We start from the raw sequence: 115,343 nt of genomic DNA on the forward strand, positions 1-115,343 counted from the left end.
CTTTTTCGCCTTTCAAACGATTTTGACAAGATTTCCCCGACACGATTCCCTTCCGGGGAAAACAGGGTTACCTTCACCGATCCTTTGGATATCGGCCTGTTGATGGTCAAAAGTGCATTGAATTCACCCGTATGTTTGGCATCGATAGCTGTTCTTGTAAAATGACGATTGGGCAAGACTTCCAAAAACACCGGACGAAAAATCCCTCCAAAAATCCAGAAGTCGGCCTGGCGTTCTGCCCTATTTACGGATTCGTTGGTCGAATGTTTGGCCACATGCACTTCCAAAACATTCTCTTCGCCATATTTCAATAGCTTGCTGATATCATACTTAAATCTTTGAAATGCACCTTGATGCATTTCTCCAGCGGATCTGCTATTAATGGTGACCTTCGTATCTGTCATTGAACCGTCAAAAACGATATGTATAGTTTTACCTTTCCATTGGGTCGGTATTTGAAATTTATGTTGATACAATCCGTGTTCCTTCCCTAATTTTCTGTTCTCGTTTCTGTGATCATGGCCATAATTGTAGGTGCCGAATCCATGCAGTTCCCAGTTGGAAGGTACCGGAAGTTTGGACCACACGCCACTATTGGCACCATCGGTTACCTTAAAATCCCAATTCACGGTTTCCGAGGCATCCTTACCGGAAAGGTATACTCGTTTGTACCCATATTCCTCCTGCGCTAACGTAAAAAAAGAGTTTACGAGAAATATAATAAGTGTAATGAAGGTATAACCCGAAGTCTTAAAACTAGGTATCTCAAAAAATCCAATCTTACTCTGCTTTTTAAAGGAGATGCTATTCATTTATGTGTAATTGAGAAATAAGAGGTTTTGAACAGGCCTTGAAGTTACAAAGATCTTGGGTTTTTACGCTCTTCAAAACCGTTTTGAGAGCAAATAAGCTAATCTTTTGTTTCCAATGATATTAGGAATTCTTTGATTCGGCAGAACATAAGGTCTCTGGCAAATCTATAAATCAAAAATCCACCTCTTCTCCGAGGTGGATTCTTATTTCAAAGGTCTCCACTAATTTTAATAGGGCGAGCAGGTTTAGCGTCTACAAAAACTATTCAATTCTGCGAATAGGGGATCTCCGGCAAACTCATCCAAAACATGCCCTCCATTAGGCACGATGACCAATTTGTTACAAATACCATATTGATCCAGCTTTTCCTTTGCTTTTACCGCTTGATTCTTCCAATAGGTATCCCTTTCCCCCGCAATCATCAAAATTTTGGTTTTGGAAAGGGATTTGAGTTTATCCTTATCCCTATAATCAGGATTTCCTGGCATTCCAACAACACCGGTAAATTTGTCGGGGTACATTTCCACTATTTGAAAGGCATCTGTGCTGTTAGCCGAAAAACCTAAAATGAAAAGCTCCCTTATGGCATAGTTTTCTTCCAAATAGTCCAATAGCACTTTTACCGCACTTCGCTTTTCCATATGGACCAAGCTCTCGACCAAGATCCACCCATGCCGATCGGCATGGGTCCCAAAATAGCGACATCCAGCTTTTAGATCTCCTCCATCCAATCCGGGGCCGAGTAATACGGGGTAGGCTTTATCTTTGGAAAAGTCCGTGGGTTCCGTTATTCTAACCAGTAGTTCCTTGTCTTTTGAAATAGGGAGTTTCATTGTTTTTTGTTGCCCAAAAACAGTTTCAGCACCCAACAAAAACAAAAACAAAAACAAGTTGACACGTAGTGCATCAATGTAGGACCATCTATTCATTTTGTGTTAGTTTTATAAGTTTACCGGTGGCAATTTCCAATAGATGTATTTCCGAACCGTCATCAAACGAGGTGTTGTAAGCCACATAATTGACCTCTGGATCTGTTTTCCCGAACATTACCGATTTATAGGGCACAGTGCCCAATTCCTTGATATCGTTTCCTTCCAGATCTTCCAGAATAAAAGTAGTTCCCTGATCATGGTCCTTTTGTTTAATTACATGATTCCCAACAATGAACCAACCCTCCAAATTGGACACTTTGGTTACCTTTCCAGAATTCCTATCCAGAATATGTTTGGAATACAGGTTCTTTTCCAGATCTATAATTTTACTAAGATATAAGGTCCCATTCGCGGCAACCTGTGGGCGATTGGTAATTCCATCTGTGGTCAATCTGGTAACCTGGTCACCAATAGCGTGGTAGGCGTCCGGTTTAAAACCCTCTCCAGCGGGCCAGTGAAAAAAGTAGTATCCGTCCCCGTCAGGATCCCATGCGGAAAACATATGAAATCCATTTTCCGAGACCGATACCAGTTTTTTAAGATTATCGCCATTGCGATCAATTGACATCATTCTGGCTCCTTCCTCCTGGAAATTGGTATAGGCAATCGTTTTCCCATTGGGGGACCAAATAGGTTCTGTATGAAATCCTAAGGTGTCCTTTCCTGTAAGTTCCCTTACTTCCGTACCATCCGAGTTCATCAAATAAATACGCGAAACATTCCACTCACTATTGATATAGGAATAAAACGCAATTTCGGAACCATCCGGGGAAAAGGATGGGCCCAAATCCGGAAAAGAATCATTTTTTACTGTTCTCCGTTCAAGCTCGGCTTCATTCTTTGGAGAATCCGTTTGGGTGCCTTCCACGTCATTGGCATTCACTTTGCCCCGGTTTTCCTTACAGGACAGATTAAAGCATGAAAGAATCAATGCGAGAATCAAAATTCGATGTGTCATAGATTTATTTTTGAAATTTCTCGCAATCTAAAAGAGAACAGGTCGAGAAGAAAACAGTCTGTGACGAATGGTGCTTTTAGTGATATATTGCCTTAAATGTACGTACCTAATATAAAGGTGGCTATTTTGTTAATTGCCATACATTCCTTCCATCAATGTCGGCTCTATAGATATAGGTATTTCCTTCTTGGGCCATTCCATAATAACCCGAATCAAAGAGCAACATGGTATGGGTTAAATGTGAATTCAACTCTTGTTTGTCATTAAAAAAAGACACTCGGACCACCCTATAAGAACCTCTTGCCCTTTTAAATAGGTCGAAGGAATTAGAATCCGGATTGGCACTATACATCAGATATTTCCCATCACTGGACCAACTTGGCATTCTTTCGTTTATATGGGGTGTTCGGGTAATGTTTTTTACATTCTCGGTAAAAATATCCAATGAGAATACATCAAATATAGGAGTCGAGTCATTTGACATATTTTTTAGAAAGATCAATTCATTTCCATCGGGATGGATTACTGGTTTGTAAAACTCATCACCACTTTGTGTCGATCTCATGAGCAACGTATCCCTATCGTTATCAAGTTCTCTTAGATAAATGGCAGTTTTACGATCGGGTTGGAATTCACAATATGCCATTATTTTTCCATCGGAAGTAAAACTGATTTCCGAATGGCGATAACCCTTACGCGGAAAAGTAACCCTTTGAATTTCCATGGTCATCAAGGCCATACGATAGATTGACATATCTCCATCCCTGTCCGATGAGAAATAGATATGTTCCCCATTGGGCGCCCATTTAGGGTTTAAGTCCCATGCCTTATAATCGGAAGTAAGCTGTATTTCCTCCTGTGTCTTTAAATCCATGAGGTACAAATCGGGCAAGCTATCGTTGCGATACGAGTAATACACTACTTTACTCTGGTCCGGGGACAAGCGAGGTGCAAAATCCAATTGATCTGCCTTTTGTGCTTTGACTCCGATGACTACGAACGTAGAAAGTGAAACAAAAAGAACCGAGGTCTTTCCCATACCAATGCTATAAAACGGGTTTTTAGAAATTTTCAGCGAAACTAAGAGAGTTGTGATTTCAACAAAAATTGCCTGTGACGTATTGTTATATATGTGATAAAATGTGAGCACAAAGACTTCGCAGGAAATTGTCCTTTTTGAACTGAAAACCAAACGACTCGTCCCATTTTTAACCATAAGACACAATACTATTTCAATGTGGTTATGGAGGATTTAATTTTGGCGAAACTGAAAATTCCAAAACAATGAAAAGAGCAAAAATCAATTGGGCCATGGCCGCCCTGTTCATGTTTACACTGAATGTTTCCAAAGCACAAATGAGAACCGAAAACCTCGTTACTGCTTGGGATGCTATGACAAAAATGGTGGTTGAAACGGCAAAGGCAATGCCTGAGTCAAACTACGGTTTTAAGCCTACTGATGAGCTTCGCGATTTTGCCGAACAGATTTCACATACCTCGGGAGCCAATTATCTATTTGCATCGGTGGTGAAACTAAATACGCCTGATCCAAATCCTGTAACCGATACCAAAAAGAAGAAGGAAGTCATCCAACAATTGAAAGACTCCTTTACATTTATCAGGGATGGCATGGAAAAACTCAAGGAAGAGGATCTAAAGGAAGAAATTGAATTCTTTGGCAGCAAGATGTCACGATTGCAGTCGATTTTGATAATGACCTCGCACCTTCAACGGGAGCATGGGAAAAGCACCATATATACCAGGCTTAAAGGTATTGCCCCGGGTCCAACCGGGGGATGGTAGGCCAAAGATCTATTCCTCTGCTAAAAAACCAGCGGAGACTATTTCCCGATTTATAGCATACTTTGCACCATCATAACACAACGTGCTATGCCCAACGGGAACCGTCTCCCCAGGTTTTACAAGATAAATCCTGAATATTTCATTGGCCGGGTTACCGGGAAAATCGAAATTGGTCTTTATTGCAACCTGTACCGTGCTGTTTGTGTCAGAGCTTTCCAGTACTATGGCATCCCCACAATCCGTCTTCGATTTGCTCATCAAAGAAACGTTGGAAGCTGCCGCCTGTCCAAAATGGTCGCCATGAAAATCCATCCCGTATTCGTTTTCTTCATGCAATAGGTAAAAGATTTCTTGGTAAGTGAGTTCACTTATGTTTTTAAGCTGCTCTGCTCCCGGAGAATTTTCTTTGCCCGTATTGTGCTTTTTTTCCCTGCAGGAACCCATTACAACAAAAGAAAGGAGGACAAGGTAGATATGTGGCTTTTTGATCATGGTAAGGTAAGCTGTAAAAGATTTACTTTCGTATTTCACAATTTTTTACCTTAGAAAGGTATTATAACTACATGTTAAAAATCGTCTGTCAAAGTTATAAAAATTTACCTATTTCCCTTTCCAAAATGGGTTTGATAGGGTTATTTATATGTCTGTTTTTTATCTTCAGGGACTATACCGATCATTTGATCAACGAATACAATTATCCCTTTAGTTGGTTTTTTGTTGGTAGCAAGATCCTAATCAATTATCTGTTTTGGTTTGTTCTATCGCCATTGGTTTATGCCCTTGTCAGACGAGTGCAAAATAAATCTGGACTTGCATCAAATGTAATCAGGGTACTTTTTGGTGTTTTTCTACTAACGATAGTGCATAGGGCAATGGTAACAAAAGCCAACGATGTGGTCTACTTTTTAATCACTGGTTATATGAAAGATTTTTTTGGGCCAAATGGGATGGTTGGTATGGTTGTGGGCAGCTTTTCAAGCCTCATTGAGCTCCTGGTACTAATGGCCCTCTTTTTTGCTATCGATTATCAAAAACGATATCTAAAAAACCAGAAGGAACTGATCGCCGCCCAATTGGCCAGCCTGCAAATGCAGTTACACCCGCATTTTTTATTCAATACCTTGCATTCCATATCATCCATGATAGATATAGACCCTCGGAAAGCCCAAAAGATGTTGACAAAAATGGGAACCCTAATGCGAACCCTGTTGGAAAATGATCTGGAGCAAATGATTACTATTGAAAAGGAAGTAGATTTTATTAAGGATTACCTTGATCTGGAGCAAATACGGTATGCGGATAAAATGGCCATTCATTATCAGGTTTCCAAAGACATTCTACAGACCAAAGTCCCAAATATGATTTTACAGCCCCTAGTTGAAAATGCCATTAAATACGGCATCGTGCCTGCAATAAAACCAGGGGAAATATGTATTGAGATCAAAAGGACAAAAGACGAAAGTTCCCTTAAAGACTATATAGACCTTAAAATATCCAATACCTCTGAAAATAATGAAAGTGCCATTCATGATAAAGGAACAGGTTTGGGAATCCAGAACATTAGGAAAAGGTTGGAGGGAATCTATGCCGATGGGTTTCTTTTTGAATCACGATTTGTAAACCCAAAACTATATGTTGCACAAATAAGTCTTCCTTTAAACAGCCTATAGATGAAACTGAGATGCATTATTGTTGATGATGAGTATTTGGCCAGACAACGAATTCTTAAGTTGTTGGAAGGTCATGAAGACATTACCGTTGTCGCCGAATGTAAAAATGGTAAGGATGCCATTGCCAAAATAAAACTCAAGGAGCCGGACTTCATCTTTTTGGATATCCAAATGCCCGATTTGGATGGCTTCTCCGTACTGAACAAACTTAACAAGATTCCCTATGTCATATTTACCACGGCCTATGATTCCTTTGCACTCAAGGCATTTGAAATCAATGCGGTAGACTACCTTTTAAAGCCTTTCGATGAAGACCGCATGGATACTTCCCTAAAGAGGATGAAGGCCATAAAGGAACAAGAAAAAGCCATAGGTTTAAAAGCTAAATTGACCGATTTGCTCACAACTTTTAAGAGTGAGGATTCAAGTGGTTTTAGAACGTATTTCGAGATCAAGAAAAATGGCCGGCTCCTTAAGGTACTTACCGAAAATATCATATATATACAATCCGAAGGCAATTATCTGGAGCTGTACACCGAAAAAAACAAGTTTCTTTTTAGGGCAACGATGAATTCGATCGAAAAGGAATTATCAAAACATCAGTTCATGCGTATCCATAGATCTCTGCTCATCAACAAGTTTTATATTGATTCTTGTTTTTATTTGGGCAACTCGGAATATAAAGTTCACCTTAAAATGGGCCTTTCCTTGCTCTCCGGTAGAGCTTTTAAGGAGAATATTACTTCTTACCTGGAAGACATCCAACCATAACTTCCCATTTTTCACCATCCACCACATTTTGTATCGGAATGGGAATCGTCCAATATATCTTTCCCTATCAAATCCGTGTATTAAAATGAAAACTAATAAAAAGCATCCATCAATGTTAAATCCAGTTCAATATCTTGTTCACGTTACATACCGTTCCACGACCATATTCTTTCTTATGCTGATGATCAATGGCGCATGTAATAGCCAATCCACTTCCGGAGAAAGAATCATATTCGATTCACAGTTAAACAGTAGGAATCAATCTTTTGAACTATTCTCTATTTCACCGGACGGAAGCGGCTTAAAACAACATACTTTCGATGCTGTACCTCGTAGGGCCAATACCAGTGGCCAATTTTCTCCGGATGGAAAAAACGTTATCTTCGGTACATATAAATACGGGGGCTATAAGATTGCGATTGCCAAAAGTGATTTTTCCGGTCAACAAAAACTTACCAAAGGGCCCCATTATACCTATGTAGGGTCATGGTCCCCGGACAGTAAGCAAGTTGTATATAGCAAAGTTGACACAAAATCAGCACCTTATTTTCAAGGAGATCTGGAAATCTTCGTGATGCACATTGATGGGACAAGGGATATAAATATTTCCAATACCAAAGGTGCGGATTCCGGTGCTAAATGGTCTCCGGATGGCGAAAGGATTTTATTTTCTTCCGATAGAACGGGAAACTCGGATATCTATAGTATGGATGTTGATGGGAAGGATTTGAAAAATCTTACCCATACTCCGGATGTAGATGAATTTGGGCCATCATGGTCTCCCGATTCCAAACGAATTGCCTTTCATACCATGAAACAGAATACAGGTAACCAATATATAGATCTTTGTATTATGGATAGGGACGGGAGCAGTAAGCGTAATCTCACGAACAACCATACGGCAAAACGTAACGTATTCGTCCCTTATTATGATGGTGCCCCGCCCATCTTTTATCAGACCACTTGGTCACCGGACGGAAAGGAAATTGCCTTTTCATCCAAGAGAAACTCTGAAAATTTCGAAATTTTCATCATTTCCACGGATGGAAAGAACCTACGTCAGCTTACCACAAACGGGACGAACAATGTTTTCCCCTTTTGGTATGGAAAAAAGTAAACATTGCTCATGTTTTAAGGAAAAAGAAAAGCCCAACGACTTAACTATAAGCCTTGGCCACCTGCCTGGAACTTCCCAGACCATCAATACCAAGTTCCACTACATCACCCGGTTTTAAATAGCGTGGTGGGTCAAAGCCCAGCCCTACGCCGAAAGGCGTACCCGTAGAAATGACATCCCCGGGCAAAAGAGTCATGAATTGGCTAATGTAACTGATAGAGGTAGGAATATCGAAAACAAAATCCGAGGTATTGCTATTTTGGAGCATCTCCCCATTGACCTTTAACCATAAATCCAGATTATGGGGATCTTCAATTTCATCCGGGGTGGCAATAAACGGTCCTATAGGTGCAAAGGTATCGCAGCTTTTACCCTTTACCCATTGTCCACTACGTTCAATCTGATACTCCCGTTCGCTATAATCATTATGAAGAACATAACCCGCCACATGGTCCATGGCCTCCGATTCCGAAACGTAGGATGCCTTTTTGCCGATAACTATGGCCAGTTCCACCTCCCAATCGGTCTTAGCACTTCCCTTCGGAATAACCACATCATCATTAGGACCTACCACTGCCGAAGTGGCCTTAAAGAAAAGTACGGGCTCCTTAGGGATTTCCATTCCTGCTTCCTGGGCATGTTTGGCATAATTTAGACCGATACAGATTATTTTTGAAGGTCGGCAAAGAGGTGCTCCCAAACGTATGGAGCTATCTACTTTTGGGCAGGAGTCCATATTTTTACTTAGCCAATCTTTCAATCTAACGATACCATCCCCACCAAAAAATTGCTCATCGTAATCCTGTCCAAAGCCCGAGACATCCAAGCGATTACCATTTTCCAGTTGCACCCCGGGTTTTTCATTTCCTATAGCACCAAATCGAATTAATTTCATATGTCCTTGATTATTTAGGTTTTTTAGTTTCCGTTCAATCGTATAAATCCACCATCGATGGGAAAATCGGTTCCCGTAATAAAAGAGGCCTCGTCGGAACAAAGATATAACACCAAATCGGCCACTTCTTGGGGATTCGCCATTCTACCAATCGGTTGGGTCTTTGACAATTTTTCAAACATTTCTTCCTCTTTTCCCGGAAAATTTGCCTTTAGATAGCCGTCCACAAAAGGCGTATGTACCCGACCCGGGGAAATACTATTGCAACGTATGTCACATTCCAGATAATCCTTGGCCAGGGAATACGTCATGGTTAAGACGGCACCTTTTGAGGCCGAATAGGCAAATCGGTCATTGATGCCTACTGAAGCGGCTACGGAGGCCATATTCAAGATTACCCCGCCATGGGCTTTCATATATGGAATAACACAGTGGATACAGTTATAGACTCCTTTTATATTTACGCTATAGATTTTGTCAAAATCAGCCTCGGTGGTGTTTTCCACATCGCCAATATGGGCAATGCCCGCATTATTGACCAGTACATCTATGCGTCCATTGGCCGCAATTTGATCCACTTCTTTTTTTACTTCGGTCTGATGGGCAATATTACAAGTACGCGCTTGCGCACTGCCTCCATTTTTTTTGATCTCGGCAACCGTTCCTTGAGCTTTACTTTCGTCCAACTCAAAAATGTGTACTTGCGCACCCTGTGCAGCCAAGGTTAGGGAAATGGCCCGACCAATACCGCTTCCCCCACCGGTCACAATAGCTGTTTTGTCTTTTAGATTAAATTTCATAGGTGTCTAACTTTTCGGGATACTATCGGAAGCCACAAAATAGGACTCAATTTCTTCATCAATACCATTTTCTATCATTACATCAGGGTTTTCAAGTCTTAGTTCCTCTAGAGCGGATTCAGATACTTGGGTCCCCCAAATATAAAGGCTTTTTAGGTTTTTCCATTCCTTAAAAAAAGAAATGCTTCGGTCGCCGATATCCGTTTCATAAACCTTCAATAAACGTAGTTTGGCTAAATTTCGTAAGGTATCCAATTGAACATCGGCAATCGGTGTCCTATCGATTTCCAACCACTCCAAATTTGGGCAATTGGCCGCAAAGGCCAGTTCCCTTTCCCCTATAGGCAAACCACTTAAATCCAATTCAACAATATTTTGATTCACAGGAGCTAAATCCAAAAGCATCCGGGCATCATATTGTGGCGGCATATACACATTTACCTTTAAGGCATCCGTTGCACCGGCCAGCCGGGTTATGGTTAAATAATCGGAAGCTAGATTGCTCAATGTGGAGTCCGCCACTTTTGGAAGCCCTGTCCATTTTTCCATAGGATCCGGTTCCATCATTTCCTTGATCAAAACTGCCAAGGGCTGTGAACTCTCCAAATGATCCAATCGTAAGGTATCCGAAGCACCCAAAGCTATCCATTGCTCCAAAATGCGTATTTCACTATCGGCCAAAGGTCGCTCCCCTTCGGGAGGCATATGCTCTTCATCCTCTATGGGCAAATATAAACGTCGTATCATTTCACTCTCCCCGGGATTTCCTGGAATCAAGGTATTTCCGCCCTCACCCCCTTTTAATAGTCCGGCCAAATCGGTCATCAACAATTCGCCCTTTTTCTTATTCGGATTGTGACATTTTACACATTTGGCCTCTAGAATTCGATTCACCACATGTTCGTAGATCAATGGATTTTTGGGAATGATGTCTTGTTTTTTCTCTTTCGGTAATGCTAAAAAATCCTGACCATGTGTAATCATTCCCCCATAATGCCCGGTCAAAAGAATGAGTCCGACGATAATTATCTGTATAATCTTTGTATAGACTTGCTTACCTATTTGAAGCCCCTCTAAACCATACCAAAATGCCGCCAACAAAGCCAAACCTACTCCCAGCCATTGGTGCCAGAAAAGCAAATTACCTTTGCTCCCGGTCTCCTTTCCCAGAAAGAATCCGGATATGGCGGTCAAAAGCGCCGAAATTACCGCAATGGTCAATAAGCCTCTGGGGATTTTCCTTCCTGTAAATCCCAAAAAAATGGCGATCAAAAGAAGTACTATAGGGAAGTGGAGTACCAACGGGTGCCAGCGCCCTATCCAAGCCACAAGGACCGGAAGCTCAATATAGGATTCGAACAACAAACAAAAAATCAGGAATACGGAAAGTCCAAAAACGACATAATCGACCTTTCCATTTTTTGGAGTATATGTCATTTTTATGCTAAAAGGTCTTTGACCACATGCCCCGCTACATCGGTCAAACGAAAACGACGGCCTTGATATTTATAGATGAGTTGTTCATGGTCCAGACCCATGGTATGCAATAGGGTTGCATGGAAATCATTGATGTGTACGGGATTTTCAATTACGTTATATCCAAATTCATCGGTCTGCCCATAATTTAGTCCCGGCTTTATTCCACCACCTGCCATCCAGATACTGAAGGCGCGGGGATGATGGTCGCGCCCATAATTGTCGGGATCGAATTTTCCCTGGCAATAGTTGCCCCTACCAAATTCACCGCCCCAAATGACCAAAGTATCCTCTAGCATACCGCGTTGCTTTAGATCCAGCACAAGGGCTGCGGAGGCCTTGTCCACGTCCTTGGCCTGGCCCGCCATTTCATCGTGTAGATTACCGTGCTGGTCCCAACCTTGATGGTACAATTGGATAAACCGGACTCCGTTTTCAGCCAGCCTACGTGCCTGTAAAGCATTTGCCGCATAGGTCCCAGGTACTTGGCAATCTTCCCCGTACAATTTGATTATGGATTCCGGTTCCTTGGAAATGTCCATAACATCAGGAACCGACATCTGCATTCGGTAGGCCATTTCATATTGCGCAATACGGGATTCTATTTCGTCATCACCGGTTTCCACATGATGTAATTTGTTCAAGGAGGAGACATGATCTAACAAATGTCTCTTATCTGAGCGCGATAGCCCATCCGGGTCGTTCAAGTACAATACAGGATCTTTACCTGAACGCAACAATACCCCTTGATGCTTAGAGTCCAAGAAACCACTGGACCATAATTTGGAATACAGCCCTTGGCTATTACCTTTTCCTCTGGAAGTCAAGACTACAAAGGAAGGCAAATTTTTATTTTCGCTTCCAAGACCATAACTCATCCAAGAGCCCATGCTAGGGCGGCCCGAAATCTGACTGCCTGTTTGGAAAAAAGTTATGGCAGGGTCATGGTTTATGGCCTCCGTGTGCATACTGCGCACAACGGTAATATCGTCCGCAATTTTGGCGGTATGCGGAAAAAAGTCACTGATCCAGGTTCCACTGTCGCCATGTTGTTGAAATCCAACTTTGGGGGGCATTAAGGGAAATTTATCCTGATTTGCGGTCATCCCTGTTAATCGTTGCCCTTTACGAATAGATTCCGGTAAATCCTGTCCCATGCGTTTGCGAAGGGTAGGTTTGTAATCAAAAGTTTCTAACTGCGAGGGTGCTCCTGCTTGAAACAAATAAATAATGCGTTTAGCTTTCGGGGCAAAATGTGGAATGCCCAAGGGCCTGGCAGCTGCATTTTTAGTTTCTCCCTTAAATAGGTCGGGAATCAAAAGTGAGCCGAGGGCCAATGAGCCAATGCCCACGCTCAATTGCGAGAAAAAATGTCTTCGGTTCACCTTCAATGAAGGTTCTTCCTTTTGTTCATGGTGATTATGGTGCGACATAGCTTTTACTCTTTTGTTATGGTTTCGTCCAAATTATAAATTACTTGGGCGGTCAACATTATGGCGGCCGTTTTGGCAGGGTCTACATCCAATTGCTCATATTCCCCAACAGAAGCCAGTTTCTTGGCATCTTCTACATTGTCCAAATAGGTTTCAAGTGCATCATGGTAGTAACTGTCCAAAGTCAATAATTCCTCTTCTTTTGGCGAACGTACCAAAATACTTTGAAAGATATTCTCCACAATGGAATCGCTATCTTCCTCTACGGTCAAGGTTCGTTGTGCCAAGACCCTTGCCGCCTCCAATATTTGTATATCGTTCTGCAAGGCCAAGGCCTGAAGGGGTGTATTGGTTTTTTGGCGACGAACCTCACAAAAATCCCGGGTCGGGGCATCAAAGATGGTCATGCTCGGCGGCGGTAAAGTACGTTTCCAAAAGGTATATAGGGATCTCCTATATAAATCGTCTCCTTCATCCGGAATATACTTTGTCAATATACCTCTATGTCCCCCTGCATTGGTCTCTTCCCAAAGGCCAGGTGGTTGATACGGTTTTACGCTGGGTCCGCCAATTTCAGTATTTAAAAGGCCGCTTGAGGCAAGAATATAATCCCGTATCATTTCGCCACTCATACGAAACCGTGGTGCCCTAGCCAATAATCTATTCTCTGGGTCTACTTTTTTCAGCTCCGGGCGAAGTTCGGATTTTTGCTGATAAGTAGCCGAAAGCATAATCTTTTTGAGCAGGTATTTAATATCCCAATCATGCTCCATAAAATCGGCCGCCAACCAATCCAAGAGTTCGGGGTGGGTGGGCAGACTACCCTGTACCCCAAAATCCTCTGAGGTCTCCACAAGTCCACGCCCAAAAAGCATCCCCCATATACGGTTCACAAAAACACGCGCGGTTAATGGATTATTTTTGTCCGTCACCCATTTGGCCAAACCAAGTCGATTTGCCGGAAACTCCTCGGGAAAAGGAAAAATGGTTTTTGGTGTATTGGGCTTTACGGAATCTGTGGGCTGATCGTATTCTCCCCTATTAAGGATATATGTAGTTTTTACGGCAGAATCGTTCATCACCATTACCTTGATCTTGGGTGTCTTTTTCATGTTGATGAACGAAAGCACGTCCTCGGTCTCCTCAGCGGATATTTCTATATAGGGTGGATCGGCAAAGAACTTTTGGTTGGCGGCCTGTACTGCATCCATTTGAAGCCCTTTTTCGTCCACTTGATTAAAAAAAGCAAAGAGCTCAAAATAATCCTTTTGGGAAATGGCATCATACTTATGGTCATGGCAGCGGGCACATTCCAGGGTCATTCCCAAAATACCCTTGCCCAAAGTGTTGGTGCGATCCAAAACATAGTTGGTCCGATATTCTTCTTGAATAACCCCTCCTTCTTGGGTTATAGGATGGTTTCTATTAAATCCCGTGGCCAAAATTTGTTCTTTGGTAGCATTGGGTAGCAAATCGCCGGCCAATTGCAAAGTCAAGAATTCATCATAAGGCATATTTTCATTAAAGGCGTGGATTACCCAATCGCGCCAAGGCCACATGGTACGATAGCTATCATCCTGATATCCATGGGAGTCCGCATAACGCGCCAAATCCAACCAAGACTGTGTCATGCGTTCCCCATAGGTAGGAGATGCCAAAAATTTGTCAATAATTTTGGCCATAGTAGCTTCAGAAGCGTCGGCCAGTAGCTTTTGTACCTGTTCTCTTTGGGGAGGCAGTCCGGTAAGATCAAGACTTACCCTACGGACAAGGGTCTCCAAGGACGCTTTTTTTGAAGGAGCTATGTTGTGTTCTTCCAGTTTCTTAAAGATAAATTTATCTATTTCGTTCTGTGCCCCGTTCAAAACTTCCAATGTGGGCACCTCTTTTTTTACTGGAGAAATAAAGGCCCAGTGCTTTTCAAATTTCGCCCCTTGCCGGATCCATTTCCTGATCAACCTTTTTTCATACGAATTCAGCTTTAATTTGGAATCCGGTGGTGGCATCATCAAGTTGGGATTGTCCGTCATGATATGTCCATACAGCAAGCTTTCACCAGGCTTGCCGGATACCAAGGCATATTTTCCAGGGTTTTCCTTCAATTCCAAAAAAGCGGTTTCTTCCAGGTCCAATCGTAGGCCTGCTTTGCGCTTATTGGCATCTGGGCCATGACAGGTATAACAATTATCAGAAAGTATAGGTTTAATATGGAAGTTGTAATCGATTACATCGGGCACTTTAAGATCGGCATATGCATCTTCCCCTCTATTGAAAATACCTGCTTTAAAGGCATATAACAATGTCAATAAAACGGCTAGAATAGCAATAATGACTATTTTCTGTTTCATAGAATTCCTTTCACACTTCCTTAATCCATCGGGAATCCATAAAGTTAGTGAATTCCTTAGTATTGCAACAAGTAGCAAATTGCCTATTGCTAGTATTTTTTGTTAGAAAACAAACCTGTTTGCAAAAAATAAGGAAGTTGGGTATTGTTGTCCAAATATTTAGGTCAAAATACCGGTTTTAACCATGACCTAAATTTCTAACGGCTAGCCAGGCCATTAATCCGCCTCCTATTTCCAAAGCGTTTTCATCGATATCAAAGGTGGGTGTATGCAGCCCAGATCGGATTCCCTTTTGCTCATTTCCTACACCCAGCAAATAAAAACAGGAGGGATTCCTTTGGGAATAATAGGCAAAGTCTTCCGCGGCCATCCAAGGTTCAAGATCCACTACGTTTTTACTGCCGAGATATTCAATGGCGGCGGATTTGATATCCTGGGTCAAAACGGTATCATTGGTTAGGTAGGGATACCCATGGTTAACTTTGAGTTCGCAACCACCCCCCATACCTTCAGCAATAGATGTGACCAATTTTTCGAGTTTCTGCAAGGCCTCTTCTCTCCAAATCGTATCAAAGGTTCGAAAGGTCCCTTCAATATAAACCTCATACGGAACAACATTGATGGCACCATCGGCAATTACTTTTCCAAATGATAATACAGAAGGGGTTCCAGGGGAAGCCATTCGACTTACCAATTGCTGTGCGGCCACGATTATGTGCGATGCAATGAGCACCGGGTCGACCAACCTTTCTGGCATGGCACCATGACCGCCCTTCCCTTTGACCGTCAAAAAGAGTTCATCCATACTGGCCATGAATTTACCGGAACAGAAACCTACCTTGCCTACCGGAAGGCTTGGTTGCACATGTTGCCCTATGTGTGGAAGATGGCCTAAATCCTGATATGCTTTTTCCTGCATAACCAAAGAAGCGCCCCCGGGTACTACTTCTTCCCCAGGTTGAAACATCAGTTTAACACTGCCCTTTACATCCTCTTTTATTTCCCATAAAATTTTGGCACATAATAAAAGTGAAGCACTATGGGCATCGTGTCCACAGGCATGCATTATCCCATCATTTTTAGATGCATAGGGCACCTCATTTTTCTCAAGAATAGGCAGTGCATCCATATCCGCACGTAACAAAACGGTATCCCCTTTTTGCTCTCCTTGTATGGTCGCCAAAAGACCTGTTTTCGCAACCCTAACTATATCGGTTATTCCAATGGCCTGTAGTCTTTGCTTAATGTAAGCGCACGTATCGTATTCCTGAAAGGATAGTTCCGGGTTCTGATGCAAGTGTCGCCTAACGGCTACAAATTCAGGAGCGAATTTTTGGGCAAGCGATTTGATTTTTTTACCTACATCCATCCCTACTTTTCAATATAAAAAATTACTGTTCAGCACTTCGTATAGCCACCCAATAGCAATAAAATTCCCTTATGGGATCAGAAAAATTTAGGCTTAATTACTTTGTGAAAACCAAGTCGAACTTCACCACCACATCGTCCCCTACCACTATTTGCCCGAACATTGCCGAAGGAGGTTCCATATCGTAGTCCTGAAGTTTTATGGGTTTCTCTCCCTTTACTTTAAGTTGACCATTGGCGTTTGTCATTTCCGTCTTGATTTCCACCTCTTTTTCATATCCGGCAATGTTTAAAGTTCCCACTACCGAAGAACTGTCCTTTACCTCTTTGAGCTTAAAGGTAACCTTGGGATGGTCCTCTATTTTAAGGGCATTGTGTGTTTTTTTATCCATGGTAGCGCCCCGCTCACTTTTGATGTCCGCTACAAGAACTTCAAAATCTATTTCCTTTGGGGCCGTACCTTCTGCTACCAACTTACCATCCATGGTATTTGCCGTAACCGTCCAATCATGAAGTGTAGAGGTACCGTCGATGGTCAAGGTGCTCTCCGAAGAAAGTGTATAAGTATCCTGAGAGAAACCGTAGAGCGTAATACTTGCTAAAAATAAGGTTAGAATATTTTTTTTCATGTGTTTAAAATTTTTAACTTTCTGTAAATAAGCTATCTAAAAATTTAAGAACCTATGCAACCCTGCCTGCGGCAGGCAAGGCACTCGTTCTCTAATGAATTTATTTTAATCATTTCACCGTGTGTAGTTTTTGATTAAAAAATTCATGTTCGTTTCATTGCTATGTACGTTCAATATATTGATTCGTCTTCATAAAACCTCCTTCCCCGGCCCTGGAATACTATAATTCCCATCCTCCAAAGGGGCGTTGGGCATGTTCATGTCCCAAGTAATCGGGTTGGGTACTATACTCAAATTGGACGTTTTTGCCTTGTCTATCGCAATGACCTTGCCAGATTCAATGGCCATACGGCCCAAGATAGTAGTCATGGTACTCTCTGCTCCATAGTTGGTATTATTGACATAGGGGTGCGTACCTTGTATCGCTCCAATAAATACATCTTGTTCTATTTGGGAGGAAGAAGGGTCGTCCCTATCCCGATAGCGCCAAAGCACATTTCCTTTGTTGTCCATAAATTGAAAACGCTCATCTGCTCGGCCGACCGTACCTTGTATATTGAAGCCCATTCGGTTATCGCAATTGTCCATCTGCCGGCATTGTACATGAAGTTTAGTGCCATCAGCATATTCAAATTCCACATAATGGTGATCGAAAATCTCACCGTGGTCGGGGCCTTTTAGCATGGCCCTGCCCCCCATTCCACTTGCTTTTACTGGATAATCCTGTTTGACCCAATTAATGACATCTATCTGGTGAATGGTTTGCCCGGCCAGCTGTCCGCCCCATAACCAATTGAAATAGTGCCAATTGCTTATTTGATATTCCAATTCGGTTTGGCCTGGTTTTCTGGGATGTACTGTTGCTTTTCCCACATTATAGTAAACATCCGTGGAAAGAATTTCGCCAAGTTCCCCATTGTGAATCTTATTTACCATTTCATTCATGGCAATTTCATAACGAAACTGTAGCCCTACCACGACATTCAATTTTTTTTGTTCTGCCAGTCTACCCGTTTCTATTACTTTTCGATACCCTGGGGAATCTACCGCCAAGGGTTTTTCCATAAAAACGTGTTTATTAGATGTCACGGCATACTCAAAATGCTCTGGGCGAAATCCAGGTGGAGTTGCCAAGATAACCGCATCACATTCGGCAATTACATCTTTGTACGCTTCAAGGCCCAAAAACTGCCGCTCCTTTGGTACATCTACCTGATCCGGAAAGTCTTTGGAAACCCGTTGAAGACTGGAATTTATTTCGTGCCGAAAAACGTCACCCATGGCAACCAGTTGAACGGATTTTGAGGCTGTCAATGCCTGAAAGATAGCTCCTGTTCCTCTTCCACCACAACCTATTAGGCCCAATTTAATACGTTCTTGACCCAAAACATGGGTATTGGAAAAAACGGGAAGCTGGGCAAAAACCAAACCCGCCGCAGCCGTTTTGGCCGAAGTTTTTACGAATGTTCTACGGGTAGTGGGTTTTGGACTCTTCATATTTTACGGATAATGTAGTAAGTGTTGTTTCATACTACTGGGATATCCCCATTCATACAATTATGGTCATACACTATCATAGTTCATAGAATCTTCTTTACAAGAATAAATCTATTCATCCAACACCCTTTGCCAGAATTTTTTTTGCTCCTCCGGCGTGGGTTGTTTAGCTGGGCTTGCCAAACGCATACCTATATAATTACTGTCCGTAAACCACCAAAAACTTTTGGGTATTTGGGGATCACGTTTCTGTAATTTTAAACTGGATGCCGATCTACTTGCGGAACGCAATTTATCCGCATCATCATCCCAAGAACCTCCTCTAAAGACTCTTGGATGGATAACCATGGGAGTCATCCAAGGATTGTCCGTATCCAAGGTGGCATATGCATCTTCCTTATATTCATCCAAAGTCCATTCGGCGGCATTCCCATGCATATCGTACAATCCCCATGGGTTGGGTTTTTTACTACCTACCTTGGCATATTGATTATTCGAGTTTTTGTAATATACCGCGTAGGCATCGATATCGTCCGTACCATCCCCAAAACTATACGCTGAATCGGTTCCCGCCCGTGCCGCATATTCCCATTCCGCTTCCGTGGGCAAACGATAGAATTTTCCAGTTATCGCGCTTAACCATTTGCAAAAGACCAAAGCGGAATACGCCGACATACTTACCGCGGGATAGCCATCCTTTCCCATACCATAGGATGGGTCTTCATAAGGAGGACTAGGTCTGGTGATCGCATCTATTTTCATGACCCGGTCATTGTCCAATTTCACGAACAATTCTTGGTTCTGTTTGAAAAAAAGTTCAAAAACCTCCCAGGTAAGTTCATATTTGCCCATAAACAGGGAATCTATCTTTACTTTTCTTTGAGGGCCTTCATGTGATTTTCTTTTTCCTTCGGTCTCGGGACTTCCCATCATAAATTCACCACCAGGAATCAATACCATATCAAAGCTTATTTCAGTAGCCGGGATTTTTTCCGTGTAGTCCAAGGAGACGTTCTCGGCCATAGCAAGAGTTGTTTTTTCTGCCTTGTCTTCCTCTTCAGCGGACGCTGTACTTACCGATTTGCAGGAGGAGAATCCTGCGGCCAAAATCATCGCTAAACCTATAAATTTGGTCAAGTTTTTAGTTGTAAATTCCATTGGTTTCGTTTCGTTAAAAGTATTGATTTTTATTAGAAAAATGGTACTCAAAAGAAGCTTAATACAATCCTTTTTTCCATTGTCGCAAGTTGTTTTTCACGAATACATCATCGTTCAATTCCGGGTAGTCCCTGTAAACCCGATTTATTTCTTCGATTTGCCCTTTGGATAAATCCTCCTTGGCATCCAAGCACCAAATTCCCTTCAGCAAACCCTGCCTCCGAAGCACTTCATGAATACCGGCAATACAGCCATGAAAATTATTGGCTGCATCAAAAAAAGCAGCGTTGGTATCCGTAATTGCAATATTGAGCGTCATCAATTCCTTTGGGGTAGCAATTCCCTCTTTTTTGATTTTATGGATGCCATCCAATAGTTCTACCGCTTTTTTTGTCCATACCGCCCAATGACCGAGAAGACCTCCCACAATATCTTTTTTAATCGCTCTTCCGTTGACCTGTACCTCATAGGTAGTCAATAAATCGGCAACGATGTTGTCATCGTTACCCGTATAAAGTGCAATTTCGTTATTTCGAGATGAGGCACAGACCGCCCGTACGACTTCCAAAGTTTGATAACGGTTAAAAGGTGCCATTTTGATGGCATGTACATTTTCAATTTCAGAAAAAGCCCTCCAAAAATCATAGCTTAGAACCCGTCCACCGACGGCGGGTTGCAAATAAAATCCAAAAACAGGCATGATTTCCGCAATTTTCCGGGTACGATTTAAAAGGACTTCTTCGGTACAATCCCTCAATCCATTGGTGCTGACCAAAACAATGTCATACCCTAGTTCTTTACAAATCGCTGTTTCATGGACTGCCTGGGCGGTATCTCCACTTACACCCGCCACTTTTATAAAGGGGCTATCCAAATGGGCATTTTCAATTTCTTCCGATGCCAATTGCAAAACTTTACGATATAGGTTTACCTTTGGGTCCCGAATCTGGAATTGCGTTGTGTGCACCCCTACGGCAACACCCCCGGCTCCCGCAGCCATATAATACCGGGTCAATAGACGTTGCCTATTTTCATCCAATTGCCGATTCTCGGTCAATGCCAAGGGATGGGCAGGGATTACCGTACCCTTATGGAGCAGGTTTCTTATTTCGGGTTTAAGAAGTTTCATTTTTTGTGTTCCTTATGTATGTCGGTATAAATTTTCTCCAGACGCATTTGTCTCTATCTTTTAAAATCCGTTGTTCAAAAATTACCCTTCCGTTCCTGAAAATGGGTGGGTTTGCCGAGTTGCTCACCTCCCGTTTTTACCCAATGTGCCGTCCATTGCATCATTTCCTCCAATGAGACGGAAGGGTCCCCAAATAACTTATACGCCTGGTCCGAATTGTTCAATAGAGCTGTTTCACTAGGGCCATTTTCAAAAATTGGTGCCTTGCCCAATAATTTCCCGAATTCCTCGGCCAGCCATTGTACAGCTATAACCTCTGGGCCCGTAACATTCAGTATTTTGGCCGGGGACTTGCAACGTAATAGACTTCGAATTGCGTATTCATTGGCATCGCCCTGCCAAATTACATTAACGAATCCCATGCTTAGGTCGATCGGGTCTTTACTTGCCACGGCTTTTGCAACCTCCAGCAATACGCCATACCGTAAGTCCAAGGCATAATTTAAGCGATAGATCAGCATCTTAGTCCCATTTTTAATCGAGAAATGTTCAAAAACGCGCTCCCTGCCCAAACAGGACTGTGCATATTCCCCAATTGGGAATGGTTTAACCTTCTCGGTGGTACCTCCACTATCTATGGGTACAAATGGGTATACATTGCCGGTAGAGAAGACCACGATATTCGAGTTCTTATATTTTTCCGAAACCCTTCCAGGTAAATAGGCGTTCATTGCCCAAGTAAAATGTTCGTTACCTGAAGTTCCGAATTTATTGCCTGCCATATAAATGACGTTTTTGGCATCGGGAAGTTGCATCAATGCCTCATCATCCAACAAATCCACGGGTATACATTCGATGCCAAAGTCCGTTAGCTCTTGATAAAGTCCTTTATTCGAAAAACGTGAGGCCCCAATTATCCTTCTATGCAAACCAGCTGCATCCACCGCTCTTTTGGCCAGTTTTGCCAATGTAGGGCCCATTTTGCCTCCCAAGCCCAGAATCATGATATCCCCTTCTATTTTGGCCATGTCCGAAATGAGACGTTTTGAAGGTCGGGATAGTTTTTCCTCTAGGTCGGCAATCGTTCCGATGATTGTGTTTCGATTCATTTAATAAATATATTGTAGGTGTTGGTACTTGCCAAAACTAATAGCAGTATCAATCCGAAAACCAATACAATTTGTAAGGGGAAGCCCAGTTTTAGTTGGTTTTTTTTGGCACCGTCCCTTGCTATCAAATAGAGCATTAACCCGATCAAAGGGCCAACAATAATGGTAAATCCCTGGGCCATTACTATCAGTTCTATGGGAAGACTTCCAAAAATAATGGCCACCACCGCCCCGATAAAAATCACCGACATGATAACGTAGCGTACGTTCCGGGATTCTAATTTTCTTCCCACGTTCAAGGCATCGGACAATAAAACGCCCCCTAGGGTAGCATTTCCGATCAATGAAGAGAAGGAAGCGGCAAAGAGGCCCAGCATAAAAATCAACGATGCATAGCTCCCAAAAATCGGCTCCAATGTCTTGCCCATCTCCGTAGCCGAATTCACTCGTATTCCTTGAGGAAACAGTACGGATCCCGCTACCAACATCACCGTAGCCGTAATGATACCCAAAATCAAAATGCCCGATAGGCTTTCCCGTTCATGAGACCTTGATTTGTTCGCATCCCATCCTTTTTCCTGTACCAGATAGGATTGATAAAAGGCCCCGGCCACCGAAAAACTAGAAGCTACCAAGGCAAGGGCCAAAAATTGCGAGCCTTCGGGCAGACCAAAATCAAACTGCTCTATCAAAAGCGAAATACTAGGTTTCGAGATAATCAAGGTAATTACAAAAGAAATCAGCATCAAAATCACCATGGCAATCATAATCCTTTCCAAAATCTTAAAAAATGATTTAAAGAACAGTAGAACAATGGCCGCTACGGAGAAGAAAATCACCCAAGGTACGGAGGAGGAATGGAACATCTCACCGAATACCATCCCCGCACCTATGGAATTACCGGCTTGAAAGGAAGCCGCCACTACAAATAGTCCTACTCCTATAACAATGCATACGGTATTCCCATATTTTTTGCGTATTAATTGAATCAATGTGAGTTTGGAAGAGAGTCCTATCCGGGTAGAGACCATCGTAAAAGCAGCCATAAACAACACGCAAATGGGTACTATCCAAAGTAGTCGAAATTCATAGTTGGCCCCTATTTTGGAAGCTACGGCCAAACTGCCGGGCCCTAGTACCAGCGCCGCGGTTATAAACCCTGGGCCTATGAGTCTCAAAAAGTTCTTTGTTTTTTTTTCAGCCATGTCCTATGCCTCGATTCTTGTAGACCCGCTTGAGAAAGGGAAACCGCACTTCTTTCATCTATATTCCTCCAAGATATGCAATCTTAGTACATTCGCGAAATATCAATCTCGCCTATTCTCAAATTTTCTCGCGGATTTCCAATCTCAAAATACTTTATATTTGGATGAACATTAGTAAACCCATTAACATGAAAAAATTAGTGTATTTATTCATAGCCCTATCTATTTCAGTCAATGTTTTAGCGCAAAGGGCAAATACGAAAAAACTCGAAAAGTTTACGGAAGTAAAAGCATATGACCGTATCGTTGTGGATTTGGTAAAAAGCAACGAGAACAAATTGGTCATCACCGGGGATGATCAAGACGAGGTGGATATCTCCAACAAGAATGGGCTCCTAAAAATAAAAATGGAGTTCGATAACTTTATGGACGGGGGCGAAGCCAAAGCCACTTTGTACTATACCGAAACCCTGGTCCTTTTGGATGCCAATGAGAATGCCAAGATTACTTCGGACGAAACCTTTACCGGCAATCGCGTTGAAATAAAGACCCAGGAAGGAGGTCGTATTGATTTAAAAATTGATGTGACCGACCTATATACCAAATCGATTTCCGGGGGAGAAGTCTCTTTAACCGGCCAGGCCAAAACCCAGGAAGTTATGGTAAATACAGGGGGGCAGGTATATAACAAGGCTTTGGATACCGATGAAACCACAGTTACCGTGAATGCCGGTGGACGGGCCGATGTAAAGGCCTCTGAAAAAGTACAGGCCAAAGTTCGGGCAGGGGGTTCCATCTACATCTATGGCAATCCAAAAGACGTAGAGCGTAACAAAGTCTTTGGTGGCAAAATCAAGGTTATGGATTGAATACTATCCAGCGGTGACAGTCTTGCCGCTATCGATCACGGTCTTTCGGTTACCCTGTAGAAAATTAGCCCCCATTAAGAGAGTGACTATTAAAAAAATCCCTGAACCGATGGCGAATACGTTGGTCTCCATAGTTTCGAACAACAAGCCTCCCAAAATCAAACCGAACATACTGGCCATACTTCCCATACTATTGCCATAACCTTGAATGGCCCCTTGAATCTGAGGGTTTCCAGTCCGTGCCAATAATGCCAAAAAACTTGGCCACATTAAACCATTACCAATGGATAAGAGCGTATTGGCCATATATAATATGACCAGACTATCCATGGAGAGCAGAAAAAAACTCAAGGACAGTAAAAGGGACCCTACCAAAATTAAGGATTGATTGCTGATATTGTCCGATAATCTGGACAATAATGGTCCTTGGACCAAAATCATAATCAGGCTGGAATATGCCAAGAAAATCCCTAGGTCTATTGCTGTCCATTCCAAAAGTGTACTGGCATAAATAGGCAATCCTGCATAGAATAGACTAAAAGCCAAAAAAGTTAGAAAATACACAGCATATAACAACGGAACTCCTGGTTCCTTAAGAACACTGCCCCAGCCTTTTTTGGGGGGATTTGCCTCAATATCACCTTCCTGATAACAATCTTTGTGCTCAACCTGAAAAAATCTCCGAAATGAGCGGGTACTCAATTCTCCCGTATCCACCACACAGGGATTACTTTCCTTTAATTTTGTACTGATGACAAAAATGGCTACGAGTGAAATCAAGGCGGCCAAAGACAAAGGAACCAATTCTCCCAAAGCGGAGGAAGCCAATAGTCCTGCTAAGGCGGGCCCAAGAACAAAACCCAAACTTGTTGAGGCCCCCATTTTTCCAAAATTCCTGTTACGGTCTTCATCTGTTGATATGTCCGAGAGATACGCATTGGCCACGGAAACATTTCCACCGGTGAATCCGTCAAATATTCTGGCCATAAAAATGATAACTAGAGGGAGGGTCATAACATAATTTCCAGTAAGTTCAGTATTTTGGGACCATAACTGGGTTTTGGGAAGGGCAAAGGCCAATAAAAAGAGCATCCAAGCTACAAAAGTACCAGCCTGACTTAGTACCAACACCTTTTTTCTTCCGATACGATCGGAAAGACTACCCAATATGGGTGCTCCAATAAATTGAAAGAAGGGGTACATGGCTCCCAGAATGCCATAAATAAATCCATTACCGCCCATATCTGTGACAATGAATATTAGTATAGGGATAACTATGCTGTATCCTAAAATACCAATGAAGTTTACCAGGAGAATCGGGAAAATTTTTGGCGAAATCATCTTTGGTAGGTTCACGATAGCATTGAAATTGGTCAACCTAAAAATATACAATCTTGGTAAACAAAACTAACCGAGTAGAGATTCCTTTACTGACCGATTTCAGCGGCCTGGAAACCTGTTAGTCCGTTGTTTTCGAATTGTGTTTGAATCTCAATAGGATTGCAGCATACTTCGCAATCTTCTATATAGGTCTGCTTGCTAACAGAAGGATCCATTAACATTGAAATTTCGGCCCAGCAATATGGGCATTGGAAAAAGTGCTCGTACATATGGTAAATGCTAGATGATTTGTTTGTACGCTAGATGAAATTACCAGGAATCACAAAAAGACAATGCTTTGGCTTTCTGAGGATTTGTATAAAGCGGTAATGACCTCAACAGATTTCCGGGCTTCGGGACCATTGACCATGGGTGGTCTATCTTCTTCAATGGCACCCAACATATCCAAAATTACTTTTTTATGGTTTTGATGACCTATTGCCGTAGGATCCGCGGCCCCACTCCCAATACGATTTTCTTTGCCAAAATCCGGTCCCGGAACATCCATAACATTCCAATCCACAATTCTTCCACCTTTCATGAGAATGCTACCTTTTTCACCATACAATTCCAGACGTTCCGGATGGCCAGGATATAGGGCTGTTCCCGCTGTGATATTCCCTATAGCCCCATTTTCGAAAATCAAAATTCCCGAACCTACGTCTTCCCCCTCGATATCATGCACCCTGGTCCGAACCGTCCCAAAGACTGTTTTCACTTCTCCAAAAAGATGTAGCAACAAATCAATGGTATGAATTCCTTGATTCATGAATGCAGCACCACCATCCAATTCCAACGTTCCCCGCCAAGGTTTTTTGGCATAATATTCCGCATTCCGATACCAATTGATATGGGCGTTGCCCATCAATAATTTTCCCAACTTCCCTTTGGATACTGCATTGACAACCTCTCTAAAATGTTCCCCACATCTGTTTTGAAAGACACAACCCAGCTTAACCCTATTCTGTTCGCAGGTGGTAATGGCCTCATCGATTTTTTGAAGGGTAACCTCCAACGGCTTTTCACACAAAACGTGCTTTTTGGATTTTGCCGCTTTAACTATCGCTTGGCCATGACTACCACTTTCGTTACATACGCAGACCAAATCAATTTGAGGTAGTGCCAAAAATTTTTCAAGATTGTCATAAACGGGAAATCCAAATTCCAATTCAACTTTTTTAACCCTGTCAGGTAATCGGGTATACAGAGCAACGACTTCAACTGCATCAATTTCTTCAATGCACCTGACATAGGTATGCACTATAGAACCCGTACCAATAATTCCTATTCCTTTTTTTGACATGGTATTTTCATCCTAAAATAACGCGTTCAACGCGCTATTAGAGTTCAACATTTAACAACTGTCCAGTCAACTGTAATAACTGTAGTTCAGCCAGCTTAGCATCATATTTGGCCAAATTCTTATTGGTCTGGGCATTTAAGAGGTTAATCTGCGCCTGGCGAAATTCAATTGAGGTTATGCGACCCAATTGAAACTGTTCTTTGCTTCGTTCAAAATTGTTCTTGTTGGTAATTACGTTTTGCTCTTGAATTTGATAGATATTCAATCGGTTTTCGTATATGGCCAAGGCGTTTTCTATATCACGTTTTACCTCCAACTTTATTTGCGCTTTTTGTAATTCTTGGTTTTCATAGGCCAATTTAGAATTTCTCACCCTTACAGTTGTTCCACCACCATCGAACAAATTCCAGGTTAGGGTGGCTCCCAATGCAAAATTTCGTGTGTTGTTTACGTTTACCCCAGGAAAAAAAGCTCCTGGCGCATTCTGATTAAGGTTCCAACCATAGGAGCCGTTGAGGTTTACAACGGGCAAATATCCTGAACGATCCACTTTGATGTCATATTCATTAATGGCCAAATTTCGTTCCGTCTGCAACAAGGCAACATTGTTCAAATCGGCTTGCGAAATGAAATCCTCCAATTGCATTTTTGGGGTAAAGCGAACCGTAGTATCCACCTGATATACCCTGTTTAGGTCTTCGGCCAAAACAACATTTAAATCACGGATGGTATTCTCCAGTTGCTGACGGGTATTCAATAGGTTAATGCTATCATTGGTTACATCTACTTGGGCATTTAAAATGTCCAATTTGGTATTTTGTCCATATTCAAAGGAATACTCCGCCCGTTTAATCCTGTCGGTAGAAATTTCTAGGGCCTGCCTTAAAACATTTTCATTTTCCGTAAGCCTAGCTACTTCAAAGTAAACGCTAAAGAGCTGCAACATGGTATTTTCAATGGTCTCCCGGGCCTGAAGCTCGCTCAAACGATATTGTTCCTTCAATCTTTTGTAGTTGTATAAACGGCCCAGACCATCAAAAAGCGTATAGCTTGCATTTAGCGCCGTACCGTAGCGTTGCGCTTCCGCCTTGTACAGGTCAACATCCGGCCTTGGTATGGCTTGGCCAGTATCTGGATCTATAAGGGGTTCATTGGTATCAGGGTCGCTTAAGAATTGACCCGGAAACGAAAAAGTGTTATCGTCTCGTTGGTAATTGGCATTTGCAGTCCCCGTTAGGCTGGGCAAAAACCCTGAATTCAAAACGCTTTGATTGTTCTCGGCAATTTCAACCTGGTTCCTGGCCACCTGAATCCCAAAGTTATTCTCCAAAGCTAGGTTTGCAGCTTCTTGCTTGGATAGTATTTCTTCTTGGGCAATTGTGGTAAACGTTATAAAAAGGAAAGAAATAGCGGTTAATTGTATGCTGTTCATTCTGCGTGTTCTTCTAATGCTTTTTCAGATTCGGAAAGTATTTCCTCGGATTGGGTCGATTGTCCATCAATACCGTTGGAAGGCATGATCGTTTTACCCATAAGGTGCAATTCCTCTTTTTGTTCCTTAATGGCTCGTTCTACCTCTTCTTTCGTAATTTTATTTCCCGTGGCCAACCACTTTGTATTCACTTTGATCTTATTGCTAAAAGAAAGGAAAATGGGAAGCATCAACAAGGTTAAAACTGTTGCGAAGCCAATGCCATAGGCTATGGAAATGGCCATGGGTATAAGGAACTGTGCCTGTCTACTTGTTTCCAACATCAAAGGAGCCAATCCGGCAATGGTAGTTATAGAGGTAAGGAAAATTGCTCGGAATCGTGAACGGCCGGCTTCATATATAGCTTCGTCAAAAGACATTCCGGTCCTAAGGTTGCCATTGAATTTACCAATAAGTACCAGCCCATCATTAACCATGATTCCAATCAGCGCTATAATCCCCAACATGGAGAGTATGTTTATGGGGAAATCATGGATCCAGTGCCCCCATGCCACAGCGGTAAGGCTAAAAGGCACCAGCAACAGCAACATCAAGGGCTGACTAAAGCTTCTAAACGTAAAGGCTATGGTAATGTAAATTAAGCCAAGAACTGACAACCCTACCAAATTCAAGGAATCGAACAGTTTGTTCCGTTCCCGGTTCTGTCCTTCATAAGATGCACTTACGGTAGGATATTTTGACTGTATTTCAGGCATGATGACCGTCCTGATCTCATTCATAACATCCACAGGACTAGTCGCTTTTGGGTCTTTGAGATCAGCCGAAATCTGAATTTCCCTTTGTCCCTCCAACCGGTTTATGGCCACGTCTCCACGTTCTATGCTGTAATTGGCAATTTCCCTTAAGGGAACCCTGTCACCTGAAGGTGTCACAATTCGCATTTCATCCAAATCCGCAATAGAGGAACGGTTTTCGCGATCGTAGCGCACCCAAACTCTTATTTCATCCTGACCTCTTTGGAAACGTTGTGCCTGTGCGCCAAAAAAACCGGCACGTACCTGATCCATTATCATCCTTAAATCTAATCCTAGGAGATAGGCATTCTCTTTGAGTTCCAATCGAATTTCCTTTATCCCGGCGGGATCATTGTCGGAAATATCCTTTAGGGCACTATTGCTCAGCATGGATGCCTTTAGTTCCTGTTTTGCCGCTTTGAGTTCTTGAATGTTATTGCCTAAAAGTGAAACGGAAACGGGATCACCTCCAAAATTACCGCCAGATCCATAGATAAGACTTTCCACCCCGATTACCGGACCCACCAACTCCCGTAATCTATTGGTTACCAAATCCGAGCGTACGGCATCCGGACGCTCTTCACCCGGTAACATATTAATAGTCAACGTGGCAGAGGATGAACCGGGCCCTATCTCTTTGATAACATTTTCAAAAAGCTCTTTCCCAGTACCTTTTAGGTATTTCTCCGTTAGTTCCTTATTTACAATCTTGGACTTTTCTTCGATCAAACTAATGATGGAGTCGGTAACTTTTTCATTTGTGCCGTTGGGCATCAGAAGTTCTACCTGTGCCCTGTCACTGGCAATACGAGGGAAAAAGGCGGTTCGTATTATCCCACCTCCAATGGAGCCAAAGGTCAAAATCAAGGCCATGGCGAAGAACGAAAACGATAGTAACTTATGTTTCAATGCAAACTTCAGGGACGGGCTGTACAAATTGTCCCGCATCCAGGCCATGGCGCGATCGCCGGATCGGTTAATGACCCTAAGCTTGGCAAAAGCCCTGGCTATTCCATTCTTTGGTTTTTCGTTCGAGGGTCTCAACGCCTTTGAGTGTGCCAAGTGGGCCGGTAAAATAATAAGGGCCTCAATTAAGGATACCACCAGGGTTAAAAGAACAATTACCGAAACCTCTCCAAAGAAATCGCCTATACGACCATCTAAGAACAAGAAGATCGAGAAAGCCAATACGGTGGTGATAATTGCGGAAACAATGGGAGGAATAACCTCCATAGTTCCGTCCACGGCTGCCTGTACCGGTGATTTGCCCTTCTCATAATGTTGATAAATATTCTCGGCTATCACAATACCATCATCCACCAAAATACCGATGACTATAATCATTCCAAAAAGGGAAAGAACATTTATGGTCACATCAAAAAAACCAGCAAAAATGAACATCCCTAGAAAAGATATGGGAAGGCCAAATGCCACCCAAAAGGCCAAACGTGTATTTAGGAACAATGAAAGGAAAATAAGAACAAGTATGGTTCCCAATAAGGCATTTTCGCTTAATAACTGGGTCCTTTGTACCAAAGTGGTAGAAAGGTCCCGCACTACATCCAATTGTACATTGTCGTATTTTTGGTTGAAGTCACTTATATACTCCTTGACCTTTTCCGCAGACCCAATCAAATCCTCTGTATTGGTACTTGTAATGGTGACGTTTACCGATAGATTGCCGTTGAAGAAGGCGGTATTCGGAGTCTCTGAAAACCTGTCCCTAATACTAGAGACATCCTTTAAGCGTACGGTCTGTCCCGAAGCATCAGCCCTTACAACAATGTTGGAAAGTTCATTGGCGTAATAAGAACGATTTTTTGCACGTATTAAATACTCTTCTGCATCTGTCTTTATCGTTCCTCCTGTAACCAATATGTTAGCATTGGCCACGGCTTGGGCCACTTCCTGAAAAGAAAGTTCATAGGCCAAGAGGCTATTTTCATTTACGGCAATTTCAATTTCTTCATCGGGATATCCGGTAATTCCTATTTGGGAGATCCCATCAATGGCCCTAATATCATTTTCTATTTGTCTCCCGATCTGTTTTAGTGTTGCCAATGGCACATTACTCCCGCTCACGGCAAAACTAATGGTTGGTCTTACTGCTTCCAATTTTGCCACAATCAATGGCTCCATTCCCGTAGGAAAGGTAGGTACGCGGTCTACTGCATTTTTTACTTCGAGAAGCATGAAATCAATATCCCTGCCCTTTTCAATTTCCACATTGATGCTCCCATTATTTTCCCTAGAGGTAGAGGTAACACGATCAACGCCCTCGAGACCCTTTAGATTATCCTCTATTTTAAGCACAATGCCTTCCTCCACTTCCTGCGGAGAAGCTCCCGGGTATGTAATGGTTATAAGGATGTTCTTTGAATCCGTTAATGGAAAAAAGGAAGATTTCAATAAGGAGGCACCTACTACCCCGAAAATCACAAAAGCAATGACAATAACATTTACTGCAACATGATACTTTATGAAATACTCAATAATCTTTCGCATTATCCCTTTTCGTTTGCGGATTTGTCCTTAAAAACCTGTACTGCCATACCCGTGTAGGCACCTACAAGGGGTTTGGCCATAATATTGGTACCGTCCGGGATGTCTTTGAGCACTACTCTTTTATCCGAAAAATATACGGGTCTAACATCTATCAAATCCAAAATAGAATCCCGGACCACAAAAATTTTATCATTTTCCAATAACAAACTTCTATCGATTTCAATTGCATTCTCCTCCTCCTTTGCCTGAAGATTGGCTTCTAGGTACATCCCTTCACGAAGGGTTTCGTCGGCTACTTCTATAAATGCCTTGATCGTTTGGGAAGTTTGATCTACCCTACCGTTGATACGGGTAACCTTGCCTGAATAGGTTTTCGTTTTATCCAAATCATTGAGCTCCACAAGCTCCCCAACCTTCAGCAGATCGCTATAGGTCTTGCCCACGGCAACCTCCAGTTCATATATTCCCGTTTTGATGAATTCACCTAGTTTTTGCCCGGACCGGACCAATGTCCCTTCTGTCACCAGAGCTTCGGTAAGCACTCCATCAAAAGGGGCTTGAATACGATATTTGGATAAACGCCGTTCTAAGTTCTTAATATTATAGTACGACGTAAGTATCCCGCGACCTGATATGAAAAACTTCTCCTTGTCCGAGCTCATTTCCGGTAAAGGGGGAGTGCTTTTGGACATATCAAAATCATCAAGGTATGCCTGCCATTTGGAAAAGACTTCTGGATAATCCAATCGTAAATCGGGCATTACAGAAGTAATCAGGTTAAAGAGGTTGCTCTTGGCACTTCGCACACTTGCAGCATATTCATCGGAATCTATTTTGATAATAGTGGCTCCTTTACGGTAGTTCTGACCGGGTCTAAACAGTTTATTGCCTCCCCGGAATACACCTTGAACCTCTGAATAGAGCTCTACCCTATTTTTGGCCACCAAATTGCCATTTGCCGGAACCACGATAGGAACGGTCCCGTTTTTTACTACTTGGGTAAAAACGGTCTTCACTACTTTTTGTGCTTGTGGCCTATAGCTCTTTTTGCTATCCACAATTTTCTTCGCTAGAAAAATGGATATTACAATAAGCAACAGTCCCAATATGGACAAAATAATCTTTCTCATAGTCGTTCTTGTGGCAATGCCGATTTAAGTTTTAGGTTGGACTGTACTTTTTTTAGAATGCTTATCATATGCTCCTTGTCGGTTTGGGTGATATCATGTTCAAGGACATTGATTATCCGAGTAATAACCGGTATGGTTTTATCAAAAGTAAGTTTGCCTTTTTCTGTAATATATATTTTATTGATTCGCTTATCCTTATGGCTTTGTTCCCTTTTAACATGTCCTTTTTTCTCCATTTTTGCCAATAACCGCGCCATGGTCGATTTGTCCCGGTAAAGCAGGGAGGCTAGTTCATTTTGATTAAGGCCATCTTTTTCCGTAAGCTTTTTTAGTAAGACAAACTGCTCTTTGGTAAGTTTAAAACCATGCTGTTGCAGGGCATCCTGCAGATAATAATCCACAATTTTTGAAGTCTTCCCAATCCATGGGGCCAAGGAAGAATCAATATCCGCTACAACTTCAATTTTCACGAAGCTAAACTATACAAAAAGAATTAGTTGCATACGCAACCAATGTTAAAGATATATTAAAATCCGTTTAGGTGTAGCCTGAATTATTTAAACACAAAAAAAGGGATGTAGTTACATCCCTTTTTTATTGATTGGAGCGTCTATGGTTTAATTCTCGTCCTCAAATTTTGTATTTGCCACTGGTGCATCAATATCAAATAATTCTCGATATTTAAGGTTTAATTTCAAATCATCCGTATCAAATACAATAAGGTTTTTGCTTTGTATATTTTGAAGGTTTTCGAAAGAAGTGAAATCGTTTCCTTGAAGTTGAACCAGTTCCAAGTATGGCAAAGAATCGATGCCCTTAGGCACAGTGCCTTGGAAGTTATTAAAGGACAGCAACAGCTCCGACAGATTTTGCATGTTATCAAAGCCAATGTTTATTTCCCCCTCCAGCTTATTACCGGAAAGCACCAGATTTGTTAAATTGGAAAGTTCCCCGATACTTTCGGGTAGGTTTCCTTGCAAATAATTGTTGGAAAGATCAAAAATCTTAAGATTCCTCATTTTACCCACATCTTTTGGAATGGTTCCCCCAAGCTTATTGTCAAACAAGATAAGCTCTTCCAAATTCAACATTGCCGTAAAGTTTTCGGGAAGTCCTCCCTTTAAACCGTTCATCTCCAGCTTTAAAACCTTCAGTTCGGTAAGTTCGGCCAATGTAGTTGGCAACTCTCCTTCCAAGGCATTAAATGCAAGATCCAGGACTTCAAGCTTTTTCAGGTTTTTTAAACTTGTTGGAATCTTCCCGGTCAAATTATTTTTATATAAGCTAAGACCAACCACATGTCCCTCAATGACATCAACTCCATACCATTGACGAACGTCGGATTTTAGATTCCATTTAATACTCCAAGAATTGCCGTTTGTGGCGTTGTAGAGGTCTACAAGAGCAGATTTTTCGTTTTCGGGTATTTGGGCAATAGCAAGGGTTTGAAATAGCAGAAAGAAAAGGAATGTTGCATAAAGTAGTTTTCTCTTCATAATTATAAGGATTTAGGGTTGGTACTAGTAATACATTTTGAAAATTCTATATTTCCGTTATGGCTCTTTTTTGCCAATTTTGAATTAATACGTACCGTCTTTATTCGCTACGCTGTTTGTTTTTAACGTTTTTTTTCGTCATTTCTTATATAATCCACTGACTCTCTGCAAGCTCCAAATAAAAAAGGGATGCATAGAAGCATCCCTTTAACCAAACTAACTAACTAAAAAGTTATAAATCACTAGTCATCCTCAACATCTTCAAATTTTGTATCTGCCATTCTTGTCTTGCTGAAATTGATATCCTTGAAATTGGGATCAAATTCTTCCTTATCATAATCGAATACCAAAAACTGACGGGAATCCATCATTTGCAGGTTTTCAAAAGAATCGAACTTGTTGTTTTGAATCTGGAATATTTCAAGACTGGCCAATTGTGCGAACTCTGCAGGAATTTCACCGGCCAATTGATTATTGGCCAAAACCAATTCCTTCATTTTTACCAACTTTCCAATTTCCGACGGAATACTTCCTTCCAGGGCATTTTCAAAAAGACCCAAACTTTCCAATTGGGTCAAATCTCCCAAGGCGTTTGGAATCCTACCCTTAATACTGTTACTGGAAAGATTGAGTATTTTTAAATTCTTAATACTTCCGATACTTTCTGGAATACTACCTGTCAAAAAATTGTTGAACAGACTGATTTCCTCCAAGCTTTCCATTTCACCAATGGTTTGTGGGAGTTCTCCTTTAATTCTATTCATTTCCAATTTCAACACTCTTAAACGATTTAGTGAGACTATGGAACTAGGTAATTCTCCGGTAATCGTATTAAATGCGAGGTTAAGAACCCTAAGATGGCCTAAATCCCCAATGCTTTCCGGAATAATGCCATTAAGATTATTTCGAAACAGGTTTATTTCGATTACGTGGCCCTTGTCCACTTTTACACCTTGCCAATTGGATACCGGCTCCTCTAGGTTCCACTTTTTAACCCATTCCTTACCGTTGGTATGCTCGAACAGGTCTATCAATGCCCTCTTCTCTTTTCGAGTTACTTCGGCGAAGATTGCATTCGCACTTAGCAAGGTTATCATCAAAAAACAAAACAGCTTTTTCATCATTTGTCAATTATATGGACCGACAGTAAGATTTAGACTTATGAAATAAAGAATTACCCTACAAAGTAACTCCAATAGGGGATAAAAAGCAAAAAATATCGACGAAATGCCCTATTTTGTTGTGAAAGCTCGGTATTTTGTGGTGTACTAAAATTAAGTGGGTGAAGAAATTTTCCTACAAAGAAAATTCATCCAAGGTCAATGTTATTTGCTCCCAGTCTTTCATAAGCGCCTCTAACGTTTCCTTCTTTTTCTGGTAATCATCAAAAAAGTTGGGCGCGGCTATAGTAGTGTCATAGTCCATAAGGAGATTGTGATCTATTTCCGCTAACTCTTTTTCTAAATCGGATATCTTACTTTCAATGGAGCTGAGTTTATTCTTAAGGGATTTCAACTTCTTTTGATCTTTGAAAGAATTTCCCGCTTTCTCATTTCTAACCATTTTCTTGGCTATATCTTGATTTTGCTCAATAGCCCTAAAACCATCTACTTGGCGTTGTTCCAAATAAAAATCGATATCGCCCAAATACTCCTTGATTCTCCTATCCTTAAATTCATAGACTTTGTTGGTGAGTCCCTGTAGGAAGTCCCTATCATGCGAAACCAATATCAGGGTGCCCTCAAAATTCATCAAAGCCTGTTTAAGTACATTCTTGGACCGAATATCCAAATGATTGGTGGGCTCGTCCATGACTAACACGTTAAAGGGCCGTAAAAGCATTTTGGCTAACGCCAAACGATTTCTTTCTCCCCCCGAGAGTACTTTCACATATTTTTCTACCTCATCACCACTGAAAAGAAATGAGCCCAAAATATCCCTTACCTTACTCCTGTTCTTTTCATTGGCAGCGTCTATCATAGTATCTAGAACGGTTTTGTCCCCTTCCAAATACTCCGCTTGGTTCTGTGCAAAATATCCGATTTGCACATTATGGCCCAACTTAATGCTGCCTTGGTGCTCCAATTCCCCGACTATGATTTTAGCCAATGTGGTCTTTCCTTGCCCATTTTGGCCTACAAATGCCGTTTTGCTATCTCGCTCTATCAAAAGATTTATGGCCTGAAGGACATGGTTTTCCCTATAACTCTTGGAGAGGTTGTCAATTTCCGCGATTACCTTCCCCGGTGTCACGGAAATAGGAAAACGCACGTTCATAACAGCATTATCTTCCTGATCCACCTCAATGCGTTCCATCTTGTCCAATTTCTTGATCAGGGACTGTGCCATGGAGGCTTTTGTAGATTTTGCCCTGAATTTTTCGATGAGGCGCTCCGCCTGTTGTATTTCCCTTTCCTGATTTTTTTGGGCATTCAATTGTTGTTCCTTCATTTCTGCCCGAAGCTTCAAATATTTGGAATACGGCTTTTTATAATCGTAAATACGCCCCAAGGAAATCTCAATAGTTCTATTTGTTACGTTATCCAAGAACATTTTATCATGTGATACTATCACGACGGCGCCGGCATAATTAATGAGGAATTGCTCCAACCAAATTATGGATTCAATGTCCAGATGGTTTGTCGGTTCGTCCAATAATAGCACATCGTTGTTCTGCAACAGGAGTTTGGCCAATTCGATCCGCATCCGCCATCCACCCGAAAAAGTATCGGTTCTTTTATGGAAATCCTCACGTTTGAACCCTAGGCCAAGTAATATCTTTTCCGTTTGGCCTTGATAATTGTAACCCCCTAAAATGTCATATTGATGGGTAACGTCATTCAAATCCACAATCAGTTGATGATAGTCTTCACTTTCGTAATCCGTACGTTCCGCGAGCTGCAGATTTATTTCATCCAATTTCGATTCCAGGGCCTTCAATTCCACAAAAGCCTGATACGCCTCCTCTAAAACCGTCCTGCCTTGTTCAAAATCGATGTCCTGTCTTAGAAAACCGATTTTCACATTTTTTTCAATGGCAATAGTTCCTGAATCCAGTGGCATCTCCTTGGACAGTAGTCTTAATAAGGTAGATTTCCCGGCCCCGTTCTTTCCGATAAGTCCTACCCTATCACCCCCATTTAGGCGAAATGAAACTTGCTTAAAAAGGTATTCTCCTCCAAAAGAAACGGAAAGATTATGGACATTGAGCATTTTGTGACTTTTGTAACGTTCAGGAATGGGCAAAACTTTACCTTTGCCTAAAACTTTTGCAAATGTTAAAAAAAGGGAACAAACTCTATAGTATTTTAACAGGATGTTGTCCAAGATGCCACCAGGAAAGTATGTACGTGGACAAGAACCCGTATCATTTGGGCAATCTTTTTAAAATGCAAGAACGCTGCTCACACTGTGACTTAAAGTATAAAATGGAGCCCTCTTTTTTTTATGGTGCCATGTATGTAAGTTATGCCGTAGGGGTAGCTTTTGCCGTAGCAGCCTTCGTTATTTCCTATTTGTTTATAGGCCTATCATTGCTCAATGCTTTTATAGCCATTGTAGGAACCCTGGTATTCTTTTTACCCGTAATCATAAGATTGTCCCGAAATATTTGGATAAACTTCTTTGTTAAATACGATGCAAAAGCAGTTAATCCGAACACTCAAAATGTTTCCTTGTAAAACGGGAAATATCCATTTCCTCCGGTATTGGCACTTTTTTTTCAATGGCTTCATATAGCTTTTCTGAGGCGAATGGCGCAATCATGACCCCCCTTGACCCAAAACCGTTCAGGACAAATAGATTGCCGAACTTGGGATGCCTGCCTACCAAGGGTCTTCTATCGGTCACCGTGGGCCGTATCCCGGCTACATGATCCACTACCTCATAATTGCAGGTAAGGAAGGTATCCAATTTTTGTAACAGCTCGGATTTTGCTTCCTGGGTCGGTATATTGGATTTGTCCTTCCATTTGTATGTAGCCCCAACACGATATAGGCCATCACCCAAGGGTATAATAAACACAGAAGACTTTATGACCCTATTTTCCATTAGTGCCGAGGCCTTTATGGTAAGGAGCTCTCCTTTGGTACCATTAAGTGGCAAATATTTAAAATAGGGGTTGTGTTTTAATCCAAATCCTTCCGCAAAAACAATTTGCTTTGCTTCTATGGATTTATATTCTACGTGCTCTTTCGAAATTTTGAGCGCACTATAATCAAAGGTTTCCTCCAGAAACAATTGTTGCTCCATTAAATAATTGGCATAGGAATTCAATAGGTTTGCCGTATCTATCCTACCCGTATGCAAAACTTCTCCAAACCTAAAAGGAGCATCGATCATTGGATTCTCATTTTGTACAAGCCTTGTGGACAAAAAATTGCATAATCCTTTTTTGTCCGCAGCCTGAAACCATAAATTTTGCTCCTCAACAGAGGCGAACCGCCTAAGCACGGGAACCTTGAAATCCAGTTTTATTTTTAATTTTTCTTCCAATCCCTGATAAAAGGGAATGGCTTTCTCCAATTGTTCATGGGCTTTCCAGGCCAATGTAAAACGTTTTAGAATCACCGGATTGTAAAGTCCGCCCGCAATAACGGATGAAGTCTGGGAATTATCGCTAACGACTACAAAGGATTTATTGCTCCTTTCCAACCACTCGCAGAACGAAATGCCCGCAAGGCCTAAGCCCACAACTATATAATCCAACATAGGGCAAAGGTAGAAATTGTAGTTGTCTTTCCAGAGATAGTGTCTAAGGGCAGAGGAAGAATATACGGAACAGAAAAATGCCCTTACGATTTGGTAAGGGCATTTTAATTATATTGAATTGGAATGTAATCTTTTTTGAGGAATTACTAATTGGAGTTTTGAATTCCCATTAGTAGGCCCACATATCCTGCTCCCTATCTCGGATGACCTCTTTTATACGGTTGGCCTCCAGCAATTGGAACAGGGCATTTTCGGAAATGTAATCATTAATTTCGCGGTCTCCATGAACATTATCCTCACGATAGATAACACCATTAAATCTTCTAGCGTTTAAAAGCATATCAAAAGATATGGGCTGGGCGGAATTTCTTTGGTTGAATACCTTGGCATCGTGCAAAATCTGTCGTGCACCGGGGTACCATACCCAAAATAATTCTACCTTGGCATCACCGGGATCCATGGATTGGTCATCTATGAAGTTGACATCCGGAGCTACGGGAGCAAGTCCCAATAGACGGTATTTCAATTCACCTTGACGCTTATCAAAATACCAGATTCCCTTTATACGGTATTCTTCAATATCTGCGGCCGTAAGATCCCTACGGATTACAAATTCCTGGGAAAGTTCCTCGCCCGCATTTAATTGTTCGTAACCATAATCCGTGGTATCCACTTTTTGCAACGTAGCCCTTAAATCACCCATAGTTCGTTTTTCAGTGAAATAGGAATCCACATATACATCCTGAAGTTTACCATTTTTAATGTTCTTCATCAAAACATCATATAAGGATCTTCTATCGGCACCAATATCCACGGTGTCTATGGGATAGTACAATGGAAAGTTTACACGTTCGTCCAGATCAATTACTTCCCATACGGTCTTGGACCAGAGGATGTCCCTATCGTCTACGTAACCATATTCCAAGGGAGCGTCATTGTCCATCGTTTTTTGCGCCTCGGTCTTTTTCCCAATATCCTCAGGTTTTTTGGCGTTTAATATATTCGCCTGGGCCATTATGGATACGGGCAACAAACCAAGGGCTCCGATCAATAAAACATTCTTCCAATTCATTGTTTACTCCTTTTAAAATTACCGGGCGACCTTGTTATGGCCACCCGGCTTTTAATCGTTATTAATTTGTTATCTCCACAACTACCGGAGATACTTTCTTCAATTTGTAACTTTTGTTATTTGTGATGTAAGCGTTGATATCGAATATCTGAACGGCATCACCTCTTTTTGCACGTTTTAGAGCGGATTTGGCCCTAGAATCCAATTTGTTACCATTAACGGCAACTGTTGGCTGTCCGGGTACTTTAAATTTAAATCCACTAACGGCAAGGTTCAAGTCAAAGTCGAAATCTTCCAACATGGCACTGATCGTAGCGATTTCCAAGTTTCTTCTAGGTAGTTTTAGACTACCGGACTGCTTACTTACAGATCCTGAAGGCCTTGGAATATCCTTGATCCTAAAGGTTGCAGGAGTAGAGATACGCTGACCATCGGGCAAAATACCGGATGCTACAATCTTAACAGTCCTTCCTTTTCCAGGGTTCATTACATAACTACTACCGTTTCTTTTGGTAAGACCTGGTGCTGATGCAGTTACCTTATTGTTAGGTATACCTGGAATTGAAATCGACATTGGATTAGATACGCCACGATACACTACGTTCATCTTATCGGCAGCGATCAAAGCAGCGTTAGGTTTGCTGATTGTTGCAAAGGCATTTTTCACAGGTACGGGAATCTCCTCACCATCCTGCATGAAATATAATGTACCTTCTACAGTATGGTCGCCAGGAGCTCCGGCGCCTATTAGCAATTTAACCCCGCCTGCTTCCAAACGATAGTCCTTTCCATCTGTCAACTTTCTACCGTCCAAGGTTAATTCTGCCTTAACAGGTGTAGAGGAATTGTCGGTCTTGCTGATAATTATCTTACCGTCATATTTCTCACCACTATAGAAAGCGGACTTCGTAGCCATAAGAGAGGTAGCAAAGTTCTTTAAGGAAACCTGACTGGTAAGCTCTCCTTCCAACATAGATTTCAAAGCGTCTTCCTCTGTTGCCTTGACATCCGCTTGGAGCGCGGTCAACTTGGCCAAAGAAGCAACCTGTGGAAAGCCTTCATAGTGATAGTTGATCCAATCTTGTTTGGTACCATCTCGCTTTTCAACTTTACCATTGGCATCACCTGTTTCGAAACGAGCTTTAATAGATTCCTTGATTCCCGCAGGAACAATAGCTGCTACTTGGGTGCGATAATCTGTAATCCTTTTCATAAACTCCTTACCGCCTTCAGTTAAGTTGTCACCTTGAAAGAATTGTTGATCTAAATAGTCGGACTTGTCCATTACCGTATAATCCTTTGGATCTTCGGTATCTTTCATCATTTCTGATTTAAGACCTTCCAAATAATCGTAATACTCTTGGGACAAGGTTTTTATTTGTTGGGCATTCTGATACAATTCCCCATATTTTGCGGAATCCTCGGATGCCTTTGTTTCTAGACTGGCCAAGAAAGCTTCATTACTTTCTTTCGTCTTTACATTGGAAGCTTCCATCCGTTCGTTCATGATCCCGAACGCTGCAAGAACTTCCTTGCTCATATTTAAGGCCAACATCGCAATGAAGATCAGGTACATTAGGTTGATCATCTTTTGACGTGGCGTCTGTTTTCCTGAAGCCATATTTTCTAATTGGATTTAATTAATTAATCTGATTTGGGTTTAAGGAATTCAATCCAATTAGTTTCTGTTCATTGCGGTTAACATTCCTCCGTAAACACCGTTCAAAGAAGAAAGGTTAGTAGCCAAAGATTCCATTTGCTCCTTAAGGGCACTGGCATTCTGCACTACTTCCTCGTTAACAGAGGCTTGCTTACTTGCACTCTCCAATTGAACTTTGTACAAGCTGTTCAAAGATTCCATTTGAGCGGCGGCCTGAACCATTTCATCGGAATATTTCTTGGTAGACTCCATGGCATCCATTGTAGGGGCGATACCTTTGGCGGCTCCTTCAAAATTTCGGATACTGTCACCCAAGCTTTCCATAAGATTGGCATCTACACCGGCCTCTTTTAAAAGGTCATCTAATTTTTTGGATAAAGAAGTCTCAGCTTCTTTCATCTCGGCCAACTCGTTTTTCTTTCCGTTGGAAGCTCCACCGGATAATTCAGGATAAACCAAAGACCAATCATATTCATCATCTACTGGTTCAAATGCACTGATCGCAAAAATAAGTGCCTCTGTAATAAGTCCTATCGCTAGAAGAATTCCACCGTTAAGAGGTCCGAACTCCCAGTGAAGGATTTTGAACAACGCACCGATAATTACTACAGATGCCCCAAGGCCGTAGGCCATGTTAAACAATTTCTTTGTTGATTTTGACTGTGCCATAATTTAAAATTTAATTTAAGTTTACTGTTAAAATAAGTATTTGGTTAAAATTTGATGGTTTTCCGATAGTTATCGGGATTTGTATTTAAGATTTAAATATTCTATTGTGTTGAATCCTCTTCGCCCATATAATCCTGAACGGTTCGGAAACCTATATAGCTCCTTGCGGAATCTTTGTATTCGTAGTCCCTGGTACTTACTTGAAGGAAATATGCAACGTCCTTCCAAGATCCACCACGGATAACTTTTCTTGCATTTCCACCGTCTCCGCCATTGGGGTTCATTGTAGAAACGTAATCATAGGATGCAGGATCATAGCTGGAGTTGGTCCACTCGGATACGTTACCGGCCATATTGTACAAATTAAAATCATTTGGCTCGTAAGACTTTGCCTCCACGGTGTATAAGGCGGCGTCGGCTGCATAATCCCCTCGCTGTGGCTTAAAGTTGGCCATGAAACAACCTGTATCGCTAATTACATAAGGGCCTCCCCAAGGATAGGTTCCACCTTCAATACCACCTCTGGCGGCGTATTCCCATTCCGCTTCGGTAGGCAATCTAAATTGGTTGACAAATTGCCTTCCACGGCTCTTCTGATCATCATTCTTAAACTTGGTCCTCCAGTTACAAAAGGCCTTTGCCTGCTTCCAAGATACCCCGACTACAGGATAATCACTGTACGCATCATGCCAAAAGTAATCATTATGCATGGGTTCGTTATAGGAATATTCAAAATCCCTGATCCATACGGTCGTATCCGGATAGATTTCCAATTCTTCCTGACGGATAAAGTCCCTTCTACTGCCCTTTCCTTTTTTGGCGGCGCGAGCAGCGGCTTCAATATCCATCCAACTATATTTATACTTTAGTTTGGTAACATCTACGCTTCTTTGTCCATTATAGGATTCCTCCTCAGGAATATACAAAGAATCCATGACCTCGGTATAGTATTCGTCCGGATATTCCGAAGTGTCCCAAATAAGATCTTCATCCTTGTTCAATCCCCTTCCTTCATATCCTGTCTCTCCCATTCCGGAGTAGTTGTCCAACATGTATTTGTCGTATGCGGAAACTTTGGAGGTATCGGCGTCTTTAAATGCGTACTCCCCAATTCCCCCATCTTCCGGACCTAGTCCCAATTCATCGGCGAGAATGGCCAATCTTGTTCTGGTAATGGAATCCTTTACCCATTCCACAAACTGACGATATTCACTGTTCGTAATTTCCGTGTCATCCATATAAAAGGAACGTACGGTAACGGTCTTTGTCGGGGCATTGAGAACCTTTGCCATATCTTCCTCGGTCTTACCCATAATGAAAGATCCCCTGGGAATCAATTCCATTCCATAGGGTTTCTCGGGATACCATTTTTTACCTTTGGCTCCAACTAGCTCTCCCTTCGTTTTAGACCCACAACTTGTGAGCAAAAAAACAAACGCTATGGATGATAACAATAGCTTCTTCATACTTTAGGTTAAATTTCGATTTCGGTTATAAACTGCAAACACAAATATTTATTCTACTCTCTAAAACTACGTTTTGAGTAAATTATTGTATCGAAAGCAATTATCCTCTAAAAAAACTTTTGATCAATTAAGGCCCTTCTTATAGGCCTTGAACCACCTTTCTGGAATGTTCTGGTCGCAAGCGTCCAAATAGTCCTTTTCGGCGCATGGTAATAACGCCGATGATTCCTTTTTAGTATGTGAAGTTAAAATTGAAGGCACCTCTACCCACCATCTTTCTGTAAGGTGACTTTTATAGAAGACCAACTCTTCCGTTTCAGTGGGTACGTTGTACTTTGTGAAGTTTTCATTTTTGGCATAAGGAGATTCATAAATCCTGTAATTATACCCCTCTATAAAGTACCAAATTATCTGAGCTACAAGTTGACCGGATTGTACCGTATTCTCCATTTCATAAATGCCGAATAAACAGACTTTGTCACTAATGCCTGCATATCTGGCAATAGCGCAGATTTCCCTACCATCAAACCCATTCGGGGAAAAGTCATGGGAAAGCACCCCCATTTCACCGGCCTTTATGGAGCGGGCATCTATACTTACCACATGTGCATTTCGCAATACCGGCTCTACCAATGACATATTTTGGGTGAGTTCCCCCAATCTATAGGCATCAAAAAAAAGACGATCCATAAGGTCAATTTCCTCTTGGGCATTAAAGTAACTTTGATATCCAATGTTGGAAAAATTGAACAAGTTATTAGGCTTGTCCGTAATTATCTTACTCATGTAAGAATTGGAAGATATCAATTCGTCCTGTATTCCAAAATCGAAACGGCTGTCTACCGCTACTAGGTTTATCAAATCCTTTATGCCATCAAAGGCACGGTAGGTAGGGTAGGTAACATCCTGGGTAGCGCCGATTATAATAGGGACAATGTTTTCTTCCAAAAGACCTGCAGCGATTTCCCTAACTACAAAATATGTATCATCTACGGTCTCTCCCTCCTCTATGTCTCCCATATCCACAAGGGTGGAATTCCAGTTCCCCTGCAATAACTTGTATAATTGAATCCTGATGTTGGAAACATCCAGTTTTTCATGCTTTTTTACGAAAGCGTTCCTGGATTCCAAAACGCCCACTATGGCCATGGATGCGTTGGCCAAAACCGGCAGGCCCTCTTTTTCCGTATGCTTGTATATGTTTTTTCCAAGGGCCTGGGGAGGCAACAATTCGCAATGGGCAAGGACCTTATCCGCAACCGGCACTAAAAAATCGAAAGCCATGAAGGTAAATATTGGGTTATCGGGCTATTTGTTCGTTGTTCAAAACTAAAAAGTTACCGTGTCAATTGCAAGCACAAGAGTTTTGGACTTTCGCAGTATCCTTAGTTTTGAATTTAGAATTGCCGACTATGATGTTTTTTACTTCTTCTTTGCCTTGGATCTTTTTTTCGGAGCCTTTTTTGCCAAAAGTTCCTTGGCCTCTTCCAATTTGATTTTAGAAACATCCACCGTTTTGGCCAACTCTACCTTGGTACGACCCTTTATTATATTGTGTCTTCCCCATCTGGCCTTTTCGATCCGGATACCCTCCTCTGGCCATTCCTGTATCAATTTATCAATTTCCTTTTGCTTTTTAAGCTCGATCAGTTCTTCGATATTCCCTTGGGATAAATTATCAAAATCATATTTCTTGTTGACATTGATAAAAATTCCATTCCATTTGATGAAGGGTCCAAACCTTCCCTTGCCTTTGGTAACTTCCTTGCCTTCATAAGTCGCAATGGGGGCATCCGCCTTTTCTTTTTCCTTAATGAGCTCAATAGCTCTTTCCAAATCCACATCAAAAGCACTTTCGCCCTTCTCCAAGGAAACAAACTTCTTTCCAAAACGAACATACGGACCATAACGACCCACATTAGCTTCTATGTCTTCTCCTTTGTAAGCTCCTAACTTTCTGGGAAGTTGAAACAACTCCATGGCCTCTTCATAGGTAATAGTGTTAAGGGACTGGTCTGGCAAAAGACTTGCAAACAAAGGCTTTTCCTCCTCTTCTACTGTTCCTATTTGAACCATAGGTCCAAATCTTCCAAGACGTACGGCCACCTGCCTACCTGTATCGGGGTCCGTGCCCAATACTCGCTCCCCACTGGCGCGATCGGCGTTTTCCTCCACGTGCTCAACATTAGGCCGAAAATCCTTATAAAAGTCCTGCATTATTTTTTGCCAATCCTCTTCACCCTCGGCAATTTCATCAAAATTTTCTTCGACCTTAGCGGTAAAGTTGTAATCCAAAATATTGGCGAAATGACTTACCAAAAAGTCATTTACAATCATGCCTATATCCGTGGGAACGAGCTTGCCCTTATCGGAACCCACGGTTTCGGTAAGCTTCTTTTCCTGTATTTTTCCGGAATCCAATACTAATTGAATGTAATTCCTTTCCGTGCCTTCTATGGTACCTTTTTCCACGTAGCCTCTGTTTTGAATGGTAGAAATAGTAGGCGCATATGTGGAAGGTCTTCCAATACCAAGTTCCTCCAATTTCTTTACCAAAGATGCTTCGGTAAACCGATATGGCGGTCTTGTAAAACGTTCGGTAGCCGAAATGTATGTATTCTCCAAAAGATCACCCTCTTTCATGGCCGGCAACATGCCTTCCTGTTCTTCGCCCCTATCCTCATCATCAATCCCTTCCATATATACCTTTAGGAAGCCATCAAATTTGATTACCTCCCCATTGGCCGTGAATTCCTCGCCATGAGTGTTCGACTTAATCTTGACATTGGTACGCTCCAATTGGGCATCGCTCATTTGTGACGCAATGGTCCGTTTCCAAATAAGTTCGTACAATTTGGACTGGTCCCGCTCCAAGGATGGCGATTGGTTGGCTATGTTGGTAGGCCGAATGGCTTCATGCGCTTCCTGAGCACCTTTTGACTTTCCCTTAAAATTTCTTACGCTGCTGTAATCTTTCCCATAATTCTCAATGATAGCTTCTTTGGCCATAGCGATAGCTTCACCGGAGAGGTTAACACTGTCCGTTCTCATGTAGGTTATAAGTCCGGCCTCGTATAAGCGTTGGGCAACCTGCATGGTACGTCCTACGGAAAAATAGAGTTTACGGGAGGCTTCTTGCTGTAAGGTAGAGGTAGTAAATGGTGCTGATGGAGATTTTTTTGCAGGTTTCTTATCTAGGTTGCCTACGGAAAAAATAGCTCCAAGGTTCTTTTTCAAAAAGGCTTCTGCCTCATCCTTGGATGCTAAGGTCTTATGCAATTTAGCCGTAAACACACCTCCATCGCCGGTCTTGAATTCTGCCGAAACCCTAAAGGAAGCTTCTGGCTTAAATACCTCTATATCACGTTCCCTCTCAACGATCAGTCTAACTGCAACCGATTGGACCCGCCCGGCCGAAAGTCCCGGCTTAATTTTTTTCCACAGTACGGGAGAGAGTTGATAGCCCACCAAGCGATCCAATACCCGCCTCGCCTGTTGAGCGTTAACCAAATTGTAATTGATATCGCGTGGATTCTCAATGGCTTTCTGGATAGCAGATTTGGTAATGGAGTTAAAAACGATGCGCTTGGTCTTTTTCTTATCCAAATCCAATGTCTCTGTCAAATGCCAAGAAATGGCTTCCCCTTCACGATCTTCATCACTGGCCAACCAGATGGTATCCGCTTTTTTGGCAAGATTCTTTAATTTCTTGACCAATGCCTTTTTCTCCTTATCTACTATATATTTGGGCTCAAAATTATTATCTACATCTACGCCAAGCTCCTTGGAAGGTAAGTCCGCAATGTGTCCAAAACTGGATTCTACCTTATAATCCTTTCCCAAAAATTTCTCTATCGTCTTTGCCTTGGCGGGCGACTCAACGATCACTAAATTCTTTGCCATGCAATGGTTTTTGAAGGAACAAAAGTAACCGAAATTTTTAATTTGAAACTATCCACGCTATAGTCTTGCATAAAAAAGCCCCGGAATTCCGGGGCTTTTTCTGTACTTATATAATGTTTTAATCAAGCTGTAGCGTACTCATTAATTTAATATCATCTTGCAAATATTCGTATTGGTACAACACTTCATCTCCCACCATCAAAAGGGAATTATCCAAAGGAATGACATCAAATGTAAAAATGTCCTTAAAATGGTTTAGGGATACCAAATCTTCCACATTAGTCTTGTCGTACACCTTAAGACCTGATTCACCATCACAAACAAAAAGCTTTTCATCCTTTATACCAAGTCCGTATGGGCCGTCCATAGGATAGGAAATTTTTAGTTCCGGACTGGAGATATTGGAGATATCCACAATGAACAATCCGCTTTCCGTTGCGCCACAACCGTTACCACCTCTGAGGGTAACATAGGCATAATCCCCATCCACTACTACAGGGTCACAAGCGGTGCCGTGTTGAAACTCCGATACAAATGTAGGGGTGGCAGGGGAAGAAATATCATAAATATACATTCCACGCATACTCCCAAGAAACAAATGTTCTCCACGATTAAAAATTGTTTCAATATCAAACCCGGCATAGACATCCTCTAAATCCTGTGGATTTTCCAGATCTTCTATATTGAAGATATTAATGTTATGGCTATCTACAGCATAAAGGAAATCGCCAACAATCTTAAACCGCGCCAAAGAACCGCCTTGTCCAGTACCTGCATCATTTGCCGCTTCCGCAAACAAAACATCCCCTCTGTTTAGAAAACGTTCCTCGTATTCGGAAATTAGACGACGCTCTGTAACCACTTCCCACCCCACAATGATTTCATTCTCATAATCAAAATTCGTCTGTTCAAAAAAATCGACGCCCAAAGGCCAAATTACATTGTCCCTGAGTACATTTTCCAATCGATTCACGATAGTAATGTTGGTAATGTCCGAAATATCCAAAACGATGAGGTCCATGAGGCTATCCGCATATAGATAATCATCCTTTACGGAAATATCCACATTACCGGCGATCTTAATAAAGGAAATCTTTTTTGGGGCATTTGGATTACTATTGTCTATGACGTGAACACCCCTGTACTTGTCATTGACAAAAATGTAATCCTGATAAGCATAAATCTTTCCCGATTCCTCAATGGGCAAAGGAGCTATAACATCCACTCCATTTTTAAATTCGGTCTTGGTAATCTTCAATGGGCGCGCTACTAGGTAGTCCGCATACCTCCCATCGTCCTCGTTATCGTCGCAGGAAATGAACCCCAACGAAGCTACCACAAGTAGCAATAGCAATTTCTTTTTCATAACATATTTATTTATTGGGTTGTTGTACAATAGATGCATGTTATGGGATACCGTTGCGTTATTTTGCAATGACAATCCTAAGAAAATTGATTTCCGGCATCATCACTTATTATTCTTGCAGATACCAGCTGCCGGGTTTTTATACCACAGAATTTTGGGAAACACCCTGTAAATTTGCTGTATTTACTATAGCCATATCATCTGGATAAACAATAGGGCATGCCCCTAAATGGCTAGATAATACATAAAATTTTGCAAAACAACCTGTCATTATGTCACAACTTTGAATTTAGTATTATCTTTGCCTTCTTTAGTTCCACGAAAGATAGATAGGTATTCCATGGAGAAAGTAATTGACGAATCGGTTCAGGGCAGCACGCTTACTTTGGAAAGCAACCAGGGCAATACACGTAAGTTGTACATAGAAAGTTACGGCTGTCAAATGAATTTTTCCGATAGTGAAATTGTGGCTTCTATCCTGTCTAAACAAGGATTCGATACAACCAACGTCCTCGAGGATGCCGATTTGGTTTTGGTAAATACCTGTTCCATTCGCGAAAAAGCTGAGACCACCGTTAGAAAACGTTTGGAAAAATTCAATGCGGTAAAAAAAACCAAACCCCATATGAAGGTAGGCGTATTGGGCTGCATGGCGGAGCGGTTAAAGGATAAGCTCTTGGAAGAGGAAAAGATCGTCGATATGGTGGTAGGTCCGGATGCCTATAAAGACCTGCCCAATCTTATACAGGAAATCGATGAAGGCCGAAATGCCGTAAACGTTATCCTTTCCAAGGACGAAACTTATGGTGATGTGGCCCCTGTCCGATTGAACTCGAATGGCGTAACCGCTTTTGTATCCATAACCCGGGGATGTGACAATATGTGCACCTTTTGTGTAGTTCCCTTTACGAGAGGTCGCGAACGAAGCCGAGACCCGCTTTCCATAGTGGCCGAGGTAAATGATCTCTGGAAAAAAGGGTTCAAGGAGGTAACATTGCTAGGGCAAAACGTGGACAGTTACCTATGGTATGGGGGCGGACTTAAGAAAGAATTTGAAAAAGCATCGGAAATACAGAAAGCCACTGCAGTTAATTTTGCCGGGTTATTGGAAATGGTAGCTCTTGCACAGCCCAAAATGCGTATTCGTTTTTCTACTTCCAATCCGCAGGATATGACCTTAGATGTCATAGAGACCATGGCCAAGTACAATAATATATGTAATTACATTCACTTACCGGTACAAAGCGGCAGTAATCGCATTCTAAAAGCGATGAACCGTTTACACACCCGTGAGGAATACTTTGAATTGATAGCGAACATCCGCAGAATATTGCCGGATTGTGCCATAAGTCAGGATATGATCGCCGGGTTTCCCACGGAAACCGAAGAAGATCATAGGGATACATTATCCTTAATGGAATATGTAAAGTATGATTTCGGTTTTATGTTTGCCTATTCCGAAAGGCCAGGCACCCTGGCAGCACGAAAATTAAAGGATGACATCCCCAGTGAAACCAAAAAAAGAAGGTTACGGGAAATTATAGATCTGCAACAGAAGCACGGGCTTTATAGAACCCAGCAGCATTTGGGAAAAATTGAGGAAATCTTAATAGAAGGGTCTTCCAAAAAATCGGAGGCCCATTGGATGGGGCGTAATTCCCAAAATACCGTTGTAGTCTTTCCCAAGGAAAACTTTCGGGTTGGGGATTTTGTAAACGTAAGAATAAACGATTGTACCTCTGCCACCTTACTAGGTGAAGCAATAGGATACACAGCTAACAATTGACTTTTTGGAATTCCGTATTTGAACTGTGCCATAAACGGCATTTTCATGTCGGAAGAATGAAAGAAACTAAATGGAATCAGTACAAGCAATAAAACAACGTTTCGAAATTATCGGCAATGACCCCAAACTAAACAGGGCATTGGAAAAAGCCATCCAGGTGGCGCCGACCGATATTTCGGTCTTGGTCACCGGCGAAAGTGGCGTAGGTAAGGAAGCCGTTCCAAAAATCATACATTCCCTGTCCCATAGAAAACACGCAAAATACATTGCGGTGAACTGTGGAGCCATCCCTGAAGGCACCATAGATAGTGAGCTTTTTGGCCATGAAAAAGGCTCTTTTACCGGTGCCACACAAACCAGGAGCGGTTATTTTGAAGTAGCTGATGGCGGGACTATATTCCTTGACGAGGTTGGAGAGCTCCCACTTACAACCCAAGTACGCCTGTTAAGGGTTTTGGAGAACGGCGAGTTTTTAAAGGTGGGGTCTTCACAGGTACAAAAAACGGACGTTCGTATTGTGGCCGCCACCAACATGGATATGCTGGACGCCATAAAGAAAGAGAAGTTTAGGGAAGACCTATACTATAGGTTAAGTACCGTTGAAATTAATATTCCTCCTTTACGCGAACGCCAAGGTGATATTCATCTTTTATTCAGGAAATTCGCATCGGATTTTGGCCAGAAATACAAAATGCCCACAATACGATTGCAAGACGATGCCGTTCAACTGCTCTTAAAACACCGATGGCCCGGTAACGTAAGGCAATTACGCAATATAGCGGAACAGATTTCGGTACTTGAAGAGGAAAGAAACATATCCGCATATGTATTAAACGGTTACCTGCCCAATGCGAACAGAAGTAACCTGCCAGCAGTGGTAGACCAAAAGAATGATGAGGGGAGTTTTAGTAACGAGCGAGAAATTTTGTACAAGGTTTTGTTCGACATGAAGGGGGACCTTAATGATTTGAAGAAGCTTACCCTGGAATTATTAAAGAACAAAGATTCTGCCAAGGTACAGGAAGAGAACGAAACCCTAATCCGGAAAATCTATGGGACCAATGGGGAAGAGGCTCAAGAAGAGGAAAGCACCTCCATGGAGGTCCTGCAACTTCCGGAGCCTCATTTAGAACCCCAAACATATACTCAGCCTCAAGAGGACAAGTATCATTTTGCAGAGGAGATAGAGGAAGAAGAAACCCTATCTTTACAAGAAAAGGAAATAGAATTGATAAAAAAGTCCTTGGAGCGCAACAGAGGGAAACGGAAAGCGGCAGCTGCAGAATTGGGCATCTCGGAGCGTACCTTATACAGAAAAATAAAGCAATATGATCTTTGAGGTTGGTACTTGATTAAAAAAAGAGAGTTTCCAAGGAATTTGGTCATAAAAGAAAGTGAAAAACTTTCTCTATTAGCCCTATATTTTTTATTCTTGGTTTAAAAAGGAAAAGTGTACAAATCAAAATTCAGTTTTTCGATAGTTTTAGTGATTCTCGCAATCTTTCCAAGCAGTTGCGGAATATATAACTTTACCGGTGGAGACGTTGGTACGGCGGAGACTTTTGAAGTTCCCTACTTTCAAAATTATGCCACCCAAAGCCCGGGATCTGTTTTTGCCCCTGGATTGGACAGGGACTTCACCCTGGCACTACAGGACAGAATCCTAAATCAGACCAGCTTGCAGCTTACTTCTTCCAGTGGGGATTTGCTTTATGAAGGCGAAATTGTGGAATACCGTGTGTCTCCAATGACCGCGACCGCACAACAGAGAGCGGCGCAAAATAGGCTTTCAATGGCGGTAAAGGTTCGCTTCTACAACAAGACCAAAGAGGATGCCGATTTTGAACAACGATTCTCCTTTTTCTTTGATTATGACGCAAATGTACAGTTGACGGCTATACAGTCTGAGGCACATGAAGTCATTTTTGAAAGGATAACCCAGGATATCTTCAATGCTTCCTTGGCGGATTGGTAAAACACAAACACAGGATCGGAAGTATGAAAAATGAAGTTGGAAGGACAAGATTGAAAGAGTTTAATTTGAAAATAACCCAGTAGCCTTATATCTTGAATGTAGCGGAATTCACATATCTCATTCAGTACCCGGAAAAAGTGGTATCCCCCGTACAGACCAAACAACTGGAAGACGTTTTGGATGAATACCCGTATTTTCAGGCTGCACGGGCACTGCATTTAAAGGGGTTAAAAAACCTCAATAGTTTTAAATACAATAATGCCTTAAAGGTGACAGCAGCCTATTCTTCGGACCGAGATATACTGTTCGATTTCATAACTTCAAGCAACTTTCTTCAAAATAATATTGCAGATTCCATTTCAGGAAAAGCCATCTCACTGGCAAATACCGAAACTGTTTCGGAAGAGGTATTACCCTCAGATAATGAAAGTATTTTTTTAATTGAAAAATCCAAGGATGCCCCCCTTCCCCAAAACAGCGGCCAAGCCGATCAGATTTTAGACCCTCACCTATTTGAGTCGAAAAACCAAAAAGTTGCGGAAACTTCATCTGAAAAAGATGAAAAAACTGAGGACAACCTGCAATTGGGAGATCCTTTACCATTCACTAAAAAGGAAAAGTATTCCTTTACGGAATGGCTAAAGCTTGCCTCCTTAAAAACAGTACGAAGAAGCAAAGGTCCAATACCGGACGCTGACGCAAAACAGACACATTTCCCAATAGAGGAAGAAGTGTTGAAAACCAAAAAATTCGAGTTAATTGACAAGTTTATAGCGGACAATCCCAAAATTGTACCAAAGGAAAGTCCAAACTCCAATGTGGATATTAAATCATCCTTAAAAATCGATAAAAATGAATTGATGACCGAGACCTTGGCGAAGGTATATTTGGAGCAAAAAAAGTATAAAAAAGCAGTGCAGGCTTATAAAATATTGAGTTTGAAATATCCGGAAAAAAGTGGTTTCTTTGCAGACCGCATAAAGGCGATACAAAAATTACAGAAAAAAACATAGTACGATAAAAGATGAATACGTTCACTATTTTTTTAGTCCTTATCATCATAGTCTGTTTTCTATTGGTCTTGGTCATTATGGTCCAAAATCCAAAAGGAGGTGGGCTATCCTCTTCTTTTGGTGGAGGGGGCAGCCAAATTGTAGGTGGTGTAAAAAAGACCGGAGACTTTCTGGATAAAAGTACTTGGACCCTGGCCATTTTGTTAGTGGTCCTTATTTTGGCTTCCAATGTTGCACTTAAAGGAAATTTTGGCGAAGCCGATTCAAAATTGCTTCAAGGTGACGACATAGAAACAACGGTTCCCGAAACGGTACCGGAAGAAATCCCGGCACCTGCAACAAATGACGGAGTAGATCCTACGGACTCATTGTAATCCATTGGACGAACATATCAAAATGCCAGCAAAAATGACAAGCTGGCATTTTTTATTTTACAAAGTGTCAGTTTTTAGGAAATGGCATAATTTCTGTCAAGTAAAACCAAGAATTTTTAAATCAATTAAAACTATTAAATATGGCTAAAGTTAACATCAAACCATTGGCAGATAGGGTACTTATTGAACCCATGGCGGCCGAAACCAAGACTGCATCCGGCATCTACATCCCGGATACCGCTAAAGAAAAACCACAACAGGGCAAAGTGGTTGCCGTGGGCCCTGGCACAAAAGATGAAGCGATTACGGTAAAGGTGGGTGATACAGTTCTCTACGGAAAATATTCCGGTACGGAACTAAAATTGGAAGGTACCGATTATCTTATGATGCGCGAAAGTGACATTTTAGCAATTATTTAAAACCAAACTCCAAAAAAACAAATCCCAAATCCCAAAAGCTTGGAATTTGGAAATTGAAGTTTGGGATTTTAAATTTTAATACAGTAAAATTTTAATTATGGCAAAAGACATAAAATTTGATATTGAAGCGCGTGACGGTCTAAAAAGGGGAGTAGATGCCCTGGCCAACGCGGTAAAAGTAACACTAGGTCCTAAGGGAAGAAACGTAATCATAAGCAAATCCTTTGGTTCTCCTGTCGTTACCAAAGATGGGGTAACCGTAGCAAAAGAGATAGAATTGGCGGATGCCCTTGAAAATATGGGTGCACAAATGGTAAAAGAAGTGGCTTCCAAGACCAATGATCTGGCGGGAGACGGTACCACTACCGCTACGGTCCTAGCACAGGCTATTGTAAAGGAAGGTTTAAAAAACGTAGCTGCCGGCGCAAATCCTATGGATTTGAAAAGGGGAATAGACAAAGCCGTTGATACCATAGTGCAGAATCTTTCAAAGCAATCAAAACGAGTAGGAGATTCTTCGGAAAAAATAAAACAAGTTGCCGCTATTTCCGCCAATAACGACGAGGCCATAGGTGATCTTATTGCACAGGCTTTCGGAAAGGTTGGAAAAGAAGGGGTTATCACTGTAGAAGAGGCCAAAGGAACGGATACTTATGTTGACGTTGTTGAAGGGATGCAGTTTGACCGAGGGTACCTCTCTCCATATTTCGTGACCGATTCCGAAAAAATGACTGCGGACTTGGAAAATCCTTATATTTTATTGTTCGACAAGAAAATTTCAGCAATGAAAGATTTACTTGCCGTATTGGAGCCAGTAGCGCAATCCGGGAAACCTTTGTTGATCATTGCCGAAGATGTTGATGGTGAGGCTTTGGCCACATTGGTAGTGAACAAATTAAGGGGGTCTTTGAAAATTGCCGCCGTAAAAGCCCCAGGCTTTGGAGATAGAAGAAAGGCTATGTTGGAGGATATCGCCATATTGACCAATGGTACGGTTATTTCAGAGGAAAGAGGCTTCTCTTTAGAAAATACTACCATAGATATGTTGGGTAGCTGTGAGAAGGTAACCATTGATAAGGACAACACCACTATTGTCAACGGATCTGGAGCAGCAAAAAACATTAAAACCAGGGTAAACCAGATCAAATCCCAAATTGAAACGACCACTTCTGATTACGACAAAGAAAAACTTCAGGAACGTTTGGCCAAATTGGCCGGTGGTGTAGCCGTACTATATGTTGGGGCCGCCTCCGAAGTTGAAATGAAAGAGAAAAAAGACCGTGTGGACGATGCGTTACATGCAACAAGGGCAGCCGTTGAGGAAGGTATCGTTGCCGGTGGGGGCGTAGCTCTGGTAAGAGCAAAGAAAATGCTCTCCAAAGTGTCCACTGAAAACGCCGATGAGGAAACTGGGGTACAGATCGTTGCCAGGGCAATTGAATCCCCAATCAGGACAATTGTCGAGAACGCAGGAGGTGAAGGCTCTGTTGTGGTAGCCAAAGTAAATGAAGGCAAGGCCGATTATGGGTACGATGCCAAATCTGAAAAGTACGTGGACATGCTTAAGGCAGGTATCATAGATCCTACCAAGGTGGCTAGAATTGCATTGGAAAATGCCGCTTCGGTAGCCGGCATGATCTTAACTACCGAATGTGCCTTGACGGACATCAAAGAAGAAGCACCAGCAGCTCCTCCAATGGGAGGCGGTGGCGGTATGCCTGGAATGATGTAATAAGGTAGGAGTAAACATTTTATAAAGTAAAAGCCTCTCTGGAATTCCAGAGAGGCTTTTATATTATGGGGAATCCATAAAAAAACTATTCCCCAAATAACGCCGTCTCATAAAAAGCCGGAATGGAGAACCAGTACCCCATAAAAGAGGAAGATACTTTTAAAGGACTACCGGATCCGGAGATTACCTCTCCAAAAGCATTCCATTGGGTACCATTGGTATCCTGTACAATGGCTTCTGAATTGCCATCAAAATTAAATTCAAATTCCAAGGTATTCTGGGATCCATTTAGTTCAAAAGAGATAATAAACTCTGAATTTCCGACTACCAAATATTCTTTTCCATTAAAGGAGTCCCTGATTACACTCGAGGTTTCAACATCCGCAAAGCGATAAGCTTTTGCATCGCCGCCATCTACTATGGCATGTACGCGTTCCTTTAACGGCAATCTATCATCCTTAGGTGTTGGGAAAATAAAGAAATCGTTGTTAGTTCTGTAATCTCGGTAGGGGTAAATTCCATAGGTTCTTGAAAACCCGGTATTCAAACTTAAAACTTTGGTAGATGGAAACATAGATTTCCAAGTTCCCCAATCGGTTTCTACCACAGGAATCAACTCTGCTTTTTCCCCCAAAAGGTTACCATTTACGGATTCGTTCAATATCTGTGACCAATTGCTCAATGTCGCCCGATCAAAAGGTACCAAATTGGTCTGGTACAACAACCCCGATACTCCAAAAGTAGTTTCGCTTCCATTGATGATTCTATTCCAGCCGATTCCCGTACCAGTCAGCGGGCAATAGGTTACGGCAAGGGAAATGTCATCTATATTATCATTAACAATTTCATGCCAATCCAAAATAATATGGGGATACGCGCGAATGTCATTCCCATTTTTGAACCCTATTACCAAATCCGTATCCCTTAAAACGGCCGAAGCATCTTCAGCGACAACAAAATTAGGATTCTCCAGCGCAGGGATGCCGTCCCTTCCAGGTCCACCGTCCAAAACTTCAGAGACCGGAATGCTCCATTCATTTGAGGAGGGATTTGGGTTTCCTTGAACATCAGGATTTTGTTCAGTTTGTTGAGTACTCGATGAGCTGCACGACAATAAAAGCGTGCCGCAAACCAGTAAAAATAACGTGTTTTTCATAGCTAATTTAGTTTAAAACGTTTAATTCCTTCTTTTTCAATATAAATGAGATTCCAGCAGTGAACCGCAAGGTAGGTGTAAGCTGTGTGCCATCCACATAACTATATATCGGTAATTCCAATCTGGTATTGAGTACAATACTGGGTGTAATTTGTGCTCCTATTTCGGGCCTAACAAAAACCCATTCCCCCCCAGTATTGGGCAGATCGGAATCTTCTACTCTGTCCACGGAAGCATTCCGGTATTTAAACACGACTCCAGGGTTAAATATGGTATTGAACAAAAGAAACTGATCCGTATATCCCAAATTGGCTTGTATCACATCGCCAAATTCATAGGTAGAAGTATTATTAAGATATGAATTGTTCTTGCCTGTTAAGCGATAGGTAAAGCTTCCCGAAATAGTGGCTGAGGGTCTAAAATTAAGCCCTTTGGAAACGGACATCCATCCAATCATGTCCCATGCCCCGCTCCCAGGTTGAAGATCGGCGGTCAGCTGAAACCCCTCTTCGGTAGTCAAATCCGATTTGCCTAAAGGTGCCTTGGTCCCCAGTCCCAAATTCAAGACGGTTCGTTCTCCCAAGATATCCGGAATGGCATATTTCGCAAGGAAAACAGCATCACCAATACCAGTGGTCTCGGTGAAATTCTCATTCCCAAATTGCGTAATGGTACGTGTCTGGTTTACCCATGTGAAGAGTGCTTCTACAGAAATCCTGTCCGTAAAAGCATAGCCCAAGCTTACTAAAACAGAATTGGTAATGCGCAATCGGGAATCATCATCAAGTTTGTCAGTACCTGCATTTAAGGTATTCAAATTGTTGTAGTCGTAATTCAATCCAAAAATCCAGACCCCCTTCCCTTCATTGGGCAATCCTAAATTATTGGATAAAGGCACACCTCCGGAACAACAAGTTTGGGAAAAAAGTTGCTGTGCCAACATAAAAATGGCGATAATAAAGATCTTTCGCACTTATATCAACCTTTTGTGATATTCTCTTTAGTGCGAAAAAATGGGGTGTCCTTACATTTACCTACCTAGATTGGGCGGCAAACCTTAAAATTTAACTTTTAGGGAGAAATTATGGTGTTTCCCTAACAATTATTAATGCTCTTTACTGCCATTCTTGTTATCCTCACGATATTTACAACAGGGGTGTACACTATTGTAGGCTTCCTCGGTAGCTTTGAGTTCCTTGGTATCATGACCTACTGTTACCAAGGCGGTCTTGATTTTCATAGGATCTGTCTTTCTTTCATCAATAATCAATGACAATTGATGGGAAGGGATATCCCAAAGGGCATATTTTACTCCCTTTACCCCTAGTGCCGCCTTTTCTATCCGCATTTTGCACATTTCACACTTGCCATCGACTTCCATAGTCAATTTCTTGTTTTTTTCTTGAGCAAAAACGGTTACGGATATTAGCATTAAAAAAGTAAATATTATTGTTTTTTTCATATTCTTAAATTTTTAGGACTGGATGGTTCTCCATCTAATAGTATCATAGTTTAAGCCGGAAGCCCGTATAGAACATTCTTCCCATAATGGGTGCAAACACTATTGTGGTATCAAAATATGGGCCAAAGGGATCTTGAGATCCTAAAACCGGATTGCTCTGCGTAAAATTAGTCAAATTTTCACCCCCTAAATAAACTTCGAACTTTTTGGAGAAGACTTTGGTCACCTGGGCGTTCATTAAACTATAGGATTCCGAAAATGCCCCCAACCGAAATGGTTCGGGGTTGGAGGATGTATCCGGTAGGCGTTGTTTGCCCAACGTATGTACCGTGTAATCAAATCGCCATTGAGACCCATTCCCTTTAATTTCAGTCTGGTACCCCAAATTGGCAAAGAAACGGTGCCGCGCCAATAAGGGTTTTTGCAACCTTCCCGGTCGGTAATCCACTTCTACCTGATAATATTTATATGCCGTTCGGACTTCCAGATTGCTTAAAATTTCATGGTTCAGTTCCAATTGTAAGCTATTGGCATAACTCTTCCCCTCCAAGTTATAGAAGGAAATCTCATCAGGATTTTCCCAATCTACCACTACCTGATTACGAAAATCCGTTCTATAGAAATCCAAGGTTACGTTTCCAGGCCTATCCAAAAAAGTAAAGCCTTGAATAAAGCTAAGCCCATAGTTCCATGCGTCCTCGGGATCCAGGCCATAAACACTACCATTGGAGTCCAATACTTGAATCTGACGTGATGACGCAAACAACTGCTGGTTCTCTGCGAAAATATTTGCCGCTCGCCTACCTCTTCCAAAAGACCCCCTAAGACTTGCTTTTTCCCAGGGCGTATATCGAATATGAAATCTAGGGGTAATAAACGTTCCCAAACGATTATGGTCATCCACTCGTAGTCCTGCCGTTAGGCTAACTTTTTCCAGATTGTCATAGCTATATTCGAAAAAAGCCCCGACCGAATGATCTATCCTTTCAAAATCTTGAGTGTTAACCAGCTCGTCATAGGAATCATACGCAAAGGTCAATCCTGCTTTGAATTTGTTCCGGGTATCCCCAAGAATGGAATTGAAAATAAGATTGGAGTAGATGCTTTCATGGTCAATATCGTAACGATTGAATCCGTAGTACGAATTTTGTTTGTGTATGCTATAGGAAGCCTGGAATCCGAAACTTTGAAAGGGAAGCTCCGGAAACACATAACCCAGTTTCAGGGAGGAATCAAACCTTCGGGTATCGATTTCACCGCCCCACCCTTCGACTTCGCTCAGGGCAGGTGTATTCGTCGTGGGCCCATTGGATATAGGTTCAAAATTGGTCTCCCCTACTTGCTTTTCATCGTTAAGAAAACGAAAATTGACAAAACTTACCCAGCCCTTTTCCGGATTCTGATACTGCCAACGGTTCATCACATTAATCTGATTGGTCAATGGCGCATCCAAAAATCCATCAGTATTCCGATCTTCTTTTTGATCTCTCCTGTTCCCGTGCACATAAAATCCTGTGCTCAATTTATCCGTCAATTTTTGATTAAAATGGGTATTGAGTTCCAAACGGCCATTTCTATTGGCATAGCCATTTACAAAAAGAGCATTGTCCCTAAAGGGTTTCACTAATTCGGTATTGATTTGCCCAGAAATACTTTCATATCCATTGACCACACTTCCGGCCCCCTTGGTAATCTGGATGCTTTCAACCCACGTTCCGGGAATAAAGGTCAAACCATAAGCTTGCGAGGCTCCACGCACCATTGGAATGTTCTCCTGGGTAATCAACAAATAGGGGCTTGTTAACCCCAGCATCTGAATTTGTTTGGTACCGGTAAGGGCGTCATTGAAATTAACATCGATGGCCGGATTGGTCTCAAAACTTTCAGAAAGATTGCAACAGGCGGCCTTTAATAATTCGGCACTATTTACTGTGACCACATTTTGTGCGCTGAAGTAGGTTTTTTGAACGGCATCACGTTTCCTTTCTACCACCACTTCGTCCAATTCATTGGTCGGCCTGAGAGTGTGATGCAGCATTTGGGGCGAATCTATCGATAACGTATCCGATTGAAATCCAATATAGCTAATGATCAATTTATTATATTCCTTGTAATAAGGTATGCTAAAAAGACCCTCAGCATCGGTAACCGTTCCTATTTGAGAATCCATCCAATACACATTGGCGCCAGGCAGGCCAATATGTTCATTCTCAGGATTCCCTTCCATAATCATACCTTCTACTTTATCTTGGGAAAGGGAAAACAATGGAATGGCCATAACGACCAGTATTATATACTTTTTCATCTTTCCCTTTTTAAACAATTTGGACCAACATGATAACGGCCATGACCAACATTATAGCATTTTCAATGAATGTTGCTTCGGTCATAGGCAGCTTAAGGGCAGTCCCCAAACAAGCACATTGGATACTTTTTTTATCTAGCAAAGTCTTGGTTACTCCTATGGTCGTAATCCCCAAGAATACTATAGTTGCAATGAGCGCTGTGGTTACGGAATAGCGCATCAGGAACATCAGTCCGAGTGCCAATTCTATAAAGGGATAAATCCATCCATAAATAGGTACTGCTCTGGCCAATGGGTCGTACATACGAAAACTCTCAGGGAAACCTTTCAAGTCCAACAGCTTAAAAAAGCTAAATACTATGTAAAAGAGGCCCATAAAATCCAGCATGGCCGAATGCACATTCCCTTCCTTATAGTTGAGCAAAAAAGCTGTGGCAAAGAGGTATATGAAGATCAGCAACAGCGGTCTTAATTGTTGTAGCTTCGTTTTTTCTTCTGTCTTGCTCATAATTATATCCTCAGCATGGTTTTCTCGTTCCAAGATGCTGTATTTATCTGGCAGGGCCAATTTTAGTGTATTTATAGAAACAAGTGTATCCATGGAAATTTCCGCTTCCGCTTTTTCCAAATTCACATCAACCTTTGTAACACCGCTAACTTGGGATAGTTTTTCGGTAACGGAAGCCGAGCATCCGCTACAGGTCATTCCGGTAATCTTATATATATGTTTCATTTTGTTTTAGATTTATTGTCATGTCCCAGAAAAGGGAGATTTTTTCTGTACGACTCGATATTATCTCCTTCTAAAAAAACGAGGAATAAAACAGGCAGACTTCCGCCTATTTGGGAATGACGAATAAATCAAATGAGGAAAACCTGGTCAAGAACATGAATGTCCTTAAACAATAGGGGTGGAGGATAATGTTCGTGGGGTACGGGACGCTCTTCCTTGGCTTCGAACAAGACCAAATAGGAATATGTAATAGCAGTTAAAAAAGGTTGTGGAACAAGAATACTATCGTTAAGGGAAATAGTCAAGTGATCTTGCCCTTCCACTACAATAAGTTGGTCGCTACAACAAGAGCCCTCCATCTCCATTTGTGAAGTAGCGCCCATTGAATCTCCCATGTTCATACCACAATCTGGGGCATGGGCAAAAAGCGACACACTGACCAAATGGCCCATGCAATAATGCTTACCGACCGTCCAAGAGGTAGTAGAGGCAAGCAAGAGCAGTGCCATTGCGAGGGACACTCCTTTGGAAATTATCGCTTTCATAGATACAAAAATACGAATATTTACATTCCACCCCGTATCATAGCATATCCTTAACGAATATTTATGGCATTGACATTATGTTAGTTTTAATAAAAACCTCGACTTTTGAAACTATAAACAGTATAGTCCTATGTTGGATTCATTAAAGGAAAAAGTAGTTTCTATCATTGAACAGAAATCCGATGTAACATCCTGTCTTCAAAGAATCTGCGAGCTTCTAAAAAAGGAAGTTTATTATTACGATTGGGTAGGCTTCTATTTTAGGAATGGGGAAAAAGAAGAACTGAAGTTGGGGCCTTATGCCGGGGAGCCTACTGATCATACCATTATCCCTTTCGGAAAGGGAATCTGTGGGCAAGTGGCTCTTAGCAATCAGAATTTTGTGGTTCCCGATGTTACCGCCCAAGATAACTACATTGCCTGTAGTATTACCGTAAAGGCAGAAATTGTAATTCCCTTGTTCGTAAATGGCGAAAACATTGGGCAGATTGATATAGACTCCAACACCCCAGATCCTTTTACCAAAGACGATGAACGATTCTTGGAATTCGTTACGGCAGAGGTCGCCAAGATTCTTTAAAACTTTACCCGTTTTGTTGATAACTGGCCCCTTTTTTACGTTCAAAAAAATTATTTTTGTGGGTCTAAAACCATATCCCACAACCCAATACAAATGAGCAATGTAAAAAAAGCCGCTTCGGCACTGATATCCGTATTCCACAAGGACGGACTGGAGCCGATCGTCAGAAAATTTCAAGAACTTGGTATTACCGTCTATTCCACCGGAGGCACTGAAAAATTCATTAAAGAACTGGGCATTGATGTTGTGCCCGTGGAAGAGGTCACCAGCTATCCTTCCATTTTGGGGGGAAGGGTAAAAACCTTACACCCAAAGGTTTTTGGTGGAATTTTAAACCGCCAGGATAATGAAAGTGATGTAGCCCAATTGGATGAATATGAAATTCCACAGTTGGATATTGTTATCGTAGATCTATACCCTTTTGAAAAAACAGTGGCAAGTGGTGCATCGGAACAGGATATTATTGAAAAAATAGATATCGGCGGAATTTCCCTGATACGGGCCGCAGCGAAAAACTACAAGGATGTTCTTTGTGTATCCTCTATGGAGGATTACGGTGAGTTTCTTGAGTTAATTACCACAGGTAAAGGGAGCACGTCTTTGGAGGACCGCAAGAATTTTGCCACCAAGGCTTTTAATGTTTCGTCTCATTATGATACGGCTATTTTCAATTATTTCAATCAACAGCAAATGGCCGTCCTAAAAATCAGCGAAACCAAGGGAAAAAGCCTTCGTTATGGTGAAAACCCTCATCAAAAGGGATTTTTCTTTGGTGATTTTGAAGCCATGTTCACCAAACTACATGGTAAGGAACTTTCCTATAACAACCTTTTGGATGTGGATGCCGCGGTAAATCTCATGAACGAGTTCCGTAAGGACGATCCCACCTTTGCCATCCTAAAACACAATAATGCCTGTGGCCTGGCTACAAGGGATTCTATTCATCAAGCCTATGTGGATGCACTGGCCGGAGATCCTGTCTCGGCCTTTGGCGGAATTTTAATCAGCAACGTAGAAATCGATAAACCTACCGCGGAAGAAATACATAAACTATTTTGTGAAGTGGTCATTGCACCCAGTTATTCAGATGATGCTCTGAATATATTAAAGGGAAAAAAGAACCGTATAATTTTAATCCAAAACGAGACGGATTTGCCGGATACTCTTGTAAGGACCTGTTTGAATGGGATTTTGGTACAGGACAAGGATTACAAGACCGATACGTTGATCGATTTAAAATATGTGACCGATAAGGAACCTTCAAAACGTGAATTGGAAGACCTCATCTTTGCTTCGAAATTATGTAAGCATACAAAATCCAATACCATTGTCCTGGCAAAAAACAAACAATTGTGTGCCAGTGGTACCGGGCAAACTTCTCGTGTGGATGCGCTGAATCAAGCGATCCACAAGGCCCAAACCTTCAATTTTGAGCTTGATGGTGCCGTGATGGCGAGCGATGCATTCTTTCCCTTTCCGGATTGTGTGGAAATTGCCAATAAAAGCGGTATTACCAGCGTTATACAGCCGGGCGGATCTATTAAAGATCAGTTAAGCATTGACTACTGTAACGAAAATGGCATGGCTATGGTAATGACAGGGACACGTCATTTCAAACATTAATTTTGTTACTTTTGTCGATGAAATACTCCCCCATCCAAACTCGTAACATAACCAAACTAAAAAAATATGGGATTTTTTGATTTCTTGACGGAGGAAATTGCCATAGACCTAGGTACCGCGAATACACTTATTATTCATGCGGACAAGGTTGTCGTGGACAGTCCCTCTATCGTTGCCAGAGATCGTATTTCCGGTAAAATTATTGCAGTAGGCAAAGAGGCCAATATGATGCAGGGCAAGACCCATGAAAACATAAAGACCATACGACCTTTAAAAGATGGGGTAATTGCTGACTTCGATGCTTCGGAAAAAATGATCAACATGTTCATAAAGAACATCCCGGCATTGAAAAAGAAATGGTTTCCGCCTGCCTTACGAATGGTGATTTGTATCCCATCAGGTATAACCGAGGTTGAAATGCGGGCCGTAAAGGAATCCGCCGAACGTGTAAACGGCAAGGAGGTATATTTAATCCATGAACCCATGGCAGCGGCCATAGGTATCGGTCTGGACATTATGCAGCCCAAAGGGAACATGATTGTGGATATCGGAGGAGGAACTACCGAAATTGCAGTAATTGCCCTTGGTGGAATTGTTTGTGATAAATCGGTCAAAATTGCGGGTGATGTTTTCACGAATGATATCATTTATTACATGCGAACCCAACACAATTTATATGTGGGTGAAAGTACCGCTGAAAATATTAAGATTGAGATCGGCTCGGCAACGGAGGACCTTCAGACCCCACCTGATGAAAAATCGGTACAAGGTCGGGATTTGTTGACCGGAAAACCCAAACAGGTTCAGATTTCCTATCGTGAAATTGCCAAGGCACTTGACAAATCTATTCTTAGGGTAGAGGACGCGGTAATGGAGACCCTTTCCCAGACTCCTCCCGAACTGGCAGCGGATATTTATAATACAGGTATTTATTTAGCTGGTGGCGGGTCCATGTTAAGGGGATTGGACAGAAGGCTTTCCCAAAAAACTGATTTACCGGTTTATATCGCAGAAGACCCACTAAGAGCCGTAGTTAGAGGAACTGGCATTGCGTTAAAGAACTTGGAGCGATACAAGAGCATCCTAATCAAATAAAGCTTACTATAAGGAGGCTTCCCATACCTATTGGGTATTTCCATTTTCTTTCAAAACTGTTTTCTGGAACCTTAGAAAATTATAAAGTGAATGCAGCAGATAATCAACTTTATTGTACGAAATAAAAATTTTCTGCTCTATGTCCTATTATTGATTATTTCATTGGCCTTCACGGTACAATCGCATACCTACCATCAATCTCGATTCTTTAATTCATCCAACTGGATAACCGGAAATATCTATGCAACCTCCCATGGTATTTCTTCCTATTTTGGATTGACCAAGGAAAACAAACGATTAGTGGAAGAGAATAAAATGTTGCGAGATCAATTATTCAACAAAAAAATAAATACCCCGGTAGAACTGGATACCACAAATATCAGGTATACCATTGTTTCAGGAAAAGTTATCAAAAATAGCTACTCGGACCCAAGAAACTACATCACCATAAATAGAGGTGAAAAGGACAGTGTACAACCAGATATGGGCGTCATTACGGCCAAGGGTATTTTAGGCATCGTGGAAAATGTATCTAACAAGTTTGCAACCGTCCAGAGCATTTTAAACGAAAATTCTAACATCAATGCCAAAATTAAGAACACAGATCATTTTGGCTCCTTAATATGGGATACCAAACAATACAATACTGTACAACTGGTAGATATTCCACGGCTAGTTCCCCTTACCATTGGAGACACTATTGTAACCGGGGCAATGAGCAGTATTTTTCCTGAGAATATCCCCATTGGGACCATAAAGAAGTTTAATTTGGATACCTCCAATAGTTTTTACCATATAGATGTTACCTTGTTCAATGATATGACCAATATTAAAAACGTGTACATCATCGACAATATCAACAGACCTGAAATACTGGAGTTGGAATCCAATACCTTTTCAAATGATCAGTAGTTCGTATTTTATTAACGTAGTTCGCTTTACGCTATTGGTCCTAGTGCAAGTTCTGGTGTTCAACAGACTTAATTTCTTTGGGTTCATCAACCCTATGGTCTATATATTATTTTTGTATTGGTATCCCATAAAAGAAAACCGCGCGGTCTTTATCGGTCTAAGTTTTTTGTTGGGCTTTTTCATTGATTTTTTTTCGGACACTATGGCTATACATGCAGCTTCAACAGTTACCATCTCCTATCTAAGACCCGCCATTATGCGTTTCGTTTTTGGTGTAAACTATGAATTTCAGAGTTTTAGGTTAGGAAATGCCACTAAGGCACAACAAATTACATTTTTGGCGTTATTAATTATAGTGCACCATATGGTTTTCTTTGCACTGGAAATCTTTAGTTTGGCCAATATACTGCTGATTCTAAAAAAAGTGCTGGCCATAGGGTTGTCTACCTTAGTTTTGTGTTTATTGTTCAGCTCACTTTTTAGCATTAGGAAAGAATGAGAAAGATCCTGCTTTCATCCATTATTGTACTAATTGGAATAACTTTTATTGGAAGGCTTTCCTATTTACAGATATTCAGTTTCTCTCCTGATCAGGTACTGGAAGATCCGGCCATTAAGCGAATTTATGATTATCCCGAACGCGGCTATATCTATGACCGAAATGGCGAACTATTGGTTGGAAACGACCCGGCATATGACGTAATGGTCATTCCACGAGAGGTAAGGACACTAGATACTTTGGAGTTTTGTAATCTCTTGGGAATTGATAAAAAGAAGTTTAAGAAAGAGTTGAGAAAAGCTCGTATTTACTCGCCAAGGTTACCTTCTGTATTAGTACCCCAGCTTTCCAAGGAAGATTATGCCCGCTTGCAGGAAAAAATGCGCCGTTATCAAGGGTTCTATATACAGAAACGTTCCTTGCGCTACTATGACACACCTAGCGCCGCTAGTGTTCTGGGTTATATTAGTGAAGTAAACGAAAGGGATTTGGCGGCAAATCCCTACTATATACAGGGAGAACTTACAGGACGTACCGGCGTGGAGAAACAATATGAGGACATCCTTAGGGGAAGAAAGGGCGTACAGTACATCCAAAAAGATCGATTTAACAGGGATATCGGCCCCTATAAGGATGGTATTTTGGACACGCTTCCGGAACAAGGAAAGGAAATCCACATAACCCTGGATAAGGAGCTTCAAGAATACGGGGAACGTTTGATGCAGGGAAAACGGGGCGGGGTTGTGGCCATTGAACCCGCTTCCGGTGAGATTCTCTCCCTAATCTCGGGCCCTACCTATGATCCTGCCCTATTGGTGGGCAGGGAACGTTCCAGAAATTATAACAAACTCTACAACGATAGCCTTGCAAAACCCCTTTTCAACAGATCTATTTTGGCAGAAAGTTCGCCTGGATCTCCTTTTAAAACTTTAAATGCCTTGGTAGCACTGCACGAAGGTGTTATTTCTCCGAGCACTACGGTTACCTGTTATAGCGGTTTTTTTGTTGGAGGCAGAAAAAGAGGCTGTCATTGCGGTGGAGGAATCCGGAATATGAACAGCGGAATCTACAAATCTTGCAATGCCTATTTTGCCAGTACATTTCGAAAGATATATGACAAGTTCAACACCACGGACGAGGGGATGGACGTTTGGGAAAGACATATAAAAAGCTTTGGATTGGGTGGGTATTTAGGTTATGACCTCCCCACTGGCCGTCCGGGACGGATTCCTGGCAAGAAATTCTATGACAAATGGTATGGTGATAATCGATGGGCTTCTTCAACCATAATCTCCAACTCCATAGGACAGGGAGAGGTAGCTGTTACCCCGATACAGTTGGCCAATATGACCGCTGCCATAGCCAATAGAGGGCATTATTATACCCCACATGTACTTAAGAAAATTGAGGGTAAGGATATTACCAATCCCAAATACACGGAACCCAAACTAACGACAATCGATAGAAAACATTTTGAACCCATAATCCAAGGAATGGCCGATGTTTACAAAAAAGGTACCGCACGCTGGGTGCAAATTCCTGACATAGAGATTGCAGGAAAGACAGGTACCGTGGAAAATTTTACCATCATAGACAGTGTTAAAACACAATTAACGGACCATTCAGTCTTTGTTGCTTTTGCACCTGTGGATAATCCCAAAATAGCCATTTCCGTATACATAGAAAATGGGTATTATGGTTCCCGATATGCGGGACATATTGCCTCTCTAATGATTGAAAAATATTTGAAAAGAGAAATTACACGGAAGGACCTCGAAAAAAGAATGTTGGAAAAAACCTTGGAGCATGAGTATGCCAAACCGTTTAGCGGGGAGGAGTTCAAGATAAACGAGTATGTCTGGTAGAAGTGTCCTAAAACGAATCGACTGGCTTACTGTTTTCATTTACCTGGCATTGGTGCTTATAGGCTGGGTAAATATTTACTCCAGCACATTTACGGAAGCGGAACCATCCATTTTTAATTTTAGTACTTTACATGGAAAACAGCTTTTTTTTATAGGGGCAAGCTTGGTTTCCATAATGATTATTTTGGCCATGGAAACCAGTTTTTATGAACGCTTTTCCAGTGTTTTCTATATTGTTTCCATAATTTTACTTTTAGGTCTTTTCATATTTGGGAAGACCATAGCGGGGGCCACTTCATGGTATGATCTTGGTTTTTTTAACTTACAACCCTCAGAACTTGCCAAAGTAGTAACAGCTTTGGCATTGGCTAAATATCTGAGCGATATACAAACGGATATTAAACGGGGGAAAGATCAATTATATGCCTTTTTGATCATTCTCGTACCCGTAATACTAATTATTCCGCAACCGGATCCGGGAAGCGCATTGGTATTCTTTTCATTGGTTTTTGTTATTTTTAGGGAAGGATTGCCTCTGTATTATTTAGGCATGGGCTTTTTGGCAGTACTGGTCTTCGTAACCACCCTTATGTTCGGAACCGTTTGGGTGAGCATAGCTACCGTGTTACTGATACTGCTATTCTTTTTACTCAAAAAGAAGAAATCCAAAATCCCGATTTTACCGCTCATTTCAATTGCCGTAGTCGCTCTTTTGTTTTCACTTTCTGTAAATTTTGTCTTCAACAATGTATTTGAACAACGCCATAGGGATAGATTTAGTCTTTGGCTCCGCTTGGAAAAAGACCCGAATAAATTGGAGCAAATCCGCAAGACTATTGGCTATAATTCCTATCAATCCGAAAAGGCCATAGAATCCGGAGGATTCTTTGGAAAGGGTTTTTTAGAGGGTACGCGAACAAAGGGCGATTTTGTCCCGGAACAGCATACTGATTATATTTTCAGTACCGTAGGTGAAGAATGGGGCTTTGTGGGAACTACGACCGTCATAATCCTTTTTACCTTATTGTTTTTGCGATTGGTTTTTTTGGCAGAACGCCAGAAGAGTGATTTTAGCCGAATGTATGGTTATGGGGTAATCTCCATCCTTTTGATCCATTACTTCATTAATGTGGGAATGGTCATTGGGGTATTGCCGACCATAGGTATTCCCCTACCCTTCTTTAGCTATGGAGGGTCGGGACTCCTGTTCTTTACCGCTTTGTTGTTCGTCTTCCTAAAGTTGGATACCAATAGGTTAAAGGAAGAATTTTGAGCTAGCCTAAAACTTCCAGTCCTTTGTAGCAATTCCCTTTTCCAAATCCAATTCCATTTCGGTATCAAGGTGCTCAAAAAAATCAATTTGGGTCCTTTCCTCGATTTCATCTACCGGAACGAGAAATTTCCTAAGTGGCTGATTAGTCTCCTTCGCGGGCATCAAGAAGGCTATTACCTTTAAGTTTTTCCCATCACGCCTAGAGATTATCTTGTAATAATAGTTAGGGACATCAACATCTTCCTCCCCTATTTCCAAAAGTCCATCTTCAAGAATACCCCCGGTTACTACAAATACCTCTCCATATCTTTTTGACCATTGGCGCACCTGCATTTCCAATCGGTTCCAGATACCGGAATTAAAGTCATTATTCTGTGGACTAATGTTACTCGTGTAAAACGTTTCGTTGTACGCCTGTTCCGAAAATCTGCGATCCCCGGCTGGGCAGAGATGGCCACGGTCATAGCCAGAGCCCCTATAATTGCGCCAATCGGCAGATTTGGTCCTTATTTTAGGGTCTTCGATGAAGTAAGGTCGCTTCCGATCATCTCGGGTCAGATGTTCCTTTTTTAAGATGTAGGCTACCCATTCGGCTTGTTCAAAAGGTTCGTTGTAGGACAACATAAAGTGATTATGCTCTATGAGAACGCCCGTTGTGGAGCTGGGAAGATAGATATTAGGAATTGCGGTCTTAGGATTATTGTTGTCTTCAGCGGAATAAGTGTCCGGGGTATAAAAATTTTCAAAAGCCCAAAAACCAATGATACAGCACAAAATTAGAACGGTGTATATCTTCCTATTTTTATCCCGGGATTTTGCACGAACCATATGCCAAATTTAACGTAATCCCATAACTTGCCAATAGTCCTGTACCTGTAAGTATTCATTTAAAAAATCGACTAAAACAATTTATTTCTTCAATCAGTTATGTGTAAATTGTATTGGAGTTTTAATAGATTTTTCAATAGATAAACAAAAAAATGCTGAACTGGAAAGATATCATACATTTTAGTATCAAAGGAAATCCAAAACCCGACCGAAGGGTAGAAAAGACTGAATCCGAATGGAGGGAACTGCTTAGCCCGGAACAGTTTAGAATTACCCGGAAAAAAGGTACGGAAGCTCCCCATACCGGGGAATTCTGCAGTATTTATGAAGCGGGGAAGTATAACTGTATTTGCTGTGATACACCGCTTTTTGATTCCACTATAAAATTCGATTCCGGTACAGGTTGGCCCAGTTTTACCCAACCTATTAAAGAGAATGCCATTAAATATGAAAGGGATTCTTCTTATGGGATGATTCGAGTGGAAGTAATGTGCAACACCTGTGATGCCCATCTGGGGCATGTATTCCCTGACGGACCGGAACCTAGTGGATTGCGGTATTGTATCAACTCCGAATCTATGCGGTTGCAAAAACTGGACAGTGATTCAAAACTGGAAAAGATAAAGGGTTAAACGGTTTATGATTGATGATTGATGATTGATAAAATTAAAAATTGAAGTAAAACTATGAACAATACGAATTTAGGATTGGCCACGGTGGGAGGTGGCTGTTTTTGGTGTGTGGAAGCCGTTTTTAGGCAAGTAAAAGGTGTGGAAAAAGTGGTCTCCGGTTATAGCGGTGGCAACGCTCCAGGCAAACCTACCTACCGTGAGGTATGTTCGGGAAAAACAGGACATGCGGAAGTGGTGCAAATTTATTTTGACAAAAACCAAATTTCATATACAGATGTCCTAACCATTTTTATGACAAGCCATGATCCAACCACCTTAAATCGCCAAGGTGCGGATGTAGGTACGCAATACCGATCTGTTATTTATTATCACAACGAGGAACAAAAAGAAATCGCCAAGGGTGTAATCCAAAACGTAGCTCCGTACTTTAACGAACCTATTGTTACGGAAATTAGTCCATTGGATATTTTTTACGAAGCAGAGGAGTATCATCAGGACTATTATGCCAATAATTCCTCTCAGGGCTACTGCAGTGCCGTGATTACCCCTAAACTGGCAAAACTCCGTAAAATGCATGCTGACAAACTAAAGGATGTTTCTGTCTCGTAGACGATCAGGCACCTTTCCAAAAAAGGGGGTCAATAATCTCTTTGTTAGGACATGAACAGGGTTAAGCAGTAAACCCATAGTATAATAAGGAAGGGGCCTAAAATACCAGCCACTGAACCATTGAGCCTAAAATCTGCTTGGGATAGCTTTCCCGTGCTGAATGCAATGGCATTGGGTGGAGTAGATACGGGAAGAAACAGGGCACAGGACGCACTTAAACCAATGACCAAGGGTAACACCATAGGATTGGATACCGACCATATACTGGCAATGGGAATCAAAATAGTAGCCGTTGCCGTGTTGCTCATGATGTTGGAAAACAATACCGTAATAAACGCAAATACGAGTACCAATATCCAAAAGCCCAATTCCACATCTTCCATTTTCCCTACAAAGTACTCGCCCAGCCCTGTTTGTTGAATGGAAAGGCCAAGGGATAACCCTCCAGCCACCAACATTAGGGTATCCCAAGGAATAGTACGTACATCATCGCCTGTTGTAATACTCAGCATGGTAAACACCAAGATGGGCAAGCCGGAAACCATGGCAGGGGAAATACCGTGGATGTTCCCTGTCAACCATAATAAAATGGTCAATAACATCACCCCAAGCACAATTCGTCGCTGCGCCTTTCGTTCTTCCATTTGTATCAACTCTTCGGCATCGGGTTTTTTGTTAGGCTTAAGAAAATCCATGTTCAGTTCTATAAGATCGGATTTATAAACATGGGTTAAAATATACCATAAGATAAATACCAACAATAATGCAACCGGGACACCAAATAACATCCATTCCAAAAAACCTATCTTAAAAGGTAGTCCCCTCATTGTATTTATCGCATCTACAGCAATGGCATTAGGTGGAGAACCTATAACGGTACCCATTCCACCAATTGCCGCAGCTGCCGGTATTCCCAATAAAAGGGCCTTTACAAAAGGTTCCTTAGCATCCAAAGTATTCAGTAAGGGGGCAATGGAGACAATCATCATAGCTGTTGTAGCCGTATTGGACATCACCATAGAAGCCAGGGCCGTGGCCAACATAATACTCAAAAGAACATTTTTGGGTCTTTTCCCAAAACGCACGACGGAAAGTTTGAATACCTCTACGTCCAATCCGGTTTTTTCCATGGCCAACGCCAAAAAAAAGCCTCCCAGGATAAGCCAAATAACACTGTCGCTCCAGGTGTTTATAAATTGTCCGTATTCAATAAAGTTTGGGGAGTCCGGACTGTTTATGGCGGGATTTCCCAACGTAAAGACTAAAAACCCTATGATAAAAAGACCTACGGCAAAGGGCGGTATGGCCTCGGTGATCCAAAGACCTACCGAAAAAAATAAAAGGAATAGAACATAGTACTGGGGTTGGGTAAAAGTAGCGTCTCGCAACAAGAAGACACCTCCAAGGGCCGCTAGAATACATAACAGAAAGGATATAATGTGTTGCTGGTTATCTACCTTGCGCTGCATCTTCCGCATAAAGCGGGTAGATGCCCTTCTAGAATCTGCCATGACTAATGGTATAAGTCCGCAAAGATAAAGTAGCTATTGGAATAAAGCTATTTATGAGATAACACTCTTTGATAAAAAGGTCTCTTCAAATTCCAATTTTGGGAAATAAACAGTATTATTTTCAAAAACAAAGCCTCAACTATAGGTTGAGGCTCTTATATCAATGAAATGTAGATACTTTAATCCTTTATGGCCAGCTTGCCATGTTTTATATTATTGATCTTTAGATCTTGCAAAACATTTACCGCTTCTTCTACATAGACATCCTTGGCCAAATTCTTATGCCAGCGATCTCTCTTTTCACGCAAGACCGAATCTTGGGTAAAAAGTTCCTTCTCATATTTCAAGGAAGTAAAAGTAAGATGGGAATCGTATTCAGAAATGGATTTGAAATAATCACTTCTTTCCTTGTCCTTTTTTTCCTCTTCCTTGTATACATCGTATTTTAAGGAAATAATCGTTTCGTCCTGTTCTTTCTTTAACCATTGTGCATTTTCCTCAATCATTTTAATTTGTGCATTCGCCGCCATACGCTTATTACTGTTCGCAATGGTTTGCTCATAATCTATATAACCGTCCCATATCTCATAATCCGCTGGGGATATTTTGTCCCATTTTAAAGGGTTGGATTGATCCCTTTCCCCTAAATCGATATAACTGTATTTGTCCGGAACCACAACATCGCTTTTTACACCTTCCAATTGGGTAGAGCCTCCGTTGATTCTATAGAATTTTTGCGTAGTCAATTTTATGGCACCTAAATCTCCATGCTCATTGCTACGGACAATATTGTCCAGCGGGATTACATTTTGTACCGTGCCCTTACCAAAGGTCTGTTTACTACCAATAACCACAGCTCTTTTATAATCCTGCATGGCCGCTGCCAAAATCTCGGATGCCGAAGCGGAAAGTTCATTCACCAAAATCACCAAAGGTCCATCCCATTGGATTCGTTCATCCTTGTCATCATATACGTCCTTTCCTTTTCCACTAGATCGCACCTGTACAATTGGTCCATCCTTTATGAATAGGCCGGCCATTTCCACAACGGTCTTTAACGAGCCCCCTCCATTATCGCGTAAATCCAATATCAATCCTTCTACGCCTTCTTCTTTGAGCCGCTCTACTTCTTTGGCTACGTCACTAGCGGCATTGCGTTCGCTATAATCGTTAAAATCCACATAGAATTTTGGGAGATTGATGAGCCCGAATTTTTGGTTATCCTTAATAATATTGGCCGATTTGGCATAAGACTCTTCCAGCTCTACCACGTCCCGCGTAAGGGAAACTATTTCAACAGAGCCATCCACCTTACGTACGGTAAGATCTACAACGGTACCCTCCGGTCCTTTTATCAGTTTAATCGCATCGTCTAGACGCATGCCCACAATATCTATGGGCTCTTCACCGTTTTGGCCCACTTTTATGATTTCATCCCCAACATCCAAACGTTGGTCCCTCCAAACAGGTCCACCCGAGATAATCTCGACAATTTTGGCGCCCTCAGGTTTTTTTTGGAGACGTGCACCAATCCCCTCAAACTTGCCGGACATACTCATATCAAACTTATCCTTATCGTCCGGTGCAAAGTAATAGGTATGCGGATCAAATTCATCAACAATGGTATTAATGTACTGTACAAACCAATCCTTACGTTCCAAGTCATCTACAAAATCGAAAAACTCGTCCAAAGTTTTCTTGGTGGACTCCCTAGCAGCCACCTCAACCTCAACAATGGTTAAAGGCCTGTCCGAGGAGCTATTTTTATAATTACTGTCCAAGGGACGCTTCGTATCCACCATAGCGATGTCTCCTCCGGATGCTCCACCGCTCTTTGCACTTGTGTTGATGTCCAATTTGGCATCATAGGTACCCAGGGTAGCATATTTCAGTTGCTTTCTCCAACGCTCCTTTAGTTCTTTTTTGGAAGAGGCAAATGACTCTTCATCATAGTTAATATTTATGGTTTCCTTCTTATTGTAGTCAAAAGGCTCCGCCAATACATCCTTGTATAACTCCTTGGCATCATTCATTCGCTTCATCAAACGGTCATAAACCAGATTAAAAAAGCTAATATCCGTATTCTTTATTTGGTCGTCTATTTGAAATTTGTATTGCTCGAATTCCAGGATATCCTCCTCCAAAAAATAGCGTTTTGTAGGGTCTATAATATCTATAAAATCCTCAAAAACACTAACCGAAAAATCATCATCTATATCTTTGGGTTCATAGTGCCCTTTTTCCAAAACATAAGTAATAAGATCTAACAACAACTTATCCTTATCATCATTTTCAAAAGACTTGTTGGTAAAACTACAGGATGCCACTGCAACGAGCATTAACAACAGAGCGTAGATAAAATTCTTTTTCATACTAGTTTTATAGTTTAGGGCGATTATTCAACGATTAAATACATTGAAGAAGGCCGTACTTACATAAATTTCTATAATTCCCTAATATACTGAAAAAACCATGCCAGTAGGTAACACGGAAGCATTAATTTTTTGTTAATGGACATTTGGGACATATCTTTTTTTTAAACGTATTTTTGTGGCATAAAGTATATTCTATGGCAAAACCTTTGATTTTGGTCACCAATGATGATGGTATCACCGCTCCGGGATTAAGGGCTTTGGTCAATTACATGAAGGAATTGGGCGATGTTGTGGTAGTTGCCCCGGACAGTCCACAATCCGGTATGGGGCACGCCATTACTTTGGACAATACACTATATTCCCAAAAAATGCAGGTCGATTTTGATAACGGGGCAATAGAAGAATACAGTTGTAGCGGAACCCCAGCGGACTGTGTAAAACTGGCGCTCCAAGAGCTTCTGGAACGCAAACCCGATATCTGTGTCAGTGGTATAAATCATGGCTCCAATTCGTCCATTAATGTCATATATTCGGGTACAATGAGTGCTGCCATAGAGGCAGGTATTGAAGGGGTACCTGCCATAGGGTTTTCTTTATGTGATTATTCTTGGGAAGCCAATTTTGCGCCTTGTGGCCCCTATATTCAGAAAATTGTTCGGGAATCCCTGGAAAATGGCATTCCCAATGGGGTTGTGCTCAACGTTAATGTGCCAAAGACGGAAGACAACGGCATAAACGGAATAAAGGTATGTAGGCAGGCGCGGGCCAACTGGAAGGAAAAGTTTGATAAGCGGACAAATCCAATGGGCAAGGATTATTATTGGCTTACAGGAGAATTTGAGCTTTTAGATCATGGTGAGGATACGGATGAATGGGCGCTGAGCCAAGGCTATATTTCACTGGTTCCCACCCAGTTTGATCTTACTGCCTACCATGCCATTCAACAGTTGAATACGTGGGATTTATAATTTTCGGTGTAAAATAGGACATCACAGATATGGCGACCCGCAAAATTGAATTAATTACAACCCCAAGAAAATAAACACATAATAAGTTTTGAACATGAATGTTAAGAAAGAGCTCTTCATAGGTTTTGCGGTAGGCATTATTGCCAATACCTTAGGAACACTTTTATATATTCTTTTATTTTCCGATTTGGGCATAATGGATACTCTTAACGCCGCCGTAGAACAAGACCATGTAGGTAGCTTGCTGGCCTTGGGTGCTGTCCTGAATTTACTGGCTTTTTTCGGTTTTTTGAAAATCCGAAGAGATCAACGTGCCAAAGGGGTATTGATCGCTACGATTTTAACCGCCCTAATTATATTGTTTTACAAAATTTTTTGAAATCCAATTTTAAGGGTAAAATATGGCATGGTTCCATAAATGAGCTATTAACTTTAACTTTGACATTTGGTGCTTTAAAATTTTGATCTTTACGAAGTATGAAGTACTACATTATAGCGGGGGAAGCATCAGGGGATTTGCATGGGTCTAATCTCATCAAGGCTTTAAAAATCAAGGATACGGATGCCCGGATTAGATGTTGGGGCGGTGATTTAATGCAACAGGCCGGCGGTAATTTAGCCAAACATTACAAAGAAATGGCCTTTATGGGGTTTTTGGAGGTAGTCATGAACCTGGGAACCATTGCGAAAAACATCAAATTCTGTAAGGAGGACATTCAACAGTTTGCACCTGATATCGTTGTTTTTATTGATTTTTCCGGCTTTAACCTTCGCATTGCAAAATGGGCAAAATTAAATGGCTTTAAGACGGCGTACTATATCTCACCCCAGATATGGGCTTCTAGGGAGAGCAGGATAAAGGATATTAAGCGGGATATCGATACGATGTACGTAATCCTTCCCTTTGAAAAGGATTTCTACGAAAACAAGCATGGGTATCCTGTCCATTTTGTAGGCCATCCTTTAATTGATGCCATAACCACCAGACCCCGAATGGGAGAACTGGAGTTTAGGGCACAGAATAATCTGGATGCCAAAAAACCAATTATTGCCTTGCTGCCCGGAAGCCGAAAACAAGAGGTACAAAAAATGCTTACTTTGATGCTTTCCGTAATGCCCTCCTTCCCGAATTACGAATTTGTAATAGCCGGGGCACCTAGTCTTGAACGTAATTTTTATACGCCCTTTTTGAACAATCCCAATGTTGGTTTTGTCTCTAACAGGACATATGACCTGCTGAGCCATTCCTATGCAGCACTCGTCACCAGTGGTACTGCTACTTTGGAAACCGCACTTTTTAAAATTCCACAAGTTGTTTGTTATCGGGCCAATTGGTTTTCATATCAGATTGCCAAACGAATCATTACATTGGATTACATTTCATTGGTAAATCTTATCATGGGAAAGGAAGTGGTGAAGGAATTGATTCAAAATGAGCTCAACACCAAAAACCTGAGTTCGGAACTGTCCAAAATCTTGGAAGGGCCTTTTAGAACGGCACAATTTGAAGCTTATTTTGAGCTTGAAAGGAAGCTAGGCGGCAAAGGGGCAAGTGAAAAAACCGCCGAACTGATTCTACACGAACTGAGGGATTAGAGAATAAAATCGTTCCTTTTTAAAATATTTCTTTAATTTTGGTTTCCAAGTTCCCTTTTCTACAGCTATAAAGAGGGAGAATTACTTGGTGCATGCGTAATGTTTTTTCTATTTTATTTTTAATTCTTATTACCAGTTGTGGTGTAGTCAAGAAAAAAACTACCTATTCCAAAACTCCTAAGGTAACTGTACCAGCTTCCAACGATATCATAGTTTTAGAAGAAGAAACCAAGGAAAGTATTGAAAAACCCGTTTTATCCAAAGCGGATGAGATTATCAATACGGCCCTCACTTTTTCCGGAGTGCGTTATAAATACGGAGGTACAACGCGAAAGGGTATGGACTGTTCCGGGCTTTTATATGTGGCCTTTGGTGAGCATGATATTAAGTTACCAAGAACTTCTTACCATATGGCCGAAGAAGGCAAACGGATACGAATAGAACATGTGTCCAAAGGTGACCTGCTCTTCTTTAGGACATTAAGGCGTGGGAAACGGATAAATCATGTAGGGTTGGTAGTTGCAGTAGAGGGTGATGATATCAAGTTTATACATGCTTCCTCCTCACGTGGTGTTATTGTTTCATCCCTCAGGGAGGGCTATTGGAACTATGCTTTTATAAAGGCTACCCGCATTTTATAGGATGCGTTTACTCCAATTTGTTCCCATAAAACTTACGCTATTTCTTGTTGTTGGCATCTTGCTCGGCAGTTACATTAATTTCGGGCTTCTTTACGCCATGGTCACGGTCTTTAGCCTCTTCCTTTTCACCTTACTTTATTATTTATTTTTTGACAAAAAAAGAAGTGATTCCATTTTCTTTGGAATCCTGGTCATGCTGACTACCATAGGTATTGGGATACTGGCAATTTCCTATTCCGAGCCAAAAAATTTACCTGATCACTATACCCACACAAATTTTCAGGGCGATCATAGGTATTATGTCAAGGTCAAAGAAGTTTTAAAACCGACAACCTTCTCCAATAGATTTCTTGTAGCATTACAAGCCATAGATACTATAAGGGCTTCGGGAAAAATCCTGTTGGCTTTTCCAAGGGATTCCACAAAACAGGAACTTAAGGTGGACGATGAATTGATTATGATCTCCCGTTTAAATCCCATTGGCCCGTCCTTGAACCCGCATCAGTTCAATTACAAAAAGTATATGCAGGGGTTGGGTGTCCATCATCAACTAAAATCGTCCTACGGTTCATTCGTACTTATGGAAAATCCATCCACAACTTTGTACGGGACCGCGGCCCAACTAAGAAATAGCATCATTTCCAAATTGCAGAAAACCGATTTTGGAGAGGAAGAACTCAGCATTATCCAGGCCTTGCTATTAGGACAACGAAACGATATATCAGAATCCGTTTACAACAACTACAAAAATGCAGGGGCCGTCCATATTTTGGCGGTTTCGGGACTACATATCGGTATTCTTTTACTACTGCTTCAATTTGTATTAAAACCGCTGGAACGGTTACCGAAAGGAAAGACCTTTAAATTGGCGGTTATGGTAGTCTTACTCTGGGGTTTTGCCTTTTTGGCCGGACTCTCCGCTTCTGTAGTCCGTGCAGTTACCATGTTTTCCTTTGTGGCCTATGCGCTATATCTTAATCGTCCGAGCAATACTTTTAACATCCTGGCACTGTCCATACTTTTTATCCTCTTGGTGATAGATCCAAAATTACTGTTTCAGGTAGGTTTTCAAATGAGCTATGCAGCAGTGTTTGCCATAGTTTGGATCTATCCCCTGCTACAACGGTTGTGGTTTCCAAAAAATAGTTTGCTCCGAAAAGTTTGGCAATTGTTTTCAGTTAGTATTGCCGCTCAATTGGGCGTCCTGCCGATAAGTCTCTTTTATTTTCATCAGTTTCCAGGGTTGTTCTTTGTTTCCAATCTATTGATAGTTCCTTTTTTAGGATTGATTTTGGGAGGTGGAATTCTAATCGTTTTTCTGGCACTTCTAAATATACTACCAGACTTTCTTGTAGAAATCTATAACGGACTCATCAGGTGGATGAATTCCGTTATTGAACTGATTGCCCGACAGGAAGTTTTTATTTTTAGCGATATCCCATTTGGCGGCATACAACTTTTTCTTTCTTATGTAATTATTATTAGTTTAGTTCTTATCCTGTCCCAGCCTACTTTCAAAAGGATCGTTGCTTTTTTTTTAGCAATTATTCTATTTCAATTGTGGTTGTTTTACTCGGTATGGCAAACCCGTGAAAAAGAAATACTTTTCTTGGCACACCAGACCCGAAACTCCATTGTTTTGCACCAAAGGGGGACAAAACTGAACGTAATTACCAAGGATAGTTCCCGAACGACCCGATTGGTAAAAAATTACCAAGTAGCTGAACGCATAAAAAAAATAGAATACAAGGAATTACGGGATAATTATGTAATACAAAAGCAAAAATTATGGGTTTTGGACAGTTTGGGTGTCTACCCCTCCCATGAAATGAGTCCAGAATTTGTTGTAGTTACCCAATCACCAAAAATCAATTTGGAACGCTTTATAGATTCAGTAAAACCAAAGGTAATTATTGCAGATGGTAGCAACTATAAAAGTTACATTGCTAGATGGAAAATGACATGTGAGAAGAAGAAAGTCCTTTTTCACTATACAGGGGAAAAGGGAGCCTATTACTTTAACCTCATTTCAGAACGGTAACCGTTATCTCCTTAGGAGGGTTCAGGTTCTTTCCATTTTTCTTTCGTTATCCTCCGCTCCGTGGGTCAAAGCCTTCAATTTTTTGAGGAATACAAAAATCAAAAGACCAAAAAGAATGCAGAATACGGCAATCCCCGTAAATACGGTATATTCACCAAATTGGGAAGCAGATTCACCCAACAACCCGGCGACTTTATTGCCCAGGCCTGTAGTGGCAAAATAAATTCCCATCATTGAGGAAGCATATTTGGCAGGAGCAAGCTTTGTGACAAATGAGAGGGATACAGGCGATAGGCTCAGCTCCCCTACCGTATGGAACAAGTATGCCAATACCAACCAATACATGGCCGAGGCTCCTGTACTTTGATACTCGGCCGTGGCGGCGGTCATAAACAAGAATCCGGTCCCCATAATAATCAATCCCATCAACATTTTAAAAAGTGAAGAGGCCTCTTTGCCTTTTAATCTTCTTGTCGCCCAATAACCTGCTACAGCGGTTCCAAGGGTTATGATAAAAAACGCATTTAACGACTGAAACCAAGATGCAGGAACTTCCCATCCCATTAACATCCGATTCGTATAGTCCTTGGCATAGATATTCATTAGACCACCAGCTTGCTCGAACGCACCAAAAAACACGATTACCATTAAGAAGGAAAGCACAAGCACAATAACCCTATCCCTTTCTATTTTGGTCAAAGGCCGCTTTAGGGCTTCCCTATCTTCCTCAAGATCCGATTTTCCCAAATAATCACCTACCCCTGTAAGGTATTTTTGACCGAAAACAAATTGAATAAGCCCAAATAGCATACAAATACCGGCCAGTCCAAACCCGTAATGCCATCCATAAACTTCACCCACATACCCAACAATTAAACTGGATAGGAAAGCGCCAACATTAATTCCAATGTAGAATATGGTAAAACCTTTATCCCTTCTTATATCCCCTTTTTTGTATAAGCCCCCTACCATCGTGGAAATGTTCGGTTTTAACATCCCCACACCAGCGATAATAAATCCAAGTCCTGTATAAAATGCCCACATTTGTTCGATGGCCAAAACACTATGCCCTATTACCAAAAGGATGGCCCCTAGAATTACCGATTTCTTTTGACCAAGAATTTTGTCAGCAATCATTCCTCCAGGAATGGACGCCACATAAACCAACATGGTATACCATCCATAAAGGGCCAATGCTTCCCCGTTACTCCAACCAAGGCCCGGATTTTTGTCCGTAGTCTGTGTAACCAGATATAAAACTAATATGGCACGCATTCCATAATAGGAAAACCGCTCCCACATCTCGGTAAAAAAGAGGACATACAATCCCACGGGGTGTCCAAAAAGCTCTCTTTGATGTGCTGGTCTTGCTACTGTTGCCATAATCAATTTTGGTTTAGTTAGTTCTTATAGATGTTTCTCAACGAAATCGGTCATTTTATTAAAGAGGTGCACTCGGGTATTCCCGCCATAGATACCGTGGTTCTTGTCCGGGTAAATGGCCCAATCAAATGGCTTGTTGGCCTGTATCAACGCCTCTATCATCCGCATACTATTCTGTACATGCACATTATCATCCCCGGAGCCATGAATTAATAAATAGTCCCCTTTAAGCAGTTCCGGATAATTAAAGGGAGAATTATCATCGTATCCCCCTGGATTTTCAGCTGGGGTCCGCATAAACCGCTCCGTATAAATGGTATCATAAAAGCGCCAGCTTGTGACGGGCGCCACGGCTATGGCCATTTCAAAAATATCGTTACCCTTTAATAGGCAATTGGTGCTCATATGACCTCCAAAGCTCCATCCCCAAATACCGGTACGTGACTCATCTACATAAGGCAGTTCGCTTAATTTTTTAGCTGCGGCTATCTGATCTTCCGTTTCGTATTTTACCAAGTTTAAATAGGTTACCTTCTTAAAATCTCGGCCTTTATAACCGGTTCCCCGTCCGTCTATACATGCCACAATATAGTCTTTTGAAACCAGCATTTGATGCCAATAATCATTGGCCCCCATCCAGTCATTAGAGACGTTTTGTGATCCAGGTCCACTATATTGATACATAAGCAAAGGATATTTCTTGCCTGGATCAAAATCAGATGGTTTAATCATATACATATTCAGGTCATTTCCATTGATTTCCAAGGTGGAAAATTCTTTGGGACTAATGGAGTAACCGCCCAATTTATCCAACAAAGCTTTGTTGTCCTTTATGTCCCTTAGCTTTTTACCTGTTAAGGCATTTCGCAATGTATAGCGATACGGAACGGTGGCGTTGGAATACGTATTGATGAAATTGGAGAAATCCGCATTAAAATCGGCAACATTGGTCCCTTCCTCCGTAGCTAGGGATTTTTTACCCTTTCCATTGCCTCTAACACTATATACGCCCCGATTTATGGAACCATTTTCAGTCGATTGATAATAAACTCTGTCCCGCTTTTCATCATAGCCGTAATAATCGGTCACTTCCCATGGCCCTTTGGTAATCTGGCCACTTAATTCCCCGTTTGCCCTGTAAAGGTAAATATGGTTATATCCATCACGCTCGCTGGTCCAGATGAAACTGTCATCTTTCAAAAAGGTGAGATCATCTGTTATATCCACATAAGCATCATCTGTTTCCTCCATCAGCAAGGCAACCGAATTGTCCTTTGCATTTACGGTATGCAACTTTAATTTGTTCTGATGTCGGTTTAATGTTTGAACGCTCAATTTATCCGGATGGTTCATCCATTGCATCCTAGGAATGTAATAGGCATCACCCAAATCCACTTTTTTGGTTTCTCCGGAAGCCACGTCGAACATATGCAAGGTAACCTTTGCATTTTCCTGTCCAGCTTTGGGATATTTGAAAACATAAGGCCAGGGATATAATCCTTCTCCGTAAACGTCCATGGAAAATTCCGGTACATTGGTTTCATCAAATCGGAGAAATGCAATTTTACTCCCATTGGCATTCCAAGCGAAGGCTCTTACAAAGGCAAACTCCTCTTCATAGACCCAATCCGTAACCCCATTGATAATCTTATTCCTTACCCCATCCGTTGTAATCCGTGAAGTTTTGCCTGAGGCAACATCAAAAAGATAGAGATTGTTCTCTTCAACATAAGCCACCTGGCCGCCATTTGGGGACAGAAGCGGTTCTTGGATTTTTGTGTCAGCGATTTGGATAAGGCTTTTGGTGGCAATTTCATACAAATAAAAAACACCCAGAGTAGAGCGTCTAAAAATGGGCTCTACTTGGGTGGCTAACAAAATCTTGGATTCATCAGAACTAAACTCATAGGAAGAAAAACCTCGTATTTCGGGCAAATCGGCAGATGAGATTATGGTTCCTGTTTTTTCCAGAGTGTCATAATCGTATTTGTCTATGGAGCTGCTACCGTTGGACCTATCGTAATTAAGAACAGTATATTCCTTTCCATTGTTAAGTGAACGGAGGACATCAAGACCTTCTGTTCTAAATTCTCCGCCATAAATCTCTTCAACGGAAACGGTTTTCTTCTGTGCTAGTGTGGTGGTCAAAAAACCTGTGACTATAAGTAACAGAACGTAAGGTCTACTCATAAAGGTGAAAATGTTGATTTAAGCTTTCAAGTTTACTAATAATTTAACTAAAAAATGAATTTTACATGAAAAATATAACACATTGTCTTCACGAACAAGTCTCCAAAATTTGACCTCATTATGCCTATCTTTGGCGAAGAAACCACCACTTTATGAATACTGTAATAGAGGGATTCTCCAAACTTACCAAGGAAGAAAAAATAGATTGGCTAACAAGGAATTATACCAAAAACCCAGAATCGTCCAAAAAAGTTTTAAAACAATATTGGAATACAGAATCCAAGATACAGAAGCTACATGACGAATTTATAGAAAACACCATAACCAATTATTACCTCCCTTTTGGCATTGCCCCCAATTTTTTGATCAACGGCAGATTATATGCCATTCCTATGGCCATTGAAGAGAGCTCGGTGGTTGCCGCCGCAAGTAAGGCCGCAAAATTTTGGTTGGAAAAAGGAGGGTTTAAGGCCCAGGTTTTGGGCATGGAAAAAATTGGACAAGTCCATTTTATATATAGGGGCAACCGTCAAAATTTGGAAAAGTACTTTGAGTACGTAAGACCAAAGCTCGTTTCAGCAGCAAAACCGATTACCCAAAATATGGAAAGACGAGGTGGTGGTATTTCCAAAATTGAGTTAAAGGACAAGACTAAAGTATTGGAAAATTATTACCAGCTTCATTGTACCTTCCAGACTCTAGATGCCATGGGGGCAAACTTTATCAATTCTTGCCTGGAAGAATTTGCCAAAGTCTTCAAAGTAGAGGCGCATAATTTTTCTTTGTTTCCCGAAAATGAAAGGGAAATCGATGTGGTCATGAGTATTCTATCCAATTATGTTCCCGATTGTTTAGTTAGGGCAGAAGTCAGTTGTCCCATTAAGGCCTTGGAAACCGGTGAATCGATAGCCCCATATGAATTTGCAGAAAAAATGGTACAAGCCGTTGAGATAGCAAAAATTGAGCCTTACCGTGCGGTTACCCATAACAAGGGTATAATGAATGGTGTGGACGCCGTGGTCCTGGCCACGGGCAACGATTTTAGGGCTATTGAGGCCGGCGTTCATGCCTATGCCGGTAAAGATGGGCAGTATTCCGGTCTTACCCGTGCGGCCATAGAAAAAGGTGTTTTTAAATTTTGGATGGAAATTCCTTTGGCATTAGGCACCGTAGGTGGGCTCACCAATTTACATCCATTGGTTAAGTTGTCCTTGGAAATTTTACAGAACCCTACTGCAAAAGAGTTGATGCAAATTGTTGCCGCAGCAGGACTTGCCCAGAATTTTGCCGCCCTGCGTTCCCTAGTGACCACGGGTATACAACAAGGTCATATGAAGATGCATCTTATGAATATTTTAAACCAAATGGGTGCAACGGAAGAGGATAAGAAGGTTTTGGCTGGTTATTTTAAGACACGTACCGTTACCCACAGTACAGTAAAAGAAGCTCTTGAGCAGTTGAGAAAATGATGGCAAAACAGTTTTACAGCAATGGAAAACTTTTGCTCACCGGGGAGTATGCCGTTTTGGATGGAGCAACAAGCCTTGCCATACCTACCCGATATGGGCAGTCGTTAAACGTTAAAGAAATTGAATCCCCCAAATTGCTATGGAAAAGTCTGGACGATAAAGGGGCAACCTGGTTTGAAATGGGAATGGACATCCCATCATGGGGAATGCAATACGAACTTTCCGCAAAAAAATCCTTAAAGGACACTTTGTTGAAAATTTTGTCTATGGCCAAAGCCCTAAACCCAAAGTTCATGGATGGGTCCCGGGGATATAAAATTGAAACCAAACTCGATTTTCCCAGAAATTGGGGATTAGGCTCTTCTTCCACATTGATCAACAATATAGCGCAATGGGCCGGTGTGGATCCTTATCAATTACTTTGGAAAACCTTTACCGGAAGTGGTTATGATATTGCCTGTGCCCAGTTTGATCATCCCATTTTATATCAGCTCAATGATCAAAAACCCTATGTTCAAAAGGTACATTTTGATCCCCCTTTTAAACAACATCTTTTTTTCATCTATCAAAACAGAAAACAGGATAGCAGGGAAGGTATTGCTCAATATCGTAAAACTGATATAAACACCTCCTATTTTGTGCATCAGGTTACTGGTATTACAAAAAGAATAATAGCCTCCAAAAGTCAATCTGAATTTAATGACCTGATTACCGAACATGAAAATCTCTTGGCCACGACCTTAAATCTGGTTCCAGTACAGAAATCAGTATTCCCCGATTTTATTGGAGCCATAAAGAGTCTGGGAGCTTGGGGCGGTGATTTTGTTTTGGCCTCAGGCAATGAAGATACGGTATCCTATTTTAAGGAAAAAGGATATGACACGGTTATCCCATATTCAGAAATGGTGCTTCAACCATAGAAGAAAAGCTAAAAAAATAAGGCTAGGTCCGCATACTTGATCAACGGATTGGATAAGTTAGAATAAACACGGTGTCTCAATAAAAAGTTGCGCGATTATCCTCTATTTCCGATTTTTCCTTTAACGCGTCGTAAACCGCCGTATTTACTTTTCCTGCACTGGAAGACTTAAGCGAGTTGGCATAGGTACTATAGTTCTCGAGCTTTGGGGCAAGGGTTCTTTTGGTTACGGTAATCTTGAAAACCCCACTCTCTCCTTTTATCAAGTCCGAAGTTTGATCCTGATCCATTGCATATGCAGTACCAACTACCACAGGTTCCGCTCCTGCACCAGGAATTGTCGGGGACTTTACCGTCAAAGCCGAGGCATTGGATACCGTAACGTTGTTGTCCTTGGCCAAGTCTTCCATTGATTTTCCAGTATTGGCTCCAATAATCTGGGTAGCCTTTCTATCCTTACGGATTTTCGGCAAAACGCTAGCCGAGGCATCCTCAACGGACATGAGGCCTTCCTTATATGTTCCTGTCAACTGTACTATGGCATAGCCATTATTTACGTTAAAACGTTTAATCTCGCCCACTTCGGTATCTTCATTGAATGCCCATTGAACGATAGCGCGCTGTGCTCCAAGCCCAGGAAGGTTTTCGTCCATAGCCTTTACCCGGTTCACCGGCCGGACCACATAGTCATTTTCCTTGGCCAAGTCCGAAAAAGATTCCTCATTGGCAATAGATTCCATTTCAAATTTGGTTGCATCGGTGAACAGGGTATTGATCGTCTCATCCGAAGGCTCCAATTCACGGGCCAAAGTAGCTATCTGTACAATATCTTGTTTATCATCAATCTTGATGATATGAAATCCAAATTCGGTTTCTACCAAATCTAGTGCGCCAACGGGGTTACCAAAAATAAACGCGTCAAATTCCTCTGCTAACCTTCCCTGTTCAAAATATCCAAGGTCACCTCCTTGAGGGGCGGAGGACCCATCCGAATTGTCCCTGGCGAATGCTGTAAAACTACCAATATCTGCTTTTACCTTCTTGAAGAGGTCATTCGCCTTTTTTTCCGCCTCCTCCTTTGTTCTTGTTATTTCGGGATTTGCCCTTGTTGCACCCTTATAGGCGATTAAAATATGGCTTGACTTTACAGATCCGTTCGGCTTACGATCTACCATTTTGGAAACCTTGTAGAAATCCCCATCCTTATATGGGCCAAAGATATCGCCTGTGTTCAATGCCATTAAACTGTCCGCAAATGAGGCAGGGAGGTTTTTTCTGGCCTTGTAAATGGTATCAAACTTTACATCCGAATTACGATCCAAGAAAGCGGTGATATCTGTGGCATTCCGTAAACCGGAGATAGTGTCCATTACATCTCTTTCTTCCGAATACTCCACAGTGTCCCCTATCAATTTTGAAATCTCATCCTTTACCGTGTTCTCATCATCCAATGAAGGTTTCTCCTCAAAATACACGAACTGGATATCCCGGGTACTTTCCTGCTTAAATTCTTCTTGATGATCATTAATATAGGCCGCAATCTCCGCTTTGGTTACGGTAAGAGAGCTATCTGGAATAGAGGAATAGGGTATTCTAACATATTTGATGTCAATTTTATCATTGGCCAATTTATAATCCAACTCCCCTTCCTTTAAAGTGGCACCTATGCCGGCCTTTACCAAATTATAGTAGGTCTGCTCCTTGGCCATCTGAATAATGGCCTGTTCCGTCTGTAACCAGCCATCATACTGCAATGGATTGTTCACCTTCCAATCCGCCACGGTTTGCCTAAAACTATTTGGGTCAAAAACTCCGTTCTCATTTTGGAATTCCGGATTTTGGGCGTATCCGGTAGTTCTAATAAAATCAAAAATTTGATCTTGTTCGATTCCCACACCCAAATCCTCAAATTGCTGCTCTAGAATGGTATTCTTTACAATACGATCCCATACCCGGTTTACATTTTGTAAGGTAGATGAGGCCGGTGGGGCATTTCTTGTAGCAGTTTCCAATTGTTGTGTAAATGCATCCCGAGATATCTCCTCACCATTGATCTCACCAACTGCGGAACCCACTTTTCCTCCCCCAAGGTCGCCACTGGTAAACACACCTGAAATTACAAATGCAAAAAGAGCGAGTCCTATGATCAAAATTAAAACGGTGGTACGTTTTCTTATATTCTCCAAAATTGCCATGGTACGGAATGTTTAAAATCCAGTGCGCGAAATTAGTGTTTTCTTTTTATCTGTTCAAATTTTAGAATGTTAATCGGGTTAACATTTCCAAGGGCAAAATACTAAAAGCCTGTTATTTAATCCCCATTTAGTCGTTCTCTAGAATCTCTAGGATAACCAAGTCTATTTTAGTGCTGGATACCTCCAAAATGGTGAATAAAAAGTTTTCAATTTTTATTTGGGAGTCCTGTTCGGGAATTTCCCCGGTGTTGTTCATAATAAGTCCCCCCAGGGTCTCATATTCATCGGTTTCCGGAAGCTCCAATTTGTAGTTTTCGTTGATGTAATCCACTTCCAGCCGTGCAGAAAACTTATAAATCGTATCCTCAATTTGCTCCTCGTGTAAATCGGTGGAATCGTGTTCATCTTCTATTTCGCCAAAAAGCTCCTCCACAATGTCCTCTACAGTCATTATCCCCGAGGTTCCTCCATATTCGTCCAAAACGACCGCCATACTTTTCCGTTTCTTGGTAAGTACGTTCAAAATATCATGTATGAGCATGGTTTCCGGAACAAATTCCACAGGCAAAAGGATACTCTTAATGGTCTTAGGTTTCTTAAAGAGTTCATAGGAATGTACATAGCCGATGATATTGTCTATGGTATCCTTGTAGACCAAGATTTTGGAATAGCCGGTCTCCGTAAAAAGTTTGGCTAGATTTTTAGGGGTCTCATGTAGCTCAACGGCCATAATCTCAGTTCTGGGTACCATTACCTCCCGAGCCTTAACTTCAGAAAATTCCAATGCATTTTGAAAAATCTGTATTTCGGAATCAATAATATCCTCTTCCTCCACGGTTTCCATTTGTTCGGTAATATAGTCTCCCAGTTCTATTTTGCTAAAGGCCAATTGTACCTCATCACCATCCGTCCTAAAAAAGGTCTTTAGGATAAAGTCGGAAACCTTCATTACAAATTCGGAAAGTATAGAAAACAGAACATAAAACATATAGGCCGGTAGCGCCAAAAATTTTAGCAGTGTGTTGGCGTAGATCTGAAAAAGCACTTTAGGCAGAAATTCAGCGGTAATCAATATAATAAGGGTAGAAATTACAGTCTGGGTAAACAAACTGAAATCCGTAAGCATGGCATGGACCAGAGCGTTGGACGAGGGCAGTATTTTTAAAAACCAGTTCATAAGGAGCTCTCCCATGTAGAGTCCATATACCACCAAGGCAATATTATTGCCAATTAGCATTGTAGCAATAAACTTGGAAGGCTTTTTAGTAAGTCGGGTAAGTATTTTTGCCAAGAGGCCTTCCTGCTTTTTTTCTATCTCGATATGAATCTTATTGGCAGAAACAAAGGCTATCTCCATTCCGGAAAAAAAAGCGGAAAATACCAAGGAAAGCGAAATAATAACGATTGCAGTCTCCAAAGTTAATTTTGATTATCGCGATTCCGTCTCTCAAACTTTTTCCGATAATTCCTACGGAAAAAGAACATGCCAATGGACACGATTGCGAAAAAGACAAACAAGTAGGCATTTTGCCTATCCATGTTCCAATCCGTATAAATCCTATAAATAGAAAAAAGCGCTACAGCCACATACAAATACTCCGTATACCTCAGTATTTTGATCATTTTAACTCTTCTTTTATCATCATTAGTCCGTAAGTCTTGTGGGCTTTGAAAAAACTAAGGTTCCTATTAAAATCCATGCCTTCGCCGTCCATAACAGTGCCATCTTCGGGATTGGTATAGGTAAATTCGCCTTGGGTAAAAATCCACTCGTTATTTTGGTCATAATACAACTGAGGTGCCTCCAGTCGCTTCCCATCATGGGTTTCTATAACCACATTCCCTTGTAAATCTATTAAATTGGTCAAGGAATACATAATTCCATAGTCTGCCTTCACCACACTTTTTTGCGAATCTTTATCATAAACATCCAGTACAAGTCCATTGGGGAAAGTGCGATAGGGGAATCTAAGATTTTGAAAATCCTCACTGACCGGACTGGTCAACACAGCAATCACCTTTGTGGATTTTAGGTCTTGAGTCCCCAATTCATCCACTGTTTCCGTATACGTCAAGACAAAATTATTGGCAATACCTTGTGGAAAAATCTTTTTCCCGGCCTCCTCTCCAACCCTTTTGTAGTTATCCGTACAGGCAAAAAAAAGCATTGCCGCGGAAAGAACCACGGCAATGTTAATAAATATATTCTTTATGGAACTTGCCATTCTACAAGTTGGGCACCGTGACGCTACCGCCTACCCAACAACTGAAGGAAACCTTTTTTCCGGCCATACCTGCCTGAAAGATATCTGTTTTTGTTGGGGCCTTTGCGGAATAACTGGCCGCGGACTTACTTGCCCTTCCACTAAGAGAGGGGTCCACCCTACCTGCCTTACGGGACATGTCAGCCGCCTTCCAATAGATGGCACGCTTTTCAAATGGGGTACTTCCGCAATTGTTGGCACTGGTTGCATAAAGGTTTGCAATCAGCAAATAGGCTTTTCCGTTGGCCGGATTCGCATTGATTGCCTTTTGCGCATAATTTCTTGCCGTGGACTTGCTGGTCTTTCTATAGCTTGTAGCAATCTTATAAGCAATATTGGACTTTTTATAAGGATCCGTTTCCAATTCCAAGGCTTTGTTAAAATCGGCAATGGCACCTTTGGTATCCCCTGCCTTTTTCTTTAAGGTTCCGCCGTAGACATAGGCATCCGCTGATGGGTCAAGAGCCAACTGGGCCTCGAAAAGCTTTTGAAACATGGGGTCATCCGTACATTCCTTGTTGAACATCCTTCCCACTGCACGTTTTACCCAATTTACATCACCCTTTTTTGAGTCAAAGCTCTTTTCGTACAAGGGTATCAAGTTTTTACAATCGGCCAATGCTCCCAATTTTGTATCTATACTTCCGGCTATTTTTCCAAAAGATGTAGAGTTTGTAGTGGCCACTTTAAGTCGTTTTTTTTCCTTTGATGTAAGGGTACCCAAGGAATCTTTAGGCAATAATTTTGAAATAATATCGGTCAATTTTTTATTCTCCTCCTGTATTTTTTCAGTAATATCATCATATTCATCAAAAACCTGCTGTAAATCGGCCTTCCCGTCATTGTGAAGATCCACAAGGCTGGAAAAATCTAAATACAAAGCTTTTGGATTTCTAAAATTATCCCTATCCTCTTCAAATGCCTGATGCAATTGATCATATATTTCCTGATCCGAAATCATTTTGTTATCATATTTCAACAACACCTTGTCAATTACAACTTCCGCCTTTTTGGCTTTCTTTGGAAAATACTTTAAGCTATTGTCATACAGCGTTAAAAGGTCTGTAATGTACCCATCTTTTTCCGCTCCTGAGGACTTTTTCACCTTATCCTTGAGTATTCGCTCTCCATAAGCAAAGTTGGCCCAATTAACATCGGGGCAATTATCATAGACCATTTTCCAAGGTGTATAGGCAGCATCATAATTCTTGACCTTTGCATGTTCTACATATATAGAAAGATTGGTCATACATTCCTGATTCTGGGCCTGAGCATTACTTACCCCCATATACCCTGCTAGCATTAGCACTGTGAAGTAAATTTTCGTTTTCATCTTGATTCTTTGTTTAACGGGGGTAATGTACTAAATTTTTATCAATTTATTTTCCTTTTTTGGAACCATAAATCGTTTAAGGACAGTCCCACATTGATTTTAAAATAACTTTCTTCTATCAAATTGGCCGAGGTTGTTCCTCTTCTTCCAAGTTCAAAACCTAGATTTAGGTTCGAGAAACTACGTCCAAGAGGTAGTCCTAATCCAAAAGTTATGCCAAAATTATTAATCTCGGTATCGTTGACCACCATACCGGTCTTTTCATATCGAATACCGGCCCTATACGTAATCCTCTTTAAATAGCCTTGAAAAGAATCATAATCCGGAATAAAATAGCCTCCAAAAGCGAAGAAGCTTGCATCTTGATATTCCAGGTTTGCAACATCCAAAAAATCGTTGGTAAAAGAGCTAAGGCTCTGAAACCCATATTCGCCTCCCAGAAACCATTTCATGTTTTCGCCAAAACCGATTCCAAGGGTAGTGGTCGTGGGGATTTTCAAATCCGTATTTCTAAGACCTTGGGCATCCAAGTTTACATCAAGTACTTCAATGTCCTGTCCTGTAATCAAAGAAAAAGAGCCTATTTCCTGATTGTTTTTTGCGGTTAAATTGGCTTGGGTGTTTACCCGGGCCGATGCAAAAAGTGTGTATTTGTCCTTGATTTTTGGCGTGTAATACAAGGCATAGTTGAAATCCATCCCGTTTATTCTGGATGTTCTCCGATCCAAGGTTCCAAATTGAACATCTTCCACGCTTTGGATCCGTTCATTTTCCACCTCACCAAAATTAAAGCTTGCCGTAGCTCCTATGCTCAAATTTTTTGTCAATTCATACCCTACGGATAAATAGACCTTGTTCAAACCGCCTTCTCCCCTAAACTGATTAGTGACCAAAGCTGCATCTGAATTATTCGATTCCGAAACTAAATTGTAACCCACGGATGAGTAGGGCCTTATTCCAAATCCTATCCCAAGTCCTTTTCCCAGTCCAAAGCCTAGGGCAAGATAATCCAAGTTGGATATGGAGGTACTCTGTTCCTCGGTAAAGCTTTTAAGCGTTAGCTCTTTGCGCGATATCCCCGCCGTATAAGTGGTAAGACCCCTTCTATCATTTAAGGTAAGTCCTAATTTGCTATAGCCAGCAGGATTTTGCAGATTTATATGGATACTATCCGCATATACACCAATACCGCCCATCATCTGGTTTTCTACAGTACTTGCCGATCTAAGGTCGCCGATACCGAAATAAGAATAGGGAGAAGCGGTTCCATTCTGTGCATGCAAACCTGCAGTGGCAATGCATACCATTGCAAATACAATTTTTTTGATCATCTAATGCTTGTTGTATTCCAACAAATGGTTAAGCCCTTTTAGGAGAAAATTGGAATCCGCAAATATGGTATTTTTTAGTCGTTTAGACAAAAATTGGGCGTCACCGCCTGTTAAAATAACTGTTAAATCTTCAAAACGTCGGCGATATTGATCGATGACCCCATCTATTTCTACACAAATTCCGTTCACTATACCACTATGTATACTGGTCTCAGTAGAATTTCCGATGAAGTCCAAGGGCTCAAAAGGTTGCAATAAAGGTAGATTGGAGGTTTGTTCATGAACCGCCTTGTATCGCATGCTCAATCCCGGTGAAATGGCCCCGCCCAAATATTCACCGTAGTCGTTCACCATATCATAGGTTACACAAGTGCCTGCATCGATTACCAAGGTATTTCCGTTGTGGTTATGGTAGAATGCGGCGGTGGCCAAAGCCACCCGATCGGCCCCCAGGGTCTGGGGCGTAGCATAGGAGTTCTTAAAAGGCTTTTTAGAGGATGGACTTAATTCATGTACTTCACAAAAAATGCTTAGGACCGCCATAATGGTCTTATCCAACTTTCCCACGTTGGAGATTATGGCATTTGTCATATCCGGATACCGGTCACAAACCTCCTTTATTTGCCTTGCAACATCTTCAGGTTTGGCGTTTTGATGAAAAACAAGGGCCTCCCCGTTAAAAACCGCGAGCTTTGTAAGGGTATTGCCTACATCTACGATTAGGTTCATAATACAAAGATCTGAAAATGGAAAAAACAAATCCCTTTTTTCCCTATTTTATTTGTAGTTCCTAAATTTGAAATTATATTTGCACCCGCCTTTGCCGTAGCAAAAAGCTGGCAAAGTTAGGCAAGCCCTATGGTAGTACCTATGGTCATTTAAATTGAAATACTGGTACCTTAGCTCAGTTGGTAGAGCAACGGACTGAAAATCCGTGTGTCCCTGGTTCGATTCCTGGAGGTACCACTAACCACTCCAATGGTGGCTACAGAAAACGTCTTGTACAAGCAAGGCGTTTTTTTGTGCGTCCATGTAAGAATTAATTATTGATCCATAACTTCCCCTCGGGCATGGCTGGAAGGATAGCAATACCTGAAATGGTTAAAATTTGGATTATTTGATAATGATATAAAAGTGGAACAAGAAGTAAGTTTGACCTATGATTTTACGACTATATTTTAGCCCCAATGGTTACCCACTTTTAAATCAAAACTGATAAAACAGAAATGATCAGGACAACAAAAATCGCGTTGCTAATCTTTTTAGGATTGATTATCTCCTGTACGGATGATAATGGGGAACCTGACGATATGGACAATGCAGACGGGTTCAATGCCAAACTTTTGAAACAGACCACGGCCCCAGGTTTGGGTCAGAACAATTATTTCTACAATGATAGGGACGAACTCATTCTGATAACCAAAATAAATAGTGAAACCTCGCGCGATTCAACTTACCTGGAGTACAATGACGGTGTATTGTCCAGGGTCCTACAAAGAATATATTACCCGATAAACGGTATTGTGAACATAGAGACGATATTCACAAGATTTAACGCTATCAACGCCAGTGGTTCATATAAGGTGTTTGAGGATGGCGGGGCAATACTTCAGGACCTAACATTCGAGTACACATTTTCGGACAATCTGATCAAGACCTCTACATTTTTTAGATCGGATGGTTCAAAGACATTGGAAAAGATCTATGTCCATAACGAAAATGGCAATCTTACCAATTGGGACCAGTTATGGTATCGTGCTGACGGTAGTGTACAGACGGAAAGGCGATATGTGTTTACCGAATGGGATACAAGCGGGCTGGCAACCAAGAGTTTGTTCTATTGGACCTATAACTTGAATATTTTTCAGAACATTTATTTTTCAAAGAACAATTGCCTAAATCTTATCGATGGTGGTGAGACATTGAATTATTCTTTTGAATATGATTCCAATGGAAATGTTACCAAATACAATTCTATAGAAGCAGGGAGATCTATGACCCTGGAATACCACGAATGAGCAATGCCTGGAAGTGGTGATTTGTCCTTTTTATTCATTTTTCTTAATTGCCAAGTATATACCCCTTAAAAGTATCATTGCTATTACAAAAAGGATAATTCCCCATATAAGTACGAGATTGTAAAACTCATCGTCCCTATATAGTTCTTCGATATTTTCGTCGATTTCTAGTTTGAAGGATAAAATCGACATCATTAGCTTTTCCATAGCCTGTTTAAATTATTGAAAATGGGACATGGATGACTAAAACAAGGACGAAAAGAGCATTTATTTGTTGAACCGCCTAGAGAAACCCTCTTGCATACCAGATAGCCCCAAGAAATGGAGAGAAATCTAATTTCCTATGAACAATGCTTCATTGATTTTAGTGGAATCGTTCAAAAAGGTGCGCTTTGCAGTTTCAATACATTTAGCAAAATACACTTGGGATCCAAAGCACGTACTCAATGATATTTAAAGCTTTGAAATGTTTTAAACAATGTTGAAAATAACTTTTGAAATTGGGTTCCCCATTTTGTCTATTCCTTCTAAATATTGGCTAAAACTTCAAAAGAACCCTAAAATTGTGTAATTGACCGAAAGGGCGTTTTTATCGGTTCCCTAGATTAATTTCCAAATTTCCCGACCAAAGGTCTTGCTTTTGCCATTGAACAAATTTTATGATGCATTTCATCGATAAAGTCCATGAAATCGTAACGTATGAAACAACTTTGTAGCGAATCACAAATCTTTAACTATGAAAACATTTTTACTATTACGGGAGATTTATCTCGAAGCATTTAAAAGTTTTGGAAATTACTTGGTAAGAAACTATTTCAAGGCATTTGCCTGGTTCAGTTTTATGTTATTGGTAGTGGTCCTTTATGCATTTGTCTTTAGGGTCTATACAGGTTTTGCCTTTGATTAGACCATATATAAATCGATTTTGGGGAAAATCAATTTTAATAACCAACAAGAGTTCAAAAGAACGATAAGGAAGCAACCAATCGTAGTTTTTGTATTGCTCTGCTTTACCGTATCCATTGCCATATTGCTCTTTTATACTTTTTAAAAAAATCCTTGCCTTTCGGCAAGGATTTTTTTCTTATATCTTTTGGGCCTTTGCCCATATCCCTCTATCATAATGGATACCCATTCCATTACCTTTAAGCAAGGGAAGTACACCCTTATCTGGAATGATTTTAGGGCCAAACCATGACTTCTGTTTTTCAGAGCCTTTTAAGGGGTATTCTTGAAACCCCGTCAATACCGGTGCAACAGTTGCCAATTGGGAAAATGGGGCGAAAAGCGGATCAGCTTTAGGGGAATGGGGTGCAAAACCTTTTTTAAGCGTGTTTGCCATATGCGCAATCTTCAGGGCTCTTACGATTCCCCCATTGTAATACACATCCGGCTGTAGGATGTCATAAACGTTATCTTCACATATGGCCTTAAATTGATGATAACTGGAATCCTGTTCCCCTCCGGCCAATTTCATTGTGGTCAATTCTTTTTTTACCGCAGCATTGGATTTGTAATCCTGCCAATAACAAGGTTCTTCCAAAATCTCTACACCGTAATCCTCCAAAAACCGAATGATCTCTTTTGCCTCGTCTACCGAATACGACCCATTGGCATCCGCATAGATTATAAAATCATCGCCCATGGTTCTACGCACCATAGGGATGAATTTTTGGGTACGCTCCTTATCCCTTGGCGTATTTTTAAGCCGTCCCCCAACTTTCAATTTAACGGCACTGGCCCCGGTAAGTTCCTGATATTTGACTATATTCCGTGTCTCTTCCTCAGCAGAATTACTGCGGGTAAGGCTGGAGAGGTAAATGGGGACTTGCGTCCGCATGGGATGGCCAAGAAAGTGACTTACAGAAACTTTACCTAGGTTTCCCAATAAATCCCAGATAGCTATTTCCAAACTGCCCACACAGTTCCAAAAAGGCATTCCTGTATATTTATAATTACTTTTTACGCGAAGAATTTCATTTACCAAATAAGCCACCTCCCTTGCATCCTTCCCAACAAAGAAAGGTACTACCATATTCTTTAAAAGTGATACCAAATTTTGCATACGGGCATTGCAGATCGTAACCCCCGTTAAACCAGACGTATCGGAAACCTTTAAAACCAAAAGTGACTCAAAACTATAAAGCTGAACCTCCTCTATCGTTACCGGTGATGTTATGGCGTGTTTTACAGATTCTGTAATTTTCTCCTCCAAAGAATTCCCTTCAGCCAAACTTTCAAGGGAGTGGCCATACCATGGTATCCCGCCAACAATGGAAGCGGCGGCAGAGGATTTAAGAAACTTACGTCTAGAGATCATAAAGTTATTCGACAACAGCTATAGAAAATCGAGCACTTAAAACTAGACAATCTTTGAAAAATGGGTGATTCCAATTCAAAAAATTATGGATTTGGGTTCCTAGTAAAACGACTTAATTCTATATTGCAAGGAATAAAAATAAGATGCCTTGTTCAATATAGATAGTGACACCCCCATTCCACAGCTCCAAAATTATCTTCTAGAAAAAGAATGGATAACGCAGGAAGAACATATCCAATCCACTGAAAAACCCGGCGAGGGTAATATGAACGTTGTGCTACGCATCCGTACAAATACACGTTCCTTCATCCTAAAACAATCGCGCCCCTATGTTCAAAAATACCAACAAATAGCGGCCCCCTTAGAACGTATTGAAGTGGAAAGAGACTTTTATGAAACGGTAAAAAGCAGCGCGCTCAATGCCCATATTCCAAAGATTTTAGGATATGATGCGGAAACTTTTGTGATGATCCTGGAGGACTTGGGACATTGTGAGGATATGACCCTAATGTACGCTAAGAAATCCTTTTCCAAGAAAGCGTTGGAAAAACTGGTCTTTATACTAGGTTTGATCCATAAGAAAAGAGTGCCGCCCGATTTCCCAAAAAACTGGGAAATGCGATACTTAAACCATCAACATATTTTTGTACTACCCTTTCTTGAGAACAATGGATTTCAGTTGGATGATGTGCAACCCGGACTGCAGGAGCTTTCCATGTCCTATAAGAAGGATTCCGGGTTAAAAACCTTGGTAGACGGTATTGGCAAACTATATCTTTCCGAAGGGCATACCTTGATCCATGGCGATTACTATCCTGGTAGTTGGATGACCGAAGGTAATAATCTCTATGTAATAGATCCCGAATTCGGGTTTGTAGGATTTGCCGAGTTTGATCTGGGGGTCATGGTCGCCCACCTTATCCTGGCAACCCATAAACCGGGCTATTTGGATACTATATTGGAGAAGTATGAAGGCAAGGCTGAGAGAAGATTGGTATCCCAGGTAGCGGGAATAGAGATAATGCGCCGACTTATTGGATTGGCCCAGTTGCCTTTAGTTCGAAGTATCGAGGAAAAAGAGTATCTTTTACAAATGGCCCATAAAATGATCTTGGTTTGAGAAACGCAGCCTTCGGTCTGATATTAGTTTGTTCGGCTCTCTGTTCTTGCGGAGATCAAGTTTCGCACGTGGATATCCCTGCTCCAAAAAAAGCAACCTACACTTCGGATACCTTGCAACTCTCCAAAGAGGCGTATTATGATAAAGTGCTTGGAGCCTTGGTGGGTTCAGCCATAGGTGATGCCATGGGAGCATCCACTGAAATGTGGTATAGAAAGGCCATCCAATTAAAATATGGATATATTACCGGTCTTACCCCTGCGGTTCGGGTACAATCCCCGGAAGGCACTTGGGAACACAACCTTATGGCCGGGGCTACCACGGACGATACGCGTTGGAAGTATTTTATGGTCAAATATTTTACGGAACACGGTACAGATCTCTCGCCTAAAAACTTTGCCCGCTTCATTACGGATTATTATGAATCCATTACCCATACCTTGGCGGATACGGACGTTCTTTCCCAAACGGACTCCTTGGATGATCGTATTGAAAAAATAGACTGGATCAAGGAATGGGCCCGGGTGGCCATTGCCTATCAAAAAAAACCTGAGGACTATCAAAAAGCCCAAAATCGTTTTTATGGTGGGGAACTATCCTGTGCAGGCCAACTCTACACCCCTATGTTCGGGTTGCTGGCCAAAACCCCGGAAGAAGCCTACACGGTTGCCTATGACCATTCACTTTTTGATTTAGGCTACGCTAAAGACATTTCCGCTTTGGTGTCTGTCCTTACCCACATGGCGCTACGGACCAAAAACATGGATTCCATATTGAATGCTGCAACTTTTGTAGACCCCTATGGATATCAGGATAGTCGGCTAGTAGGGCGTATTTCCTATGGCATTGCAGACGCTTCCATTAAAAATGTATTGGCCATCCTGGAAAAACCATTGGTGGATTCCCTGATTGCCAAGGACTCCATTATTTTCAAGATTCCGGAAGGGTTTCCAGAAACCCAAAAGAAATGGGTACGCCAAGAAATGGTCTACCAGTTTTTGGAAAAGGATGAGCGCGCCATTCCCTTTCATTCCGGGGAAATCTGGCAAATTTTGATTACTGGATTGCAATTCGGAGAAGGGGATTTTGAAAGGACCCTGCAATTTATTGTCAATTATGGAAGGGATAATGATACCGTAGCCGCAGTGGCCGGGATGATCATGGGAGCCAGGGATGGATATACCCATTTGCCCGAAGACTTAAAAGAAGAAGTGCTGCGCGTAAATAGGGAAAATCTCGGTATTGATTTGGAGCTATTGGCCCAGGAAATGGTCGGCGAATAAACAATTCTAACCAAAAATATAGATGAAACGAAAAGATTTTATTCAAACCACGGCATCCTTTGCAGCGGGTACGGTCTTAATGCCAATGGCCTCGTGCAAACCAGAAAAAAAAGAAACTATTGCCAAGATAGTGCAACGTAAGAATTGGGCGGGCAATTACACCTATACCGCACAAAATCTCTTTGAGCCAAAAACAGTTTCCGAGGTTCAGGCATTGGTCAAAAAGCTGGATACACAAAAGGCATTGGGTTCCTGCCACTGCTTTAACAATATTGCTGACAATCCTTTGAACCAAATCTCTACGAAACACCTTACGGGAATAATTGCGCTGGACGAAAATAAAATGACCGTAACCGTAGGTGCAGGTACAAAATATGGTGATATCGCCCCCGAATTGCATGAGAAAGGCTATGCATTACACAACCTGGCCTCCCTCCCCCATATTTCAGTAGCCGGTGCCTGTGCAACGGCCACCCATGGCTCCGGAGTAAAAAATGGAAATTTGGCGACAAGTGTCTCCGCCCTGGAAGTTGTCAACGGAAAAGGTGAGATTCTAAACCTGAGCAGAGAAAATGATGGGGAAATTTTTAATGGCGCCGTGGTACATCTTGGGGCTTTGGGTATTTTAACCAAGATAACGTTGGATATTCAAAAAACGTTTCAGGTACGTCAGGATGTTTTTCAAGAATTGCCCTTACAGTCCCTAAAAGATAATTTTGATGCCATTCTATCCAGCGGGTACAGTGTTAGCCTGTTTACGGATTGGCAAAATGACCTGATCAGCCAAGTTTGGGTCAAAAGAAGAACCGATGAGGAGCTTATTGATCTTGGCGATGATTTTTACGGAGCGAAGGCCGCAACAAGAGACCTTCATCCCATAACCGAACTTTCCGCCGAAAATTGCACCGCCCAAATGGGTGTCCCAGGACCTTGGTATGATCGCCTGCCCCATTTTAAGATGGGCTTTACCCCCAGTAGTGGTGAAGAGCTGCAATCCGAATTTTTTGTTCCCTATGAAAATGCTTTGGAGGCCATATTGACCTTGGAAAAAAAACGGAATGAGATTTATCCCCAATTAATGATTACCGAAATACGGACTATTGCCGCAGATGACCTCTGGATGAGTCCATGTTACCAACAAGATTGTGTTGCCATTCATTTCACTTGGAAACAAAACCCGGAAGAAGTCGGTAAATTGATTACCATGATAGAGGAAGAACTTCAACCCTTTAACGCCCGCCCGCATTGGGGCAAATTGTTTACGGTATCATCCGAAGAGTTGAAGTCGCAGTATCAAAAATTACCCGATTTCGTAAAACTTGCCGAGCAATACGACCCTGAACACAAATTTCGAAATGCTTTTTTAGATCGAAATATATACGGGGGTTAATCCCCGAAACCCCAGGCCATAGCTTAGATGGGCTACAACGATCAAATTAGTTTAAGGGTTCGCATTCCCGATAGGCCTCTACATGAAACCTTACAATATACCGGTTAAAGAAACTATTTTCATTAGGGCTGTTCCTGCTACTTGTAAAAATCAAGAACTTTCCATCCTCGGTTACGAAAGGGCTTCCATCGTATCCCTCCGAGTTGATTCCTCGGCCCAACGATTTGGGATCGCTCCATGTATTTCCCCCTTGATTAAAGGTGATGTACAAGTCGGAAAATCCCATACTATCCTCACGATCGAAGCCCACAAAAATAAGGTACTCCTTATTGGGCGCCACAAAGGCATCCCCCTCAAATTTGTCAACTGAATTTACATTGTCCGGAAGTGCCACTGGTGTATTATATTGCCCATCATCATAGGTCGCGAAATAGATGTTCGAGTTTCGGGTTCCATCAGAGGGCATCAAGGAATAGAAAAGTGTGCCATCCTTGGTCCTCCATGGATACCCTACCCCTGTATCATTGGGAAATACGATTTCCGGATTGCTCCATCCATTCGAAAGTTTATGGGACTGCCATAATTGAAAATGGGTTGTTACACTATCCTTGTCAACACGGTGTGGTAGGTTGGACATAAAAATCAAATGGTCTCCTTGGGCATTCACATAGGGATCAGAATAATTATAAAGGGTATCGAAAGGTATAGGCTCCGGTTTTGAAAAGCGCTTGTCCTTGAACTCTTGATAGACCAATTGTGCACGATGTGGAAGCTGCTGGCAGTAAAATATCTTCCGGTGATCCCGGGTAAAGGCATTGTTCCATTGCATACCATCCACGGAGATATCACCAGGAAACAATTTTACCGGAGCATCCGCATTTTTATATTTGGCCAAAGGGTCTATTTTATCCGTTTCCTGTCCATAGGAATACATAAAAAAAATGAGTGTTAGAGGAAAAATAATGTGCCGGAGGTTTCTATTTACATCTTTCATGACCACAAAATACACATCACTTTCCCTAACCTATTATAACAATTTGTTAAATTTTTAAAAAAAGGATAACGGCCATAACCATTTCCTAAACTGGGCATAAATGCATTTGGGTTAAGAGATCATGGGTGCCAAAATTTTAAAACGACTTCACAAAGCCTTGGTTTTAAGAGACTTTTCCAAAACTAGAACTTAGCACACTTTTAATGTATTTTTATAATTCAAATCGTATTCCCACAAATATTGGTAAAAACAATCATTTTTAGGAAGGCCCTGGTGTAACAAGAATGTAGTAGATTAAGTGATGCGATATATATTATCAGTATGATTGAAATGAATGCATAAGGATGAAATACCATAGCGAAAAGAAAGAGTGGATTACAATTAAGTGTATATTCCTTTTACTGGGATGCATTTTCCTAGTTTCTTGTACTTCTTCCCCTTCCGAGCAAATTCGTAAAAAAGGAAATAGACCCATTGACCCATGGGCGTTACGATCGGTTCTTGATTTGAAGCCAAGAATACTGACCCTGGCATTGGATTCCGAATGCTATTTAGCCTACGATCTGAATGCATGTGGCCTGTACCGTGCCTGGAAAGGTGGGGTCAACTGGGATGGAACGGTCTATACGGAAACAAAGGTAGCGCAGCCTACGAGTTGGGGAAAGGATTACTTTCTAAACCCATCGCTGCAAGAATCCTGGTTATTGGAGCAAAACGGTAGAAAACAGGAAGTCACAACACGATTTCAAGGCTATCGATTTGAAAGCGGACAGATATACCTAAAATACAGACTGACCACGGAAAAGGATACCATTTTTTTAGAGGAGCGACCAGAGTTTATAAGGGATGACCAAGGCAATCCTGGACTGGAAAGGGTATTTACAACGCAAGGCATGGATGGAAACCTATCCATTACTTTGCTTACAAAACCCAAGGCGATCAAGTTGAAAAATAATACCACCACTATTTCTCGAACCTTTTTCAAAAAAATTCCCGATCAAGTAAGGCCAATGGGCCCAAAAAATTCGGAAAATCTAGGGAAATATTGGATGGAACGTTCGGATTGCTTTACGTGTCATGAATGGTCAGAAAATACTGTGGGTCCCGGTTTTCAGCAAATTGCCGAAAAATATAGCGATGATGAAATGGCGGTGGACCTATTAGTAAAGAAAATCAAGGATGGGGGATCAGGAGTCTGGGGCGATGCTGCCATGAATCCACACCCGAATCTTGAGGATTCTAGTTTGAGTGCAATGGTGAACTACATCCTTTCCCTCGATTACAAGGATAGTACAAAAGAGACTTCAAATCAGGAAAAAAAGACTATTGTAAACAAATCTCCTTCAACTGAAACGAAGGCTTTGAGACCGGGTTTTGGGTCGCCTTTAAACCGAGTCCACCCCAGTTATGATCTTCAAACTATCAGTGTGAAGGGAATAGAGTTTAAGGTAGGCGGTCTGGCCTTCTTACCGGACGGAAAATTGTTGGTATCCTCATGGACGCCTCAGGGAGAAGTTTACCTTCTTGAAGGAGTAGAGACGGGCGACAACGACAAAATAAAAATCAAAACCATGGCAAAGGGACTTGCCGAACCATTGGGACTTGCTGTCGTGGAAAATGAAATATTTGTTTTGCAAAAACAAGAGCTCACACAGCTCATTGACCATGATGGAGATGGGATAACGGATGAGTATAAATCCATATGCAATAGCTTCGATGTATCCATGGATTTTCACGAATTCGCTTTTGGGCTTGTATATAAAGATGGTTATTTCTATGCCAATCTTTCTATGCCTATGCGGCTAATGGCCAATGAAAAACCGCTTCCAGATCGCGGAAAGACCCTTAAAATAGCAAGGGACGGAAGCTATGAGGAGGTAATTCATGGGCTTCGTACGCCCAATGGAATAGGCATAGGCAAGGATGAAGAACTGTTTGTTACGGATAATCAGGGACAATGGCTCCCCGGAAATAAATTTATACATGTAAGATCCGGTGATTTCCATGGAATGCGGTGGGGGCTTCCAGACTCGTTACAAAGTTTAAAAATGGTACCTCCCGCCGTATGGTTGCCTCAAAATGAGATTGCCAATTCTCCATCGGAGCCCTCCTTATTATATGACGGACCCTATAAAAACCAAATGATTTTTGGCGATGTAACCCATGGTGGTATCAAAAGAGTTTTTCTTGAGACCGTTAATGGTTCATACCAAGGTGCCGTATTTAGGTTTGCCCAAGGACTAAATGTAGGAATTAACCGGATAAGGAGGGGGCCAGACGGAGCATTGTATGCGGGTGGCGTAGGAATGGGCGGAGGCTGGGGATGGAATGAAACCAGACAAGGTCTCCAAAGATTGAAGTATAACAAGAAGGTTACTTTCGAAATATTGGCGATTAGGTCCAAACCCAATGGATTTGAAATTGAGTTTACGGAACCATTGGCCATTGGACAAGGAGATGCTTCCTCCGACTATTTGGTGGAACAATGGTGGTACAAACCTACAGAGGCCTATGGAGGACCTAAAATGGATCTAGAGGTACTGAAGGCTTCCGAAGTAAAAATAGGTGCCAACAGAAAAAAAGTGCATTTAACGCTTCCAGGACTAAAAAAAGAACATGTAGTTAAATTTAACTTGAACCCGGAACTTCGGAGTATAAATGGCCAGAACCTTTGGTCATCAGAAGCCTGGTATACCTTAAACAACATCCCAAAAAATTAGACCCTGAACTAAAGGGCCTAAAGGAAGTTCAAATTTACTGATAGTACAAGGAAATACACATCCAGATATAGAATCAAATTAGTTTTGGGAAGCTTTGAAAGAATGTCTTGCCGCTTAAAACCGGGTATAAATTTTAAAGGTTGAATTTCGAGGCATCGCTCGCCCCATAAAATATTGGCTTTAAGGGATAAGGAAGAATTGTGCCCGACGGTATAATAGAACCTTTCAGTTACAAAGGTTTAAATTACCCTTTATTCCGAACAACGGATTGATTTTTTGTAGGTGATTTCATCCTCTTAACCAACTTCCGCCGTAATTGCGGTTGGACATCTTTGTCGTACGCAGTTAGAGTTTTTAAATTAGTTGGATATTGATTTTATAAAGTAAGGAGAATCATCCCACCTTATTTTTTTATGTTCAGTTCTTTGCTTTAATTCTTCTGGGAGACAATCATAAACTACTTTACTTATTTTTTTAATCAATAGCTTTTTTGAAAATGTATCGGACGTTACCAAACTTATTTCCCGAACCGGAATAGGAGATTCAAAAGGAAGAGAAGCGGCATTGTTGTGGTTTTTCTCCCCACTTGTCGATAGCCAAGGTAAAATCGCAAATCCGAAGTCTGCTTTTACCATACTTTTTAAGGATTCGATAGAATTGATTTGATAAGAGAACTTAGGTGTAGATTTTGATGACTCTAATTCACAAATATTCAATAGCTGAGAATTATAGCAAAATTCGCTTTCTAGAAGAATTAAATTATTCGCATCATCGCTATCCAGTTTATAATATTCACTTTTGGCCTGTGAGTGTTTTTTATTGAGATAAGCTATAAAGGGTTCTTCGAAGATTGGAAACTCCCTGAGAAATTTTTCTCCCGTTGGGGTTGCCATAATAGCAAGATCCAGTTCACCATTATCAACGTTTTTCACCAAGTCGACGGTAGTTGCTTCCTTTATGATGTAGTGAATGTCCGGAGTAGCTTTTTGTAGTTCACTTAAACATAGCGGTATTAAGTATGGAGATAGGGTAGAAACGATCCCAATTTTAATTGTTCCCTTTAGTTCATTTTTTTTTGAAATTACAAAATCCCTGATCTCGTTGGTTTCCTTTATTACCCTCTTTGCTTTTTCTACTATTTCTTCCCCCAGTTCTGTTGGCTTTAATGGAACTTTGGAACGGTCGAAAATTTTAATTCCAATTTCTTCTTCTAGTTTTTTTAATTGAATAGTTAAGCCAGGCTGACTTACCAAACACTTTTCTGCCGCTTTTGCGAAATGCCTTTCCTCATTCAATGCAATCACGTATTTAAGTTGTTGAATTGTCATGATTATAAATAAAATTAATTGTTTCACAAAATTATTTATTTGATTTATTATGTACAAATTTTCACTTTTGAACCATCAAACGAAGTACAATTCAAAAACAAGAAATCATGAAAACAATTTTTAAACTTTTAATTCTAATTATTATGGGTACAAATGTAAATGCACAAGTGAAGGATTATGCATCAGATCCAAATCTGGATCACGGAACAAAGGAATTTTTGAAAGCTTTGAACACTTCAGGTGGGCCAGCTTTGGAAAGTTTATCAAAGGAAGACGCTCGTCAAGTATTGATCGGAGCACAGGCCTCAGTAGAGGTTGATTTATCAGGAATTGAAGAATCGGAAAAAATAATTAACACTGATGGCTATGAAATCAAACTTAACATTGTAAGACCAGAAAGTGTAAAAGAAGAGCTGCCTGTTTTTATGTTCATACACGGAGGTGGATGGATTTTAGGCGACTACCCAACACACCAGCGCTTGGTTAGAGATTTAGTGGTACGTTCTGGAGCTGTAGCGGTGTTTGTTAACTATACACCATCACCAGAGGCTCAATATCCAGTAGCTATTAATGAAATCTATGCAGCTACTAAATGGGTTTATCAAAATGGTTCTGAGATCAATGTTGATGGAAACAGACTAGCGATCGTTGGAAACAGCGTTGGTGGAAATATGAGTGCTGTTACAGCGCTTAGAGCTAAAGATGATTCTTCTTTGGATATCAAAGCACAAATTCTGCTTTGGCCTGTAACAGACGCTACTTTTTCACAAGAATCTTACAAAGATTATGCAAAAGATAGATTTCTCACTACAAATATTATGAAATGGATGTGGGATCAGTATACTACTGATGCTAAAGAACGTGCTTCAGTTTATGCATCACCCTTGCAAGCAAGAATTGATCAGCTTAAAGGTGTAGCTGCAGCTGTAATAGTGGTAGCCGAAAATGATATATTAAGAGATGAAGCAGAGGCATATGGCAGAAAGCTCGACCAAGCTGGTGTCGAAGTTAGCACGGTTCGCTTTAATGGTACCATTCATGATTTTGGTTTGCTCAATGTTCTCGCGGATCTACCTTCTACGAAGAGCATGTTGGACTTTGCAGGGAATCAAATCAAAAAATATTTAAATCAGTAATAAAAATCTATTTAAATTTTAACTATTTCTTCAAATATGAACTCAGCATTAAGAAATCATGCTGAGTTCAGTTTGTGAAAAAATCTTCTTTAAACCGTTGACGGTGTTACCATGATTATATTTCTTATAAAATTTTGGCCTCCTAGAGTATCCGACGTTTTGACAGAAAAGGTTTTTAATTGTTTACAACAATTCTATATAATAACTAGTAATATATTGCCATTATATCTGCTATCATGGTTATTCAGACTTTAGGAAGAGAAGAATTGCTACCAAACCCCTTTCACCCTGTTTATTTCAAAATTCCGAAATTCCAAAACCTCCTCCGAAGTATTTTCAATATCCAATGAGGTATAAAACTCGCTTGGAAAAACTTGTGCGGTCATCACATGTTGTCCTTTAATGATAAATACCTCAATGGAGGAATGATCCAGTAGGATACGAACCTCAAATGCTTCCTGCGGCAAATGGGCAATGGGCATTTCTTGTACCGTATCCCCAAAATTTTCCTGGAAATCGGTCTTCCCCGATTGGGTACGATCCAACAGAAAAACACCTTTTTCTGAATCCATAGTCAGTACCAATTGTTCGTTTCCATCATTTTTAAAGGCGAGCTTAAAATCCTTGGCAGTAGTCGTAAATTGTACTTCCGCCTGGTTAAAATGGTCAAAGGCAATATTATCTTTTTCTGCAGTTTCTAGTCTTATGGGTTTCCGTATCCCCGCTTCCCCGAGGTTCTCCAGACTATTGGTGGGATAATTAATCAAGCTATACGAATCCCCGATTTTTTGTAGGGATAACTTTCTGGGAACCGTCATGGCACTACGCCATTTTTTCGTGGGCGTATCACGTGCATAGGCCCAATTGCTCATCCAACCGATAAAGATGCGCTCATCGTAAGGCACATTATTATAGGTAATCCCGGCATAGTTATCCGTGCCCCAATCGATCCAGCGACTCTCTTTTTGATCGGAAGTGAAAGCCTTCCCATCAAAATCGCCTATAAAATACTGAGTACCACTACCGCCATTTGGAGCACCAGGATTAATACTAATAAGCAAAACCCATTTCTTCTCATCGGTACCATCCACCTGTAACTGGAATAAATCCGGGCATTCCCAAACTCCCCCATGGGCTCCTTGATCTTTTCCGAATTCACCGGTAAGTTCCCAATCTTTCAAGTTTTTGGATGTATAGAATTTGGCATGGTCTCCGGCCACCAAGGTCATAACCCAACTTTGTAAAGGTTCATACCACATTACCTTGGGGTCGCGAAAGTCTCGGATACCCTCGTTTTCCAATATGGGATTTCCTTTGAACTTTGTCCAATTATCCCCATTATCAAGACTATATGCAATGCCTTGGGTCTGAAAATCATCACGCTCCGCTTTTTCGCCCTTCATATCATGGTAAGTGAAAATAGCCACCAAAGCTGGGTTATTTTCTGAACCAAAACCTGAAGTATTATTCTCGTCCACCACGGCACTCCCAGAAAAAATATAACCAAGTTCATCTGGATACAAGGCTATTGGCTTATGTTTCCAATGTACCAGATCTGTACTAACGGCATGCCCCCAATGCATGGGGCCCCAAACAATATCATCCGGATAATATTGATAAAAAAGATGATAAACACCTTGGTGATAGACCAACCCATTGGGGTCGTTCATCCACATTTCCTTTGGTGAAAAGTGAAATTGAGGTCGGTACGGCTCCGTGTAGTAATCTTTCTTGGCAGTATCTAAAATAGCTTTTTGTTCCTCCACTTTATTTTTACAAGCTTGCAAAGCTATTAAAATAAAGAATAGACCTAATTTTACTTGTTTCATTTTGTTTTAAGATTAGCTGAACAACTTATTGGAGCACCTCTAAAATAGTATCTTTGTCGTATAATTTTTAAGCAGCATGAGATTTCTTTTGGGTGTATTCTTCTTTGTGGCTTTTTCCCAACACACCTTGGGTCAAAGTAAGCTGGACCGTACGCTCAAAAAGTTCAACACGGAAAGTGTACCCTATATATCTTTGAAAGAAGCAGCCCAAAAGGACAATGTCCTATATCTGGATACCCGGAAAAAACAGGAATACAATGTGAGCCGTTTGAAAAATGCCATTTGGGTAGGGTATGAGATGTTCGATGCCCTGGATGTACAGGCAAAAATTCCGGACAAGAATGCTGAAATCGTGGTGTACTGTTCCATTGGCGTACGATCGGAGGATATTGGTGAAAAATTGGTGAAATTGGGGTACCCCAATGTTAAAAACTTGTATGGCGGGATTTTTGAATGGAAAAATAAAGGATATCCCGTTTATGACGACCAAGGAAAAGAAACGGAAAAAGTACATGCCTTTGACGAGCATTGGGGCAAATTATTGAAGGCCGGGGAAAAAGTTTATGATTAATGGTTGATATCTAAAAATTATAGACTTTCATCATATTTATGGACATTGAGTATTTCATTTTCCAGAAAAACAAGAATAGTATTAAAGACTACCCATTACAATTTGACAAATTCCAGAAATCTACTTCTCATCTTTACGCGCAACCCGGTACTGGGAAAATGTAAGACACGATTGGCGGCCACTATTGGTGACCCTGCTGCCTTGGAGGTCTATAAATTTCTCCTGGGGCATACGGCAAACATCACCCATGGGCTAAACGTCCATAAAAAAGTATACTACTCCGAATCGATTTGGAAGAATGATGTTTGGGACGAAAAAGTATACGAGAAAAAGGTGCAACAGGGCAATAACCTAGGGGAACGTATGGCCCAAGCATTTTCTAAGGGATTCAACCAAGGTTTCGAGAAAATCATCATTATAGGGAGCGATATGCTCGATCTATCCCCATCCGACCTGGAGAATGCCTTTTCGGCCTTGGACGAAAACAATTTTGTCATTGGCCCTGCGGAAGATGGTGGTTACTATCTACTAGGGATGAAAATTTTTAAGCCTCAACTGTTCCAAAATAAGGATTGGGGAAAGGATACCGTACTCGCGGATAGTATGGCGGATTTACAAACAGAAAAGATTAGCGTATTGACCACCAAAAACGATATCGATGTTTATGAGGATATCAAGGACATTGATGCATTTCAACCTTTTTTAAAGCAACCATGAGAATTACCAAAAAACAACTGGAAGAGTCCACGGAATACCTAAAGAGCAAAGGCTTTGATTCGCCTGAAATCGGAATTGTACTGGGTACGGGGCTGGGAAAATTGGTGGATGCCATAACAAATCCCATAGTGGCTCATTATAATAATATTCCGTTTTTCCCCTTGGCCACCGTTGAGTTTCATTCCGGTAAACTCATTTATGGAAGAATAGAAGGCAAAAAAGTGGTGGTCATGCAAGGACGTTTTCATTTGTATGAAGGTTATGACTTTTTGGATGTTACCTACCCCATTCGGGTCATGCACCAATTGGGTATACAAAGGCTGTTTATTTCCAATGCTGCAGGAGCAATAAATCTCGACTTTAAAAAAGGGGATATGATGTTGCTGGAAGATCACATCAACCTCCAGGGAGGTTCTCCTTTGGCCTTCAAAAATGTATCTGAATTTGGAGATCGATTTGTAGATATGAGCGAACCCTATGATGTAGAGATGCGACAAAAGTTGATAAACATAGCAGAAAGGGAAGGGATTTCGTTGCAAAAAGGGGTCTACGTATCTGTTGTCGGGCCACAGTTGGAAACCAAGGCGGAATACCGGATGCTGCGTATTATGGGAGCAGATGCCGTCGGAATGAGTACAATCCCCGAAGTAATTGTTGCCAATCATTTACGACTACCTATTGTAGCCGTATCAGTCCTCACCGATGAATGCGACCCGGACAACCTACAACCCGTTAATATACAGGAGATTATAGAAGTTGCCGGAGAAACAGAGCCGAAAATGGTAAAGCTGTTTTCAGAGTTGATCAAAGAAATTTGAAATGGGAAATCGGGGAGAGATACATGGGATACGGATAACCCTAAAACCATGGTAATCTAGATATAAATGAAAAAGAAGTTCCCCAAAATTAGTATCATAGTTCCCATTCTTAACGAGGCTGATTATATTGGGAAACTTCTGTCCTGCTTACAAAACAAAATCTCACCGGAACACGTGGAAGAGATTTTGGTTATTGATGGTGGGAGTAAGGACGGTTCCCTTAAAATAGCTGAAGAATATGGCGCAACTCTAGTACACTCCGCAAAGGGGCGTGCAAAACAAATGAACTTGGGTGCTCAAATGGCCAAGGCAGAAATCCTTTATTTTCTTCATGCCGATACCCTACCTCCAAAAAATTTTGTGCCCCATATTTTGGAGGCGGTCAAAGGAGGGTTCCAAGCGGGTTGTTTTCAAATGCGATTTGACAGTAGCAGCAGGTTCCTAAAGTTCTTTGCTTGGTTTACGAGAATCAACCACCAAATATGTAGAGGCGGGGATCAGTCGCTCTTTGTCACCAAAAAACTCTTTCAAAATTCGGAGGGTTTTAATGAAGATTACAAAATCTACGAGGACAATGAGTTCATAGGGCGCCTGTACAAAAAAACCAAATTTAAGGTACTCCCGCTACAGGTAAAAACTTCGGCACGAAGGTATGAAAAGGTGGGGGCCATTCGCTTGCAGTACCACTTTGGAGTAATACATCTTAAAAACTATTTGGGAGCAGGACCAGATCAACTCTATGACTATTACAAAAGAAAAATACCCATATAGATGAGTACCTTTCTATTTTGGGTCATTCGGGTCATACCGCTTCAAAACATCCAAAAATTCAAAAAATCGAGCAATTGACCGAAAATGACTACTTTTAAACAAAACTGCAATTTTTTGGCACATCTCCTTCTTATTTTGCTTTTATGAAAGTGGTACCACAAGCTTTTTATCAGAACTCCAAGATTGAAAAAATACTTTTGAAAGGACTTTCTTGTATTCTGGAAAAGAAAGTGGTGCACATGGATCCACAAAATCAACGGTATCTGGCGTCCCACGCCATTACTCTAGTCCGAAACGGCAAATTACAGATAGAAACTTATGAAGGAAGTGTACAGGTCGTCCAAAAAAATGAACTCATCTTCTTGCCCAAAGGAATGTATATGATTTCTGATATCATTCCTAAAAATGATGTCTTTAATGCGCTGGTTTTTTTCTTCGATGATGATATATGTGATGCTTTTCTATCCAGCTTTAGGCAGCTACCCTCAGAAAAGGTTTGTGGACTACTGCGTATCGACTTTAATGAAGACCTCCGACTGTTCACGGACACCCTGACCGATCTTTATAGAGGTAGGAACCAAAACCAGTTTACACGACTCAAGCTCATCGAGTTCCTTCATTTAATAGCGCTTTCCAAACAAGGAAAAGATTTCGTAAATCGACTGCAATCCCTTAAAACAAAGGAACGAAAAAACATTCGCTCCTTTATGGAAGAGCATTTTGACAAGCCTTTAGATATAGAGGATTATGCATATTTAACTGGAAGAAGTGTATCTACTTTCCAACGGGATTTTAAGCGCAGGTACCATATCTCCCCAAAAAAGTGGTTGATACAAAAACGCTTAGATAAAGCGGCCTTACTTTTGCGAACCACCTCAAATTCGGTAAATGGAATTACTTCGGGCGTAGGTTATGAGAACACCTCGCATTTCATAAAGGCATTCCACAAGAACTTTGGAATTTCGCCCAAACAATATCAGATTCAACATCGCAAAAATGCTTTGATTTAATACTTTTATCAATATTGTCATATACTTTTGACCGAAAACCACCATTTTTAAAATATTTAAGGATTTAACGGTCCGGGTTAAAACTATCTTGCTCCCAAAATCATGAAAAATGGAAAATATTGGATTCATTGGACTGGGTATTATGGGAAGCCGTATGGCTCGTAATCTTCAAAAGGCGGGATATGCACTAACCTTGTTTAATCGTACAAAAAGTAAAGCGAAAGATTTGCTGGCTCAAGGAGCGAAATGGGCCAATTCTCCTGAAGAAGTAGTTCTGGATTGCAACATAATTATTACCATGCTATCAACACCAGAAGCAATACGGGAAGTGGCATTGGGAAAAAATGGATTTTTGGAAGTCGCACACACCAAAAGTATCTGGATAAACTGCAGTACGGTAAATCCTTCATTCGCCAAGAAGATGGCAGGTAAAGCCAAGGAAAAGGGAATTGCTTATATAGATGCCCCGGTCGCCGGCACCAAAGAACCGGCTGAAAAAGGGGAATTGGTTTTCTTGGTAGGTGCAGATATCGATGTCTTGGCAAGGCTTAATCCCTTAATGCGGATTATGGGCAAAAAGACTATCCCTCTTGGCAGCATAGGCCAGGCATCCCATATGAAAATGTTGATTAACCTGTTATTGGCCCAATCCATGCTGGCCTTTGGTGAAGCTATGGCACTGGGAAAAGAAACGGGACTTACCGAGGAGGCGCTTTTTAATGTGCTTTTGAACGTTCCCGTAACGGCGCCATTTTTGAAAGCCGTACGCCCGAAGCTAGAAAATCATGACTATGAACCAAATTTTCCATTACAGTGGATG

At 41.3% G+C, this 115,343-nt stretch carries 99 protein-coding genes and 1 tRNA gene (2 of these 100 only partly in view); 43 read left to right on the plus strand and 57 right to left on the minus strand.

Annotated features, from left to right (window positions below; all coding sequences use genetic code 11):
* The 4 genes from ACP2AF_RS01790 to ACP2AF_RS01805 all read right to left on the minus strand — a co-directional run.
* Nucleotides 1-812, minus strand: partial view of a glycoside hydrolase family 2 TIM barrel-domain containing protein gene (locus ACP2AF_RS01790; protein WP_425234530.1) — the 5' end (the start) only. The gene continues 2,071 nt to the left of window position 1, outside the view; only the first 812 of its 2,883 coding nucleotides appear in the window; its start codon is at nt 810-812; its stop codon lies off the left edge, out of view.
* Between the two features lie 246 nt (nt 813-1,058).
* A complete protein-coding gene (locus ACP2AF_RS01795; protein ID WP_425234531.1) occupies nt 1,059-1,742 on the minus strand; it encodes a hypothetical protein in 684 nt (227 codons plus the stop codon).
* The gene (locus ACP2AF_RS01800; RefSeq protein WP_425234532.1) at nt 1,735-2,703 is read right to left on the minus strand and encodes a TolB family protein; all 969 of its coding nucleotides are present in this window, start codon (nt 2,701-2,703) and stop codon (nt 1,735-1,737) included. The genes ACP2AF_RS01795 and ACP2AF_RS01800 overlap by 8 nt, the downstream gene beginning before the upstream one ends.
* A 121-nt stretch (nt 2,704-2,824) precedes the next feature.
* Nucleotides 2,825-3,742, minus strand: coding sequence for a TolB family protein (locus ACP2AF_RS01805; RefSeq protein ID WP_425234533.1), 918 nt, complete (start codon nt 3,740-3,742; stop codon nt 2,825-2,827).
* A gap of 245 nt (nt 3,743-3,987) precedes the next feature.
* Here ACP2AF_RS01805 and ACP2AF_RS01810 point away from each other — a divergent pair, with 245 nt between their 5' ends.
* Entirely contained in the window at nt 3,988-4,506 is a 519-nt protein-coding gene (locus ACP2AF_RS01810; RefSeq protein WP_425234534.1) for a DinB family protein, read from the plus strand.
* 9 nt (nt 4,507-4,515) lie between these two features.
* On the opposite strand, the gene ACP2AF_RS01815 is transcribed toward ACP2AF_RS01810, so the two are convergent.
* Entirely contained in the window at nt 4,516-5,037 is a 522-nt protein-coding gene (locus tag ACP2AF_RS01815) for a hypothetical protein (RefSeq protein WP_425234535.1), read from the minus strand.
* Between the two features lie 389 nt (nt 5,038-5,426).
* Between ACP2AF_RS01815 and ACP2AF_RS01820 the strand changes: the two genes are divergently transcribed.
* The 3 genes from ACP2AF_RS01820 (at nt 5,427) to ACP2AF_RS01830 (ending at nt 8,064) form a co-directional block, all read left to right on the plus strand.
* Nucleotides 5,427-6,176, plus strand: coding sequence for a sensor histidine kinase (locus ACP2AF_RS01820; RefSeq protein ID WP_425234536.1), 750 nt, complete (start codon nt 5,427-5,429; stop codon nt 6,174-6,176).
* The gene (locus ACP2AF_RS01825; RefSeq protein ID WP_425234537.1) at nt 6,177-6,947 is read left to right on the plus strand and encodes a LytR/AlgR family response regulator transcription factor; all 771 of its coding nucleotides are present in this window, start codon (nt 6,177-6,179) and stop codon (nt 6,945-6,947) included.
* 112 nt (nt 6,948-7,059) lie between these two features.
* Nucleotides 7,060-8,064 (plus strand): hypothetical protein, encoded by a 1,005-nt coding sequence (locus ACP2AF_RS01830; protein WP_425234538.1) that lies wholly within the window; start codon nt 7,060-7,062, stop codon nt 8,062-8,064.
* Between the two features lie 40 nt (nt 8,065-8,104).
* On the opposite strand, the gene ACP2AF_RS01835 is transcribed toward ACP2AF_RS01830, so the two are convergent.
* The 12 genes from ACP2AF_RS01835 to ACP2AF_RS01890 form a co-directional block, all read right to left on the minus strand.
* Nucleotides 8,105-8,959 carry a fumarylacetoacetate hydrolase family protein gene (locus tag ACP2AF_RS01835; protein ID WP_425234539.1) on the minus strand — a complete coding sequence of 285 codons (855 nt, stop codon included), beginning with the start codon at nt 8,957-8,959 and terminating at the stop codon, nt 8,105-8,107.
* A gap of 23 nt (nt 8,960-8,982) precedes the next feature.
* Nucleotides 8,983-9,759, minus strand: a complete 777-nt coding sequence (locus ACP2AF_RS01840; protein WP_425234540.1) for an SDR family NAD(P)-dependent oxidoreductase — start codon at nt 9,757-9,759, stop codon at nt 8,983-8,985.
* Nucleotides 9,760-9,765: 6 nt separating this feature from the next.
* Nucleotides 9,766-11,196: a c-type cytochrome domain-containing protein gene (locus ACP2AF_RS01845; RefSeq protein ID WP_425234541.1), complete on the minus strand. Its 1,431-nt coding sequence runs from the start codon at nt 11,194-11,196 to the stop codon at nt 9,766-9,768.
* A gap of 2 nt (nt 11,197-11,198) precedes the next feature.
* Entirely contained in the window at nt 11,199-12,668 is a 1,470-nt protein-coding gene (locus ACP2AF_RS01850; protein WP_425234542.1) for a DUF1501 domain-containing protein, read from the minus strand.
* 5 nt (nt 12,669-12,673) lie between these two features.
* Nucleotides 12,674-15,016: a PSD1 and planctomycete cytochrome C domain-containing protein gene (locus tag ACP2AF_RS01855; protein ID WP_425234543.1), complete on the minus strand. Its 2,343-nt coding sequence runs from the start codon at nt 15,014-15,016 to the stop codon at nt 12,674-12,676.
* 178 nt (nt 15,017-15,194) lie between these two features.
* Entirely contained in the window at nt 15,195-16,385 is a 1,191-nt protein-coding gene (locus ACP2AF_RS01860; RefSeq protein ID WP_425234544.1) for a M20 metallopeptidase family protein, read from the minus strand.
* A 97-nt stretch (nt 16,386-16,482) separates the two neighbouring features.
* Nucleotides 16,483-17,013 carry a YceI family protein gene (locus ACP2AF_RS01865; protein WP_425234545.1) on the minus strand — a complete coding sequence of 177 codons (531 nt, stop codon included), beginning with the start codon at nt 17,011-17,013 and terminating at the stop codon, nt 16,483-16,485.
* 189 nt (nt 17,014-17,202) lie between these two features.
* Complete coding sequence (locus ACP2AF_RS01870; RefSeq protein ID WP_425234546.1) at nt 17,203-18,510, minus strand: Gfo/Idh/MocA family protein; 1,308 nt, start codon at nt 18,508-18,510, stop codon at nt 17,203-17,205.
* A gap of 111 nt (nt 18,511-18,621) precedes the next feature.
* Entirely contained in the window at nt 18,622-19,668 is a 1,047-nt protein-coding gene (locus ACP2AF_RS01875) for a formylglycine-generating enzyme family protein (protein WP_425234547.1), read from the minus strand.
* 58 nt (nt 19,669-19,726) lie between these two features.
* On the minus strand, nt 19,727-20,797 hold the full coding sequence (locus ACP2AF_RS01880) for a dihydrodipicolinate synthase family protein (protein ID WP_425234548.1): 1,071 nt from the start codon (nt 20,795-20,797) through the stop codon (nt 19,727-19,729).
* 74 nt (nt 20,798-20,871) lie between these two features.
* Nucleotides 20,872-21,906, minus strand: coding sequence for an NAD-dependent epimerase/dehydratase family protein (locus ACP2AF_RS01885; protein ID WP_425234549.1), 1,035 nt, complete (start codon nt 21,904-21,906; stop codon nt 20,872-20,874).
* Nucleotides 21,903-23,111, minus strand: a complete 1,209-nt coding sequence (locus ACP2AF_RS01890) for an Nramp family divalent metal transporter (RefSeq protein WP_425234550.1) — start codon at nt 23,109-23,111, stop codon at nt 21,903-21,905. Before ACP2AF_RS01890 ends, ACP2AF_RS01885 begins: the two co-directional genes overlap by 4 nt.
* Before the next feature lie 188 nt (nt 23,112-23,299).
* Between ACP2AF_RS01890 and ACP2AF_RS01895 the strand changes: the two genes are divergently transcribed.
* Nucleotides 23,300-23,980 (plus strand): head GIN domain-containing protein, encoded by a 681-nt coding sequence (locus ACP2AF_RS01895; protein WP_425234551.1) that lies wholly within the window; start codon nt 23,300-23,302, stop codon nt 23,978-23,980.
* Between the two features lie 3 nt (nt 23,981-23,983).
* On the opposite strand, the gene ACP2AF_RS01900 is transcribed toward ACP2AF_RS01895, so the two are convergent.
* The 10 genes from ACP2AF_RS01900 to ACP2AF_RS01945 form a co-directional block, all read right to left on the minus strand.
* On the minus strand, nt 23,984-25,321 hold the full coding sequence (locus tag ACP2AF_RS01900) for an MFS transporter (protein ID WP_425234552.1): 1,338 nt from the start codon (nt 25,319-25,321) through the stop codon (nt 23,984-23,986).
* Nucleotides 25,322-25,407: 86 nt separating this feature from the next.
* Nucleotides 25,408-25,590 carry a CPXCG motif-containing cysteine-rich protein gene (locus ACP2AF_RS01905; RefSeq protein ID WP_425234553.1) on the minus strand — a complete coding sequence of 61 codons (183 nt, stop codon included), beginning with the start codon at nt 25,588-25,590 and terminating at the stop codon, nt 25,408-25,410.
* A gap of 50 nt (nt 25,591-25,640) precedes the next feature.
* A complete protein-coding gene (locus ACP2AF_RS01910) occupies nt 25,641-26,663 on the minus strand; it encodes a Gfo/Idh/MocA family protein (protein WP_425234554.1) in 1,023 nt (340 codons plus the stop codon).
* 37 nt (nt 26,664-26,700) lie between these two features.
* Nucleotides 26,701-28,095 (minus strand): TolC family protein, encoded by a 1,395-nt coding sequence (locus ACP2AF_RS01915; protein WP_425234555.1) that lies wholly within the window; start codon nt 28,093-28,095, stop codon nt 26,701-26,703.
* Nucleotides 28,092-31,394 (minus strand): efflux RND transporter permease subunit, encoded by a 3,303-nt coding sequence (locus ACP2AF_RS01920; RefSeq protein WP_425234556.1) that lies wholly within the window; start codon nt 31,392-31,394, stop codon nt 28,092-28,094. Before ACP2AF_RS01920 ends, ACP2AF_RS01915 begins: the two co-directional genes overlap by 4 nt.
* Nucleotides 31,394-32,524, minus strand: a complete 1,131-nt coding sequence (locus tag ACP2AF_RS01925; RefSeq protein WP_425234557.1) for an efflux RND transporter periplasmic adaptor subunit — start codon at nt 32,522-32,524, stop codon at nt 31,394-31,396. Before ACP2AF_RS01925 ends, ACP2AF_RS01920 begins: the two co-directional genes overlap by 1 nt.
* The gene (locus tag ACP2AF_RS01930; protein ID WP_425234558.1) at nt 32,521-32,994 is read right to left on the minus strand and encodes a MarR family winged helix-turn-helix transcriptional regulator; all 474 of its coding nucleotides are present in this window, start codon (nt 32,992-32,994) and stop codon (nt 32,521-32,523) included. Before ACP2AF_RS01930 ends, ACP2AF_RS01925 begins: the two co-directional genes overlap by 4 nt.
* Before the next feature lie 147 nt (nt 32,995-33,141).
* Nucleotides 33,142-34,020 carry a leucine-rich repeat domain-containing protein gene (locus ACP2AF_RS01935; protein ID WP_425234559.1) on the minus strand — a complete coding sequence of 293 codons (879 nt, stop codon included), beginning with the start codon at nt 34,018-34,020 and terminating at the stop codon, nt 33,142-33,144.
* Between the two features lie 242 nt (nt 34,021-34,262).
* The gene (locus ACP2AF_RS01940; RefSeq protein WP_425234560.1) at nt 34,263-35,144 is read right to left on the minus strand and encodes a leucine-rich repeat domain-containing protein; all 882 of its coding nucleotides are present in this window, start codon (nt 35,142-35,144) and stop codon (nt 34,263-34,265) included.
* Nucleotides 35,145-35,316: 172 nt separating this feature from the next.
* Nucleotides 35,317-37,233, minus strand: coding sequence for an ABC-F family ATP-binding cassette domain-containing protein (locus tag ACP2AF_RS01945; RefSeq protein ID WP_425234561.1), 1,917 nt, complete (start codon nt 37,231-37,233; stop codon nt 35,317-35,319).
* Nucleotides 37,234-37,295: 62 nt separating this feature from the next.
* Here ACP2AF_RS01945 and ACP2AF_RS01950 point away from each other — a divergent pair, with 62 nt between their 5' ends.
* Complete coding sequence (locus ACP2AF_RS01950; protein ID WP_425234562.1) at nt 37,296-37,700, plus strand: DUF983 domain-containing protein; 405 nt, start codon at nt 37,296-37,298, stop codon at nt 37,698-37,700.
* On the opposite strand, the gene ACP2AF_RS01955 is transcribed toward ACP2AF_RS01950, so the two are convergent.
* The 8 genes from ACP2AF_RS01955 to ACP2AF_RS01990 form a co-directional block, all read right to left on the minus strand.
* Nucleotides 37,669-38,730 carry an NAD(P)/FAD-dependent oxidoreductase gene (locus ACP2AF_RS01955; RefSeq protein WP_425234563.1) on the minus strand — a complete coding sequence of 354 codons (1,062 nt, stop codon included), beginning with the start codon at nt 38,728-38,730 and terminating at the stop codon, nt 37,669-37,671. The two genes, ACP2AF_RS01950 and ACP2AF_RS01955, sit on opposite strands and share 32 nt — an antisense overlap.
* Nucleotides 38,731-38,899: 169 nt before the next feature.
* Nucleotides 38,900-39,802: a gliding motility protein GldN gene (gene gldN / locus ACP2AF_RS01960; RefSeq protein WP_425234564.1), complete on the minus strand. Its 903-nt coding sequence runs from the start codon at nt 39,800-39,802 to the stop codon at nt 38,900-38,902.
* Between the two features lie 61 nt (nt 39,803-39,863).
* Nucleotides 39,864-41,423, minus strand: a complete 1,560-nt coding sequence (gldM, locus tag ACP2AF_RS01965; RefSeq protein WP_425234565.1) for a gliding motility protein GldM — start codon at nt 41,421-41,423, stop codon at nt 39,864-39,866.
* 57 nt (nt 41,424-41,480) lie between these two features.
* Nucleotides 41,481-42,131, minus strand: coding sequence for a gliding motility protein GldL (gene gldL / locus ACP2AF_RS01970; protein WP_120710610.1), 651 nt, complete (start codon nt 42,129-42,131; stop codon nt 41,481-41,483).
* A gap of 101 nt (nt 42,132-42,232) precedes the next feature.
* The gene (gene gldK / locus ACP2AF_RS01975; RefSeq protein ID WP_425234566.1) at nt 42,233-43,597 is read right to left on the minus strand and encodes a gliding motility lipoprotein GldK; all 1,365 of its coding nucleotides are present in this window, start codon (nt 43,595-43,597) and stop codon (nt 42,233-42,235) included.
* A 123-nt stretch (nt 43,598-43,720) separates the two neighbouring features.
* The gene (locus ACP2AF_RS01980) at nt 43,721-44,881 is read right to left on the minus strand and encodes a formimidoylglutamase (RefSeq protein ID WP_425234567.1); all 1,161 of its coding nucleotides are present in this window, start codon (nt 44,879-44,881) and stop codon (nt 43,721-43,723) included.
* Between the two features lie 138 nt (nt 44,882-45,019).
* Nucleotides 45,020-47,500 carry a type I DNA topoisomerase gene (topA, locus tag ACP2AF_RS01985; protein WP_425234568.1) on the minus strand — a complete coding sequence of 827 codons (2,481 nt, stop codon included), beginning with the start codon at nt 47,498-47,500 and terminating at the stop codon, nt 45,020-45,022.
* 118 nt (nt 47,501-47,618) lie between these two features.
* The gene (locus ACP2AF_RS01990) at nt 47,619-48,866 is read right to left on the minus strand and encodes an LVIVD repeat-containing protein (RefSeq protein WP_425234569.1); all 1,248 of its coding nucleotides are present in this window, start codon (nt 48,864-48,866) and stop codon (nt 47,619-47,621) included.
* Between the two features lie 340 nt (nt 48,867-49,206).
* Between ACP2AF_RS01990 and miaB the strand changes: the two genes are divergently transcribed.
* The 7 genes from miaB to groL all read left to right on the plus strand — a co-directional run bounded on the left by miaB (nt 49,207) and on the right by groL (nt 56,165).
* Nucleotides 49,207-50,652 carry a tRNA (N6-isopentenyl adenosine(37)-C2)-methylthiotransferase MiaB gene (miaB, locus tag ACP2AF_RS01995; RefSeq protein WP_425234570.1) on the plus strand — a complete coding sequence of 482 codons (1,446 nt, stop codon included), beginning with the start codon at nt 49,207-49,209 and terminating at the stop codon, nt 50,650-50,652.
* 70 nt (nt 50,653-50,722) lie between these two features.
* A complete protein-coding gene (locus ACP2AF_RS02000; protein WP_425234571.1) occupies nt 50,723-51,991 on the plus strand; it encodes a sigma-54 interaction domain-containing protein in 1,269 nt (422 codons plus the stop codon).
* Nucleotides 51,992-52,102: 111 nt separating this feature from the next.
* On the plus strand, nt 52,103-52,627 hold the full coding sequence (locus ACP2AF_RS02005) for an LptE family protein (protein WP_425234572.1): 525 nt from the start codon (nt 52,103-52,105) through the stop codon (nt 52,625-52,627).
* Between the two features lie 92 nt (nt 52,628-52,719).
* Nucleotides 52,720-53,640 carry a hypothetical protein gene (locus ACP2AF_RS02010; protein ID WP_425234573.1) on the plus strand — a complete coding sequence of 307 codons (921 nt, stop codon included), beginning with the start codon at nt 52,720-52,722 and terminating at the stop codon, nt 53,638-53,640.
* A gap of 11 nt (nt 53,641-53,651) precedes the next feature.
* Nucleotides 53,652-54,014, plus strand: a complete 363-nt coding sequence (gene secG / locus ACP2AF_RS02015; protein ID WP_425234574.1) for a preprotein translocase subunit SecG — start codon at nt 53,652-53,654, stop codon at nt 54,012-54,014.
* Between the two features lie 140 nt (nt 54,015-54,154).
* A complete protein-coding gene (locus ACP2AF_RS02020; RefSeq protein ID WP_120710601.1) occupies nt 54,155-54,433 on the plus strand; it encodes a co-chaperone GroES in 279 nt (92 codons plus the stop codon).
* Nucleotides 54,434-54,530: 97 nt separating this feature from the next.
* Entirely contained in the window at nt 54,531-56,165 is a 1,635-nt protein-coding gene (gene groL, locus ACP2AF_RS02025) for a chaperonin GroEL (protein ID WP_425234575.1), read from the plus strand.
* A gap of 85 nt (nt 56,166-56,250) precedes the next feature.
* Here groL and ACP2AF_RS02030 read toward each other — a convergent pair whose 3' ends face one another.
* The 6 genes from ACP2AF_RS02030 to ACP2AF_RS02055 form a co-directional block, all read right to left on the minus strand.
* Nucleotides 56,251-57,321 (minus strand): DUF3179 domain-containing protein, encoded by a 1,071-nt coding sequence (locus ACP2AF_RS02030; RefSeq protein ID WP_425234576.1) that lies wholly within the window; start codon nt 57,319-57,321, stop codon nt 56,251-56,253.
* Between the two features lie 7 nt (nt 57,322-57,328).
* Complete coding sequence (locus tag ACP2AF_RS02035; protein WP_425234577.1) at nt 57,329-58,294, minus strand: hypothetical protein; 966 nt, start codon at nt 58,292-58,294, stop codon at nt 57,329-57,331.
* Nucleotides 58,295-58,426: 132 nt separating this feature from the next.
* Nucleotides 58,427-58,783, minus strand: coding sequence for a heavy-metal-associated domain-containing protein (locus ACP2AF_RS02040; RefSeq protein WP_425234578.1), 357 nt, complete (start codon nt 58,781-58,783; stop codon nt 58,427-58,429).
* Nucleotides 58,784-58,826: 43 nt separating this feature from the next.
* On the minus strand, nt 58,827-61,088 hold the full coding sequence (locus ACP2AF_RS02045) for a TonB-dependent receptor (RefSeq protein WP_425234579.1): 2,262 nt from the start codon (nt 61,086-61,088) through the stop codon (nt 58,827-58,829).
* A gap of 10 nt (nt 61,089-61,098) precedes the next feature.
* On the minus strand, nt 61,099-61,821 hold the full coding sequence (locus ACP2AF_RS02050; RefSeq protein WP_425234580.1) for a heavy-metal-associated domain-containing protein: 723 nt from the start codon (nt 61,819-61,821) through the stop codon (nt 61,099-61,101).
* 128 nt (nt 61,822-61,949) lie between these two features.
* The gene (locus ACP2AF_RS02055) at nt 61,950-62,366 is read right to left on the minus strand and encodes an HYC_CC_PP family protein (protein WP_425234581.1); all 417 of its coding nucleotides are present in this window, start codon (nt 62,364-62,366) and stop codon (nt 61,950-61,952) included.
* 130 nt (nt 62,367-62,496) lie between these two features.
* On the opposite strand from ACP2AF_RS02055, the gene ACP2AF_RS02060 reads away from it, so the two are divergent.
* The 7 genes from ACP2AF_RS02060 to rodA all read left to right on the plus strand — a co-directional run bounded on the left by ACP2AF_RS02060 (nt 62,497) and on the right by rodA (nt 70,213).
* Nucleotides 62,497-62,946 carry a GAF domain-containing protein gene (locus tag ACP2AF_RS02060; RefSeq protein WP_425234582.1) on the plus strand — a complete coding sequence of 150 codons (450 nt, stop codon included), beginning with the start codon at nt 62,497-62,499 and terminating at the stop codon, nt 62,944-62,946.
* Nucleotides 62,947-63,039: 93 nt separating this feature from the next.
* Entirely contained in the window at nt 63,040-64,569 is a 1,530-nt protein-coding gene (gene purH / locus ACP2AF_RS02065; RefSeq protein WP_425234583.1) for a bifunctional phosphoribosylaminoimidazolecarboxamide formyltransferase/IMP cyclohydrolase, read from the plus strand.
* A 66-nt stretch (nt 64,570-64,635) separates the two neighbouring features.
* Complete coding sequence (locus tag ACP2AF_RS02070) at nt 64,636-65,664, plus strand: rod shape-determining protein (RefSeq protein ID WP_120710592.1); 1,029 nt, start codon at nt 64,636-64,638, stop codon at nt 65,662-65,664.
* Between the two features lie 90 nt (nt 65,665-65,754).
* Nucleotides 65,755-66,576, plus strand: coding sequence for a rod shape-determining protein MreC (gene mreC / locus ACP2AF_RS02075; protein ID WP_425234584.1), 822 nt, complete (start codon nt 65,755-65,757; stop codon nt 66,574-66,576).
* A complete protein-coding gene (locus tag ACP2AF_RS02080; RefSeq protein ID WP_425234585.1) occupies nt 66,566-67,075 on the plus strand; it encodes a rod shape-determining protein MreD in 510 nt (169 codons plus the stop codon). The genes mreC and ACP2AF_RS02080 overlap by 11 nt, the downstream gene beginning before the upstream one ends.
* Nucleotides 67,072-68,940 (plus strand): penicillin-binding protein 2, encoded by a 1,869-nt coding sequence (mrdA, locus tag ACP2AF_RS02085; protein ID WP_425234586.1) that lies wholly within the window; start codon nt 67,072-67,074, stop codon nt 68,938-68,940. Before ACP2AF_RS02080 ends, mrdA begins: the two co-directional genes overlap by 4 nt.
* The gene (gene rodA, locus ACP2AF_RS02090) at nt 68,930-70,213 is read left to right on the plus strand and encodes a rod shape-determining protein RodA (protein ID WP_425234587.1); all 1,284 of its coding nucleotides are present in this window, start codon (nt 68,930-68,932) and stop codon (nt 70,211-70,213) included. The genes mrdA and rodA overlap by 11 nt, the downstream gene beginning before the upstream one ends.
* Before the next feature lie 6 nt (nt 70,214-70,219).
* On the opposite strand, the gene ACP2AF_RS02095 is transcribed toward rodA, so the two are convergent.
* Entirely contained in the window at nt 70,220-71,041 is an 822-nt protein-coding gene (locus ACP2AF_RS02095) for a DNA/RNA non-specific endonuclease (protein WP_425234588.1), read from the minus strand.
* A 152-nt stretch (nt 71,042-71,193) separates the two neighbouring features.
* On the opposite strand from ACP2AF_RS02095, the gene msrB reads away from it, so the two are divergent.
* On the plus strand, nt 71,194-71,673 hold the full coding sequence (msrB, locus tag ACP2AF_RS02100; protein WP_425234589.1) for a peptide-methionine (R)-S-oxide reductase MsrB: 480 nt from the start codon (nt 71,194-71,196) through the stop codon (nt 71,671-71,673).
* A 54-nt stretch (nt 71,674-71,727) separates the two neighbouring features.
* Nucleotides 71,728-72,282, plus strand: coding sequence for a peptide-methionine (S)-S-oxide reductase MsrA (gene msrA, locus ACP2AF_RS02105; protein WP_425234590.1), 555 nt, complete (start codon nt 71,728-71,730; stop codon nt 72,280-72,282).
* 44 nt (nt 72,283-72,326) lie between these two features.
* Here the strand turns inward: msrA and ACP2AF_RS02110 are convergent, their stop codons facing one another.
* Both ACP2AF_RS02110 and ACP2AF_RS02115 read right to left on the minus strand, forming a co-directional pair.
* Complete coding sequence (locus tag ACP2AF_RS02110) at nt 72,327-73,793, minus strand: SLC13 family permease (RefSeq protein WP_425234591.1); 1,467 nt, start codon at nt 73,791-73,793, stop codon at nt 72,327-72,329.
* A gap of 179 nt (nt 73,794-73,972) precedes the next feature.
* A complete protein-coding gene (locus ACP2AF_RS02115) occupies nt 73,973-76,165 on the minus strand; it encodes a carboxy terminal-processing peptidase (protein ID WP_425234592.1) in 2,193 nt (730 codons plus the stop codon).
* A 197-nt stretch (nt 76,166-76,362) separates the two neighbouring features.
* Here ACP2AF_RS02115 and surE point away from each other — a divergent pair, with 197 nt between their 5' ends.
* The 5 genes from surE (at nt 76,363) to ACP2AF_RS02140 (ending at nt 81,414) form a co-directional block, all read left to right on the plus strand.
* Nucleotides 76,363-77,136 (plus strand): 5'/3'-nucleotidase SurE, encoded by a 774-nt coding sequence (gene surE, locus ACP2AF_RS02120; protein WP_425234593.1) that lies wholly within the window; start codon nt 76,363-76,365, stop codon nt 77,134-77,136.
* Nucleotides 77,137-77,230: 94 nt separating this feature from the next.
* Entirely contained in the window at nt 77,231-77,515 is a 285-nt protein-coding gene (locus ACP2AF_RS02125) for a hypothetical protein (protein ID WP_425234594.1), read from the plus strand.
* A gap of 98 nt (nt 77,516-77,613) precedes the next feature.
* Nucleotides 77,614-78,732 carry a lipid-A-disaccharide synthase gene (gene lpxB, locus ACP2AF_RS02130; protein ID WP_425234595.1) on the plus strand — a complete coding sequence of 373 codons (1,119 nt, stop codon included), beginning with the start codon at nt 77,614-77,616 and terminating at the stop codon, nt 78,730-78,732.
* A gap of 92 nt (nt 78,733-78,824) precedes the next feature.
* Nucleotides 78,825-79,373 (plus strand): C40 family peptidase, encoded by a 549-nt coding sequence (locus ACP2AF_RS02135; RefSeq protein ID WP_425234596.1) that lies wholly within the window; start codon nt 78,825-78,827, stop codon nt 79,371-79,373.
* 1 nt (nt 79,374) lies between these two features.
* The gene (locus ACP2AF_RS02140) at nt 79,375-81,414 is read left to right on the plus strand and encodes a ComEC/Rec2 family competence protein (protein ID WP_425234597.1); all 2,040 of its coding nucleotides are present in this window, start codon (nt 79,375-79,377) and stop codon (nt 81,412-81,414) included.
* A gap of 21 nt (nt 81,415-81,435) precedes the next feature.
* Here ACP2AF_RS02140 and ACP2AF_RS02145 read toward each other — a convergent pair whose 3' ends face one another.
* Nucleotides 81,436-82,797, minus strand: coding sequence for a peptide MFS transporter (locus ACP2AF_RS02145; protein WP_425234598.1), 1,362 nt, complete (start codon nt 82,795-82,797; stop codon nt 81,436-81,438).
* Nucleotides 82,798-82,821: 24 nt separating this feature from the next.
* On the minus strand, nt 82,822-84,987 hold the full coding sequence (locus tag ACP2AF_RS02150) for a S9 family peptidase (protein WP_425234599.1): 2,166 nt from the start codon (nt 84,985-84,987) through the stop codon (nt 82,822-82,824).
* Between the two features lie 152 nt (nt 84,988-85,139).
* Between ACP2AF_RS02150 and ACP2AF_RS02155 the strand changes: the two genes are divergently transcribed.
* Both ACP2AF_RS02155 and ACP2AF_RS02160 read left to right on the plus strand, forming a co-directional pair.
* Nucleotides 85,140-86,456: a hydroxymethylglutaryl-CoA reductase, degradative gene (locus tag ACP2AF_RS02155; protein ID WP_425234600.1), complete on the plus strand. Its 1,317-nt coding sequence runs from the start codon at nt 85,140-85,142 to the stop codon at nt 86,454-86,456.
* The gene (locus ACP2AF_RS02160; protein ID WP_425234601.1) at nt 86,453-87,376 is read left to right on the plus strand and encodes a GYDIA family GHMP kinase; all 924 of its coding nucleotides are present in this window, start codon (nt 86,453-86,455) and stop codon (nt 87,374-87,376) included. Before ACP2AF_RS02155 ends, ACP2AF_RS02160 begins: the two co-directional genes overlap by 4 nt.
* A gap of 76 nt (nt 87,377-87,452) precedes the next feature.
* Here the strand turns inward: ACP2AF_RS02160 and ACP2AF_RS02165 are convergent, their stop codons facing one another.
* The 7 genes from ACP2AF_RS02165 to ACP2AF_RS02195 all read right to left on the minus strand — a co-directional run bounded on the left by ACP2AF_RS02165 (nt 87,453) and on the right by ACP2AF_RS02195 (nt 95,227).
* Nucleotides 87,453-89,570 (minus strand): peptidylprolyl isomerase, encoded by a 2,118-nt coding sequence (locus ACP2AF_RS02165; RefSeq protein ID WP_425234602.1) that lies wholly within the window; start codon nt 89,568-89,570, stop codon nt 87,453-87,455.
* Nucleotides 89,571-89,697: 127 nt separating this feature from the next.
* On the minus strand, nt 89,698-90,927 hold the full coding sequence (locus tag ACP2AF_RS02170; RefSeq protein WP_425238000.1) for a hemolysin family protein: 1,230 nt from the start codon (nt 90,925-90,927) through the stop codon (nt 89,698-89,700).
* 62 nt (nt 90,928-90,989) lie between these two features.
* On the minus strand, nt 90,990-91,193 hold the full coding sequence (locus ACP2AF_RS02175) for a hypothetical protein (protein WP_425234603.1): 204 nt from the start codon (nt 91,191-91,193) through the stop codon (nt 90,990-90,992).
* Nucleotides 91,190-91,795 (minus strand): LPS export ABC transporter periplasmic protein LptC, encoded by a 606-nt coding sequence (gene lptC, locus ACP2AF_RS02180; protein WP_425234604.1) that lies wholly within the window; start codon nt 91,793-91,795, stop codon nt 91,190-91,192. Before lptC ends, ACP2AF_RS02175 begins: the two co-directional genes overlap by 4 nt.
* Nucleotide 91,796: 1 nt before the next feature.
* Complete coding sequence (locus tag ACP2AF_RS02185; protein ID WP_425234605.1) at nt 91,797-93,167, minus strand: tetratricopeptide repeat protein; 1,371 nt, start codon at nt 93,165-93,167, stop codon at nt 91,797-91,799.
* A 41-nt stretch (nt 93,168-93,208) separates the two neighbouring features.
* Nucleotides 93,209-94,498, minus strand: a complete 1,290-nt coding sequence (locus ACP2AF_RS02190) for a hypothetical protein (protein ID WP_425234606.1) — start codon at nt 94,496-94,498, stop codon at nt 93,209-93,211.
* Nucleotides 94,499-95,227 carry a type III pantothenate kinase gene (locus ACP2AF_RS02195; RefSeq protein ID WP_425234607.1) on the minus strand — a complete coding sequence of 243 codons (729 nt, stop codon included), beginning with the start codon at nt 95,225-95,227 and terminating at the stop codon, nt 94,499-94,501.
* A 164-nt stretch (nt 95,228-95,391) separates the two neighbouring features.
* On the opposite strand from ACP2AF_RS02195, the gene ACP2AF_RS02200 reads away from it, so the two are divergent.
* The 3 genes from ACP2AF_RS02200 (at nt 95,392) to ACP2AF_RS02210 (ending at nt 97,423) form a co-directional block, all read left to right on the plus strand.
* Nucleotides 95,392-95,464, plus strand: a tRNA-Phe gene (locus ACP2AF_RS02200).
* A gap of 260 nt (nt 95,465-95,724) precedes the next feature.
* Nucleotides 95,725-96,516: a hypothetical protein gene (locus ACP2AF_RS02205; RefSeq protein WP_425234608.1), complete on the plus strand. Its 792-nt coding sequence runs from the start codon at nt 95,725-95,727 to the stop codon at nt 96,514-96,516.
* Nucleotides 96,517-97,252: 736 nt separating this feature from the next.
* On the plus strand, nt 97,253-97,423 hold the full coding sequence (locus tag ACP2AF_RS02210) for a DUF6747 family protein (protein WP_425234609.1): 171 nt from the start codon (nt 97,253-97,255) through the stop codon (nt 97,421-97,423).
* Nucleotides 97,424-97,600: 177 nt separating this feature from the next.
* Here ACP2AF_RS02210 and ACP2AF_RS02215 read toward each other — a convergent pair whose 3' ends face one another.
* Nucleotides 97,601-98,836, minus strand: a complete 1,236-nt coding sequence (locus tag ACP2AF_RS02215) for a mandelate racemase/muconate lactonizing enzyme family protein (protein ID WP_425234610.1) — start codon at nt 98,834-98,836, stop codon at nt 97,601-97,603.
* Between the two features lie 148 nt (nt 98,837-98,984).
* Here ACP2AF_RS02215 and ACP2AF_RS02220 point away from each other — a divergent pair, with 148 nt between their 5' ends.
* Genes ACP2AF_RS02220 through ACP2AF_RS02230 form a run of 3 tightly spaced genes read left to right on the plus strand, consistent with a single transcriptional unit; the run spans nt 98,985 to nt 102,629 of the window.
* Nucleotides 98,985-99,956, plus strand: coding sequence for a phosphotransferase (locus ACP2AF_RS02220; protein WP_425234611.1), 972 nt, complete (start codon nt 98,985-98,987; stop codon nt 99,954-99,956).
* Nucleotides 99,953-101,239 carry an ADP-ribosylglycohydrolase family protein gene (locus ACP2AF_RS02225; protein WP_425234612.1) on the plus strand — a complete coding sequence of 429 codons (1,287 nt, stop codon included), beginning with the start codon at nt 99,953-99,955 and terminating at the stop codon, nt 101,237-101,239. The genes ACP2AF_RS02220 and ACP2AF_RS02225 overlap by 4 nt, the downstream gene beginning before the upstream one ends.
* Nucleotides 101,240-101,261: 22 nt before the next feature.
* On the plus strand, nt 101,262-102,629 hold the full coding sequence (locus ACP2AF_RS02230; RefSeq protein ID WP_425234613.1) for a D-arabinono-1,4-lactone oxidase: 1,368 nt from the start codon (nt 101,262-101,264) through the stop codon (nt 102,627-102,629).
* A gap of 46 nt (nt 102,630-102,675) precedes the next feature.
* Here ACP2AF_RS02230 and ACP2AF_RS02235 read toward each other — a convergent pair whose 3' ends face one another.
* Entirely contained in the window at nt 102,676-103,563 is an 888-nt protein-coding gene (locus ACP2AF_RS02235; protein ID WP_425234614.1) for a hypothetical protein, read from the minus strand.
* A 404-nt stretch (nt 103,564-103,967) separates the two neighbouring features.
* Between ACP2AF_RS02235 and ACP2AF_RS02240 the strand changes: the two genes are divergently transcribed.
* Nucleotides 103,968-106,343, plus strand: a complete 2,376-nt coding sequence (locus ACP2AF_RS02240; RefSeq protein WP_425234615.1) for a c-type cytochrome — start codon at nt 103,968-103,970, stop codon at nt 106,341-106,343.
* Nucleotides 106,344-106,702: 359 nt separating this feature from the next.
* On the opposite strand, the gene ACP2AF_RS02245 is transcribed toward ACP2AF_RS02240, so the two are convergent.
* Nucleotides 106,703-107,698 carry a LysR substrate-binding domain-containing protein gene (locus tag ACP2AF_RS02245; protein ID WP_425234616.1) on the minus strand — a complete coding sequence of 332 codons (996 nt, stop codon included), beginning with the start codon at nt 107,696-107,698 and terminating at the stop codon, nt 106,703-106,705.
* An 80-nt stretch (nt 107,699-107,778) separates the two neighbouring features.
* On the opposite strand from ACP2AF_RS02245, the gene ACP2AF_RS02250 reads away from it, so the two are divergent.
* Nucleotides 107,779-108,807, plus strand: a complete 1,029-nt coding sequence (locus ACP2AF_RS02250; RefSeq protein WP_425234617.1) for an alpha/beta hydrolase — start codon at nt 107,779-107,781, stop codon at nt 108,805-108,807.
* A gap of 269 nt (nt 108,808-109,076) precedes the next feature.
* On the opposite strand, the gene ACP2AF_RS02255 is transcribed toward ACP2AF_RS02250, so the two are convergent.
* The gene (locus ACP2AF_RS02255; RefSeq protein WP_425234618.1) at nt 109,077-110,636 is read right to left on the minus strand and encodes a glycoside hydrolase family 32 protein; all 1,560 of its coding nucleotides are present in this window, start codon (nt 110,634-110,636) and stop codon (nt 109,077-109,079) included.
* Nucleotides 110,637-110,712: 76 nt separating this feature from the next.
* Between ACP2AF_RS02255 and ACP2AF_RS02260 the strand changes: the two genes are divergently transcribed.
* From ACP2AF_RS02260 to ACP2AF_RS02285, 6 genes are all read left to right on the plus strand, one after another.
* Nucleotides 110,713-111,207 (plus strand): rhodanese-like domain-containing protein, encoded by a 495-nt coding sequence (locus tag ACP2AF_RS02260; protein ID WP_425234619.1) that lies wholly within the window; start codon nt 110,713-110,715, stop codon nt 111,205-111,207.
* A gap of 102 nt (nt 111,208-111,309) precedes the next feature.
* Complete coding sequence (locus ACP2AF_RS02265) at nt 111,310-111,924, plus strand: TIGR04282 family arsenosugar biosynthesis glycosyltransferase (RefSeq protein ID WP_425234620.1); 615 nt, start codon at nt 111,310-111,312, stop codon at nt 111,922-111,924.
* Entirely contained in the window at nt 111,921-112,742 is an 822-nt protein-coding gene (locus tag ACP2AF_RS02270; RefSeq protein WP_425234621.1) for a purine-nucleoside phosphorylase, read from the plus strand. Before ACP2AF_RS02265 ends, ACP2AF_RS02270 begins: the two co-directional genes overlap by 4 nt.
* Before the next feature lie 66 nt (nt 112,743-112,808).
* Nucleotides 112,809-113,513: a TIGR04283 family arsenosugar biosynthesis glycosyltransferase gene (locus ACP2AF_RS02275; protein WP_425234622.1), complete on the plus strand. Its 705-nt coding sequence runs from the start codon at nt 112,809-112,811 to the stop codon at nt 113,511-113,513.
* Between the two features lie 143 nt (nt 113,514-113,656).
* Complete coding sequence (locus tag ACP2AF_RS02280; protein ID WP_425234623.1) at nt 113,657-114,523, plus strand: helix-turn-helix domain-containing protein; 867 nt, start codon at nt 113,657-113,659, stop codon at nt 114,521-114,523.
* A 109-nt stretch (nt 114,524-114,632) separates the two neighbouring features.
* Nucleotides 114,633-115,343, plus strand: partial view of an NAD(P)-dependent oxidoreductase gene (locus ACP2AF_RS02285; RefSeq protein WP_425234624.1) — the 5' portion only. 174 nt of this gene lie beyond the right edge of the window; only the first 711 of its 885 coding nucleotides appear in the window; the start codon lies at nt 114,633-114,635; its stop codon lies off the right edge, out of view.

The sequence above is a fragment of the Ulvibacterium sp. genome (assembly GCF_965248315.1).
In the GTDB taxonomy this organism is placed as follows: Bacteria; Bacteroidota; Bacteroidia; order Flavobacteriales; family Flavobacteriaceae; genus Ulvibacterium.

Bases quoted from the DNA above. Each gene is read 5' to 3' on its own strand.
- ACP2AF_RS01795 (WP_425234531.1), bottom strand. From the start codon at position 1,742: ATGAATAGATGGTCCTACATTGATGCACTACGTGTCAACTTGTTTTTG.
- ACP2AF_RS01800 (WP_425234532.1), bottom strand. From the start codon at position 2,703: ATGACACATCGAATTTTGATTCTCGCATTGATTCTTTCATGCTTTAAT.
- ACP2AF_RS01805 (WP_425234533.1), bottom strand. From the start codon at position 3,742: ATGGGAAAGACCTCGGTTCTTTTTGTTTCACTTTCTACGTTCGTAGTC.
- ACP2AF_RS01810 (WP_425234534.1), top strand. From the start codon at position 3,988: ATGAAAAGAGCAAAAATCAATTGGGCCATGGCCGCCCTGTTCATGTTT.
- ACP2AF_RS01820 (WP_425234536.1), top strand. From the start codon at position 5,427: ATGAAAGATTTTTTTGGGCCAAATGGGATGGTTGGTATGGTTGTGGGC.
- ACP2AF_RS01825 (WP_425234537.1), top strand. From the start codon at position 6,177: ATGAAACTGAGATGCATTATTGTTGATGATGAGTATTTGGCCAGACAA.
- ACP2AF_RS01830 (WP_425234538.1), top strand. From the start codon at position 7,060: ATGTTAAATCCAGTTCAATATCTTGTTCACGTTACATACCGTTCCACG.
- ACP2AF_RS01835 (WP_425234539.1), bottom strand. From the start codon at position 8,959: ATGAAATTAATTCGATTTGGTGCTATAGGAAATGAAAAACCCGGGGTG.
- ACP2AF_RS01840 (WP_425234540.1), bottom strand. From the start codon at position 9,759: ATGAAATTTAATCTAAAAGACAAAACAGCTATTGTGACCGGTGGGGGA.
- ACP2AF_RS01845 (WP_425234541.1), bottom strand. From the start codon at position 11,196: ATGACATATACTCCAAAAAATGGAAAGGTCGATTATGTCGTTTTTGGA.
- ACP2AF_RS01850 (WP_425234542.1), bottom strand. From the start codon at position 12,668: ATGTCGCACCATAATCACCATGAACAAAAGGAAGAACCTTCATTGAAG.
- ACP2AF_RS01855 (WP_425234543.1), bottom strand. From the start codon at position 15,016: ATGAAACAGAAAATAGTCATTATTGCTATTCTAGCCGTTTTATTGACA.
- ACP2AF_RS01860 (WP_425234544.1), bottom strand. From the start codon at position 16,385: ATGGATGTAGGTAAAAAAATCAAATCGCTTGCCCAAAAATTCGCTCCT.
- ACP2AF_RS01865 (WP_425234545.1), bottom strand. From the start codon at position 17,013: ATGAAAAAAAATATTCTAACCTTATTTTTAGCAAGTATTACGCTCTAC.
- ACP2AF_RS01870 (WP_425234546.1), bottom strand. From the start codon at position 18,510: ATGAAGAGTCCAAAACCCACTACCCGTAGAACATTCGTAAAAACTTCG.
- ACP2AF_RS01875 (WP_425234547.1), bottom strand. From the start codon at position 19,668: ATGGAATTTACAACTAAAAACTTGACCAAATTTATAGGTTTAGCGATG.
- ACP2AF_RS01880 (WP_425234548.1), bottom strand. From the start codon at position 20,797: ATGAAACTTCTTAAACCCGAAATAAGAAACCTGCTCCATAAGGGTACG.
- ACP2AF_RS01885 (WP_425234549.1), bottom strand. From the start codon at position 21,906: ATGAATCGAAACACAATCATCGGAACGATTGCCGACCTAGAGGAAAAA.
- ACP2AF_RS01890 (WP_425234550.1), bottom strand. From the start codon at position 23,111: ATGGCTGAAAAAAAAACAAAGAACTTTTTGAGACTCATAGGCCCAGGG.
- ACP2AF_RS01895 (WP_425234551.1), top strand. From the start codon at position 23,300: ATGAAAAAATTAGTGTATTTATTCATAGCCCTATCTATTTCAGTCAAT.
- ACP2AF_RS01900 (WP_425234552.1), bottom strand. From the start codon at position 25,321: ATGATTTCGCCAAAAATTTTCCCGATTCTCCTGGTAAACTTCATTGGT.
- ACP2AF_RS01905 (WP_425234553.1), bottom strand. From the start codon at position 25,590: ATGTACGAGCACTTTTTCCAATGCCCATATTGCTGGGCCGAAATTTCA.
- ACP2AF_RS01910 (WP_425234554.1), bottom strand. From the start codon at position 26,663: ATGTCAAAAAAAGGAATAGGAATTATTGGTACGGGTTCTATAGTGCAT.
- ACP2AF_RS01915 (WP_425234555.1), bottom strand. From the start codon at position 28,095: ATGAACAGCATACAATTAACCGCTATTTCTTTCCTTTTTATAACGTTT.
- ACP2AF_RS01920 (WP_425234556.1), bottom strand. From the start codon at position 31,394: ATGCGAAAGATTATTGAGTATTTCATAAAGTATCATGTTGCAGTAAAT.
- ACP2AF_RS01925 (WP_425234557.1), bottom strand. From the start codon at position 32,524: ATGAGAAAGATTATTTTGTCCATATTGGGACTGTTGCTTATTGTAATA.
- ACP2AF_RS01935 (WP_425234559.1), bottom strand. From the start codon at position 34,020: ATGAAGAGAAAACTACTTTATGCAACATTCCTTTTCTTTCTGCTATTT.
- ACP2AF_RS01940 (WP_425234560.1), bottom strand. From the start codon at position 35,144: ATGATGAAAAAGCTGTTTTGTTTTTTGATGATAACCTTGCTAAGTGCG.
- ACP2AF_RS01945 (WP_425234561.1), bottom strand. From the start codon at position 37,233: ATGCTCAATGTCCATAATCTTTCCGTTTCTTTTGGAGGAGAATACCTT.
- ACP2AF_RS01950 (WP_425234562.1), top strand. From the start codon at position 37,296: ATGTTAAAAAAAGGGAACAAACTCTATAGTATTTTAACAGGATGTTGT.
- ACP2AF_RS01955 (WP_425234563.1), bottom strand. From the start codon at position 38,730: ATGTTGGATTATATAGTTGTGGGCTTAGGCCTTGCGGGCATTTCGTTC.
- gldN (WP_425234564.1), bottom strand. From the start codon at position 39,802: ATGAATTGGAAGAATGTTTTATTGATCGGAGCCCTTGGTTTGTTGCCC.
- gldM (WP_425234565.1), bottom strand. From the start codon at position 41,423: ATGGCTTCAGGAAAACAGACGCCACGTCAAAAGATGATCAACCTAATG.
- gldL (WP_120710610.1), bottom strand. From the start codon at position 42,131: ATGGCACAGTCAAAATCAACAAAGAAATTGTTTAACATGGCCTACGGC.
- gldK (WP_425234566.1), bottom strand. From the start codon at position 43,597: ATGAAGAAGCTATTGTTATCATCCATAGCGTTTGTTTTTTTGCTCACA.
- ACP2AF_RS01980 (WP_425234567.1), bottom strand. From the start codon at position 44,881: ATGGCTTTCGATTTTTTAGTGCCGGTTGCGGATAAGGTCCTTGCCCAT.
- topA (WP_425234568.1), bottom strand. From the start codon at position 47,500: ATGGCAAAGAATTTAGTGATCGTTGAGTCGCCCGCCAAGGCAAAGACG.
- ACP2AF_RS01990 (WP_425234569.1), bottom strand. From the start codon at position 48,866: ATGAAAAAGAAATTGCTATTGCTACTTGTGGTAGCTTCGTTGGGGTTC.
- miaB (WP_425234570.1), top strand. From the start codon at position 49,207: ATGGAGAAAGTAATTGACGAATCGGTTCAGGGCAGCACGCTTACTTTG.
- ACP2AF_RS02000 (WP_425234571.1), top strand. From the start codon at position 50,723: ATGGAATCAGTACAAGCAATAAAACAACGTTTCGAAATTATCGGCAAT.
- secG (WP_425234574.1), top strand. From the start codon at position 53,652: ATGAATACGTTCACTATTTTTTTAGTCCTTATCATCATAGTCTGTTTT.
- ACP2AF_RS02020 (WP_120710601.1), top strand. From the start codon at position 54,155: ATGGCTAAAGTTAACATCAAACCATTGGCAGATAGGGTACTTATTGAA.
- groL (WP_425234575.1), top strand. From the start codon at position 54,531: ATGGCAAAAGACATAAAATTTGATATTGAAGCGCGTGACGGTCTAAAA.
- ACP2AF_RS02030 (WP_425234576.1), bottom strand. From the start codon at position 57,321: ATGAAAAACACGTTATTTTTACTGGTTTGCGGCACGCTTTTATTGTCG.
- ACP2AF_RS02040 (WP_425234578.1), bottom strand. From the start codon at position 58,783: ATGAAAAAAACAATAATATTTACTTTTTTAATGCTAATATCCGTAACC.
- ACP2AF_RS02045 (WP_425234579.1), bottom strand. From the start codon at position 61,088: ATGAAAAAGTATATAATACTGGTCGTTATGGCCATTCCATTGTTTTCC.
- ACP2AF_RS02050 (WP_425234580.1), bottom strand. From the start codon at position 61,821: ATGAAACATATATATAAGATTACCGGAATGACCTGTAGCGGATGCTCG.
- ACP2AF_RS02055 (WP_425234581.1), bottom strand. From the start codon at position 62,366: ATGAAAGCGATAATTTCCAAAGGAGTGTCCCTCGCAATGGCACTGCTC.
- ACP2AF_RS02060 (WP_425234582.1), top strand. From the start codon at position 62,497: ATGTTGGATTCATTAAAGGAAAAAGTAGTTTCTATCATTGAACAGAAA.
- purH (WP_425234583.1), top strand. From the start codon at position 63,040: ATGAGCAATGTAAAAAAAGCCGCTTCGGCACTGATATCCGTATTCCAC.
- ACP2AF_RS02070 (WP_120710592.1), top strand. From the start codon at position 64,636: ATGGGATTTTTTGATTTCTTGACGGAGGAAATTGCCATAGACCTAGGT.
- mreC (WP_425234584.1), top strand. From the start codon at position 65,755: ATGCAGCAGATAATCAACTTTATTGTACGAAATAAAAATTTTCTGCTC.
- ACP2AF_RS02080 (WP_425234585.1), top strand. From the start codon at position 66,566: ATGATCAGTAGTTCGTATTTTATTAACGTAGTTCGCTTTACGCTATTG.
- mrdA (WP_425234586.1), top strand. From the start codon at position 67,072: ATGAGAAAGATCCTGCTTTCATCCATTATTGTACTAATTGGAATAACT.
- rodA (WP_425234587.1), top strand. From the start codon at position 68,930: ATGTCTGGTAGAAGTGTCCTAAAACGAATCGACTGGCTTACTGTTTTC.
- ACP2AF_RS02095 (WP_425234588.1), bottom strand. From the start codon at position 71,041: ATGGTTCGTGCAAAATCCCGGGATAAAAATAGGAAGATATACACCGTT.
- msrB (WP_425234589.1), top strand. From the start codon at position 71,194: ATGCTGAACTGGAAAGATATCATACATTTTAGTATCAAAGGAAATCCA.
- msrA (WP_425234590.1), top strand. From the start codon at position 71,728: ATGAACAATACGAATTTAGGATTGGCCACGGTGGGAGGTGGCTGTTTT.
- ACP2AF_RS02110 (WP_425234591.1), bottom strand. From the start codon at position 73,793: ATGGCAGATTCTAGAAGGGCATCTACCCGCTTTATGCGGAAGATGCAG.
- ACP2AF_RS02115 (WP_425234592.1), bottom strand. From the start codon at position 76,165: ATGAAAAAGAATTTTATCTACGCTCTGTTGTTAATGCTCGTTGCAGTG.
- surE (WP_425234593.1), top strand. From the start codon at position 76,363: ATGGCAAAACCTTTGATTTTGGTCACCAATGATGATGGTATCACCGCT.
- ACP2AF_RS02125 (WP_425234594.1), top strand. From the start codon at position 77,231: ATGAATGTTAAGAAAGAGCTCTTCATAGGTTTTGCGGTAGGCATTATT.
- lpxB (WP_425234595.1), top strand. From the start codon at position 77,614: ATGAAGTACTACATTATAGCGGGGGAAGCATCAGGGGATTTGCATGGG.
- ACP2AF_RS02135 (WP_425234596.1), top strand. From the start codon at position 78,825: ATGCGTAATGTTTTTTCTATTTTATTTTTAATTCTTATTACCAGTTGT.
- ACP2AF_RS02140 (WP_425234597.1), top strand. From the start codon at position 79,375: ATGCGTTTACTCCAATTTGTTCCCATAAAACTTACGCTATTTCTTGTT.
- ACP2AF_RS02145 (WP_425234598.1), bottom strand. From the start codon at position 82,797: ATGGCAACAGTAGCAAGACCAGCACATCAAAGAGAGCTTTTTGGACAC.
- ACP2AF_RS02150 (WP_425234599.1), bottom strand. From the start codon at position 84,987: ATGAGTAGACCTTACGTTCTGTTACTTATAGTCACAGGTTTTTTGACC.
- ACP2AF_RS02155 (WP_425234600.1), top strand. From the start codon at position 85,140: ATGAATACTGTAATAGAGGGATTCTCCAAACTTACCAAGGAAGAAAAA.
- ACP2AF_RS02160 (WP_425234601.1), top strand. From the start codon at position 86,453: ATGATGGCAAAACAGTTTTACAGCAATGGAAAACTTTTGCTCACCGGG.
- ACP2AF_RS02165 (WP_425234602.1), bottom strand. From the start codon at position 89,570: ATGGCAATTTTGGAGAATATAAGAAAACGTACCACCGTTTTAATTTTG.
- ACP2AF_RS02170 (WP_425238000.1), bottom strand. From the start codon at position 90,927: ATGGAGATAGCCTTTGTTTCTGCCAATAAGATTCATATCGAGATAGAA.
- ACP2AF_RS02175 (WP_425234603.1), bottom strand. From the start codon at position 91,193: ATGATCAAAATACTGAGGTATACGGAGTATTTGTATGTGGCTGTAGCG.
- lptC (WP_425234604.1), bottom strand. From the start codon at position 91,795: ATGGCAAGTTCCATAAAGAATATATTTATTAACATTGCCGTGGTTCTT.
- ACP2AF_RS02185 (WP_425234605.1), bottom strand. From the start codon at position 93,167: ATGAAAACGAAAATTTACTTCACAGTGCTAATGCTAGCAGGGTATATG.
- ACP2AF_RS02190 (WP_425234606.1), bottom strand. From the start codon at position 94,498: ATGATCAAAAAAATTGTATTTGCAATGGTATGCATTGCCACTGCAGGT.
- ACP2AF_RS02195 (WP_425234607.1), bottom strand. From the start codon at position 95,227: ATGAACCTAATCGTAGATGTAGGCAATACCCTTACAAAGCTCGCGGTT.
- ACP2AF_RS02205 (WP_425234608.1), top strand. From the start codon at position 95,725: ATGATCAGGACAACAAAAATCGCGTTGCTAATCTTTTTAGGATTGATT.
- ACP2AF_RS02210 (WP_425234609.1), top strand. From the start codon at position 97,253: ATGAAAACATTTTTACTATTACGGGAGATTTATCTCGAAGCATTTAAA.
- ACP2AF_RS02215 (WP_425234610.1), bottom strand. From the start codon at position 98,836: ATGATCTCTAGACGTAAGTTTCTTAAATCCTCTGCCGCCGCTTCCATT.
- ACP2AF_RS02230 (WP_425234613.1), top strand. From the start codon at position 101,262: ATGAAACGAAAAGATTTTATTCAAACCACGGCATCCTTTGCAGCGGGT.
- ACP2AF_RS02235 (WP_425234614.1), bottom strand. From the start codon at position 103,563: ATGTATTCCTATGGACAGGAAACGGATAAAATAGACCCTTTGGCCAAA.
- ACP2AF_RS02240 (WP_425234615.1), top strand. From the start codon at position 103,968: ATGAAATACCATAGCGAAAAGAAAGAGTGGATTACAATTAAGTGTATA.
- ACP2AF_RS02250 (WP_425234617.1), top strand. From the start codon at position 107,779: ATGAAAACAATTTTTAAACTTTTAATTCTAATTATTATGGGTACAAAT.
- ACP2AF_RS02255 (WP_425234618.1), bottom strand. From the start codon at position 110,636: ATGAAACAAGTAAAATTAGGTCTATTCTTTATTTTAATAGCTTTGCAA.
- ACP2AF_RS02260 (WP_425234619.1), top strand. From the start codon at position 110,713: ATGAGATTTCTTTTGGGTGTATTCTTCTTTGTGGCTTTTTCCCAACAC.
- ACP2AF_RS02270 (WP_425234621.1), top strand. From the start codon at position 111,921: ATGAGAATTACCAAAAAACAACTGGAAGAGTCCACGGAATACCTAAAG.
- ACP2AF_RS02275 (WP_425234622.1), top strand. From the start codon at position 112,809: ATGAAAAAGAAGTTCCCCAAAATTAGTATCATAGTTCCCATTCTTAAC.
- ACP2AF_RS02280 (WP_425234623.1), top strand. From the start codon at position 113,657: ATGAAAGTGGTACCACAAGCTTTTTATCAGAACTCCAAGATTGAAAAA.